The organism is Sphingomonas glaciei (assembly GCF_023380025.1).
GTDB lineage: Bacteria > Pseudomonadota > Alphaproteobacteria > Sphingomonadales > Sphingomonadaceae > Sphingomicrobium > Sphingomicrobium glaciei.
The window spans coordinates 342,515-456,476 of record NZ_CP097253.1; the positions used below are offsets into that span (position 1 = coordinate 342,515).

Genomic DNA, 113,962 nt, shown 5'->3' on the forward strand with positions numbered 1-113,962 from the left:
TTTCTCGAACGCGAGGACGAGGATCGCTACGCCGCGATGAACCGGCGCTTCCACGACTTGGTGGTCAGCGGCGCCGGCGACAGCCTGCTGCAGGACATGATCCAGCGGGTCTACGCCATCCCCTTCGTCGCGCCCGACGTGGTCGCCTTCAACCGCATTCCGGCCGAAGAGATCTTCCCGATCCTGATGTCGGCCCAGCACCAGCATCATGCGATGATCGATGCCATCGCCGCTGGCCAGGCCGACTTTGCCGAAAGCCTGATGCGCGGTCATTCGGCGGCCGCCCGCCGCAGCCTCGGCCTCGAGGAACGGTTCGACGAGGCGCCCATTTCAGGCGCAGCGTAGCCGGGCCGGCCGGGGCGCCGCCGCCCGGTCGAGCCCGTCCGTCAGGTCGGCCAGCAGGTCGGCCGCTTCCTCGATCCCGACCGACAGCCGCAGCAGCCCGGCGCCGATCCCGGCCCGCTGCCGCACTTCGGCGCTCATCGCCGCATGGGTCATGGTTGCCGGATGCGCGACGAGGCTCTCCACCCCGCCGAGGGATTCGGCGAGGCTGAAGCACTGCAGCCCATCGAGAAAGGCCCGCACCGCCTCTTCTCCGCCGGCAAGCTCGAACGAGATCATCCCGCCGAATCCGGCCTGCTGCCGGGCGGCGATCGCATGGCGGGGGTGCGTCGCAAGCCCGGGATAGTGCACCGCTTCCACGCCGGAGTGAGCGGCCAGCAGGTCGACTACCCGCGCGGCATTTTCCTGGTGGATGCGGATCCGCGCCGGCAGCGTCCTCAGGCCGCGCAAGGTCAGGAAGCTGTCGAACGGCGAGCCCGTCAGCCCCAGCGCATTGGCCCACCACGCCAGTTGCTCATGCACCGCCGCGTCCTTCGCCACCACCGCGCCGCCGACCACGTCGCTGTGCCCATTGATATATTTGGTCGTCGAATGAAGCACGATGTCGGCGCCGAAGCCGATTGGGCGTTGCAGGGCGGGCGAAAGGAAGGTGTTGTCGACCACCGTCAGCGCCCCGGCCTCGTGCGCCGCGGCGATCGTCGCAGCGAGATCGGTGATCCGCAGCAGGGGATTGGACGGCGTCTCGATCCACACCAGTGCCGGCTTCTGCTTCAGCGCCGCGGCAAGGGCCGCCGCGTCGGTGAAGTCGACGGTAGTCAGCTCGAAATGGCCCCGCCGCGATAGTGCGTCGAACAGGCGCCAGCTTCCGCCATAGCAATCGTGCGGCACCAGCAGGCGGTCGCCCGGCTTCAGCACGGCGTGAAGGACCAGGGTTTCCGCGGCCAGACCACTGGCGGTGACCACCGCGCCATGGCCGCCCTCCAGCTCGGCCAGCGCCTCGGCCAGTTGGTCTCGGGTGGGATTGCCGCTGCGGCTGTAGTCGTAGGTGCGCTTCTCGCCAAAGCCGGCAAAGGTGAAGTTGGACGACAGCACGATCGGCGGCGCCACCGCGCCAAAGGCGGTGTCGCAATCGATCCCGGCGCGCACCGCCGTCGTCGCGAAGTGGCGCTCAGTCATGATCGTACTCCAGGTTTTCAAGGAAGTCGGACAGGAGTGATGCGACGAGTGCATGCTCCTTGAGGAAGCTGTCGTGGCCGAAGCGGGTCGGCAGTGCCGCGAAACGACCCCGCGGTGCCCGCTCGGCCAGTTCGGCGATGTCGGCGCGGGGGATCAGGCAATCGTCGAGCGCGGCGGCGAACAGGGCAGGGACGGTGATCCGCTCGGGCTCGATGGCGTGAAGGTCGATCGATTCCGACAGGCGACGATAGGCGACGGTGCAGACCCGGGCTGAATGGCGCGTGCCCTGCGCATCGAGATAGGGCTCGGCCCCGCAGGTGACACGCTCGCCGGTCAGGCAGGGCGAGGCGGCAAAGCGATCGGCGAATTCCTCCGGCGTGCGGTAGGCGGTCATCGCCATCTTGCGGGCCAATGCCACCCCGGCGCGCGGATCACCCAGCCGCTCGCCCAGCTCGACCGCCTGCCGCTGCAAGGCGCGCTGGGCGGAGACGAAAGGGTGCGCCCGGTGCGCGGCGCTGATCGCCAGCAGCCTGCCGCAACGGTCCGGCGCGAGCGCCGCCAGGTGCATGCCGGTCATCCCGCCATAGCTCGCCCCGATGAAGGCGGCGGCGGAATCGATGCCGAGATGATCCATCGCCAGCAGGATGGCGCGAGCCTGGTCGGCGGGATGGATCGGGCGATCGAGCGATCCGTCGGCCCCGACCCAGTCGATCGCCAGCCGGCGGAAACGCCCAAGCACGTCGGCCTGCGCTTCCCACCAGCCGGCGCTGGGGTCATCATCGCTGGCGATCACATGGGCGTCGGCCGAAATGCCGCCGGCGAGGATCAGCAGCGGGGCCTGCTCGTCGCCGGCAAGTTCGAAGCGGATGGTGACCGGCGCAGCTGGGCCGTGGACGAAGGGCAGGGTGGCCCGACAGCTGCCGGAGCCTTCCGGCTCCTCGCGGATGATCCTCAGATTGGCTGCGCTCACCTGGCCGTCACTCCCTCGTCCACGAGGGTCCGGACGGGCGGCGAGTGGACGAACGGCTCCGACCATCGGAGCGATCCGGACCATCTGCCGGCAAGCCCGAGGGCTCCCGCAGGACTTGGCACCATTGAGCCGGACGTGATGTCCGTCTCCGGTTGCCCCGGCTTCTTCGGGCCTGTCCCTCAGCCGGTCTCGATGGAAAGGCCATCATCGCCGTTCGGTAGCGGTAGAGTCAAGACGGGATCCCGAAATAACATCCGCTATGTGTCCGGTCGCGCAGTCTCCCCCACGCCGAAACGGTCCGGCACGCAATGGCAAGCGGGTGAATTTAACCCCCTTGCGCTCGCAATCGAATCAAGGCAGCTTAGGCAAACGGCAGCCATTTTAGGGCGGCCAAGGGACCAAAGCGAGCGACATGCTTCGATACCGGGTCATGGTGAACTTTACAGGCCGGCATTCCTACGGGGTGCCGGAGATGCTGTTCAACACCTGATCTGAGCGCTTGCCTCCCCCCGCGGACAAGCGCGGCGAGGCAAGAAAATGAATCCCAAATCGCAGAATATCATCAGTCCCATCCCGCCCGTCCTCGACGTGCTGCGGAAGGATATCGACTGGATCGACGACCAGATCCTCGACCTGCTCGAACAGCGCTATGCGGTGGTCAAGAAGGTCGCCTGGGCCAAGAACCGCGACGCCGAACAGGCGCTGGCACTGCGCCCGGCGCGTGAAGCCGCCATCCTCGACCGGCTCACTGCCCGTGCGATCCACGTCCCCCAGGCCGACGTCGCGCATATCTGGCGCTCGATCCTGTCGCTCAGTTCGCACCACCAGCGGGCCTATCGCATCCTGGTGTCGGGCCCGGACACGGCGCGCGTGGCGTTGCTCACGCTTGCCGCGTCACGCCACGCGGGCGTTGCGGTCGAATGGCTGGAGGACGGCGCCGCCGCCCTTGAAGCCGCCGGGCGCGGGGAAGCAGTGCTGCTGGTCCCCGCCGACCAGTGGGACGCGGGGCGCCATGTCGGGCTCGACCTCATCGCCCAGCATCCGACCGGCTGCCTCGACCATCCCTGGGCGCTCGAACTCGGCCGGCTCGGCAGCGACGAGGCGAGCCGTGCAGATTGGAGCCCGCACAGCTGGCAAACCAGGGTCCACCAGCAGCAACCGGCCTATCCCGAACCGCAGGCCGCCCGCGAAGCCATGCGCGAGCTTGCTGCCGGTAGCGGCATCGTCCCGCTCGACGAAGTCACCGAACTGCAGGCGCTGGTCGCCGAGGCGCAAGCGGGTCGGGGCCTGCTGATCCAGGCCGGCGATTGCGCCGAGCGGATGGACGCCGATGCTGAAGAGGTGCGCGCGATGGCCGCGCTGGTTGACCGGCTCGGCACGGAACTGGAAGAGCGGCTCGGGCTTCCCGCCACCCGCCTTGGCAGGCTCGGCGGCCAATATGCCAAGCCCCGTTCGCAGGCTGCCGAGGGGGAGGGCGCCGCGCGCGTTCCAGCCTATCGGGGCGACGCCGTCAACGGCCGCGCTGCCTGTCCGCTCGAGCGTACGGCCGATCCTTCGCGCCTGCTGCTCGCCGGCGACCAGGGCCTGCGGGTGCGCGGATGGCTTGAAACGGCCGCAGTCCGCACCAGCCACGAGGCCCTGCTCCTCGACTATGAAACGGCGCTGACCCGCACCGCCGGTGGCACGAGCTGGGCAAGCAGCGCGCACAGCCTGTGGCTCGGCGATCGCACCCGCGACCTCGCCGGCGCGCACGTCGAATATCTGCGCGGCATCGCCAATCCGCTCGGCATCAAGTGCGGTCCGACGCTCGGCCCCGAGCAGCTCGTCGCCTTACTCGATCGTCTCGATCCCAACGGCACGCCGGGACGCATCATGCTGGTGTCGCGGCTGGGAGCCGCCCATGTCGAGGATCGCCTCGCGCCGCTGATGGCGGCGGTGAAGGACAGCGGCCGCTCGGTCTTGTGGCTGTGCGATCCGATGCACGGCAACAATCTCACGGCGAACGGGACCAAGGTCCGGCTGATGACCGACATCGTCGCCGAAGTCGGCGCTTTCGTCCGCACCGCACGCAGCCTCGGCGTCCACCCCGGCGGCCTCCACCTCGAAGTTACGCCGCGCCCGGTGCTCGAATGCGTCGAGCGGATCGAGGATGCGACCGCCGATCGACCTTTCGAGAGCCTGTGCGATCCGCGCCTCAATGCCGAACAGGCCGTGCGCGTGATCCTCGCCTACGCCGCTGCGATGGAGAGCCGCGCGTGACCGCCGCCGCCCGCATCGTCGCCTACCTCGGCGGCAACGGCAGCTTCTCGGAGGAAGCATGTCGGCGCTTCGTGCCCGCGCACCAGTTGATGCCGCTCGGCGACTTCGCGTCGGTCGCGCGCGCGGTGTGCCAGGGGTCGGCCGATCTCGCCCTGTTGCCCGTGTCGAACAGCCGGGTCGGGCCGATCGCCACCGTCCGGCACCTGCTCGCCCATCCCGAACTGCGCGTCGTCGGCGAACAGGTGCTCGGCGTTCGCCTGCATCTCCTTGGCTGTGAGGGGGCGGACATCACCACCATCCGCCACGTGTCGAGCCATCCCGCCGCGCTGATCCAGTGCGCGCCCTACCTCGACGGACGCGAGTGGATCGCCATTCCGGCAGCGAGCACGTCCGAAGCCGCGCGCCAGCTGGCGGCGTCGAACGATCCGTCGCGCGCGGCCATTGCCTCGGAAGCGGCGGCCGCCATTTACGGCCTGCGGGTGCTTGCGCGCGACCTTCAGGGGGAGGCCGAAAACATCACCCGCTTCGCGATCGTCGAGCGGCGCGACCAGTTCGCCTGAGCCGAGCCACAGTCCTTCGCGCCGTCCGCTTATTGTATTTCTACGTAATCGCAACGTCCGCTCCAGCGGATCATAAGCGCCTCATCGACCTTGATGAATGGAGCTGGACCCGATGCGGGGACGGAAAGACGAAACAGCGCGTTGCATGCGGTTCGATGGTCTGACCCTGGCCCAGGCAAGTCTCACTGCCGGTTCTGGACTGGCACTGACCCTCTTGTCGAACGTCGCTCCGGTGGGCGCAACGCTTGCGTGGATCGCCATGTCGACGACCGCGGCGCTGGCCCTCGGGCAATGGGGCCGACGCCGGGTCAGCGATCGGCATCGCGCCAGTCTCGCCCAGGTCGAAGAGCAGATGCGCGTCATCTTTGCCGAGAATGTCTCGCGCGGCCTCGTTCTCGACCACCTGCGAGGCGGGCTCAACCGGCTCGCGGCGGGGGATGTCACGCACCGTTTGAAGAGCCAGTTTTCGCGATTCTACGAGCCGCTCCGCAACGACTTCAACGCCGCGGCGGCCAGGCTCGCCGAAGCCCAGGCCGCAGCCCTGCGCATCAATCGCCGCGCCGCCCACCTTCGCGACACCTGCCAGGACCACGCCTGTCGCTCCGACTGGCAACCCGAGCTTGCCCATCTGATGGGATCTTCCGGCAAGATTTCGGGCAATCTGGCTCTGGCGGAAGCACTTGCGCTGCAAGCGACGACCGATCTCGAGTTATTGGCAGGCGGCCTCGATCGCTCGGTTCGCGCAATGAGCGTCATCGAAGCCGGATCCAAAGAGGCGCTCACGACCTTGAAGGAACTGGATGCCCTTGCTCTTCGCACCAGCCTTCTGGCGCTCCAGGTCGGGGACGAGGCAGGAGAAACCGGCGCCTTGCCCGCACTCAAGGAGGAAGCACGCCAACTGGCCGAACAGTCCGCCACCACGGCAATGGTCGTCAGGGAGCGATTCGGCGCAGGTTTCAAGCTTGTCGCGGAGGGCGTTCAGTCCCTTGCCTCGGTCGCGGGAGTGATGCCGCTGCTGGCCGCTCGCCTCCAGGAGGCCAAGGAGGTCGTCGGCGAAGCGTCGGTCACCGCCGACATCCATTCGTTCGGCCTGCAGAACATCGCGACGGTATGGGGCCAGATCGAGTTCGCGACCGATCAGAATGCCGCAACGCTGGCGGAGGCTGCCTCGACCGCGCGATCGCTTGTCGCGGAAACCGAGCGCCTGACGCCCAGGACCGATAGTGCCGCCGACAGGCCAGGTGCCCGGCCACCGGCCCCGACCCGGCATCGGACCACGCCACCGGTTCGGCCGGCGCGAGCAGCCGTTGGCTCCTTCCCCCTTGCGGCATGCCAGCCAGCGCAGTGGGTCGGCTGATGACCCACCGACCGGCAAACGTCAGGGCAGTGCCGCCATTCCCCGTCGACCTGCGACATCTCCGAAGCAGTGCCCGGCTGACCGGAGTCACCGGCAATCCTCTAGAAACAGGAGGGATGGCGCGACCACCGGCCCGACAGGAACCAAAGCTCATGGCAGGGGGAAGTGTGCTTGTCGTCGATGACGAGGTCGAGATCGTCGAGGAGCTGTGTGAGCTACTGGGTATGTTCGGCCATATCACGCACGGGGCGCACTGCGTGCCCGAAGCCCTGGAACTGCTCGGCCGCGGCATCGACGTGACGACCATCATCAGCGATTTCCGGATGCCCGGGCCAAGCGGGCTCGACCTCCTCAGAAGCTGCCGGGCAAGCGCCTCCGACAGCCAGCGAACCTGTCGCTTCTACCTCATGACAGGTCAGACGGATCTGACCGATGCTGCTCTGCAGGAACTGGCCCAGGGCGGTGCATCGGTGATCGGAAAGCCGGTCGGTCCGAAGACGCTTCTGAGCCTGATCGCCGGAGACGTCGGCGCATGACCGCCCCGGTCCCGCACGACAGCTTCACCTTTCCGGTCTCTCACGCTCGCCAGCGCCGGCGGCTGCGCAAGCGGCGGCGACTGTTCGCTCAACATCTCCTCGTGCTGCTCGCGGCTGTCGGGCTGGCGGTGTCCAGTCAGCGCGTCATCATGGCTCCCGGGCTGGAGCTTTATCTCGGGCCGCTCTTCTACCTGTTTGCCTTCTGGCTGTTTGGAGTTCGCGCCGGGGTCGCAGTGGCGGTCATCACCATGGCGCCGACCTACTTCTGGTGGGGGCATCCGTTTTCGGTGGTCCTGGGAGTCGGTCACGTGCTCTTCCTGCACTGGATCGGGCAGCGTCAGGCAAACTACAGCATCGCCACCCTGGTCTACGGGGCCACCTTTGCAGCAGCGGCGGGCTACGCGCTGATCATCTGGAATTACGAGGTTCCACCTGCGCTTGCGACCCTGCTGGTTCTTCGAAAGATCCTCAACGACGTTCTGTTCGCCGCGATCGTGGATTGCGTTCGCCTGCTTCTGCAGGTGGATAAGCGGCGGATCGCCCTGGTCCGCCGACGCTGCGTCTGGCTTCCGGCAGCGGTCACCACGTCGACCATGTTCTTCGCGGTGACGGGCTGCATGGCGCTCTTCGTTGTCGAGGTCGGCAATTTCAGCATGCGCTTCGACGCCGCGATTCGTGATGTTGATACGGAAGTGTTGCGGATCACAGATCTCGAACATGCCGCAGTGCACAGCGTGCGAGGGACGCATGAAGTGCAAACCTTCATGGGACCGGTGCAGGTACTGATGGCCCCCAGCCGGGCCCTGCTTGGCGACACCGCCAGGATCGGCCGCGAACTCGGCTGCAGCACCTTTGATGATGGCCGGCAAGTCACGGGGCCTAACGATCGCGGAACCTTCGCCTATTGGGTCAACGCCTGTCGCGTCGGTGAGCTCGGCGGAACGGGCCACGAACTTGCCTATGCCGCATCGATCCGTCCGCTAGTACTGAAAGCGTACCAGACCCTGCTCACTGAATTGCTGGCAGTGATCGCCTTGGCGGCGCTGGGCATCATCAGCTGTCAGTGGCTTCGACGTCTCACCCACAACACGATGATCAGCTGGTTCGAGGTGGTTCGCGATTTCGGCACGCCGGGCCTGGTCGCGCCGCCACCCGTGCCGCTCAAGGATTTTCAGCCCGCGATCGATGCCTTCGTTCACGAGAATAATGCTTATGTCGCATTGGCGCGCGAGCGAGAGCAGCTTGCGCTTGCGGTTGGCGAATTGAAGAATGCCATCGATCTCACGCTGATAGCCGACATCTATTTCGACCAGGCAGCGGGTGAGCTCGTCTTCGACCGCCTCGATAATACGAGCCGGGAAAACCATCGCCTCCTGATCCATGAGGGCGATCGCCAGGAGCTCGTCACCGCCGCCGGCAAGTCCGAAGTGATGGTCGAATTCAGGCCCGCGGATGGCGCGGCCACCGAATGGTACATGCTGATCGCCCGTAATCCGGACTTGCAGTCCCGCTGGAAGGCCGGCTGCATGCTGCGACTTCGACAGTCGAAGATGCAGCAGGATCGGATGCTGCACCAAGGGCGCCTGATGGACCTCGGTGGCATGGCCTCGGCACTTAGCCATGAGATCAAGCAACCCTTGTTCACCATCGCGCTCGCCGCCGAGAACGCCTTGTTCCAGGTCGAGGCGAGCGGCGACGAGAGCCTCACGCCGATCATCAAGAAGCTGGGGCGGATCGGCGATCAGGTCGATCGCGCCCGCTCGATCATCGATCAGGTCAGTCATTATGCACGCCTCGAAACGCCCGAGGGCGAGTTGTTCGATCCGATGGAGGCGGTGACCGCGTCGGCGAGTTTTGTTCGTCCCATGCTCGTTGCCGACGAGATGACTCTCTCGATCGCCCATGATCATGATCAGTCGTTACGGGTCTCGATGGCGAGGGTCGGGCTCGAGCAGATCGTCGTCAACGCGCTCCAGAACGCCCACGATTCCATCCTCACCCGGCGGCAGGGCGGCGATCCTACTCCCGGACGGATCACGATCGGACTGCGCAAGGTCGAGGAACTGGTCGAGATCACCATTGCCGATAACGGTACGGGCCTGTCGGGAGAGGCAAGCAGCAAGGCGTTCGAAGCCTTCTTCACGACCAAGGGACCGCATCGCGGAACCGGGCTCGGGCTGTACATCTGCCGGCAGATCATGATCGAGGCGGGGGGAAGAATGGACCTGTCCAACGGTTCCGAGGGCGGAGCCGTCCTTACCATCACCGTGCCGTGCCGGACCGCTATCGCATCTGCCATCGGGCATTTCGCATGAGCGGCCCGCTGGTCCATCTGCTCGAAGACGACGAGCCGAGCGGCAAGCTGCTGCAGCAGTCACTCAGGCAGCGCGGCTACGAGACGTGCTGGACCCCGCGGGTCCGCGACCTCAAGATCGATCCCAATCGCAGCAATGTCGTCGTGCTTGATCTCGCCATGCCCGAGATCGATGGGTTCGGAGCCATCGACCGCATCGCCAAGGATCGCAACGTTGCCCGGGTGATCATCGCCAGCGGGCAACAGCCGCGCGTCATCAATGCAGCGCTGATGACGGCTCAGTCGGCCGGACTGACGGTGGTCGGTACGCTTCAGAAACCCTACACCGCACGAAGACTCATCGAACTGCTGGAAACCCGCTTCGCGCCTTACCAGGATCCGGAACGTAGGGGGGAGGACTGGGTGAAGGAGCGGCTGGCTGAGGGGAGCCTGGCCGATCGCACCACCGTGCATTTCCAGCCCAAGCATTCGCTCGCCACCAAGTCGCTGGTGGGATTCGAGGCGCTTGCCCGGGCAGCCGATGGTTCGCCCATTTCCCCCGATCTGCTGTTCGGCGACCTCGTGCCGATCGACACCACGCTGGCGATCACCTGCCGGGTCATCCAGCAAAGCGTGGCGGCAATCCGGCGCTTTGAACATCAGCCAATGACAATCGCCTTCAACTGCCGGGCGGAAGTGCTTTGCCACCCCCTGTTCCTTCCGCAACTGGAGGCGCAGGTTTCGGCCGCGGGGATCGATCGTTCCTGCCTGACCGTGGAATTGACCGAGCATCCGACGCTTGAAGGTCTGCAACCGCTTTCGCGCGCGGCAAGCCAGCTCACCATGCTCGGCTACAATTTCGCCGTCGACGATTTCGGCAAGGGAAACGCTGGCTTCGAATTGCTGATGCAATTGCCGTTCACCGAGCTGAAGATCGACAAGGACTTCTTCTGGAGCGTGCTCGAAGGTGGAGCGGCAATGCAGATGCTTCGCGAGGTGATCGGCTATTGCCGCGCGCAAGGCATTCTCACGACCATCGAAGGCATCGAGTCCGATGCCCAGCAGGAATTCGCAACGGCGCTCGGGGCCGATCTCGGGCAGGGCTTCCTGTGGGGCAGGGCGGCACCGCTGTGATAAGCGGCGGGTTGGCCGCGTCCCGCTCTCGTCGCTGCTATAATGAGGCGATGGACAAGGACCTCGACGCGCAGCCCGGCCGTGGCCTCGTCTACGTGGTCGACGACGATGCGGATCTGCGAACCGAGCTCTGCGAATTGTTGTGCAACAACCGGTTCGAAGCACTGCCATTCGGTGACGGTGCCCAATTTCTCGACGCCATTCGTCCCGGCGATCCTTCCTGTGTCTTGCTCGACGTGCGCATGCCGGGTGTCGATGGGATCACCGCTCAGACGCGTCTTCGAGCCAAGGCGCCGCTTGCGGCCGTGATCATGCTGTCAGGCCACGGCGACATCCCGATTGCGGTTCAGGCAACGAAGGCGGGGGCGATCGACTTCATCGAGAAGCCGGTTGCGGCCGGCGCCTTGCTCTGTTCGATCGACGACGCGCTTGCCACCGCCCGGGCGAGACAGAGCGACCTGGAGCCGACCGGCGAGGCCCGCCGCCTGGTGGCGACGCTGTCGCACCGTGAATATCAGGTCCTGCGCGGGATGGTCGGAGGGCTGCAGAACAAGGTCATCGCCTATCGCCTCAGCCTCAGTCAGCGGACAGTCGAGATCTACCGGGCCAAGGCAATGAAGAAGCTTCGCGCGCGTTCACTGCCGCTTGCGGTCCAGACCGCGCTGGTCGCCGGCGTGCCGCCACTCGATAGTGGTGATGGCACGCCGGCCGATGCGTGTTTATACCTGTCGGCCTAGGCGAAGAGCCACAGATCCACGGTCTTGAAATCGTGCCTGAACGCGAAGTCGTCGGCGGCATCGAAACGGTAGGATTGCGATGCGGCAGCCTCGGTATAGTCACCGGTCTTGACCCCGGCGAGCGAGGACAGGCCAAGCAGGGTCACCGATCCGCCTGCAGTCAGGTTGATCCGCAGATCGGCAACGCCGTCCCCGTTGGTGTCGCCGACCTGGCTCGAGCGGATCGCGGTCCCGTCGAACAGCAACGTGTCGTTGGCGATGTCGAAGTCACGGATCACGTCGTTGCCGCCGCGCGCGGCGAGCACGAAGGCATCGCGTCCGGCGCCGCCTTCCAGCAGGTCGTCGCCCTGGCCACCGATCAGCAGGTCGTTGCCGCGACCGCCGAACAGCTGGTCGTTGCCGTTTCCGCCGTCGAGGTGGTCGTGGCCGTCGAGACCGAACAGCCGGTCGATGCCGTTGCCGCCGGACAATCGGTCCTCGCCGCCGGTGCCGTTCACCACGTCATCGCCATTGCCGGCGTTGACGGTGATTCCGTCGGCCAGACCGGTCACCGTCACGGCGACGGTCGCGGTGCTGGTCAGGCCGCCCTTGTCGGTCACGGTATAGGTGAACCGGTCGGTAGCGGTCGCGCCGGGCGCCAGCGCGTCGAACGCATCATTGTCGGCGACGTAGCGAAGGTTTTGCGAAGTGGCGTCGAATACCAGGCTGCCAAGCGTTCCCGTGCCGCTCACCGCGCTGATCGACAGGGCATCGCCGGCGTCCGGATCTCGATCGTTGCCGAGCAGCAGACTCCACAGGTTCGCGGACGTCGCGTCCTCGTTGACGGCGATGCTGTCGATCACCGCGACCGGCGCTTCATTGACGTCGCCGACCGCAACGACGACGTCGTTGCTGCTGCTCAGGCCGGCGGCGTCGGTGACCTGCACCTTCAGCGTGAAGCTGGTCGCGGCCTCATAGTCGAGTGCCGTGGCGGTGCGGAGAATACCCGTCGCGGGGTCGACGACGAACCGTCCGTCGGCATTGTCGAGCAGGCGGTAGGTCAGCTTGTCACCGGGCGTGTCGGTCGCCGACAGGGTGCCGACAACCGTTCCGGCCGGCAGGTTTTCGGTGACCAGGCCGTTGTCGATGACCACGTCGTGCGGCGTGATGGCGACGCGCAGCAGGGCAAGCTGGGGATCGTGGTCGGTCGGGCGCGTGCCGGTGAATTCGGCATTGATATGCACCGCGTCATAGCGCGCTCCCGGCAGTAGCCCGCCGGTCACCAGCATGTTGTCGATCAACTGCGAGTTGCCGTCGAACAGGTAGGAGTAGCGCTCCTCCTCGGGCAGGAGAGTGGACAGATTGGTAAATACCCCCCCCTCGGTCAATTGCGTGTGCGCCTTTTCGAAGTAGAAGCCGTTCCAGTCGCCGAGCAGGACGAACTGCTTGGACGCGTCGGAGGACACGATGTCGAAGACATAGTCGCCGACCGCTGCCGCCTGCGCGGTGCGCGAGGCATCGCCGCCGTCACGCGGCGGCTGCGCGTCGCCCCAAAGCGGATCGGACCCAAGCCGCGACGTGAAATGGACGTTGATCGTGCTGAATTGCTGGTCGTTGAAGGACCAGGTCGCGACCAAGGGTTTGCGCGAGCCGGCGAAGGCCGGGTCCTCGATCAGGCCGAGGCTGCCCTCGACCAGCGAGACACGGCTGGAGAGGTAGAGGTAGCCGTTGCGGATGTTGCCGCCGGGCTCGCCACCGGTCGAGCCGGCGGTGGCGGGCTCGATCTCGACATAGGTGTAGACAAGCCCGCTGATCGCCTTGATCGAATCGATCAGGCCCTGGACGTTGGCCACGCCGGACAGGTCGGAACCCGAGCCCGCGCCGTCGAAGTCCTGGACTTCCTGAACGCCGATGATGTCGGGCGCCTTGAGGCTGTAGACGATGTCGTTCGCGAGGATGTCGTACTTGCGATCAGACGGGTCGAGATTTTCGAGATTGTAGGTGGCGATGCTGACGAAATTGGCATCGCCCTGCAGCACCGTATTGTCGTCGCCGAGGGTGCGGTCGGTGGTGATCACCGCCCGCTCGGTCGCCAGCACTTCGTAGCGTTCGAAGGCGTAGTTGATGACCCCGGTGACCGGCGCGAGAATGTCGCCGGTGCTGAGCGTCGGCTGCGCGACCAGGCTGTCGTCGAGCTGAATCTTCTCGGGATTATAGTCGCCGGCGCTGATGGTGATCCCGCCGCGGCCGTTGATCCCGGTAGCGCCGACGCCCGCCGAGGCGACGATGTCGGTTTCGCCAAAGCCGTTGCTGCTGGCGACCGCGATCGGGCTGTCGATGGTGACCCGCATTCCCTCCAGCGATTCCCAGAAGTCGATGCCGTCCTTTTGGGGGTTGAAGACGGTGAGGCTGTCGCTGTCGATGCTCTCAGTCGGGGGCAGGAGACCGCCGGCACCGATCAGAACCGCGGCCGGAAGCGGGTTGCCGCTCGACACGGTGGTGATTGTCGAAGCGGCGATCTGGGTGACCGATAGCCCGGCGGCGCTCGGCTTATACTCGCCGACCACGCCGGTGAGCTGGAGGGCATCGCCGACCTTCACGGTCGGCGTCGCGGCGGTCTTGACGAAGATGCCGTCGGACGTGCGCGCATTTCCGTCGCCGTTCGGGTCCTGAAGATAGAAGCCGACCGTATCGACCGCGGTGACGATGCCGCTCGTGATCACCGGCTGGCCGACGAATGCCGAAACATGGCCTTCGCCCTGGATCGCCATGATCGTGCGGGCGATCGGATCGTCGTTGAGGATGATCCCGAGGCCGCTGCCATCGACAATGGCGGCATTGCCGGAGACGTCGGTCAGGCGGACGAGGAAGCCTTCATTGTCCTCGCCGAGCGTGTCGCCTTGCACCTGCAGCGTGATCGTCTTGGTGAATTCGTTCGCGGCAAAAGTGACGGTGCCGCTGCCCGGGGTGCCGGGGGCAAGGTCTCCGGCGGAGGCCGAGGTGCCGAAGTCGAGGGTGTAGCCGACGCTCGCCGCGCTGGCGAAGCCACCGGCACGGGTCACCGTGAAGGTGAGCGCGGTGGTGCCGCTATTTCCCTCCACCACGGCTGCGTCGCTGATCCGGATCTGGCCCTGGTCGGTCCCAGAAAGGAAGAACTGCCCGGCGTTCGCCACGCCGCCCGTGGAAGCGATATCGAAGCCCCAGGTGAAGTCGCCGTAGCTCGACCCGGTGCCCTGCAACTGCAGGCTGGTGCCGATCGGGGCACCGTCCTGGAACACGCCAATGTCGGTCGAGGTGAGCCCGGCTGCGGGCCCATTCGTCGCGACCATCGTGCCTTCATAGCTGAGGAACTGGATGACTCGGCCAAAGGGGTCGACCAGGGCTATGCCGTCGGGAGAACCGTTCTGGATGCCGATCGTCGCGACCGATCGGAAGCCGAAGCCGTTCGCGCCGTCTGCCAGCGTCCCGGACAGATTCACCGTGCTGGAAACGCCGCCGCCATTGCCGTTGTAGAGGACCAGCGACCAACCGGTGAGGTCGGTACCGGCAAGGCCGGCGACCTCGACGAACTCACCGGTATCGGCGCCGTCCGGATCGTAGTTGATTTCGTTGATGAAGACGTTGGCGGCCGGCGGAAGGTCGTCGTTGCGGACGGTGCCGACACCCGTAGCGTCGCCGAGCGATGCACCGCCGGTGGGGGCCGACAAGCGCACCGAGAAGGTCTCATTGGCTTCGGCAACGAGGTCGCCGATCACCGGCACGCGGATCACCGCGCTGGTCTGGCCGGCGGCAAAGCTGACGGTGCCGGAAAGCGGGCTGCCGAGGTCTGTGCTGCCGGCAGTTCCGTCGAGCGAAACGCTCCAGCTGGCCGAGACCGCGCCATCGCTTCCGCCGGTCCGAGTGACCGTGAGTACCATGTCGGCCGCGCCCGCATCGCCTTCGACGATGCTGGCGTCGCCGATCGAAAGGATGCCGGGCGAAACGCCGGCGACCTCGGTGCTGCTGACGTTGATGTCGTCGATCCCGATCCACTCGTCGGACCCGGCCGCATTGGTAGTGATGATGCGGATCTGAAGCTGGGCCTGATTGCTAGCTGCGGCCGGCAGGGCGACGGTAATGGGTGTCACCAGTGTGGCAAGGCTGGGACCCGTCGAGGCATCGCTGATCGAGCCCGCGGGAACCGTGATCCAGGCGCCGCTGTCGCCGATGCGATATTGGACGGCAAGCGGCTGGACGGCATTGTCGGTCGTGCTGTCGATGTCGCGGGCATTGAACTTGAGCACGATGTTCTCGCGCCCGGTCGAGTCCATGTAGAGGGCGAGGTAGGGGGCGCCCGCGGTGCCCGAACCCTGCAATGCGACCGTCGGATTGGAGAGCTGGAATTCGCCCACGCCGCCGCTAATGTTGCTGACGGCGGTCAGATTGGCGATGACGTCGACCCTGATGCTGTCGCCGGTGACGGTGGCGGGGTTCACTGCGGTCGAGGTGCCGATCAGCCCGTCGCCAAGATAACCGACGATGCTGGGAACATTGGACCAATCGTCATCCTGCGTGATGAGGCCGGTGTCGCTCCAGTCCTGGGTGAAGTTACCGGTCTTCAGGCTGAAATAAGTCTTGGCCACGCATGTTTCCCCTTGAACGCAAGCTGCCCTGTCCGTTCGCCCGTCGGGGTGTCCGGCCTGACCGCCTTTCAATAAAGATGAGTCGCTCCTGCCAGTGGCGTCAGGCTGTTACAAGCTGCTGACAGCGCAGGCGAAATTTCGTTACATTATGGCACGAAGGCTACCCGCAGGGTGGCGATGAGCCAAGCGGCGAGGCAAAGGAAGGCGCCGAACGGCAGGGCTTCGTCGCGGGCGCGGCGCTGCGCCAGTGCCACTGCAAGACCAAGCAAGGCGGCGCCGAGCAAGGTAGCGACGACGCCCTCCGCGCCCAGCCACAGCGCGAGGGCGGCAAGGAGCTTGGGATCGCCCCCGCCCAGCCCTTCGCGACTGCGGAGGCGGGCATAGGTCCAGCCGATCAGCGCAAGGCCGAGCCCGGCGACGAGGCTGCTGGCGAGCCGTTCGACCAGCGGCACGTCATCGAGCAGCGGCGCTAGGGCGAAGCCGGCCAGCGCGAGGGTAATCGTCAGCGGATTGGGCAGCCAGAAGTGCGCCCGGTCGAGCAGGAACAAGGGCAGGAGCAGCCAGCCGAAGGCGGCCAGGGCGAGGCCCTGTGCGGAGGGGGCGAGGGCCAGCGACACGGCGCCGATCAATGCGGCCGCCAGTTCGACGCGGGTGTGAAAAGGGTCGATCGCCGAGCCACAGCAGGCCGCGCCCCCCCGCGACCACGCGGCGCTGAGCAAGGGGACAAGGCGGGCCGGCGGGATCGGCCGGCCGCAACCATCGCAGGTCGATCGGCCGCGAAGCACGCTTTCGCCTTCTGGCCAGCGGAGGCACAGGGTGGCGATGAAGCTGCCGAAGATGGCGCCGAGCAGGAAGCCGGCGACTCCTCCGGCGAGTGGGATCACAGCCGCGTTTCGAACGGCAATGTGAGCCCTCCGGGACCGGTTCGGAAACCGTAGGTCGAGAGCAGGGTGTCGAGGCCGGGAAGGGGTGAGCGGATGGTGATCCAGCCGCGCACCTGGCCCGACGAGCTGACGAAGAATTCGACCTGCTCGCTTCCCGCCTGGCTGGCGAGGCGGGCGCGCACGCGGTCACCGTCGCACGACACGGCGCCGGCAAACCCGCGGTCGAGCGCAAGCGGGCCGAACCGCACGGCGAGGTTGGCGGCAAGGCGCCCGCTTGCCTGAGCGCAGCGGCCGTCTTCGAAAAGGATGGTGGTGTCGGTGAAGGTAAGGCTGTCGATCGGCGCTCCGCCGAGGAGATTGCCGGCGGGAATCGCGCCGGACAGGCGCTCGACCCCGGTGACTGAGCCGCCCGCGCGCAGCACCCCGGTCAGCGGGCCCTGGATCTGGTCAAGCCGCTCGAACGGCATGGCGACCCGGCCAAGCAGCAGGGCACCGGGATCGAGCCGGACATCGAAGGTACCGAGCAGCTGGCGGCCGAGCGTCAGTTCGCCGATCCGCCCTCCCCAGATGGTGCCGCCGACCTGCCTCGCGCTCAGTCCCACTTGCTGGAGGTCGGCCGCCGACAGCGCGATGCGTAGCGGGAGCAGCAGCAGCAGGGCGATCAGCGCGATGCCCGTGGTCCAGACGGCCCAGCGCCAATTCATTGCGCGCCCGCCTGCGTGAGGGTGGCGGTGACGACGACCTGGCCGCCCTGCTGCGGGGTGATGGTCAGTTCTCGCACTACGATCCCTTGTTGTTCGAGCTGTCGCAACCAGCGCAGCGCGGCGGTGGGCGCCGAGGGGGCGAGGGTGATGAGGGCCGAGCTGTTTCCGCGCGGTTCGTTGGCGCTCAGCGACACGCCGGCGAGCGCGGCGGCTTCTGTCACCCGCAGTGACAGGGGTGCGCTGCCGGCCGGAAGGGCGACGGCCGGGCGCTGCACGGTATCGAGCTGCGCAAGCCGGGCGAGGACCAACGCATGGTTGCGGACGGCGACCGAGTGGCGTTCCTCGGCCCGTTCGATCGCGGCGGTGAGCGGGCGATAGATGAGGAGGAAGCAGAGCAGGGGAATGGCGACGGCGAGCATGATGCCGATCAGCCAGCGTTCGCGTACGGTTCGGGCCATGTACCAGCCGCTGGCGGGGGCGAGCGGGTTCATTCGGCGCTCCGCAGGGTGAGGTCGGCGATCATCTGCCCGCTGGCGCCCGGGCGGGTCGACGCGGTCACGCGATAGCCGAGGCGTTGCAGCGACAGGAGCAGCCGGTTGATGTCCTCGACCCGGGTGGCGGCCAGGCTGGCGGCCAGCGTGCCGTCTGGGCGGTAGGTGACCGAAACGGCGGTCACGCCCTGCAATTGCTGAAGCTGTTGGTAGAGGGCGGCTAGCGGCGGGAAGGGCGATCCGCTGGCACCCGGCGTGGCCCCGATGCGGGTATCGAGCACGGCGGCGGCGGCGGCTGCGGTGACCTGGCTGCCGATCGCCGCGCTGGTCAGGCGTGCGGTCTCCGCCTCCAGCCGGGCCGAGCTCTGGTCGAGACGGATCATCAGGGCGAGACCCATGACGAGGCCGAGCAGCGGGATCAGCAGGGCCAGCGCGGCCAGCTCGCGCAGTCGGCGCCAGTCGAGCAGGAGCAGGCGGCGGCGGGCGAAGCGGCCGGTCCGCAGGTTGAGCGGGAGCTGGCGAGCCAGCAGAGTGAGACGCTGATGGATGGCCTCCGGCGACAACAGGGCGACCTCCTCACCCGGCTCGACCAGGACGTCGCGCAGTGCCGGTTCGTCGGGCGCGACCAGCCCGCCGCGCGCGATGATCCGCTCGGGGCCGAGGGTCAGCGCCGACCATTGCTCGCTCGGCGGCGCGACGGTGCCCACGGGGAGAATGGCGATCGGATCGGCGCCGTGCGTGGCAAGCCAGTCAAGCCACTCGATCATGTTGCCGTTGGCGACCACGGCGGTCGCAAGCCGGTCGTCGAGAGTGCCGGCAACCGCGTGCAGGGTGGCCGCGTCCGCCATGCCCTGCTCGATCGCGGCGGAGCGGGCGATCGCCTGGGCCTGGCGCGCGGTCTCGCCCTGGCTTTCGGGGAAGTCGAGGCGGACCGCGGCGACGGGGGCGAGGGCGATCAGCGACAGGGCTTGGCCGCGCCACTCGGCATCGACATGCTCGGACACGATCGCGTCGCCGGACAGCCGCCACCAGCAGGCGGTCGCGTCGGCCGCGTCGCAGACCGCGGGGAGGAGAAGGAGGGTGGCGTCGCTCATCGCCAGTCTCCGTAGCGGCGGCGAACGATCCGGGCACCTGTTTCCCGCAGGTCGAGCAGCGAGGTGCTGCTGAGCGACTGGCCATCGTTGCCGACCTCGGCGCGCAGCTCGAACCAGCGGGACTTTAAGCGGACCTGCTCGGCGGCGCCCGGGGGAATGGCGTCGGCGGCGATCCCCGAGGCCCGCCAGAAGGCGACGCTGCTTTCATAGCCAGCAGCGGGACGCCCGGCGATCAGCGCCCGGGCGGCGCCGATCGAGAGTTGCTGCGGGGCGAGCATCGAGAGCAATGGCGCCTGTTCGGGCAGCAGGGTGTTGGGATTGATCCCCTGCGGCCCCGCCTCGGGAAGCGCGCACAGGAAGGGCGAGACGAGGCCGAGCAGGTCGGGAGTGACGCCCTGCACTGCGCCAAGCTCAGCAACGTCGGCGAAGGAGCCGTTGGCAGGCGGCCAAGCGCTGTCGGCACGGGCCTGCTCGGTCCCGGCGGGCAGCGGCACGAGGTCGCTGTCGACCCAGTCGGCGGCGGCCGAGGCGATGCTGGCGGCGCGCGAACCATCGACCCCGAGGAGGAGAAGCAGTTGCGAGAATTGCTGCACCGCCGCGACATCGGCGACGGTGGTCCCGTCGATCTGGTCGCGGGCGAGGCCGTTGAGATTGAAGCAGTTTCCGCCGTCGCGAACCTCGGCACGCAAGGTCCCGCCATCGGGCAGACGGATCTCGCGCACCTGGCCGAGCCAGGGGCCGGCCAGCGTGCGCGCGGCGTCGGCGGCGGCGAGGTCCTGAAGGCGCACGGCGGCGAGCTGTTCGGCAAGGCCAAGCCACTGCCTGCCCTGCGCAGCGATGCCGGTATTGGCGGCAAGGCGGGTAGCGACGGTCAATCGGTCGAGGGTGGTCGCCGCCAGCGTCGCGATCACCGCCACCAGCATCAGGACGGTGAGCAGGGCGGCTCCGCGTTCGTGGGGGCGAGGGCTCATGCGGCGGTCCTCGGCGGGGCGGGACCTTCGGGCAGAGCGACGGTGATCGAGACCTCCGCCTCGCCTTGGCGCTGCAGCCGCATTTCGACGGCGCGCGGGAGCGCGGCCTCGGTGGCGAGCGGAGCCCAGGCGTTGCGCCAGCCGCCGTCCGCGGCCCGGTAGCGGAGCGCCAGGCCGGTGACATCGCGGGCGAGGACGGCGGCGGGACCGGTCGCAACGCCAGTCGGGGTAATCGACTGCCGGACGAGGCGTCCGCCCTCGACCTGCCAGCGGATCGCCTGGAGGCCGCTCGAGCCAACTACACGCTCGGCAGGTTCGAAGGCGCGCACCAGGCGCAGCTCGTTCGCGCTGCCGGCGAAGCCCGCCGGGGCGCCTTCGACCGGGCGAACTACGGCCTGGGTCAGGTCGGCCGCCAGCAGGGCGCGGAGGCGGGCAGCGGCACTGAGGTCGGCGAGCGCGCCGCCCACGGCTTCCTGGGTGTCGACACTGGCGCGTAGCAGGCCGACGCCGGCGCCCGCGAGGATAGCGAAGATCAGCAGCGCCACCACCATCTCGACCAAGGTGAAGCCGCGGGTGGCGCGGGTCGGTCTCACCGTGCCCTCCGGATGAAGGTCAGGCGCACGGCGGCGGGGGCGTCGGCGCTCCGCACCGCGAGGTCGACGCGCAGCAGGCGCTGGTCGGGGGTCGGCGACACCGACTGACCGACGAGGAAGGTTTGGCCGCCATTGCCGATGCGCCGGCTGGCATTGCCGAGCGGGGGCGCGGCGGGATCGGTGGCGATCCGCGCGGCCTCGTTCTCGGCGACCAGCATGGCGCCTTCGCGCGCCTTGAGGTCGGTGGCGGTGGCGACCGCGACGGCGTCGAGCCGCAGCAGGGCAAGCGCGGCGATCGAGAAGACTGCCAGCGCGACCAGCATTTCAAGCAGGGTGAAGCCGTTGCGGCTCACTTGACGACGACCTCGCCGTCGGCGGCGATCTCGACCACCGCGCTGGCCCTGTCGCCGGCTAGCGTCAGGTCGAGCGCGCGGTCGGGCAGGCCGACACTGTCGAAGCCGAGCCGGGCGGAGGCTGCGGCGGTTCCGGTGGGCCTTACGCCGCGGCTCCAGCGGCGCTCGCGCAGCGAAGGCTCGGCAACCGGCTGCCACCCTTCCTGGCCGCGCTGGACGAAGCGGTAGCCCGAGGTGTCGATCTCCAACGCGAGGGGGCGACCGGAGAGTATCGCCTGGTCGCGGGCGGCGGCGACTCGGCTGGACAGAGCGACCGCATCCGATCGAACGCGGTCGTTGCCGGCTGGCCAGCGCCAAACGGCGACGCCGGCGAGCAGGCCCATGACGGCCAATACGACCATCAGCTCAACGAGCGTAAAGCCGGCCTCGCGCCGGCGGTCAGGGCTGCTCGGAGCCACGGATGTCGGCATCCTCGTTCTCGCCGCCGGGCGTGCCGTCGGCGCCGAGGGAGACGATGTCGAATGGGCTGCCGTTCTGGCCGGGCGTGCTCATCTGATAGGGGCGGCCCCACGGATCGTCCGGCAGGTTGCGGACGTAGGAGCCACCACCGCCCGGCCGCGGCTGCGACAAGGCTTCCAGCGAAGGCGGGTAGCGCATGTTGTCTAGGCGATACATTTCCATCGCCTGGCTGAGCGTGGCGATGTCGGCGCGGGCCTTGGTCGTCATCGCCCGGTCCTGACTGGGGAGGACGTTGATCATCACCACGGTCGCGAGGAGGCCGATGATCACGATCACCACCATGAGTTCGACGAGTGTGAAGCCGTTGCGGCGGGGCTTGCGACGGTTGCGGAGGCGGGCGGGATGGCGCGGCATTTCGGTCAGGCTCCGACTAGGGACTGCAGCTGCAGGATGGGGAGGAGGATGGCGAGGACGATGGTAGCGACGATCACCCCGAGGACGACGATGATCATCGGTTCGAGCAGCGCCAGCACGGTGGAGGTAAAGGCGTCGAATTCGCGCTCCAGATATTCGGCGGCGCGAGCGAGCATGAGTTCCAGCCGTCCGGCGCTTTCGCCGCTGGCGGCGAGGTAGACGAGCAGGGGCGGAAAGACACCGGCCCGGCCGAGTGCACCCGACAGGCTGCCACCGCGGCGGATGGCCTCGACCAACCCTTCGGTGGCGGTGCGGAGGGCGCGGTTATGTACCGTCTCGGCGGTGAGGCGCAGTCCCTCGATCAGGGGCAGGCGGCTGCCGATCATGGTCGACAACGTGCGCGCGATGCTGGCGGCATGAAGGTCGCGGACCAGACGACCGACGAAAGGGAGGCGGAGGAGGAAACGGTCGATCACCAGCCGGGTGTCGGGCCGCTGCAGCGCGACGGACAGCAGGGCCAGGCCCCCGCCGATCAGCAGCAGCAAGGCCCACCAGTAATTTGCCATGAAGGTCGACAGGGCGATGATGATGCGGGTCAGCAAGGGCAATTGCTGGCCCACGTTGTCGAACTGCTCGACCACGCGCGGCACCACCGCGATCATCAGCGCCGCGACCACGCCGAGCGCGACCAGGGTCAGAACGGCGGGGTAGGCGAGGGCCGACAGCAGCTTAGAGCGCATCGCCGCTTGCCGTTCCAGCAGGACCGATTGGCGTTCGAGGATGTCGGGCAAGGAGCCCGAACTTTCGCCGGCCGAGACCATCGCCCGGTAGAGCGGCGGAAAACTGCGCGGTTCACGGCCAAGCGCGTCGGCGAGGCGGCGGCCTTCGACCACGGCGTCGGCGACCCGCGCGACGATACCGCGGACTTCGGGGCGGTCGCTCTGGCGGGCGATGGTGCGGAGCGACTCCTCGATCGGGGACACAGAGGTGAGGGTGGCGAGCTGGCGGGTGAATAGGGTGAGATCGCGAAAGCGCAGACGCTCGCCCCGCCGCCACGGCAAGGTGATACTGCCCTTCTTTGGAGCGGCAACTCCGCCATCCTGCGCTTCGGCGAGGCGCAGGACGTGAAGGCGCCGTTTCGCGAGCTGCCCTTGGGCTTCCTCGCGGGTCGGAGCGCTCAGCCGGCCTTGCTGTTCGCGCCCGCGCAGGTCGATCGCGGTGTAGGCGAAGCTAGGCAAGGGGCTCGTCCGCCGAGCGCGATACGCGGATCGCTTCGGCCGCGGTGGTGACGCCTTGCGCGACCAGCGCGCGGGCGGCGGCGTACAGGCTTGGCGAATGGGCAAAGGCATGGGCGGCAATCGCGCCTTCGTCTCCGTCGCTCAGGATGAGGCGGCGGATCTCGGCATCGACCACGACCGCCTCGAACAGCCCGATCCGGCCGCGATAGCCTGCGCCATTACAGGCCTTGCAGCCGACCGCGCGATAAAGGACCGTGTCAGGGGGGAAGCCGAGCAGGGCCGCTGCACCGGCCGCATCCTCCTCGGGCGCCCGGCACTGCTCGCACAGCCGCCGAACCAGCCGCTGGGCAATGACTGCGCGCAGCGAGGAGGCGAGCAGGAAAGGCTCGACCTTCATGTCGCGCAGGCGGGTGATCGCGCCAGGCGCGTCGTTGGTGTGAACAGTGGAGAGGACGAGGTGGCCGGTGAGCGAGGCCTGCACCGCGATATCGGCGGTCTCGCGGTCACGGATTTCGCCGACCATCACAACGTCCGGGTCCTGGCGGAGGATAGCGCGAAGGCCGTTGGCAAAGGTCATGCCGACCTTGGAATTGACCTGGGTCTGGCCGACCCCGTCCATCGCATATTCGACCGGGTCCTCAACGGTTAGGATGTTGCGGCTGCCGTCGTTGAGGTGGGCCAGCGCGGCGTAGAGCGTGGTGGTCTTGCCCGACCCGGTCGGCCCGGTGACGAGGATGATGCCATTGGGCTCGGCCAGCGCCTTGACCAGGATGTCGGCGGCGGTGCCCGACAGGCCAAGCTGCTCGAGCGTGAGGCCGGCTTGCTGCTTGTCGAGCACGCGCAGCACGACCCGCTCGCCGGCGCGGCTGGGAAGGGTTGAAACACGGACGTCGAGCGCGCGGCCGCCGAGCTGGACGCCGATCCGGCCATCCTGCGGGATGCGCCGCTCGGCGATGTCGAGGCGGGCCATGACCTTGATCCGGCTCACCACCACCGGGGCGACATGGGCCGGCATGCGCAGCGACTCCTTGAGCACACCGTCGCGCCGCATGCGTACGATAAGGCCGCTCTCATAGGGCTCGATGTGGATGTCGCTGACCCCGGCCCGGACGGCTTCGGCGAGGATGCCGTTGATCAGGCGTATGGCGGGCGCATCGTCGGGGGAGGCGAGCAAGTCCTCGGCGGTCGGGATGCCGCTGGCGAGCGCGTCAAGGCCATCTTCGTCGCCGATCGATTGGGCGAGACCGGCGGCGCTTCCGCCGAGTGCATAGCGGTCCTGCAGCAGCCGGTCGAAGTCGGCGGTGCTGACGGGGCGCAGGTCGAACGCCTGCCCGAGATGCCGGCGAAGCTCGATCAGGCGGCGCGGATCGGCCCCCTCGCGCATGGCGACTTCGAGGCTGCCGTCCTCGCGCGGGAGGGGAAGCAGGCCGCTTTCGCGGACGATGGCGAAGGGCAGGTCGACGAGGGCGGTGACCGGGACCGCCTGGATTTCCGACGCGCGAACGTCCTCGAGCAATGGATCTTCGAGCGCCGGGACCAAAGGCGTGTCGATCACCAGTTCCTTGGCTTCGTCCGCCACGGCTCAGCCCCTGACGGGCGCGAGCGGCGGCGGGGGCGGCGCGGGGCCGTAGCGGACGTCACCGGGGCGATCTTCCACCCCGACCGGCGGAACGGTGCCGAGATAGTCGCGGACCAGAGTGTCGATCGACGGCTCCTCGAGCGGCCGGACGCGCAGCTGGTCGTTGCGGATGGTGCCGTAGCGCTGGGCAGTGATGCGGCGGGCGTCGGCGGCGCTGCGGATTATGGTCGGGCGGATGAAGACCATCAGGTTGGTCTTTGCCTTGGACCGGCTCTTGGAGCGGAACAGGTTGCCGAGCAGGGGCAGGTCGCCGAGCAGCGGGATCTTCTCGATGGTGCGGCGCTCATTTTCGTCGAGCAGACCGCCGATCGCCAGGATCTCGCCGTCGTCGACGGTCAGCACGGTCTTGAACTCGCGCTTGTTGATGATGAGGTCGGCCGAACCGGTGGCGACCGGGCCGGCGATGCTCGAAACTTCCTGGCGGAGGAACAATTTGATCGAGCCCGACGAATTGACCTGCGGCTTGACGTCGAGCTGGATACCGACGTTCTGGCGCTGGACGGTGCGGAAGGCATTGTCGAAATTGGTGCTGAGGCGCTCGCCGGTGGTGACCGGGACTTCCTGCCCGACCAGCAACTTCGCTTCCTGATTGTCGAGCGTCATGATCGACGGGGTCGACAGGATATTGCTCTGCGTGTCGGACTTCACCGCATTGAGGATCGCGCCGAACACCGCATTCTTGCCGATGTCGATCAGGCCGCCCGCGAAGCCGCCGGTCGCCTGTAGCACCGACTGGACCGCGGCGTCGGTGATGCCGTCGCCGAGCGGGCGGTCGGTGGTGGTGGTGACCGTACCATCGGTGTTGGTGGTGGTGGTCCGGCCCAGCTGATAATTGGCGATCGCGCCGCCGACGGTCAGGATGTTGGGGACCGCGTTCGAATAGTTGGTCGCGAGGAACGGGGCGTTCTGCCCGGCCAGCAGGAATTGGACGCCGAGGCGCTTGGCGGCAAGGTCGCCGATCTCGACGATGATGGCTTCGACCAGCACCTGCTCGCGGCGGGTGTCGAGCTGGCGGATGACTTCACCCAGCTGGCGCTGGACGTCCGCATTGGCGGCAATGACGATGGCGTTGGTGCCGGGATAGCGTGCGACAACCGCCGGCCCGCGTCGGGCGATGCCGTTGTTCTGATCGCCGTTGCCGGTCGTCTGGACGGGGGCGGGCGGCGGGGTTGCCGGACCGGCGCCGGTGCCTTCGCCTTCCTGGCTGCGGATGAACGACGGGGCGCTGGTGCCCTGCGTGACCGGCTGGCCGAGCAATTGCTGGAGGACGGGCAGGAGCTGCTCTGCATCGGCATGTTCGAGGAAATAGACGCGGATGTCGGCATTGCCGGACGCGCGCGTGTCGAGGTCGCGGGCGATGGCGACGAGGCGGGACACGGCGCCGGGCTCGCCGCTGAAGGCCAGCGCGTTGCTGCTGTCGACCGCGGACACGGCGACGCCGCTGTTCTGCCCGGCCAGCGCCGACAGGGAGGTGGCGATCTCACGCGCTCCGGCGTTGCGGAGATAGACGATCTGATTGGTCTGGCTCTGCCGGTCGATCGAGCCGACCAGCTGCCGGACCCGCGCGATATTGTCGGCGAAATCGACCACGATCAGGCTATTGGCATTGCGGTTGGCGGTGACGCTACCCTGCGGGCTGACCAGCGGGCGGAGGGTCTCGACGGCTTGCGCCGCCTCAATGTTGCGGAGGCGGAAGATTTCGGTGACGACCTGATTGCGCGAGGCGTTGCGGCTGCCGATCCGGGTCGGCTGGCTGGCGGCGCCCTCGACCGGCTGGATGCGGTAGCCGCCGCGAATGGGGATGGCGACGAGGCCGTTGGCGCGCAGGGTCGACAGGAACACTTCGAAATATTCGCTGCGGCTGAGCGAGGCGCGGGTGGTGACGCTGACCTTCTGGTTGACCCGGCCATCGACGACCAGGGTCAGGCCGGTGGTCTTGGCGACGTCGGACGCCAGCGCGCGAACGTCGACGTCGCGCAGATTGAGCGCATATTGCGCCGCGGCCGGGTCGGCGAGGAACAGCATCGCTCCCGCCAGGAGGGTCGTGAACGGCTTCATGGATTTCCTTCAAGCAGCAGGGCCACCGGCACGGTCGCGGCACCGCGTTCGACGGTGAGCGATAGACGGGCGCCGGGGCTCAGCTGGGATTGGAGCGCGGCAGGGTCGGTGAGCGGGCGGCCGTTCACCTGCGTGATGATGTCGCCGTCGCGAAGACCGGTCCGGGCGAGGACCGCAGGATTGCCGGTCGCGCTGACGAGGAAGCCGCTGACCCGCCCGCCAACCAGGCGCGGGGCGAGGGCGACATTGTTGCGGATCGCGGCGGGGGTAAGGGCCAGGCCCGCTCCGCCAGCCGCGGGAGTGCCGGTGGCGGCGGCCGCGACGGGTGGATCGGCGCCTTCCATCGCGAGCCGCTGCTCGGACCCCTTGCCGCCGATTGTGACGAAGTCGAACCCCACCGAAAGCAGGCGGACGCCCGGGGCGACTTCCTCACCGACCGAATAGCTGTTCTGCACGCCGTCGGCGCCGGCGATGATCGCCGACGCCGACGCGCCGCCGTAGGACATGCGCGTGCCGAACAGGGTGAAGCCGCTGGCTGCGGGGGCAGGGGCGGCGGCACCCGCAGGGGCTTGGGCGGTCGCGAAGGGATCGAAGGTCGAGAACAAGGCGAGCTGCGCGGTGGCGGGGATGGTCGGCGGGGCCGGGGGAAGCCAGCGCCCGACCGGGCCAAGCGGCGTGACGAGGATCCAGATCAGCCGCGCCGCCTGGACCGCGACCAGCGCCAGCAGGACCGCCTTCAGCCAGAAGTAGACATCGCGCGGCAGCAGTTGCCGCGCGGTCACCGCCCGCCGAATGATCATGGTTCGCCGCATTCAGGCCCGTTCAACTTCCCGCCAGAAGTCCCTGAATAAGCAAAGTTGCGAGGCAATGACAGTATCTTCGCAGGTGAGCCCCGGGCCCGCGCACGCGTTGCCGCGGAAGGATGGCTCCCCTATGCTCGGCGTCACCCTGCCATGTCCCAAAGCGCGCTCCTGACTTCGGCCCTTGCCGTGCTCGCCCTTGGCGTTGGCGCCATCGGCTATGCAGCTACGGGCCGGCAGTCCGAGAGGATGCGTCCAGCCGCAGCCTCAGCCATTCCCAAGTCGTCCGACGCGGCGCTCCCAACCGTCCGGCCGCCCGACCTGACGGTTAAAGGCCGGCCGGGGGAAACGCTGACGGACATTCTCCTTCGGTCGGGCGTGGGCGGGCTCGACGCAGCGCTTGCGAGCGAGACTGCGGGGGATCTCTCGGGGCCGGTTCAACTGTGGCTTGGCGAGCGGGTCGGATCGAACGCGCGGGCGTTGGAGCGCATGGCGGTGCGGCGCAGGCCGGGGCGGCAATCGGTGGTCGAACGGCAGGGCGACGGCTTCGTTCGGCGCGAACTCGTCGAAGCGGTAGATATGACGCCTGTCCGCCTGCGCTTGGAAGGGGGTGCAGGGCTGCCCGCCGGTCTGGTCGAGGCCGGATTGCCGCGCGAGGTCCGCGACCGGTTGCTGGACAGAGTTTCTGGCGAACGGCTGGCGGCCATCGACCTCATCATCGCCCACCAATCCGCCGCCTCCGGCTCCTATTATGGCGAGCCGCTGTATCTTGGCGCCTACGGGATGGACGGGACCTTCCGCCGGTGGGTCGGGGAGGGCCTGCGTCCACTTGGTGCCGGGGAAGCGGCGCAATCCGGACTGTTGCGGCCCCTGCCCGGGCCGGTGACCTCCAACCCCGGCCTGCGTTTTCACCCCATCCTGCGCTATCTGCGCTGGCATCGCGGCACCGACTTCGCCTCGCCGGCGGGAACGCCGGTCCAGGCGGCGCTGGAAGGCCGGGTGATGAGTGCCGGCTGGCAGGGCGGCTATGGCCAGGCGGTGCGGATCGCGCATGGCGATGGCAGCACCACGCTCTATGCCCACCTGTCGGAGATCGATGTGAGCGGCGGCCAAACGGTGCCGCGCGGCGCGGTGGTCGGCAAGGTCGGGTCGAGCGGCCTCGCCACCGGCCCGCATCTCCACTTCGAATGGCAGCGCGGCGGCGCCACGCTTCGTCCGGCGTTCGGACCGCTCACGGTCGGCGCCTCCAGCCTCGAACAGCGAGCGACGTTGCAGGCGCTGCTGTCGGCACCCTTCAGGCTACCTCCGGATCGGCGATCGCGCGCTGGAGCGTAAAGCCGTAGCGAAAAGACGGTGATTGCGCTTTCACCTCGCTACTTCGGTTGCACTCGACCGCAAGTCGGCTAGACTGGCAACGCTCGGCTAAATGGGGTAGTGCGTCTCCTTCCTGCGCACTTGTTCTGCTCTTGTTCTATGAGAACGAACAGTGTACATCATCTCCGTAACGGGGGCATCCGCCTTCATCGTGGACAAGGAAGAAAGCGCATGGCGACGCAGCTGAAGGTTGTCGGGATGAGCGGGAACACAATGACGGTGGACAGGCAGAAGGCGCTCGACGCAGCGTTGGCGCAGATTGATCGGGCGTTCGGCAAGGGTTCGGCGATGAAGCTGGGCAGCCGCGAGAAGATGGAGGTCGAGACGATCTCGACCGGCAGCCTCGGGCTCGACATCGCGCTTGGCGTCGGCGGCCTGCCGCGTGGCCGCGTGATCGAGATCTACGGTCCGGAAAGCTCGGGCAAGACGACGCTCGCGCTGCACACCATTGCCGAGGCCCAGAAGGCCGGCGGCACTGCGGCGTTCGTGGACGCCGAACATGCGCTCGACCCGGCCTATGCCAAGAAGCTGGGCGTCAACATCGACGAGCTGATCGTCAGCCAGCCCGACACCGGCGAGCAGGCGCTGGAGATCGTCGACACGCTGGTTCGCTCCAATGCGATCGACGTGCTGGTGGTGGACTCGGTGGCCGCGCTGGTGCCGCGGGCGGAGATCGAGGGCGAGATGGGCGACAGCCACGTCGGCCTTCAGGCCCGCCTGATGAGCCAGTCGTTGCGTAAGCTGACGGGATCGATCAGCCGCTCGCGCTGCATGGTGATCTTCATCAACCAGCTGCGGATGAAGATCGGCGTCATGTACGGCAATCCGGAGACGACCACCGGCGGTAACGCGCTGAAGTTCTACGCGTCGGTCCGCCTCGACATCCGCCGCACCGGGCAGATCAAGGATCGCGACGATATCGTCGGCAACACCACCCGCGTGAAGGTGGTCAAGAACAAGGTCGCGCCGCCGTTCAAGCAGGTCGAATTCGACATCATGTATGGCGAAGGCGTCAGCAAGGTCGGCGAAATCCTTGATCTCGGCGTCAAGGCCGGGATCGTCGAGAAGTCGGGCGCCTGGTTCAGCTACGACAGCATCCGTATCGGCCAGGGGCGCGAGAATTCGAAGACCTATCTCAAGGAAAATCCCGAGATCATGGCCCGGCTCGAAGTGGCGATCCGCAAGGGCAAGGACGAGATTGGCGACGCGCTGATGGTCGGTCCGGACGCCGAGGACGACGCCTGAGGCATAAGGCTGGAGCGCCTCGGCCCTGAAACGGGGCTGGAGTGCGGCGGCCAGGAAGATCGTGAAGGGCCGACATGTTCCTGCGGGAGCGTGCCGGCCCTTTTCGTATCGGCGCGGGGACCGGCATATCGCTCGTGTTCAGCCGAGCCCGGGCAAGACGGCGGAACTGCCCCCCCCCCCGCGGTTTCCGTTGCGGGGGTGGAACTAGTTGAAGGAGCCGCCGATGCGTCTGTTGTCCTCCGTTGCCCTCGCCACCTGTTTGATCGCCGCGCCCGCCGCTGCCCAGGTCGCGCCGCAGACCTCGATCGCCGAGATGGCGACCACCCCACTGGTCAAGCTGCAGATCGCCGAGAATCTGCGCACGCCGCCCGACGAGGCCAGCATCCAGGTCGGTACCCAGGCGCGCGCACCGACCGCCGTTGCGGCAAGTGCGGCCAACAAGGAGAAGACCGAGCGTCTGCTCGCCACCATCCGCCGCGCCGGCCTGCGCGAGCGGGACATCCAGACCCAGGGCATCCAGCTCCAGCCCGAATATGACTATGTGCAGGATCCCGGTGCGCGCTCGGGACGGCGGGTGTTCCGCGGCTATCTCGCCAGCAATACCATCCAGCTCAAGACACGCGACATCCCGAAGCTGACCGCCCTGCTGGACACGCTGACCGCGGCGGGCGCCGACACCGTCTATGGCCCCAATTTCTCGATCAGCGATCCGATCCTGCTGCGTCGCGAAGCGCGGGTCCGGGCGCTTGCCCGGGGCATGTCGGAAGCGATGGAATATGCCCGCAGCAGCGGTTTCACCAAGGTCACCCTGCTGTCGGTCGAGGAAGGCGCGAGCTATCGCGGGACCGATGTCGTGGTGACCGGCAGGCGCCTCGAATATGCCGCGCAGGCCGCTCCGCCCCCTCCCGCGCCGCCGGGCGCGCAGAGCGACGGCCTGGTGGCGCCGGGCCAACTCGAAACCGGCGTGGTCCTGAACCTCATCTACCGGATGGAGCGTTGAGCCGGCTTGTAACCAAGGAATGAACATGGCCGACGAGGAGCGCGCGCCGGTTGCGCAGTTGATCAACCCAGCAACCGGCGGGAAGGGGAAGTGCTACCCGCTGACCTCGCTGGACGAGGCGTTGAAGGCGACCGAGCGCGCGCATGCGGTGCAGCGGGACTGGCGCAAGGCCAGCTTTGCCGACCGCTCGGCGGTGGTCGGCAAAGTCGCCGGGCTGCTGCGTAAGCGGGCAGACGACTATGCTGCGCTGATGACCGAGGAGATGGGCAAGACCCTCACCGACGGCCGCGCCGAAATCGAGAAATGCGCGGCGCATTGCGATTGGTTCGCCGGCCATGCCGAAGGCTACCTTGCCGACCAGCCGATCGACCTCGACGGGGCAGGGGAAGCGTTCGTCGCCTTCAACCCGTTTGGCGTGGTGCTTGCGGTCATGCCTTGGAATTTCCCCTTCTGGCAGGTGATCCGCTTCGCGGCGCCGGCGCTGATGGCGGGCAACGGCGCGGTCCTCAAGCATGCCAGTAACGTCCCCGGTTGCGCGCTGGCGATCGAGCAATTGCTGCGTGACGCGGGTCTGCCGGAGGGCCTGTTCGGATCCGTGCTGCTGCCGAGCGGGGACATCGCCAAGCTCATCGAGAGCCCGCACATCGCGGCTGTCACCCTCACCGGCAGCGTCGGCGCGGGCAAGAGCGTTGCCGCGGCTGCCGGCGGCGTGCTCAAGAAATGCGTACTCGAGCTTGGCGGGTCGGACGCCTACCTGATCCTTGACGATGCCGACCCGGCCGCCGCCGCCAAGGTCGCGGCGACCGCGCGGATGGTGAACGGGGGGCAAAGCTGCATCGCGGGCAAGCGCTTCATCGTCGTCGAATCGCTCAAGCAGAAGTTCGAGGCAGCGCTGGTCGAGGCAATGCGCGGCTATGCGATGGGCGATCCGAGCGAGGAGGGCACCAAGCTAGGGCCGATGCAGAGCGTTGCCGCCCGCGACGAGGTCCATGAGCAGGTCGAGGCCAGTATCGCCAAAGGCGCGAGGCTGCTGCTCGGCGGAGAGGTGCCGGACAAGGCCGGCGCCTGGTATCCTGCGACGGTGCTCACCGATGTCGCCCCCGGCCAGCCCGCGCACGACGAGGAGATCTTTGGTCCCGTCGCGGCGATCATCACCGCCAAGGACGAGGCGGACGCCATCCGCATCGCCAACGACAGCGATTTCGGGCTGGGCTCGGGTGTCCTGACCGGCGATCCCGACCGCGGCCGCCGGATCGCGCGCGACGAACTCGACGCCGGGATGAGCTTCGTCAACGAGAACGTTCGCTCCGACCCGCGGATGCCGTTTGGCGGGGTCAAGCATTCGGGCTACGGCCGCGAGTGCGCCGACTATGGCATTCGCGAGTTCGTCAACATCAAGACGGTGCTGGTGAAGTCGCAGGCATCCACAGCCGGAGCGAAGGTGGAGTAGGAACCGCCTCTTTTAGAGGCAAGCCTCCAGATACGGCTGGTCGAACCCATACTGCTTAGCCTTGTCGAGCGTGTAGGGGCGCAGGCCCATCGAGCGATATTCGCCGATGATCTTCCCGTCGGCGCTTTCGTCGAGATATTCGAACTTGAACAGCTCCTGGGTGACGATGACCTCGCCCTCCATGCCGATCACCTCGGTAATGTTGGTGGTGCGGCGCGAACCGTCGCGGAGGCGCTTCACCTGCACGATAAGGTCGACCGAGTCCGCGATCTGGCGGCTGATCGCTTCCTTCGGGATCTTGATGTCGCCCATCATCACCATGTTCTCCATACGCGCGAGGCATTCGCGCGGGGAGTTGGAGTGGAGGGTGGCCATCGAGCCGTCGTGACCGGTGTTCATCGCCGCCAGAAGGTCGAAACACTCCTGGCCACGAATTTCGCCGAGGATGATCCGGTCGGGACGCATACGCAGGGCGTTGATGACGAGGTCGCGAATGGTGATCGCGCCCTGGCCCTCTAGGTTGGGCGGGCGGGTTTCGAGCGGTAGCCAGTGCGGCTGCTGCAGACGGAGTTCGGCCGCGTCCTCGATGGTGATGACGCGCTCGCCCGGGTCGATCATCTTCGACAGGGCATTGAGCATGGTGGTCTTGCCCGAACCGGTACCGCCCGAGATGACGATATTCATCCGCGCCGCGCCCGCGATCTTGAGGCAGGTCGCCATCTTCTCGCTCATCGAGCCAAAGCCACGCATCATGTCGAGCGTGATCGGCTTTTCCGAGAACTTACGGATCGAGATGGCGGTGCCCTTGAGGCTCAAGGGCGGGATGATGACGTTGACGCGGCTGCCGTCGGCAAGACGGGCGTCGGCGAGCGGAGTAGTCTGGTCGACGCGGCGGCCGACCTTGTTCACGATCCGCTGGGCGATCTGGAACAGATGCTCCTCGTCGCGGAACTGGATTTGCGCGAGCTGGAGCTTGCCCTTCTTTTCGATAAAGGTCTGGTCGGGACCGTTGACCATGATGTCGCTGATCGACGGATCGCTAAGCAACTCCTCGAGCGGCCCGAGACCGAGCAGCTCGTCGACCAGCACCTTCTCCAGCGCGAACTGCTCGCGCCGGTTGAGGTTGATCTTGAGCTCGTTCAGCACCTCGGAGATGATCGGGCGGAATTCCTCCGCCAGTTCGTCCTTCGTCAGGGTCGCCGCGGCTTCCGGGTCGACCCGCTCGAGCAGTCGGGGAAGGACCTGTTCCTTGATCCGGTGGACCGAGGCCTCGAACCCTTCCTGCTTGGACGAGCCGGCATCGGCGCTGGCATTCATGCGGTTGTTAAGGCGGTCCATCGCCGCGCCGAGTTCGCCCTGCGGTGCAGGGGCGGCGGAAACGGCTGGTTCCTCCAGCGGCGGGAACTGCTCGCCCCCTTCTTGCGCGCCGCCGACGCCACCCTTCATCGGACGGGCGACGCCGAAGCTTGGGCGTCCTCCGCCACGCTTGCCGAATGCGCTCATGCCCGTGCCTGTCCCGTCTTTTTAAGCTCAGTCTCACGTGGTTGATGCCACGCAAACTTTGCCAAAAAGCTAATCGGAGTTGGTCGGGGGTTTAACGATGGGGCCGGAGTGTTGCGTCCGGCGGCGCTCGCCGCATCAGGCTTCGGCGCTCTCGGCGAGGATGGTGAGGCCGGCATCGCCGACTTCGGCGAAGCCGCCGGAGACGCGGATCTTCTCGGGCGTCGCGCCGGCCGAGCGATAGACCGCCAGCTCGCCATCGCGCAGCGTGGTCATGAAAGGCGCGTGGCCGGCCATCACGCCGAACTCACCTTCGACGCCGGGGACGACGACCATGTAGACGTTGTCGCTGATGATCTGGCGCTCGGGGGTGGTGAGAGTGAAGTGAAGGTCGGCCATGGGTTTTCTACTCACTCCCCTCCCGCTGGCGGGAGGGGTCGGGGGTGGGTTTTATCCGGGGCGGCGGAAGCTCGGTCGTGCCGTCGCTCCCACCCCCAGCCCCTCCCGCAAGCGGGAGGGAAGTCTTGGTTACGCCTCCGAAGCCATCTTCTCGGCCTTGGCGACCGCTTCGTCGATCCCGCCGACCATGTAGAAGGCGCTCTCGGGGAGATGGTCGTATTCGCCGTGAACCACCGCCTTGAACGAGCGGACGGTGTCTTCGACCTGGACGAACTTGCCCGAGATGCCGGTGAACACTTCGGCGACGTGGAAGGGCTGCGACAGGAACTTCTGGATCTTGCGCGCGCGGCTGACGGTCAGCTTATCCTCTTCCGACAGCTCGTCCATGCCGAGGATAGCGATGATGTCCTGCAGGCTCTTGTACTTCTGAAGCACTTCCTGGACCGCGCGGGCGGTTTCGTAATGCTCCTGGCCGACGACCGACGGGGTCAGCACGCGGCTAACCGAATCGAGCGGATCGACCGCCGGATAGATGCCGAGCTCGGAGATGGCACGCGACAGGGTGGTGGTCGCGTCCAAGTGGGCGAACGAGGCGGCCGGCGCTGGATCGGTAAGATCGTCGGCGGGGACGTAGATCGCCTGCACCGAAGTGATCGAGCCCTTGTTGGTCGAGGTGATCCGCTCCTGCAGCTGGCCCATGTCGGTCGACAGGGTCGGCTGGTAGCCCACGGCCGACGGAATACGGCCGAGCAGCGCCGACACTTCCGAGCCGGCCTGGGTGAAGCGGAAGATGTTGTCGACGAAGAACAGCACGTCCTGACCTTCGACGTCGCGGAAATATTCGGCCTGGGTCAGGCCCGACAGGGCGACGCGGGCGCGCGCTCCCGGCGGCTCGTTCATCTGGCCGAACACGAGCGCGACCTTAGAGCCTTCGCTGATCGGGTTGCCGTCAGCGTCGCTGGCGATGACGCCGGCTTCGAGGAACTCGTGATACAGGTCGTTACCCTCGCGGGTACGCTCGCCGACGCCCGCGAACACGCTGACGCCGCCGTGGCCCTTGGCGATGTTGTTGATGAGCTCCTGGATCAGCACGGTCTTGCCGACGCCGGCCCCGCCGAACAGGCCGATCTTGCCGCCCTTGGCGTAGGGGGCGAGGAGGTCGATGACCTTGATCCCGGTGACCAGGATCGAGGCGTCGGTCGACTGGTCGACGAACAGCGGCGCATCGGCATGGATCGGGGCCGACATGTCGCTGCCGATAGGGCCGCGCTCGTCGATCGGCTCACCGATGACGTTCATGATGCGGCCAAGGGTCTTGGGGCCGACGGGAACGCGGATCTGCGAACCGGTGGCGCGGACCGACTGGCCGCGGGTGAGGCCTTCGGTGGCGTCCATGGCGATGGTGCGGACCATGTTCTCGCCGAGGTGTTGCGCGACCTCGAGGACCAGTCGGTTGCCGTTGTTGTCGGTCTCGAGCGCCGAGAGGATCGCCGGCAGCTCGCCGTCGAAGGAGACGTCGACGACCGCGCCGATCACCTGGGCCACGCGGCCGGTAAGGTTCGAAGCGGTACCCGTCGGGGTGAAGATGGTGTCGGCGGCGGTGGCCATGGCTGTCTTCCTTGCCTTGTCGTGTTCGTTAAAGCGCTTCGGCGCCGGAGATGATCTCGACCAGTTCGGTCGTGATCGCAGCCTGACGCTGGCGATTGTACTGGATGGAGAGGCGATTGATCATGTCGCCGGCATTGCGGGTGGCATTGTCCATGGCGGTCATCTGGCTGCCGTAGAAGCCGGCCTGGTTTTCCAGCATCGCGCGGTAGATCTGGATCGCGACATTGCGCGGCAGGAGTTCGGCCAGGATGGCTTCCTCGTCGGGCTCATATTCGACCGCGGCCGAAGCAGCCGGAACGCCCGCATCGTTCGCGGCGCGCGGCTTGACTGGGATGATCTGATCGACCGCCGGCTCCTGCGCCAGGACCGAGCGGAAGTTCGAGTAAGCGAGGTGTGCAACGTCGAATTCGCCCGCTTCGAACCGGCGCATGACCTCGGCGGCGACGGCCTGTGCGTCGGCATAGGTCGGGTTCTTCATTTCCGACGTGTCGTGCTGCCCGACGATCCGATCGGCGCCGAAGAAGCGGGTCAGGACCGGACGGCTCTTGCGGCCGACGATGAAGAAGCGGACGTCCTTGCCCTCGGCGACCAGTTCCTCTGCCTTGCGGCGGACCGCACGGACGATGTTGGTGTTGAACGCGCCGGCGAGGCCGCGATCGCTGGACGCGACCACGATCAGGTGGCGCTGGTCGGCGCCGGTGCCGGCGATCAGCCGCGGCGACTGCGGACCGACGGTGATCCGGCTGGCGAGGCTTGCGACCACGTCGGACAGGCGCTGCGAGTAGGGACGGCCCTGCTCTGCATTCGACTGCGCACGGCGCAGCTTGGCCGCGGCGACCATCTTCATCGCCTTGGTGATCTTCTGCGTCGACTTCACCGAGCCGATGCGGATCTTGAGGGCTTTAAGCGATGCCATCTTGGTTCCTTTTCCCCTCCCGCAAGGGGAAGGGACCTAACTCAAGCGAACTGCTTGCCGAACTCGCCCAGTGCGCTCTTCAGCGAGGCGGCGGTTTCGTCGTCCAGCGCCTTGGTGTCGCGGATCTTGGCCAGGATTTCCGGCTTGTCCGAGCGCATGTAGCTGAGCAGCGCGGCTTCATAGCGGGTGACGTCGTTGGTCGGCACGTTGTCGATGAAGCCCTGGGTACCGGCGTAGATCGCGACAACCTGCTCTTCGATCGGCATCGGCTGGAACTGACCCTGCTTCAGAAGCTCGGTCAGGCGGGCGCCGCGAGCCAGCAGCTTCTGGGTGGAGGCGTCGAGGTCCGAGCCGAACTGCGCGAAGGCAGCCATTTCGCGATACTGGGCGAGCTCCAGCTTGATCGAGCCGGCGACCTTCTTCATCGCCTTGGTCTGCGCGGCCGAGCCGACGCGGCTGACCGAGAGGCCGACGTTGATGGCCGGGCGGATGCCCTGATAGAACAGGTCGGTCTCGAGGAAGATCTGGCCGTCGGTGATCGAAATCACGTTGGTCGGAATGTAGGCCGACACGTCGCCCGCCTGGGTCTCGATGACCGGAAGGGCGGTCAGCGAACCGTTGCCGTTGGCATCGTTCATCTTGGCGGCGCGCTCGAGCAAACGAGAGTGCAGATAGAAGACGTCGCCGGGATAGGCTTCGCGGCCCGGCGGACGGCGCAGCAGCAGCGACATCTGGCGGTAGGCGACGGCCTGCTTGGAAAGATCGTCGTAAACGATCACGGCGTGCATGCCGTTGTCGCGGAAATATTCGCCCATCGCGCAGCCGGTGTAGGGCGCGAGGAACTGCAGCGGGGCCGGCTCCGAAGCGGTCGCGGCGACGACGATGGAATATTCCATCGCGCCATTCTCTTCCAGCGCACGGACGATTTGGGCGACGGTGGAGCGCTTCTGGCCGACCGCGACGTAGATGCAGTAGAGCTTCTCGTTCTCGTCGGTGCCCTGATGGGCGGCTTTCTGGTTGATAAAAGTGTCGAGCGCGACGGCGGTCTTGCCGGTCTGGCGGTCGCCAATGATCAGCTCGCGCTGGCCGCGGCCGACGGGCACAAGCGCGTCGAGCGCCTTGAGGCCGGTCTGCATCGGCTCATGCACCGACTTGCGCGGGATGATGCCCGGCGCCTTGACCTCGACGCGGCTGCGCTGGTCGGTGACGATCGGACCCTTGCCGTCGATCGGATTGCCCAGCGCGTCGACCACGCGGCCGAGCAGGCCGCGGCCGACGGGGACGTCGACGATGGTGCCGGTGCGCTTGGCGGTCGAGCCTTCCGAGATGTTCGAGTCCGACCCGAAGATCACGACGCCGACATTGTCGGCCTCGAGGTTGAGGGCCATGCCCTTAACGCCATTCTCGAATTCGACCATCTCGCCGGCCTGGACATTGTCCAGCCCGTGGATGCGGGCGATGCCGTCGCCGACCGACAGCACCTGGCCGACTTCGGAGACCTGCGCGTCAGCGTCGAAGTTCGCGATCTGGTCGCGGATGACGCGGGAGATTTCAGCGGCGCGGATATCCATGTTCAGCCTTTCATAGCCGTAGCTAGAGTATTGAGTTTGGTGCGGATCGAGGCGTCGATCATCTGGCTTCCGAGCCGGACGACGATGCCACCGAGGATCGAAGGATCGACGCGGGCGTCGATGCGGATGTCACGCCCGACGCGGGCGCCGAGCTGGGCCTTGAGCGCCGCCGCCTGATCGTCCTGCAGCGGACGGGCGGTGGTCACTTCGGCAGTGGTCTCGCCCCGATGGTCGGCGGCGAGGGTCGCGAAGATGCGGATTACCTCGGGCAGCTGGCGAAGGCGGCCGTTCTTGGCGAGGACCGCCATGAAGCGGGTGGTTAGCGGATCGAGGCCGAGTGACGGGGCGACCGCGCCAAGCGCCTTGCCGGCGGCGTCACGCGACACCAGCGGGCTCGACACCAGACCTTGCAGGTCCTTCGATTCGGCCAGAGCCGTCTTTAACCGTTCGAGGCTCTGACCGACATTGTCGATCTGGCGCTCGTCACGGGCAAGGTCGAACAGCGCTGACGCATAGCGTCCCGCTAAGCTGGCCCGAATGCCGCCGGAATTCTCCACGCGCCCAAAGCTCCGTCAAATATATGCAAAGCGGGGCGGTGTGCGACCTTGCGATCGCTCGCCCCTGCGGATTGGCCGCGCCCCTAGCAGGGGGTCCGAAATGATGCAAGGCGGGTCACAGCTCCAAGCACAGGAAACGGGTGAAATCGCTGGCCGGGTAGCCGCCGAACTGACCACATTCGGTGAATCCGGCGCGGTCGTAGAGGTGGTTGGCGGCGGCGAAATGCTCGCTTCGGCCGGTTTCGAGCAGCAGGCGGGAATAGCCGCGCGAGCGGGCTTCGGCGGTGATGGCGGCAAGAATGGTCCTGCCCACGCCCCCGCCGAGGGCCGAGGGGGCGGTGCGCATCGACTTGATCTCTCCTTCTCCGCCTCCAAGTTCCTTGAGCGCGCCGATCCCTAGGAGGCGGCCAGCTTCGCGCGCCGTGAAGAAGGTGATCGCCGGGTGGGCGAGGGCGGAGCCGGGCAGGACGTGGCAGGCTTCGGGCGGGGAATGGGCGTGCATGGCGGCGACGTGGAGGGCGAGCAGCGCCTGCACGTCCTCCTGGTCGAGTTCGCCGAGGTGGATGCTGATCGACATCCGGACAGGGCTAAAGGGCAGGGACGGACAAGGCGAGGTGAAGCTTTGACCGCAACTTTCGGGACGCGCGGTCGGCACGGCTTTGGTAAAGCGTGTTCATGATCGACGAACAGTCAGCCTGGGACGCCTTCGAGCGGCGCGATCGCTCTGCCGACGAGCGGTTCGTGGTCGCGGTGACGACCACCCGTATCTATTGCCGGCCATCCTGCCCCGCGCGACGTCCGCGGCGGGAGCATGTGCGGTTCTACGCCGATGCCGCGTCGGCGGCGGAGCGAGGCTATCGCTCCTGCCTGCGTTGCAAGCCCGACGAGGTCGCCCGCGACAAGCAGGCGGTCGCGGCGGCGCTTAGACTGCTCGAGGAGGCGGAAGAAACGTTGCGCCTGGAGGCCCTGGCCAGCGCGGTTGGCTACGCGCCGCACCATTTCCAGCGCCTGTTTACCCGCGAGGTCGGGGTCTCGCCTGCCGCCTGGCAGCGGGCCCGGCGGCTCGGCGAGGCGGACCGGCGCCTCGCCGAGGGCGCCAGCGTCACCGAGGCGATCTATGATGCGGGCTACAGTGCGCCGAGCCGCTTCTACGAGGATGCAAGGTCGCTCGGCCTGGCGCCGGCCAGACCGGCAAAGGGAGGACAGGGGATGGTCATCAATTGGGCTGTGGTGGACTGCCAGTTCGGCCCCTTGCTGATCGCCGCCACCGAGCGCGGTTTGTGCCGGGTCAGCTTCCAGGAGGACGCGGCTGCCCTCCAGCGCCGCTATCCGGCGGCCGAGCTGGTCGAGAATGGCGAAGCACCGCTGATCAAGGCCGCACTGGCGGCGATCGAGGATCCTGCGCTTGCCGCCGCGTTGCCGACCGACGTCTCGGGCACTGCCTTTCAGCAGCGGGTGTGGGCCGAGCTGCGGCGCATCCCGCCGGGAGAGACCCGCTCCTACCTCGACATCGCGCGGGCGGTCGGCGACGCCAATGCGACGCGGGCGGTGGGCACCGCCAACGGGGCGAACCCGATCGCGATCATCGTGCCGTGCCACCGGGTGGTGCGCAACGACGGATCGCTCGGCGGTTATGCCGGCGGTCTGGAGCGCAAGAAGGACTTGCTCGCCGCCGAAACAAAGCTGGCGCAAGGTTCGTTGCCCCTATTGTCTTGAACCCGTCCCTTCCTCTTCTCGCCTGGGCCAATCGGGCAGCGGCCAAGGCCCCGCCGGTGACCCTCGACCCGCAGGAGATCGAGGCGTTCGTGCGCCGCCGCACCGGCACCGAGCGGATCGGCGGCGAGCATTGGCGGCCGTGGTTCGCACTGCTGGCCGAACAGTTGGAGCAACGCGCGGCGCTTAGCCCGCTGGGCCGGATCATCGCCAACGGACAATTGGTCGGGCTGCTAACCGCGCGGGTGCGGGCAGAACGGCTGCTGGCGCGCCGTCCCGAGATCGCGCAGATGCCGATCCGTCGGCCGATCATCGTCATGGGGCCGATGCGATCGGGCTCGACCCGGGTCCAGCGGCTGCTGGCCTGCGACCGGCGATTTGCCTGGACGCGCCTCTACGAAGGCTTGTTCCCGGTCCCTTATGCGCGGGGCGATCGCCGCAGGATCGTGGCGGCGGCGTGCGTCCACCGGCTGCTCCGGAGCCTGAACCCGGCGGTGCAGCAGATTCATCCGTCGGGGGCGACCCAGCCCGACGAGGAATTCGGCCACCTGTCCTTCTCGATGACCAGCGCGCAGGCCGCGGTGCAATGGCATGTGCCGGACCTGGTCGCCGCCGAGCGAACCCGCGACTGGTCGCCGGTGGTCGCGGAACTGGCGACCCTGCTGCGGCTGAATGTTTGGGCGCGGGGCGCGAAGGGGGAGAAGCGCTGGGTGCTCAAATGCCCGGCTTATGGTGACATGGCCGACGCCCTGTTCGACGCCTTTCCCGACGCCAGCGTGATCCATCTCAGCCGCGACCCGCTGAAGGTGGTGGCGTCGAGCGCCAGCCTGGTGTTCGAGCAACGCCGAATCCACAGCGACGCGGTGGATGCCGAGGCGATCGGCGCCGAATGGCTGGAGCGAACCCTGCAGCGGCAGCGCAGGCAGGACGCGGCGCGGCAATGCCGGAGTGATGTGGCGGCGTTCGATCTTCCCTACGAGGACGTGTCGGGCGATTGGCGCGGCGCGATGGAGCGCGTGTATCGCTTCCTGGGCGAGCCACTAACCGCGGAAACGACCACGGCGATGAAGCGCTACCTGGCGGGTTCCAGTGAGCATGAGGGTCATCGCTATGATCCACAGACTTTCGGGATCGAGGAGCAGGCCTTGCGCCGGGCCTTTGGCGAGCGGGCCGCGCCGACAGTTCGCGGGTTCGGACCGCGCAAGCCGGCTCCGAGCGTACCGGCCTTGGCCGCGAAAACCGCCTTCAGCTACTCATAGGGGCTGCCGGGCACGGCCCGGGCCCATCCTGGCGCGGCGCTCTCCAGACTATCGAGGAAGCGCCTGGCTTGCGCGCGAACCTCGGCCTTGGTCTCCTCGCCGAAGCGGTTCCAGGTGGCATAAGGCTGCCACATCCGGCGGTTGCCGCGCAGCTTGGCCTCGTTGCGGTCGAGGAAGTCCCAGTAGAGCGCGTTGAACGGGCAGGCATCCTCGCCGACCCGCTGCTTCACGTCGAACCGGCAACCTTTGCAGTAGTTGCTCATCCGGTTGATGTAGGCGCCCGACCCGGCATAGGGCTTGGTCCCCAGCCGACCGCCATCGGCGAACTGGCTCATACCGAGAACGTTGGGATGTTCGACCCACTCGTAGGCGTCGGCATAGACCACGAGATACCAGTCGGCGACTTGCGAGGGGTCGATCCCGGCCAGCATGGCGAAATTGCCGAGCACCATCAGCCGCTGAATGTGGTGGGCATAGGCATTGTCGCGGGTGTTGCGCACGCTGTCGGCGCAGCAAGCCATGTCGGTGGCACCGGTCCAGTAAAAGTCGGGGAGGGGGCGGGTGTTGCCGAAGAAGTTCACCTCGTCGAGCCCCGGCATCTCCAGCCAGTACATGCCGCGGATATATTCGCGCCAGCCGATCATCTGGCGGATGAAGCCTTCGGCGGCGTTTAGCGGAACCGTGCCGAGGCGATAGGCAGCCTCGGCGGCCTGGCAGACTTCGAGCGCGGTCAGCAGGCCGCAGTTGAGGCTGGTCGACAGCCGCGAATGGTAGAGGAAGTCGGCGCCTTCGAGCATCGCGTCCTGATAGGTGCCGAAGCGCGGCAAGCGTTCGTTGACGAAGTCGTCGAGCAGGGCGCGGGCCTCGGCCGCGGTGACCGGCAGGGCGAAGGCGTCGAGGGTTCCGAAATGATGGCGGAAGCGGCCTTCGACCAGCGCGATCACCTCCTGCGTGATCGCATCCGGGGAAAAGCGCTGCGGCTCGCGCAACGGACGACCCTTGGGCGGCGGGGCGCGATTGTCCTTGTCGAAATTCCACTGGCCGCCGGTCGGCGTGTCGTCGGGCTCCATCAGGAGTCCGGTGCGGCGGCGCTGCTGGCGATAGAAGCTCTCCATCACCAGTTCGCGGCGGCTGGCGGCCCAGGCGAAGAAGTCGGGGAGGGGGCAGATGAAGCGGTCGTCGGCGACGATCTCAACCGGAATGCCGAGGCTTTGCGACCAGCCTTCGATCGCCTTCTGCACCCGCCATTCGCCGGCCTCGACGATGCGCAGGAAGGAGGGGCGAAGGCGTTCGACCGCGCGGGTCACCTCGCCGGTAAAGCTGCCGGAGTTGTCGGGATCGTCGAGCCGGATGTAGTCGACCTGCCAGCCGTCCGCCCGCAATTCGTCGGCGAAGTGCCGCATAGCGGACAGGATGAGGACGATCTTCGCCTTGTGATGGCGGACGTAGGTGGTCTCCTCCGCCACCTCCATCAGCAGCAGCCGGGCGTCCGCCTTTTCGACCCCGTTGAGCGAGGCAAGGCCGTGACTGAGCTGGTCGCCGAGGATGGGAATCAGGATCATGTGCCTGCCTAGACGGATGGGGCGGCCGCTTGGATGCAGCTTTTGGTCCAGCGGGATGGCCTTGAGCGCCGAGTTAACGGCGGCGGCTTGTCAGCATCGCGCATCATTTCGGCGCTAACGGCGCTAATGCTACTCCCGGTTAAGAGGTTGTGCGGCAAGGATCAATTCGATGTCTTGCCGAATCCCGCTACTTCTTGCCCTGGCCCTGCTGCCGGCAACCGTTCCCGCTGCCGCCCAGTCGTGGGAAGCGCAGGCGCTGGCACTCCACAATCGCGAGCGCGCAGCCTTTCGCGTCGCGCCGCTGGCATGGGACTTCGGCCTGGCCGGGGCGGCCGATGCCTATGCCAACGAGATGGTCCGGACCGGGCGCTGGGGACATAGCCCCAAGGCCACGCGTCCGGGGCAGGGCGAGAATTTGTGGATGGGAACGGTCAACGCCTACCGGATCGATGAGATGGTCGGCGGCTGGATCGGTGAGCGCCGCTTGTTCCGCCCGGGCGTGTTCCCGGAGGTCAGTGCGACCGGCAACTGGATCGACGTCGGCCATTATACGCAGATGGTGTCGAGCCGCAGCACACGCGTCGGCTGCGCGATCCGCTCGGGCGGCCGGTGGACCTACCTCGTCTGCCGCTATTCGCCGTCGGGGAACGTCGACGGGCGGGTGATGCCCTAGTCGGTCGAGCGGCCCCGGCCGGCCCGGTAATCCTCTTCGATCGCGGCCAGCGCACCGGCGGCGTCGCGGGCCTGCATCTTCTGCAAGGCCTCGAGCAGCTTGGGGCGCTTTTCGATATCGATATGCGGATTGGCAACGATCGGGGCGAAACTGCGAAGCGCAGCGGGAATCTCGCCGTCGGTCAGCCGCTGGCGAACGACGTTGAAGCGCAGGCCCATGTCGTGCGGGGCGAGCAGGTGGGCGTAGTAAAGGCCTTTGATGGCATCGGGCGTGGGCTTCTGACCGGCCACGACGAAGCTTTGGTAGAAGAGGTAGAGCGGCTCGGCATTTTCGGTGTCGGCACGGTTGGCCCGGATCAGCCAGCGCCGCACTTCGGTATAATCGGCCGAACCGCCCTTGCCGCGGGCCTCGTCCAGTAAGGCGCGGCCCTTGGTGATCATCGCGCCGATATTCTTCGGATCCCGCGCGAGCGCCTTGTCGGCGGCAGTGATGGCGGGCCAGTAGCGCCGGGCGCTCAGCTCCACCTCGGCGAGCGCCGCCTGGACCGCGGGGTCTTCGGGGTGGCTCCCGGCAATCTCGCGCGCCTGCGCCGCGACGCCCTCGACGTCTGCCGGCCGCAAGCCGCGGTCGACCCGGATGCGGACCGGCAGGATCGCCGATTCGCCCGGAGTCAGCGGACGAATGGCCACCGCCTCCGGGGCCCCGGCCGGGACCTCGAGGGCGGGGAAGGTCTTCGTGGCGTAGAGGTCGATCTCCCGGTCGAGTTGCTTCAGGTCGCCGAACGCGGTCTGGGCGGCCGTGGCCGCTGGCTCGCCTCGTGCGAGCCCGTCCAGATAGCGGCTCAGCTGTCCGCTTCGCGCCTGGTTGAAGGCGAGATAATGGGTCAGCAGCCAGCCCTTGGCGTAAATCGAACTCCGCTCCATGTCGGTGCGGGCGCGGGCCCCGGACAGGAGGTCTCCGGCGCTGAACCCGAGGTCACGGAGGATCGTCGTCTGGCGACCTTGCGGCGGGAAGCCGATCTTCACGTTGCCGTTCTTTTCGACCACGGCCGTACCGAAGAATTCCGCGGTGCCTTCGACCAGCCAGGCGGCCAGCGGGCTGTTGGGATCGGTCAGCATCAGGTGATGCGTATATTCGTGCTGCAGCAGCTGGTCTGAATCGAGTGTCTGGCCAGCCGCGAGATCCTTGCGACTGACAAAGGCGACGGCGCCCGATGCGCGGGGGATATAGAAGCCGGCGGCGTTCATCTGGCGCGGCAGCAGCTTCCGTACGGCCGCGACCGACGGCAGGTCGAAGATGGTCAGCCGCGCGCCATCGGTCAGTGGCGGGTCGGCATAGCCGCGCACCTTGCGCACAGCCGCGTCAAAGCGCTCGAGCCGCTCGGCGTAGGATTTGAGCTCGGCCGGCCGTTGCTCGGAATAGATGATGAAATGCTTGGTTCGCGCCTCATGCCAGGCGGCGACGGCGGGGCTGCCCGCGAAAAGAGCCACCGCCACGGCGATGAAGAGCCGGAATGGCATCCTAACCGCGACCCTTCTTGTTCTTGTTCTTCTTATCCCCCTCGTCGAGGGTGGCGAGCGCCTCCTTCGACTTTCCGGCTTTCATCTCGTCATAGGCCTTGGTGATGGCGGGCATCTTTCGCCCGTGAGCATCGAACACGATGGTCCCGAACAGGTTGGACGCTTCCGCGCTGTTGTTGTCGGCGAGATGCTGGCGCACGGCCGCCAGCCGCAGGCCATCGTCCTGGGGAGCGAGCGCCTGTGCGTAATGCAGACCCTTGATCGCTGCGGCGGTGGGGTGCTGCCCGGCCCAGGCGAAAGTCTGATAGTAGAGGTAGAGCGGCTCGGCGTTCTCGAGATCGGCGCGGTTTGCCTTGATGAACCAGCCTCTGACTCCCGCCCAATCGGCCTTGGCCGGCTCCCTGCGGGCGATCTCGGCCAGCGCCATCCCCTTGTAGATCATGCCCTGGACGTTCTTGGGATCGGCGGCGAGGGCGCGGTCGGCGGCCGCGATCGCGCCGGGGTAGTTGTCGACGTCATATTCGGCTTCGGCGAGCGAGCTTTGGACGAAGGGGTCGCCGGGGAAGCGCGCGCCGATCTTGCGCGCGGCCGAGACGATCGTGCGGGCGCTCTGCGCGTCGATCCCGCGGTCCGAGCGGAGCCTGTACTGCATGATCTCGTCCTCGCCCGGGCGCAGCGCGCGGATGGCGACGGCCGGGGTGGGGATGGGCTCGACGCGGATCGCACTGAACTTCCGGTTGGCGGCGTAGCGATCGATGCTGCGATCGAGGGCGCCCAAATCACCGAATGCGTCCTGGGCGGCGACCAGGGGCGCCTTTCCGCCGACGATGCCGCGCATGTAGGTCGCAAGCTTCTGCTGCCCGCCAGGCGTGAAAGTCAGGTAGTGGCTGAGAAGCCACCCCTTCGAGTAGAGCGACAATTGGTCAAGGCCGTCCTGCGGACGCGCCTGCGACAGCAATTGCCTGGCGTCGAAGCCGATATCGGCAAGGACCGTAGATCCGCGGCCGTAGGGCGGCGCACCAAAGGACACCGACCCGTCCTTTTCGATCACCGCCGTGCCAAAGAATTCGGCGCCGCCTTCCACGATCCACGACGGGATCGGCCCCTTCTGCTCGGACAGCATCAGGTGGTGCAGATATTCGTGGAAGAAGACGAGGTCCGGCTGCTTCATCTGCCGGTTCTCGAAGCCGGAACTGTCGGGACTGACGTAGGCGACCGAACCGGACGCGCGCCCAAGGTAGAAACCCGCCACCCCGCGCTGGCCGGACAGCGATTCAACTGCCTGCTGCGTATCGAGGACGTAGACCGTCAGGCGCGAGCCGTCGGTGAGGTCGGGGTCGGGCATCGCGCGGACCTTGCGGACCGCCGCGTCGAAGCGCTCGAGCCGTTCGGCATAGGCCTTGAGATCGGGCGGCGTCTGCTTGGAATAGATGATGAAGTGGCGGGTCTTGGCCTGGTGCCACTGGGCGGAAGCAGGTGCCGCGCATGCCATCAACGCCGTCGCGGCCGTAAGCAGGAAACGCACTAGAACACCCCTGATTCCCAACGATTTACCGCATTAAAGGAAAGAATAGGGGTCCACGTCAACCGCGACCCTGACCTTTGCGGACCATTCGACCCCGCCGAGCCATTTGCGGATCACGTCCTGGACGTCGAGGCTGCGGCGGGCGTGGACCAGAAGGCGGAAGCGGTGGCGGCCGCGCAGCATGGCAAGCGGGGCGGGGGCGGGGCCGTAGACCGCCATTCCCTCGACCTGCGGCGCCCGGCGCCCGATCCGGTTGGCGGTCTGCTCGGCTTCTTCCTTGTCCTCGGCGCTGACGACGATGGCGGCGAGGCGGCCGAACGGCGGCATGCCCGCTTCTTGGCGCGATTCGGTTTCGGCGGCAACGAACTGCTCAGTGTCGCCGCTGACGAGGGCGGCGATGACGGGGGCGTCGGGCTGGTGGGTCTGCACCAGCACCCGCCCGGGCTTGCCGCCGCGTCCGGCCCGGCCGGCGACCTGGCTGATCTGCTGGAAGGTCCGCTCCGCTGCGCGGAGGTCGCCTCCGGACAGGCCAAGGTCGGCGTCGATCACTCCGACCAGGGTGAGGTTGGGGAAGTGGTAGCCCTTGGTGACGAGCTGCGTCCCGACCACGATGTCGATCTCGCCCTCCTCCATCTGGCGGACGAATTCGGCGGCGCGGACCGGGCTCCAGATGGTGTCGGAGGTGACGATGGCGGTGCGTGCATCGGGGAATAGCGCCTGCACCTCGTCGGCGATGCGCTCGACGCCCGGGCCGCAGGCGACCAGGCTGTCCTTGTCGCCGCATTCGGGGCAGGCCTCGGGCTGCGGGATGACCAGCCCGCAATGATGGCAGGCGAGGCGGCGCATCAGCCGGTGCTCGACCATCCAGGCGGTGCAGTTGGGGCATTGGAAGCGGTGGCCGCAAGTCCGGCACAGGGTCAGCGGGGCGAAGCCGCGGCGGTTGAGGAAGAGGAGGCTCTGTTCGCCAGTGGCAAGGTTGGCCTCGATCTCGGTCACCAGCTGCGGCGCGATCCAGCGCCCGCGCGGCGGTGGGTCGGCGGTGAGGTCGAGGGCGGTGAGGCTTGGGAGTTGCGCGCCGGCGTGCCGCTCGCGGAGCTGCAGTTCGCGGTAGCGGCCGGTTTCGACCATGTGCCGGGTTTCGAGCGCCGGGGTGGCGGAGGAGAGGATGACCGGAATATCCTCGAACCGCGCCCGCATCACCGCCACGTCGCGGGCGTGATACTGGACGCCATCCTCCTGCTTGAACGAGGCTTCGTGGGCTTCGTCGACGACGATCAGGCCGAGGTTGGCGTAGGGCAGGAACAGCGCCGAGCGGGCGCCGACCACCACTTTCGCTTCGCCGCTGGCGATCCCGCGCCAGGCGCGGCGGCGCTGCGAGGAGCGGAGGTCGCTGTGCCAGGCGGTGGGCTCGCAGCCGAAGCGGGCGGCGAAGCGCTTGAGGAAGGGCTGGGTAAGGGCGATCTCGGGGAGGAGGACGAGCACCTGGCGGCCCTCACGGACGGCTTCTGCCACGGCTTCGAAATAGACTTCGGTCTTGCCCGAGCCGGTGATCCCGTCGAGCAGGACGGGATCGAAGCCGCCGCCGATGGAGGCGACAAGGCTATTCGCCGCGGCCTGCTGGTCCTCGCTGAGCTTGGGCGGGGCGAAATCGGGGTCGGGGCAGGAGAGCGGCTGGTCTGCCTCGACCTGGATCCGCTCCAGTGCGCCGCTATTCACCAGCCCGCGCAGCACGGCGTCGCTGACCTCGGCATGGGCGGCGAGTTCGCGGATGGTGCCTTGTCGCCCTTCGAGCCGGTCGAGCGCCTGGGTGCGCTGCGGGGTCAGACGGCCGGGGCGTTCGCCGGTCAGGCGATATTCGGTGAGCTGGCGCGACCCTTCCAGCGCGGAGGACGACGGCAGCACCATCCGCAGCACCGAGGCGAGCGGCGAGAGATAATAATCCGCGGTCCATTCGCACAGGCGGCGAAGTGGGGCGGGGATGACGGGGACGTCGATCAGCCCGGCGAGCGGTCGGAGGCGGTTGTCGCCCACCTCTTCACTCGGCAGCCGCTCGGCTTCCCACGCCACGCCGACCAGCTGGCGCGGGCCCAACGGGGCGATTACCACGCTGCCGGGCTCGACCGCCATGCCATCGGGTACGCGATAGTCGAGCGGCCCCAAGGCAGCGTTCAAGGTGACGACACGGGCGCGGGGGAGAGGCACCCGCGCGCTCTAGGCGAAAGGACCGGGTGGAACCAAGGGCCTGCAATCGCTATCTAAGGCTCATGTATACCACCGATCTCTCAAAGCCCGGCAGCGCCAAGGTTCAGCCGATCGGCCCCGCCGAGGATCCCGCCCTGCTCGAGGCGTTCGAAGCGCGCGTCGCCGCGGACGAGTTCATCGAGCCCAAGGACTGGATGCCCGAGGCTTATCGCCGCACCCTGACGCGGCAGATCAGCCAGCATGCGCACAGCGAGATCGTCGGGATGCTGCCCGAGGGCAACTGGATCACGCGCGCGCCGTCGCTGCGGCGGAAGGCGATCCTGCTCGCCAAGGTGCAGGACGAAGCGGGGCATGGCCTTTATCTTTACTGCGCGGCGGAGACGCTCGGTACGAGCCGTGAGCAGATGATCGAGGCGCTGCATTCGGGCAAGGCCAAGTACAGCACCATCTTCAACTATCCGACGCTGACCTGGGCCGACATCGGCGCGATCGGCTGGCTGGTCGACGGCGCGGCGATCATGAACCAGGTGCCGCTGCAGCGCACCAGCTACGGGCCCTATGCCCGCGCGATGGTCCGGGTGTGCAAGGAAGAGAGCTTCCATCAGCGCCAGGGCTATGAGATCAGCATGCAGCTCGCGCGCGGTACGCCTGAGCAGAAGCGCATGATGCAGGACGCCTTCAACCGCTGGTGGTGGCCGAGCCTGATGATGTTCGGGCCGCCCGACGACAATTCGCCCAATACCGCGCAGTCGATGCGTTGGCGGATCAAGCGCGAGACCAATGACGAACTGCGCCAGAAGTTCGTCGACATCACCGTGCCGCAGGCCGAGTTCATCGGGCTGACCGTTCCCGACCCCGATCTCAAGTGGAACGAGGAAAAGGGCGGCTACGACTTTGGCGCGATCGACTGGGAGGAATTCTATTCGGTCGTGAAGGGCGAGGGCCCGGTCGCCAAGGAGCGGATCACCGCTCGCCGCGAGGCGTGGGAAAAGAACGCCTGGGTGCGCGAAGCGGCGCAGGCGCACGAGGCGAAGAAGCAGGCGCGGAAGGCGGCGGCTTGACGTTATTCGTCGCCCCGGCGAAGGCCGGGGCCTCAGGCGATGTGGCCTGAACGCTGAGGTCCCGGCCTGCGCCGGGACGACGGAGTGTTTGGATGTCGGACTGGCCATTGTGGGAAGTTTTCGTGCGGACCAAGGGCGGGCTCGCGCACCGTCACTTCGGAAGCGTCCACGCGCCTGACGCCGAAATGGCGCTGCGCCACGCCCGCGACACCTACACCCGCCGCCAGGAGGGCGTCAGCCTGTGGGTGGTGAAGTCCTCCGAGATCGTCGCCAGTGACCCCGCCCAGGCCGGCGAACTGTTCGAGCCGGCCGCCGACAAAATTTACCGTCACCCGACGTTTTATGAGATCCCGGACGAGGTGAAGCACATCTGATGCCGAGCCTTCCAACCATCCAGCCCGAAGACGAGGCTGTCGCCGACAAGGTGCGCCCGGCCGGGGCGTTCGATGCGCCGTCCGATTCACACGATCCGGTTCGCGGCGGTTATCTGCTGCGGCTCGGCGACGATGCGCTGATCCTTGGCCAGCGACTGGGCGAATGGACCGGCCATGCGCCTTCGGTCGAGGTCGATCTGTCGCTCGCCAACCTGGCGCTGGATCTAGTCGGCCAAGCCACCTTCTTCCTCGGTGCGGCGGGCGATGCCGACGAACTGGCGTTCACGCGCGACGTGCTCGACTTCCGCAACTGCCTGCTGGTCGAGCAGCCCAACGGCGATTTCGCCCGCACGATGATGCGGCAGCTATTGTTCTCGACCTGGCAGCACCTGCTCTACCAGGCGCTGGCCGACAGCCGCGATCAGGCGATCCGCGAGGTCGCTGCGAAGGCGGTCAAGGAAGTCGCCTATCACCGCGAGATCGCGGGCGAATGGGTGATCCGCCTCGGTGACGGGACCGAGGAAAGCCGCGCTCGGAACCTCGACGCGCTGGGGTGGTGCTGGCGATTCGTGCCCGAACTGTTCGAGGTCGACGCGGAGCTCGAGGCTGCTATCGCCGTCGGCATTGCGGTCGACCCGCGCGCCTTCGAGGCCGAATATCGCGGCGCCATCGCCGCGATCCTGACCGAAGCGACCTTGCTGGTGCCGGACGACCAGCGCGCCATCCTTGGCGGGCGGCGCGGGCACCACAGCGAGCATCTCGGCCACCTCTTGGCGATCATGCAATATCTGCCGCGCACCTATCCGGACGCCGTCTGGTGATGCCTTTTCATCCGTTCGTGCCGAGCGAAGTCGAGGCACCCTCGCGCCACGGCCCCTCAACTTCGCTCGGGGCGAACGGGATGGAGGAAGCCTCTTGAGCGAGAAGCACTTCCATGCGCTCGAAATAGCGGAGATCGTCGAGGAGACAGCCGACGCACGCTCGATCCGCTTCGCAGTCCCGCCCGAGCTCGCCGACCTATTCCGATATCGTGCTGGCCAGCACCTGACCCTTCGCGCCGAGATCGGTGGCGAGGAAATCAGGCGCAATTACTCGCTGTGCACCGCGCCGCACGAAGGCGCGCTCAAGGTCACGGTGAAGCAGATCGCCGGTGGGGCCTTTTCGAACTGGGTCGCGCGCGAATTGAAGGCCGGTGACCGGCTGGACGTGATGCCGCCGCATGGCAGCTTCACGTGCCAGTTCGATGCTTCGGCGAGCCGTTGCTACGTCGCCTTCGCCGGCGGGTCGGGGATCACCCCGATCATGAGCCTGGCGCGGACCGCGCTGGCGGAGGAACCCAGCAGCCGCTTCACACTCTTCTACGGCAACCGCGACGCCAGCAGCATCATCTTCCTTGATGCGCTGGCCGAGCTCAAGGACCGTTTCCTCGGCCGCTTCGAACTGTTCCACCTGCTGAGCGACGAAGAAGGCGACGTCGAGCTGCTGAACGGCATGCTCGACCGCGAGACCTGCGAACAGGTCATCGACGCCTTCGTGCCCGACGTGGCCGAGGTCGACGCCTTTTTCATTTGCGGTCCCGGTCCGATGATGGACGCCGCCGAAGCCGCTTTGCTCGATGCCAAGGTCCCGGCCGATCGCATCCACATCGAGCGCTTCACTGCAGGGCGCCCCTCTGCCGCCCTCGCCGCCGAAATGGCCGAGCTCAGCCAGAAGGCGGCCGGGCAGACGATGAGTGTGACCATCGATGGCCGCACTCGGCGGGTCGCGTTCGACGGCGCCAACATTCTTGATTCGGCACGTGCCTCAGGACTGCCGGCGCCGTTCGCCTGCAAGGCCGGGGTCTGTGCGACCTGCCGGGCGCGGGTGACCTCGGGCGAGGTCAGCATGGCCGCACGATACGGCCTGTCGGACGAGGAAATTGCAGCCGGCTACGTGCTGACCTGCCAGTCGGTGCCCAAGGGCGAAGGCGTGGCAGTGGATTACGACGCCTGACCGCGCTAATCGCCGCTTCATGTTGACCAGCCCAGCGCGCCGCGGCCTAGCCGATCTGCCCCCCATCGTCAGCGATACGCTGCTGGCGCTGATCGCCATGGTCAATGCCGACACCCGAGCGAACAAGATCGACGTCGGGGTCGGGGTCTATCGCGATGGCGCGGGGCGGACCCCGGTCATGCGGGCGGTCAAGGCTGCCGAGCAGAAGCTGCTCGATGGGCAGCACAGCAAATCCTACCTGGGCGGTGCAGGCGATCGCGGTTTCGCCAAGGCGCTGCGTCCGATCGTTCTGGGGCGCCATTCCGGCGACGAGCGGATCGTCGGACTCCAGACCCCCGGCGGATGCGGCGCCCTGTTCCTGGCGCTCAAGCTGGTCGCGGCGGCCAATCCCGATGCGAAGGTCATCATGGGCACGCCGACCTGGCCCAATCATCCGCCGATGATCGCCGGGACCGGGCTGCAGATCACCGACTATCGCCACTACGATCCGGCCGCCCGCAAGGTCGATTTCGCCGCGATGGCCGAAGCGCTTGAGGCTGGTCGTCCTGGCGACGTCGCCCTGCTTCACGGCTGCTGCCACAATCCGACCGGCGCCGACCTGTCGGAGGACGAGTGGCGCCAGGTCGCCGAGATCGTCGCGCGGCGCGGCCTGCTACCGCTGATCGACTTCGCCTATCAGGGGTTCGCCCGGGGCCTGGAGCAGGACCGCTTCGGTGTCGAGCTGCTGCTTGATGCCTGCAACGAAGTGCTGATTACGCAGAGCTGCGACAAGAATTTCGCGGTCTATCGCGACCGGGTCGGCTGCCTGTTCGTCAAGGCGGTGACCCTCGACAATGCGAAGTTCGCCTTCACCCACCTGCTGCAGATCAGCCGCGAGGCCTGGTCCATGCCGCCCGACCACGGGGCGGCCACCGTCCGCACCGTGCTGGAGGATGAGGCGCTGACCGCTGACTGGCGCGCCGAACTGGACGAGATGCACGCCCGCATCCGCATGGTGCGCGAAACGATCGCGGGGGCCGACCCGCGCCTCGCCTATATCGCCGCGCAACAGGGGATGTTCTCGATGCTGCCGCTGTCGGTCGACCAGGTCAGGCAGATCCGCGAGACCCACGCCATCTACATGGCCGACAGCGGGCGCGCGAACTTGGTCGGGATCGCCGACCATGATCTCGAGCGCTTCTGCGCCGCGGTGGTCGAGACGATGAATGGCTGAAAAGGACCCTGAGTTTACGGTCGGAACGGATTGGGAAGAAGTCGCGAGGCTGGTGCTGACCAGCCGCGAACTCGACCGGCTGGAGGAAGAGGAACTCGTCCCTGCCCGCCAAGTGCTCTACCAGTTCAGCGCGCGCGGGCACGACCTGGCGCAGGTGCTGCTGGGCCTGAAGCTCAAGGACGGTGACGCGGCCTGCGGTTACTACCGCTCGCGGCCGCTGTTGCTGGCGCTGGGCGTGCCGCTGGCCGATGCGCTCGGCTCGGGCATGGGACGCTCCGGCGGCTATTCGGGCGGGCGCGATATCGGGGTCGTGTTCAATTATCCTAACCCGGGCGGCGCCCATGCGCTGCCGATGTGCGGCGGGGTGGGCGCGCAATATACGCCGGCCGCCGGCTGGGCGCAGGCGATCCGCTACAAGGCCGAAGTGCTGAAGGACGGCGGGCGTGGGAACATCGCGCTGGTGCTCGGCGGCGACGCCAGTTGCGCGACGGGCGGGTTCTGGTCGGCGTTGACCATCGCCACCACGCAGAAGCTGCCCTTGCTCTTCTACGTCGAGGACAATGGCTACGGCATCTCGGTGCCGTCGACCTACCAGACACCGGGCCAGAATATTGCGGCGAATCTTGCCAGCTTCTCCGGGCTGACCATCTTCAACGGCGATGGCACCGATCCGATCGAAGCCGCGCGGCTGATCGAGGCGGCGGTGGCGCATGTACGGAGCGGGGAGGGGCCAGCGCTGCTGCGGCTGACTGTCCCGCGCCTCGAAGGCCACAGCTACCAGGATACGCAGACCTACAAGAGCGAGGCAGAGATCGCCGCCGAATGGGCGCGCGATCCGCTGCCCAAGCTCAAAGCCCATTGCGCCGCGCTGCAGATCGGCGAGGGGCGCTGGGGCGAACTCGAACAGGCCGTCCATTGGGAAGTCGCCCGTGCCCGCGAAGAGGCCGAAGCGCGGCCGGTCCTCGACGGCGACAGGGTCGCAGACGACGTCTTCTTCTCCGGCAACCATGCCGAGGTCGGCGGGCAGGCCGGCCTCTCGCTTGACGGCACCCACGACGAGCCGCGCCCCGAGGGCCAGCGGATCAACATGGTCACGGCGATCCGCAAGGTGCTCGACCAGGAGTTGGGAGCCAATCCGCGGATGTGCGTGTTCGGCGAGGACGTTGGCCCCAAGGGCGGTGTCCATGCCGTGACACTCGGCCTGCAGGACAAATACGGTCACGACCGCGTGTTCGACACCAGCCTCAACGAGGAAGGCATCGTCGGCCGCGCGGTGGGGATGGCACTCGCCGGATTGCTGCCGGTACCCGAGATCCAGTTCCGCAAATATGCCGAGCCGGCGACCGAGCAGATCAACGACACCGGCACCATGCGCTGGCGCACCGCCAATCGCTTCGCGGCGCCTATGGTGCTGCGGGTGCCCGGCGGCTTCTTCAAGTGCGGCGATCCCTGGCACAGCCAGACCAACGAAGTGCAGTTCGTCCACAATCCGGGCTGGATGGTGGCGGTGCCGAGCAATGCCGAGGATGCAGTTGGCCTGCTCCGCATGGCGCTGCGCGGCAACGACCCGGTGCTGTTCTTCGAACATCGCGCGATGCTCGACGACAGCTGGGCGCGGCGACCGTGGCCGGGCGACGCCTACGTGCTGCCATTCGGCAAGGCGAAGAAGACCCGTGAGGGCAACAAGATCACGATCGTCACCTGGGGCGCTATGGTGCCGCGCTGCGAGGCGGCGGCCGAGGGCATCAGCGCCGACGTGATCGATCTGCGCACGCTCAACCCGTGGGACCGTGAGGTGGTGCTCGACAGCGTCCGCCGTACCCGCCGTTGCCTGATCGTCCACGAGGATTTGCGCACCGGCGGCTTCGGCGCGGAGATCGCGGCGGTGGTGGCGGACGAAGCGTTCCTCGACCTCGACGCGCCGGTCGCGCGGGTGACCATGCCCGACATCCCGAGCCCGCATCACCCCTCGCTGCTGGAGGCCGCGGTGCCGAGCCTGGCGCGGATCCGTGCCGAAATCGACCGTCTGGTGGGGTTCTGAGCGTGATCGATGTCCGCGTTCCCGACGAGCAGGAAGGCACCAAGGCCGTCGTCCGCGCCTGGCTGAAGCAGCCCGGCGACACCGTGGCGATCAACGATCCGCTGGTGGAGCTAGAGACCGACAAGGTCACCCAGGAAGTGCCGTCACCGGCAGCCGGGGTGCTGGCGGAGATCCTGCTCGGCACCGATGCCGAGGCGGTGCCCGGCGCAGTGCTGGGGCGCATCGATGCAGAGGGCGGCCAAGCCAAGCCGTTTGTGCCGAGCGAAGTCGAGGCACCTCGCGCTGCTCCTGATCGTCCCTCGAATTCAGTCGGGGCTAGCGGGGAGGCGGAGACGCGTCTCTCCCCTTCGGTTCGCCGCGCACTTCTCCAGCACGACATCGATCCCGCGCGTCTCACCGGCACGGGCCGCGACGGACGCATCACCCGCGAAGATGTCGACCGCGCAGTGGAAACGGCCACCGTCAGCCATGTCGATGGCGGTGCCAAGCCGATCGCCCAGCCGCGCGTGGCCGAGGCGAACTGGCAGGACATCCCCCACGACCGGATGCGCCGCGCCATTGCCGACAACATGGTTCGCGCGGTCGCCGAAGCGCCCCACGTCACGGCGTTGTTCGAAGCCGACTTCACCGCCATCACCGCGCACAAGAAGGCACTGGCGGCGCAAGGCACCAAGCTCAGCTATACCGCTTATCTCCTCAAGGCCGCCGCCGAGGCGATGGCTGTCGCTCCGGCGGTGAACGGCCGCTGGGCCGAGGACCGGATCCTTGTCTCGCCCACCGTCGACATCGGGGTCGGAACCGCGCTTGGCGACAAGGGACTGGTCGTGCCCGTCGTCCGCGACTGCGGCGGCGCCAGCCTCGAGGAGATCGGCGCCCGCCTCGACAATCTCACAGCCCGCGCCCGCCTCGGAAAGCTCGAGCGATCCGATGTGGCGAACGGTAGCTTCACCATTTCTAATCACGGCGTCTCGGGCTCGCTGCTCGCCGCACCGATCATCCTCCACCAGGGGCAGGCAGCGATCCTGGGGGTCGGCAAGCTCCAGAAACGAGTGGTGGTCCTTAGCCAGAATGGCGCCGACGTCATCGCCATCCGGCAGATGGCCTATGTCACCCTGACCATCGACCACCGGGTGATCGACGGCCACCAAACCAACGCCTGGCTGAGTCGCTTCGTCGAGATCATCGAGCACTGGCCCGAAGCGCAGCCGAAACAATAGGAACGGCCTCTCCACCTGCCCGTTGGCGAACCAGGGACAGGAGAATGACGTGGTCCGAACCAATGACACCGATGCCGTGGCGGACGAAGCCGCCCGGCTAAACGACGAGGCGCTTCGCCAGGCGAAGAACGGCCCGGCCGCGCGCCAGGCGAACCGCAAGCTGCCGGAAGTGGACGAGGACGACCGGGTCCGGATTCGCGACGGCAAGGGGCGGCGTTCGTCCGGAACCGGCTCGAGCAGCGGCGCGCTGATCGGACTTGGCCTGACGCTGGCCACCGCCGGCGCTGCGGCCTTTCTCTTCGCCAAGGCCAAGGCCGCCGACGACGGGCCGGACGGTCCGCTGCTGAGCGATGCGCCCGACCATGTACTGCGCGGCAAGGCGTTAAAGCGCGCGCGCAACCAGGAAGATGGCCGTTCGCTGGTCGGACGGACGGTCACCATCGGCAAGCCCGCGCAGGAATTGTACGCCTTCTGGCGCAAGTTCGAGCGCTTTCCCGAATTCATGGACAACGTCCGCGAGATCAAGCGCATCGACGACACACGTTCCGAATGGATCATCGAAGCGCCCGGCGGAGCTACGGTCTCGGTCAAGGCGCGGATCGTCGAGGACGTACCGGGCAAGACGATTGCCTGGGTCAGCGAAGCGGACAGCCAGGTCGAGCATGAAGGCCGGGTCGAATTCGCCGACGCGCCTCCGGGCCGTGGCACCTACGTCCGGTTGCTGCTGCGCTACACGCCGCCCGCGGGCGAGCTTGGAAGGCTGATCGCCAAGGTCATGCAGCGTGAGCCCAACGTCCAGGCTCGCCGCGACCTGCGCCGGTTCAAGCAATTGATGGAAACGGGCGAAGTGCCCGTCAACGCCTCCCCCTCGGGCCGCAAGAGCGAAGACCCGAGCAAGCCCCACATCTAGGAGCCACCCGCATGAAAGCTCTTACCTGGCACGGCCGCCACGACGTTCGCGTCGAGCGGGTGCCCGATCCCGAAATCGTCCTTCCGCGCGATGCGATCCTCAAGGTGACCTCGACGGCGATCTGCGGGTCGGACCTTCACCTTTACGACGGCTACATCCCGACGCTTCGCGCCGGCGATGTGCTCGGCCATGAATTCATGGGCGAGGTGGTCGAGGTCGGCTCCAGCTCAACCCTCAAGAAGGGCCAGCGCGTGGTCGTGCCCTTCACCATCAGCTGCGGCGAGTGCTTCTTCTGCAAGAAGACCCAGTTCAGCGCCTGCGACAACAGCAACCCGGCGGAGACCTCGGACGCGTCCGAGACGCTGATGGGTCACGCGATGGGCGCCGCGTTCGGCTACGCCCACCTGACCGGCGGCTATGCCGGCGGACAGGCGGAATATGTCCGCGTGCCGTTCAGCGACGTCGGGCCGATCGTCATCCCGGACCACCTGGACGACGACAAGGTGCTGTTCCTGTCGGACATCCTGCCGACCGGCTGGCACGCGGCGGTCAACGCCGACATCGAGCCGGGCGACACGGTGGCGGTGTGGGGCTGCGGCCCCGTCGGCCTGTTCGCGATCCAGAGCGCCTTCAAGCTGGGCGCACACCGGGTGATCGCGATCGACCATTATCCCAGCCGCCTGAAGCTCGCTAAGCAGATGGGTGCCGACATCCTCGACTATCGTGAGGTCGAGGTGCTCGAGGCGCTGAAGGAAATGACCGGCGGGATCGGCCCGGACGCAGTGATCGACTGCGTAGGCATGGAAAGCCATGGCCTCGCCATCGACAACCTGGTCGACACGGCCAAGGCGCACCTGTTCCTCGGCACTGAGCGGCCCCATGCCCTGCGCCAGATGATCATCGCCTGCCGCAAGGGCGGGCGGGTTTCGATCCCTGGCGTCTATGGCGGTTTCGCCGACAAATTCCCGCTCGGCCAGTTGATGGAAAAGGGCCTGACCGTGAAAGCGGGACAGACCCCCGTCCAGAAGTACACCAAGGAGCTGTTGGCGCTGATCGAGAAGGACGAGCTCGATACCACCTTCATGATCTCGCACCGGGAGCCGCTGGGCGATGCCGCCGACCTCTACCAGAAGTGGCATGACGAGCAGGATACCTACACCAAGATCGTGCTGAAGCCGGGCCTGGACCAGAAGCCGCAGGTCGACCTCGTCGCTGCGCGCCAAGTCGAACCGGCCGAATAAAAGAATATGGACGAAAATCATGAGCAAACTTGCCGTCATCACCGGCGCCTCGTCGGGCATCGGCCTGGAAATCGCGCGCCTGGCTTCGGCCGAGGGCTATGATCTGATCGTCGCCTCCGACACCCCGATGGTGGACGCGGGTGCCGGGCTGGAGGGTGAGGTCAATTCGCTCGAAGCCGACCTCGCGACCGAGCAGGGCGTGCGCCAGCTGCTTCAGCAGATCGGCGACCGCCAGGTCGACGTCTTGGTTGCCAATGCCGGGCACGGCCTCGGACACGGGTTCCTCGATCAGGCGCCGGCCGAGTGGCGCCACGTGATCGACACCAACATTACCGGAACGCTGTTGCTGATCCAGCCGATCGCCAAAAAGATGGCTCAGCGGGGGGAAGGCAAGATCCTGATCACCGGGTCGATCGCCGGGCACGTGCCCGCCGCGTTCCAGGCGGTCTACCATGCCAGCAAGGCGTTCGTGGACAGCTTCGCCGCAGCGCTCGGCAACGAGCTCAAGGACACCGGCGTGACGGTCACCTGCCTCAAGCCGGGAGCGACCGAGACCGAGTTCTTCAGCCGCGCCGACATGGAGGATACCAAGGTCGGTCAATCCAAGAAAGCTACCGCCGCCGACGTCGCCAAGACCGGGTGGGAAGCGATGAAGAAGGGCGAGCATGCGGTCGTCCATGGCCTGATGAACAAGGCGCAGGTGCTGGCGGCCGGGGTGCTTCCCGAAAGCGTATCGGCCGAGCAGGGCCGCAAGATGAACGAGCCCCGCAGCGGCACCGAGTGATCCTTTCGGAACCGTAAGCACCCTCCGAGCGTCAGTCGGGCATGAATCAAACCGTCATGCCCGACACGCTCTTCATTCGTCGCACCCTCATTGTCATTGCGCTCGCCGCGTTGACCTTCCTTGCGTGGGAGCTGCGCGAAGTCCTGCTGATGGTGTTCGGGGCGGTGGTTGTCGCCACCCTATTCCAGAGCATTGCCGGGGTGTACCGCAAGGCGCGTATTCCCGAGGGGCTCAGTATTGCGCTGGCGGTGATCACCGTCCTTCTGGTGGTCGCGATCTGCCTCGCCCTGTTCGGCGCACAACTGGTCAGCCAGTATGAGCAGATCCGCGAGACCCTGCCCAAGGCCTGGGCGGCGGTCCAGCAGCGACTGGAAGGCTTTGGCCTGTCGGGACAGCTGGAGCAATTGAAGGGCGGCGGCGGCGGCGGCTTCGCCTCCACCGCGGGCAACTTCGTGATGAGCCTTGGCAGCGGGCTTGCCGACGCCCTGCTGATCATCGTCGGCGGTGTGTTCCTGGCCGCCTCGCCCCGCTTCTACCGGGCCGGGCTGGTCAAGCTCGTCCCCGAAGGGAAGCGTAACCTGACCGCCGACGCGATCGGTGACAGCGGCACGGCGCTCAAATTGTGGTTGAAGGCGCAGCTGGTCACAATGGCCGCGGTCGGAATCGCGACCGGTGTTGGTCTGTGGCTGGTCGGGGCAGACAATGCGCTCGCCCTCGGCCTGCTTGCGGCCCTTCTCGAGTTCATCCCGTTCATCGGCCCGATCCTTGCCGCCGTTCCCGCCATCCTGATTGCCGCCGCCGTCGATCCGCAGATGGCGGTGTGGGTGGCCGGCGTTTACCTCGTCGTCCAGCAGCTCGAGGGCTACGTCTTCTCGCCTCTGCTCCAGCAATGGGCGGTCGATCTGCCCGGTGCGGTGCTGCTGTTTTCGCTGCTGGCCATGGGGACCCTGTTCGGCGCGCTCGGCGTGGTCTTCGCAGCGCCGCTGACGGTGGTGCTCTATGTGCTGGTGAAAAAGCTCTATGTCCGCGAGGCGCTGGACACCGACACTCCGATCCCCGGCGAGGAACAGACCAACCAGGACTGACGCGGCGCGCCCTGACTTGCTAAGGGCGCCTGATGCGGGTCGCCAACAACAAGCTGCTTGCGCGAAGGCATTGGGGCACGCTTGTCGAAGCGAGCCTCGCGCTCGCGGCGGCGTCGGCCGCCACGCGGCTGCTGCCGTTCAAGCGCTACATCGGGCTGGGCGCGCGGCCATTGCCGGCGAAGAAGGTCATGGCCACACCCGAGATCGGCCGCATCGTCGATGCCTTGGGCAGACGGCTACCGTTTCGCGCGGTGTGCCTGCAGCAGGGGATCGCGCTGCAATGGATGCTCCGCCGCCGCGGGGTCGAGGCGATCCTTCATTATGGCGTGCAGCTTCCCAAGCCGAGCGGCGAGATCCGGGCCCATGTGTGGGTCAGTGTCGGCGGGCAGGTGCTGATCGGCGCGCCCCAGCACGCGGACTATACCGAGGTCGCTCACTATCCCGCCGGGAGCGCGCTTCCGCTTCGCTGAAGGAAGCAATCGGGCAGATCGACTTGGCTACCGATCGCGCCGGCGGGCGTTGGGTCGCCAAGGGAGCTGCGCAAGGTATCATGAAGACGGTTACACTTCCGGGCGGCGAGCAGGTGCCCGTGCTTGGCCAGGGCACCTGGAAAGTCGGTGAACGGCGGGACAAGCGTGCCGACGAGATCGCGGCGCTGCAGGCCGGTGTCGATCTCGGCATGACGCTGATCGACACCGCCGAAATGTACGGCGAGGGCGCCGCCGAACAGCTGGTCGGCGAGGCGCTGGGGTCGCGGCGGGACAAGCTGTTCCTGGTCAGCAAGGCCTATCCGCACAATGCGTCGCGAGACCGGCTTGCCCAGGCCTGCGAAGCAAGCCTCAAGCGCCTCGGCACCGATCGCATTGATCTCTACCTCCTCCATTGGCGCGGATCGGTGCCGCTGGCCGACACCGTCGAGGGGATGGAACGGCTCAAGCGGGAAGGAAAAATCCGCTACTGGGGCGTCAGCAATCTCGATACGGACGACATGGAGGAGCTGCTTGAGGCGGGCGGAGCCGGCTGCGCGACGGACCAGATCCTCTACAATCTCACCCGGCGCGGACCGGAGCACGATCTGCTGCCGTGGCTCTCGCGGCGCGGCATCCCGGTGATGGCCTACAGTCCGATCGAGCAGGGACGATTGCTCGGCAGTCGTTCGCTCGCCGCGATCGCGGAAAGCGTCGGGGCAACCCCGGCGCAGGTCGCCCTGGCCTGGACCATGCGCGGGGAGCAGATCATCGCCATTCCCAAGGCCGGCACCGTCGCGCACGTCGAGGATAATCGCGCGGCGGCCGATCTCATTCTCTCCGGCGACCAGGTGGCAGCGCTGGAGGCTGCCTTCCCACGTCCGCAGCATCCCACGCCGCTGCAGATGCTTTAAGAGTAGCTGTCGGGAATAATTGAGGCTGGCGCACCCGACAGGATTCGAACCTGTGGCCTCTGCCTTCGGAGGGCAGCGCTCTATCCAGCTGAGCTACGGGTGCCTGACGCTGGCCCTAGCGGCCCCGTGCGGCGCCTTCAAGCCATGACAGCAGCGGCGCGTGCAGCGTCCGCGGGGCGTCGCGGCCGACGATCATGCCGACATGGCCCGAAGGCGAGGAGATCTGCTGGCCGGCCGCCGCGGTGGCCGCGGGGACGATCCGGTCCCCGGCGGCGGTGACGTGGAGCATGGGGCAGGTGGGGAGGGGGGCGAGCGCAACGTCGGCGCCGAACAGCTGCTCTACCATCTGGCGGGCAGCGGGGAGCGGCAGCGGCTCGCCGCTATTGGCCCATTCCTCCATGGCGATGAACCGCTGCGCCTCGGGCAAAGTGGGATCGGCATCGACGAAGCGGGCGAACTTGGCCATCAGCCGCCCCGGGTCGATCTGCCAGAAGGCGGCCTGAAGCACCTCCATCGGCAGGAAGCCGAGCTGCTCGGCCGCCGCCTCGCTCGTTTTCCACAGGCGGAGGAGCTGCTTCCTGGCGCCATCGTCATACGCGGCGAAGCGATAGGGCGAGGCGAGGGTCACCACCGCTTCGACCTGCGAATTGCCCGACGCCGCGGCCAGCGCCAGGGTTCCGCCGAGGCAATAACCGATCAGTGTCACCGGCCCGGCCGCCTCGATCAACGGAACCAGCCGGTGCGCGACATGGCCACCGAGGCTGAGGTCTTTGCGCTCGGCCGCCACACCCCAATCGAGCAGCAGAACCCGATGCTGCACTGCAAGCGCGTCGGCGAGCGAGCAGGCAGGGTCGAGGTCGAGGATGGTCGGTGGATTGATCAGCGAGGGCACCAGCACCACTGCCGGTCCGCTTCCGCCGCAGTCGCGCAGGCTTGTTCCGTGCACCGAATGCACTACCGGTCGGTTGCGCCTGGGCGGGGGAGGCGGCGCCACCTGATAGCGGCGAAGGCCTTCCAGCGCCTTTTGCCCCAATTCGGGATCACGTGCCGCCACCTGCCGGAGGAGCTCGACGAACAGCGGCAGCGGACGCGGCCCGCGCGATTGTTGCGGTGCAATAGACGGCGGTGCTAGGTCATGAGACACGTCGCGTCGAGGACTGCCCATGAATGCCCCTTCCCACAAGATCACCATCAAGAAATACGCCAACCGGCGGCTCTACGACACGGAAAGCTCGACCTACGTCACGCTCGACCGGCTGGCGCAGATGATCCGCGAGGGGCGCGATTTCGTGGTGGTCGATGCAAAGACCGGCGAGGACATCACCCATCAGGCGCTGACGCAGATCATCGTCGAGGAAGAGGCACGGGGCGGCGCAACCATGCTTCCGGCGGGCTTCCTTCGGCAGGTGATCGCGCTCTATGGCAATTCGATGCAGACCATGGTACCCGGCTATCTCGACGCCGCGATGCAGAGCTTTTCCAAGAACCAGGCGGCGTTCAAGGATGCGTTCGGAAGCAATCTGTTCGCCGACATGGCCAAGCGGCAGATGGCCTTGTTCGAACAGAGCGCCAAGGTCCTGACCGGCGCCACGCCGCCGCGCGCCGCTCCGGCCGCCGCGACGCCGAGCGACGACCAGGACGAGGTGGCGGCCCTGAAAGCCGAACTCGACGCGCTGCGCACCAAGGTCGACAAGCTGGTACGCTAGGCCGAGTCGATGCTGATCCCGATCCTTGCCGCGCTGCAGGCGGCCGCCGTGCCGCTGCCGCAAGCCGCCCCCCAGCCCGCCCCCGCCGACTGGCGCATTCGCCCGATCACCGCCGGGGCGTGGACCTGGCGCAACGCTCCCGATGCCAGCGAAGCGGTGTTCTCCGATTCGCGCGGCGTCCAGCTAGTGATCCGCTGCATGCGTTCGACTCGGCGGGTGAGCTTTTCACGCGCCGGACTGCTCGCCGCCGCCCCGATTCGCATCGCCACCACCAGCAGTGAGCGGCAGCTTGGGATGGGCAACATGGTCCTCGCCAACGATCCGCTGCTCGACGCAATTGCCTTCAGCCGTGGGCGTTTGTGGGTCGGGGCGAGCGGGGCGATGCCGCTGATCCTGCGCTCGGCGGCGGAGCCGGCACGAGCGGTCGAGGATTGCCGAAGCTGACGATCTTTTCAAGGCTTGAACGAGCGCCGGAATCACGCATTCTCCGTCCTGCCAACAACGCAGCGAAAGGAGGTGATCCGATGTCTCATGGTTCAGCAGGAGGCTCGGTGAAGTTCGTTCGGGAGACGCGGGCCTGACCAGCCCGCTTCGGTGGTCTCCCGGGCTGGAACACTCCGGCCGCTGACCATGTCGAAGGGATCGTCGCGTTTCGGCGCGGCGGTCCCTTTTACGCATGGGGGCCTCCGAAGCCTTTCGAGGGAACCGTTCCGGCCCTGCATCGTCTTGTCGGCAACGTATCCAACGGGGAGAACATCTCGTGGCCAGGTCCAAGACCTCGAAATCGAACAATCAGGGTGGCAGCAGCAGCTTCACCAGCCAGCAGGACAAGCTTGGCAATGACCAGGCGGGCGCCGGCAAGTCGGCCGGCGACAGCGATTCGGATAGTTCGACCAACCTCAACGAAACGCTCGATAAGCTAGCCAAGGCGGCGATGAGCAAGGAGATGCTTGCGGCCGGTCTCGCCGCAGCGGCCGCTGCGATCAGCGCCAGCCCGTCGGTGCGCCGCAAGATCCGCGATGCCGGGCTGGACGCCGCCGACAGCGCGAGCAATGCGGCGAGTTCGATGGCCAGCAGCGTCGGGAAACTCGGCTCGCTGATCGCTGAGGCGGTCGCCGATGCAGCCCAGAAGGTGCTCGGCGGCAGTTCGTCGTCCTCTTCCTCGTCAAGCGGCAGCCGCGGGTCGAGCGCGAAGTCGACGGCCAGTACTGCCAAGCGCAGTGCCAGCCAGCGCGCCTCGAGCGCCAAGTCAAAGGCGAGCGGAGCCAGCAGCTCGACTTCTTCGCGCAGCGGCGGCTCGACCAGCACCCGCAAGAAGGCCGAGGGCGCAGCAGGTGCCGCCAAGAGCGCGGCCACAGCGCCCAAGCGTGCCGCGGCGGCCCGCACCGGCACTGTCGCGCGGACCCGTTCGACCAGCGCCCGCAGCACCGGTGCGGCCCGCCGCGGCTCGACCCGCAAGCCTTCGGGCGGGGGATCGACCAATGGCGATGGCGGCAGCAAGGACTGACGCGAAAGACACGCGATGATCAGGGGCCTCCTTCCAACCGGAACGGAGGCCCTTTCGCTTTCTCCACGCCTCTGCCACAGCCGGACCCATGAAGCCGCTTGCCGTTGTCATCCTCGCCGCCGGGCAGGGCACCCGGATGCGTTCGGACCTGCACAAGGTCCTGCATCCGCTCGCCGGCAAACCGATGCTCATGCACCTGCTCGATACCGTCGACACGCTGGACGCCGAACGGCGGGTTGTGGTCGTCGGCAAAGGCCGCGAGCAGCTTGAGAGCGCGCTCGAAAGTCATCGTCTTACGCTGGCCTTGCAGGAGGAGCAGAAGGGCACCGGCCACGCCGTCGCCCAGGCCGCCGAAGCGCTCGGCGGGTTCGAGGGCACGGTGCTCGTATTGTACGGCGATACCCCGTGCATCGAGGCGGCGACGCTGCAGGCGATGCGCGACCGGCTGGAAGCGGAGGATCGGCCAGGCGTGGTGGTGCTCGCGTCTTCTCCGGCTGACCCCGCGGCGTACGGCCGGGTGATCCTGGGGCAGGGCGACACCATCGACCGCATGGTCGAATATAAGGACGCTTCGGAAGAGGAACGCGCGGTCAGGTTGTGCAACAGCGGGATGATGGCAGTCGCTGCGGCCGACCTGTTCCGCTGGCTGGCCAAGGTCGGCAACGACAATGCCGCGGGCGAATATTACCTTCCCGACATCGTCATGATCGCCAACGCCGAGGGGCGCCACAGCGTCGCGGTGGAGTGCGAGGCGTGGCAGACCGCTGGCGTCAACAGCCGCTCCGAACTCGCATTGGTCGAACGCGAATGGCAGGGCCGTCGCCGCGCCCGCGCCATGGGGGAGGGGGCGACGCTGCTGGACCCGGATACCGTGTGGTTCAGCGCCGACACCAGGCTTGGCCGAGACGTGCTGATCGAGCCCAGCGTCTTCTTCGGCCCCGGGGTGACCGTCGCCGACGGCGCAGTCATCCATGCCTTCTCGCACCTCGAAGGCGCCAACGTCGGGGCAGGGGCGGAAGTCGGCCCTTACGCCCGACTGCGTCCGGGTGCCGAGCTAGGCGAGAAGTCCAAGGTCGGCAATTTCGTCGAGATCAAAAAGGCGCGGCTGGGACCCAAGGCCAAGGCCAATCACCTCAGCTACATCGGCGATGCCGAGGTCGGAGCCGGGGCCAACATCGGCGCGGGCACCATCACCTGCAATTACGACGGCTTCTTCAAATATCAGACCCGCATCGGCGAAGGAGCCTTCATTGGTTCGAACAGTTCGCTGGTGGCGCCGGTCAACGTCGGTGCCGGCGCGATCGTTGGAGCCGGCTCGGTGGTCACCCGCGACGTCGAGCGTGACGCCCTGGGCGTCACCCGCGCCGAGCAGAAACAACTTTCCGGCTGGGCCGCGCATTTCCGCGAGCGTCAGTCGGCCAAGAAAGGCAAGTAAGCGTCATGTGCGGAATCGTCGCCATTGTCGGCCGTGAGGCGGTTGCCCAGCGCCTGTTCGAGGGCCTCAGGCGGCTCGAATATCGGGGCTATGACAGCGCCGGCATCTGCACCCTGGTCGACGGCGGGTTCGAGCGGCGGCGGGCGGAAGGCAAGCTCGACAACCTCGGCGCGCGGCTCGCCGAAAGCGCGCTTCCGGGGATCACCGGTATCGCCCACACCCGCTGGGCGACCCACGGCGCGCCGACTGAGGCCAATGCCCATCCGCACATCGCTGGACCGGTGGCGCTGGTCCACAATGGCATCATCGAGAATTTCAAGCCGCTGCGGGCCGAGCTGATGGCAGAAGGCCGCACGCTGCTGAGCGAGACCGACAGCGAGGTCGTCGCCCATCTGGTCGCGCGCGAGGTCGAGGCCGGCCGCAGCCCGGAGGAAGCGGTCGCCGCCGTCCTGCCGAGGCTCCACGGCGCCTTTGCGATGGCCTTCTTGTTCCGCGATCATGACGGTCTGGTGATCGGCGCGCGGATGGGGGCGCCGCTGACGGTGGGTTATGGCGAGGGTGAGAATTACCTCGGCTCCGACGCCATCGCGCTGGCACCGTGGACTCGCCGCATCGCTTACCTCGAGGAAGGCGACTGGGTCGTCGTGCGCAAGGACGAAGTCCAGATCTACGACCGCGCAAATCAGCCGGTCGAGCGGCGGACCGTGGAGAGCGAGGCCAATGCCGAGACCATCTCCAAGGGCAACCATGCGCATTTCATGCGCAAGGAGATTTTCGAGCAGCCGTTGGTCGTCGCCCAGACCCTGCAGAGCTATGTCCGCGCGTTCGAGGGCGAGGTCGCCATCCCCACCGCTGACTTCGACCTCAGCCAGGTCGATCGCGTCACGATGGTCGCCTGCGGCACCAGTTTCTATGCCGGGATGGTCGGCAAATATTGGATCGAGCGCTTCGCCCGGGTGCCGGTCGACATCGATGTCGCAAGCGAGTTCCGCTACCGCGACCCGGTGCTGGAAAAGGGCGGCCTTGCCCTCTTCATCAGCCAGTCGGGCGAGACCGCCGATACCCTGGCCGCGCTGCGTCATGCGCGTGAACAGGGACAGCGGATCGCGGTGGTGGTGAACGTGCCGACCAGCTCCATGGCGCGCGAGGCCGACCTCCTCCTGCCGACGCGGGCCGGGCCGGAAATCGGTGTCGCTTCCACAAAGGCCTTCACCTGCCAGCTGGCGGTGCTCGCGGCGCTGGCGGTCAACCTGGCCCGGGCACGCGGACGGATCAGCGCGGACGAAGAGCGGGAGATCGTCGCTCACCTGGCCGAAGCGCCCGAGGCGATGGCCCGCGCGATCGACCATGACGAGGACATCAAGGCGATGGCGCACCTCGTCGCGCCGGCCCGCGACGTGCTCTATCTCGGCCGCGGTCCGGACTATCCGATGGCGTTGGAAGGCGCGCTCAAACTGAAGGAAATCAGCTACATCCACGCCGAAGGCTATGCCGCGGGCGAGATGAAGCATGGCCCGATCGCGCTAATCGACGATGCCGTGCCGGTGATCGTCCTCGCGCCCTCAGGCCCGCTGTTCGACAAGACCGTCAGCAACATGCAGGAAGTCCGCGCGCGCGGCGGCCGGGTGATCCTGATCAGCGACGCTGAGGGCATTGCTGCGGCCGGCGACGGCTGCGTGGCGACGATCGAGATGCCGGCCGTGCACGAACTGATCGCGCCTCTGGTCTATGCCGTGCCGGTCCAGTTGCTCGCCTACCATGTTGCCGTGCTCAAGGGCACCGACGTCGACCAGCCCCGCAATCTGGCTAAGAGCGTGACGGTGGAGTGATTGCGTCGTTCTACGCGTCGAGCCAGCTGCGGTAGGGCAGCCAGCCGTGGGCATTGGCTGCGAAATTCAGCCAGATGTAGAGCACGGCCGCAGTGTAGGCGCCGATCAGGAGCTTGCCGAAGTTACGACTTAGAAGTGTCCCAGGGATGCGGGCCAGGATGATGAACTGGAGCGGCAGCAGGTAGAGCGAGATCCGGTCGACCGCGGTTGACGAGGGCGACAGGAAAAGCGCCACCGTCGCGCCGATCGCCACCAGCGAGAAATTACGCCACAGCTTGGCATCATTCTCGTTGAGGCCAAGCCTGCGCTGGAAAGCCATGAACACGATCGCCGGCAGAAGCGACATGGAAATGCGGATGGCCGCCCCGCTCGAATTGTAGCGCGCCTCGACATAGTTGCGGAACAGGCGATCGACGCTGTCCTGCAAGAACAAGGTATAAAGCCCCAGTGCCGATGAGGTGAGCAGGGCGAGATCGATGATCTTGCGGCGATCCCCGGTGAACGCCACCAGCGGCAGACAGACGACGGCAGACTTGTGGAACAGCGTGCCGACCGCGGTCCACAGCACCATCCGTGCAATGCTGCCGGTGTTGAGCAGGCTCGCCAGGCCAACCATGACCAGGCCGAGCGCCGCAGCCTGTCGCGTATAGCCCATTCCGACCACGATAATCAGGTAGGGGACGGCGATCAGCAGTGACAACCATGGCTGCGGCTCCCGCCGAGCCAGTGCAAAGGTTCCCCATACGGTCAGCAATCCGCAAACCAGGTTGATCAGCCACACGTCGTAACCGAGTTGCTGGGTCGCCCAGTTGAGCAAGGCATAGCCAGGATCGCTCTGCAGGATGGTCTGGTCGAACGTCCTGAAAGCGCTTCGCTTGAAGATTTCTTCGTAGTTCAGCCAGTCACCGCCGACCTGGTAGCGGAAGCCGATCATCAGGGTCAGCACGATCAGTCCGACGGACATTCCAATCGATACGCGCGGGGCGTTGGCGGGAACCGGTCCGGCCGCCTGCGGCTGAACCTGCCGTTGCGACAGGATCACACCCAGAAAGAAGAAGGACCACAGGAGCCAGTAAGGGATCATCTACCACCTGCCGGACGGCAGGCGGATTCCGACATTGCGCTCGCTTACGATCAGGTTTGCCGCGCCCATAAGGGTGCGGCGTAGCGAAGGCGCCTGGGTCAGTGAAGGAGATTCTGTCACCATCCGACTATAGCCGGATCTGCCACGACTAGGCACGCGAGCGTCGTTCATCGAGCGCCTGCCGGGACAGGTAGAGCAGGGTCAGTAAACTCCAGATCTCCAGCGGCAGGGTGGTGGCCGCGATCAGGGTGATCAGGGCCACGATCGGCCCGAGCAGCAGCATCTGCACCAGCGCGAAGCGCGGCTGGCGGCGGTCGGCGATGCGCAGGAGATCCTTGCTGTCGAGATAGGCGAGCCAGCGCAGGTAGACGTAGAGCAGCAGCGCAACCAGCATTGCCAGCGGCAGCCGGGCAGGCTCGAGGGCGCCGATTATCGGCACGATGAAGCGCAGCAGCCCCAACTGGACGAAGGTCGCGCTGCGCGGTGCGGTGGCCTCGATCAGATTGTGCAGCGCAAACACGACGGCGAGGCATGCCGTTGCGGCCAGCCAGACCGGATCTAGGATCCAGCCCGTAGCCCAGCCGATCAGTGTCCAGACGCCGACCCGCAGGATGATGAAGGCCGTCACGAACGCGGTACCGCTGGCTCCGCTCCAGCGCTTGCGACCGCCGGGGCGGCGGGCATCGAACAGGTCGTTGGCGAGGTAGCCCAGTTCGTAGACCGCGATGAAGGCGAGGTAGCCGAGCACGAAGTTGGTCGTCGCCTCGATCATCCCCTGTCCGCCCAGCCTGACCAGCATCCACCAGGCCGGAAGGAAGCTGGTCGCAATCAGATAGATCAGGTCCTGCGCGCCCTTGACCCTGCTCAGGAGGAAATAGCCCCCGGGCATCAGGGCGAGGAGCGACCGGGCGCTAGAGTTGGATGTAGCTGACATCATCGCCTGCCCATCGCGACTCCTTGCCCGCCGCCGGTAGGATCACGAACCCCTCGTCGGCCGACCGGAGGAGTGCCTCATCGGTGCGATTGTCGCTGTAGACGATCATCCGCTCTCCGCTTGCCCGAAGCTGCGCAGCGATTCTTGGCTTGGCGCCGGTCAGGTCGTCGGTGATCCGCCCGGTACATTGTTCCGCGGCCGTGAAGCCAAGGGTTGAGCCACGTCCCTCGACGCCGAGCCTCCCCGCAATCGCCTCGACCACCGGAGCGAGGCTGCTCGACACGATGGCGACCCGGTCACCGCGCCCGCGGTGCTCCTCCAGCCGCTGGAGGACGGAAGGGTTGGATCGACGGTCGGCAAGCGTTTCCGCATAGCCGGATGCAAGCTGCTCGATCCGGTCGCGCGGCAATCCCTTCAGCGAGGCGACCAGCCGCTCTCGCGCAAGGTCGCGGCCAAGGCGTTGGGCAACGGCGCCGATCAGGAAGAACAACGGGTTGTCCAGCCAACGCTTCAGGGCTTGCGCGATTGCGGGCTCCTGCTGCGCGGCGAACCTCAGAAAGCCGACCGTCGTATTCTCTGCATACAGGGTATCGCAAAGGTCGAAGATGGCGATCACCATGGCGCCACCTCTACCGCGCTGTCGCGGTGGGCATAGATGGCATCGTAGGCGTCGATCGCGGCCGGAAGGTCGAGCAGCGGCTTCGCCCGTTCGCGCACGCCCTCGCGCGGCTCGCTCGTGAGGGCAGCGAAGCGCGCGATGGCTTCATCCAGGCTGGCCTGCCTGGTGTCCCGGAGCAGGTGGCCGCTGGTCCGCGCGATGATCGCTTCGGCATCGCCGATGCCGCGATTGGCGATGACCGGCAGGCCGCAGGCGAGATATTCGGCATGCTTCGTCGCCGACACGCCGAGGCTGGAGTAGGTGGGCGTGATCAGGCACGCGCCGACGTCGGCGGCTCCGACCAGCGCCGGTACTTCCGGGCGGTCGGCAGCGGCAATGACCAGTTGCTCGGCAGCGATGTCCAGGCCCAGTGCGGCTGCCTTTGCAAGCAAGGCGGGGCGGTCGTGGCGGCCGATCAGGAGCAACCGCGCGTCGGAATGCTTGCTCGCAAGGGTAGCGAAAAGGCGAAGCAAATCGTCTTCGAGATAGACCGTGCCGAGCGACCCGAGGTGGCACAGGACCGGCGCCTCGGCCGGTATTCCCAGTCTCGCGCGGACCGCCTTCTTCTGCTCCGCACTGCTGACGGTGAACAGCGAGAAATCGGCGCAACAGGGGACGACCGAGATCGGCACCCCGCGGTACGAAGCCCAGCGCGCCACTTCCTCCTTGGCGGCCTTGGTCAGCACTACGAGGTGGGCCGAGCCCTCGAGCAGCCGGCGCTCCTTGCGCTTCCAAGATTGGTAAAGCTGCCGGCCAAGCAGGCTGTCGTCGCGCCAGCGGCCCCCTTCGCGGCGCTGATCCGGCCAGAACCCGCGCAGGTCGAACAGCAGGGGCAGTCGATGCCGCCGAGCAGCGCGAAGCCCGGCCACGGCCGCCACGTAGCTGCGCGCGTGGATCATCTCGCTGGCAGGGGCCAGTCGCATCGCCGCTCGCGCCATGGCGCGCTGGTCGATCAGCTTCGACAGCACCGGCGGCGACGATCGGAAGGGTTGGGGATGCCATTCCATCCCATGCGCGGCGCAGATCGCTCGAACCTGCCCGGCCCCTGCGGCGAAGCGGTCCGGCTTTTCGAAGCTCACGACGGTGATCCGGTGTCCCGCCGCGGCACAACCGGTCAGGTAGGGCAGGACCTGCGACTGTCCCAGCGGATCGGTCAGGCCGTCGTAGGTAAGGTAAAGAACGGCGCGGCCGCGAACAGTCGACATGGCAGCCCTCTAGACGTTCTGTTCGGGGCAAGGCAAAGGTCTGGGCCAGATCCCGCAAGGAACCGACACCAGATGAAGCGCAGTTATTCCGCCCGCCGCCGGGTTCTCGTCACCGGGGGCGCTGGGTTTCTTGGCTCCCACCTCATCGGCAAGCTGCTCGAGCGTGGGGACGAGGTGCTGTGCGTCGACAATCTGTTCACCGGCACCCGCGACAATCTCATCGACTATCGCGATCATCCGCAGTTCGAGTTCCTGCGCCACGACATCACTTGGCCGCTCTATGTGGAGGTCGACCAGATCTACAATCTGGCCTGCCCGGCCTCGCCGATCCACTATCAGCACGATCCAGTGCAGACGACCAAGACCAGCGTGCTGGGCGCGATCAACATGCTCGGGTTGGCCAAGCGCTGCGGGGCGCGGATCTTCCAGGCGTCGACCAGCGAGGTCTATGGCGATCCCCACGTCCACCCCCAGCCCGAGGGCTATTGGGGCAACGTCAACCCGATCGGCCCGCGTAGCTGCTACGACGAGGGCAAGCGCTGCGCCGAAACCCTGTTCTTCGACTATCACCGCCAGCACGGGATGGAGATCAAGGTCGTTCGCATCTTCAACACTTACGGCCCGCGGATGCACCCGGCGGACGGCCGCGTGGTGTCGAACTTCATCATGCAGGCGCTCAAGAACGAGCCGATCACCATCTACGGCGACGGCAGCCAGACCCGCAGCTTCTGCTACGTCGACGATCTGATCGCCGGGTTCATCAAGCTAATGGATTCGCCCGCCGAGCTGACGGGGCCGGTCAATATCGGCAATCCGTCCGAGTTCACGATGATCGAGCTGGCCGAAATGGCCATTCGCCAGATCGGCAGCACGTCCGAAATCGTCCGCATGCCGCTGCCCGCCGACGATCCCAAGCAGCGCCAGCCCGACATCGCGCAGGCCCGCGACAAGCTGGGCTGGGAGCCGACCGTCCCGCTCGAGCAGGGCCTCGCCCGCACCATCGACTATTTCCGCCGCTTCGTCTGAGCCTGTCCGGCCGGCCATGCCCCCTCAAAGGAAGGTTGCCTTCTTCCTGCCGGACTTGGGTGGTGGCGGGGCCGAAAGGGTGCAGGTGGCGATCATTCGCCACCTCGTCGCAGCCGGTCATCAGGTCGACCTGATCCTTGCGTTTCACGGCGGCGTCCTGCTGCCCCTGCTTCCGCCCGGGGTACGGATCATCGAGCTCCGCGCCAAGCGCCTCGCTGGCGCGTTCCCGGGGCTCGTACGCTATCTCAGGGCCGAACGGCCGTGGTCGCTGCAGGCGATCATGTGGCCCTGCACGGTGCTGGCGGTCGCTTCGAAGATGGCGGCGCGAACGTCGACCAAGCTGCTGCTGAGCGAGCATATTGCGCTCAGCAAGCAATATCCCTCGTCCCTGCAGCAATTCATTCTCCGAGCAACCCTCAGCTTGTTCTATCCACGCGCGCAATCCGTCGTGGCCGTCTCGCAAGGTGCGGCGAGCGACGTGGAGGCCCTGGCGGGCATGCCGACCGGCGCCGTCGAAGTGATCTACAATCCCATGGATCTTCCGCCGCTACCTCCGCCCAGCCAAGCGACAGATCGCGATCCTGGCTCTGGTGATCCGCTCCTGATTACTGTTGGCCGACTTTTCGACCAGAAGAACCACGCGCTTCTGCTTAGAGCCTTCCGCCGCGTGCTTGTTCGCCTGCCTCGCGCAACTCTGATCATCTTGGGCGAAGGTGCGCTGCGCGGCCAGCTTGAGAGCCTTTGCAAAGCACTTGGTCTTGAGGGGCAGGTCAAACTGCCCGGCTTTGCAGCCGACCCATGGCCGCTGCTTCTGGCTGCGGATCTGTTCGTCCTATCGTCCGATTATGAGGGCATGTCGCTCGTTCTGGTCGAGGCCATGCACGCTGGATTGCGAATAGTCAGCACCGACTGCGTTGCCGGCCCCGCCGAACTTCTCGAGAATGGCCGCTACGGCAGATTGGTCCCTGTTGGCGACGAGGTCGCGCTTGCCGAAGCGATCCTACGGGAGCTCGACATGCCGCGAAATCGCGACCGCCAGCGGGCCCGGGCGCGTGCGATTACCGGCCGACCAAACCTCCGCCGCTACGAAGAATTGCTCGTCGGCTAGAGACTGGAGGGTCGAAGCAGGGCTGCGAACCTGTTCCCAAGCCTTGTTGACGGCCCAGCTACTCCGGCGACGAGAACCGATGCGCGTCCTATGACGTCGCGTATGCGTGCGCCGATGGATTCTATCCGAACGGTCGAACGATAAGGCCAGCCCGTCTCCCAAACTTCGAATCGGTCGATCTTGTAGCCCAGTCGCTCTTCGAAAAATGCGCGCTGCGCCCGGGCGTTGGTCTGGAACAGATGGTAAGGCGGGTACGTCCCCACCGCCTGTCTGCCCAGATTTGCACGTACGCTGCCGAATAGGACTCCGGCTGTCCGCACCAGGCTTGGATTGGTTTCGAGTGGTCCTTCGAGAAAGAATTGCCCGTTCTTGCTGAGCAGCGCTTCAAGTGCGCGCATGGATCCAGCGGGATCCGGCAGATGCTCGAGCACGTCGCCGAGATGAATGACATCGAAGCGTTGGCTGCCTTGTTCCAACTCCTCGAGCGCATGCACCGGACATCCGCTCGCCTGTGCGGCTTTGAGGCGCACGACGGGATCAATTTCTACACCCTCCGCCCGAAAACCAAGTGCTTTCGCCGCCTTCAGGAATTGCCCACTGCCACACCCGAAATCCAAGAGGGTGTGCGGTCCGTCGCCGGTTGCGGAAAGGAATGAGTCAAGCACGGTCGAAGGTTCTTCTTCCGGCTGGTCGTAGAAAACGCCGTGATACTCGTCTTGCCGGTACATGGCGGCAAGTTCGTCCGGTCCAGGGAGCGGGTCGATGGTCGAACTCCCGCAGCGCACACAGTTTCGATAGCGATACGTGCGATCGTTGAAGCGGGTGGAGTAGGGAAATACGTCATTTCCCAGCTCACTGCGGCAGAGGAGGCACTCAGACATTGGTTTGTCGCTAGAACGGCAAGACGATCGCCGCAATGCAATGCAGCCTATCGCCGCTTCCTGCCCGCTCCTCCACCGGCTAAGCCGCTGCCGTGATCGACGTCAGCATCATCATTCCTACCTATAATCGAGTGCAATTCCTGGGGCCTGCGGTCGATAGCGCACTGGCACAGGGCGACGGCATCGAGGTGATCGTGGTCGACGACGGCTCGACCGACGGCACTGCAGCGCTGCTGGCCAGGTACGGCGACAGGATCCGTGTCGTGCGCCAAGCCAATCGGGGACCAAGCGCGGCACGGAACCTTGGCGCGGAGCAGGCGCGCGGCGACCATCTGTTCTTTCTCGATTCCGACGATCTTATCGAGCCTGGCGCGATTTCCCCGCTGCTTGCCGCTGCGGAAGCGTTGGAGAGCGTACAGGTGCCCTTCGGCCGGGCCAGCATCATCGACGAGGCGGGCAGGCCCTCGACTGGCGTGGCCTATGGCTATCCCCATCTCGAGCCCGGCCATCGGCTGTCGCTGGCCGACCTGCTGACCGGCGTCATGCCCTTGTGTCTGCCCCTGCTGCAGCGCGAGCGGTTCCTTGCCGCAGGCGGCCTCGACCCCGATCTTCGCCTCGGCGAGGATCACGAACTGGCCATCAGATTGCACGACGCGGGTCTGCGCTTTGTCGCGACCGGCATCCCGGTGATCCGGGTCCGCGTGCACGGCAAGCCTCGTTTGTCGGGGGGCGACGATCGTGCCTTTGCCCGGCAATTGCTTCGGGTGTGGCAGAGAGTTTCTGGGCTGGTGCGGGACCGCCCGGATTTCGATCGTCGCGCGCGGGAGGCGCTGTCGCGGGTGATCTGGGTCGCCGGTCGCGACGCCGCGCGGGCAGAGGATCGCGAAGCCGCCGAGGCCTTGTTCGGCCTTGCACGCGAACTCGACCCACGGATCGAGCGGATCAGTCCGTGGCCGCTTCGTCTTGCTTCCAATATGCTCGGCCCGTTCCGCGCAGAACGCTTCGCTTCTGTCCTCAAGCGATTGCGGCTGGTTTAGCGCCAGTGCGCCAGCGCTCTTTGACACCGCAGTCTCGCTCGACGCATGAGGGAGTACTACCCCATGCGCCCGTGGTGTTTTCCACGCTACTCGCGGCAGCCCGGGGTCACGCGTCGTGCGGATAATCCGATTGTTTGCGGGTAGCGCCCTGATCCAGGTCCTCGGGATGGTCTTCACCCTGGCGCTCGGTGTGCAGCTGGCCCGGTATCTCGGACCTGCAAGTTACGGGGTGTACGGGGTCGTGATGGGCGCGGTGTCACTGCTGCTCGTGCCGGCTCAACTCGGCATGCCGCTGCTGGCCCTTCGCGAGGTGCCCGTCGCGTTCACCAACCCTGACATCAATCTCGCATCGGTCTGGCGGTGGCACATGGTGCGACCGCTCCTTGCCGGTTCGCTCGTTTTTGCCCTTGCGGCGGCTTCGGCGCGGCTTCTCGACGACGGCGGAAAGATTACGTCCAGCACGGCGTCGATGGCGGCGCTGCTCGGCGTTTCGCTGACGCTTCTTCCCGTCAGTGTCGGTCTGCTGCGAGGCCTGGGCCGCAACGTGACCGGCCAGATGATCGAGCTGACGCTGAAGCCCGCCCTTACTGCTGCGGCGCTGGCTGCAGTCTTCCTCGCGACTAGCAAGCTGACGATCGAAGGTGCCCTGTTGGTCCAACTCGCCGTGACCTGCCTATGCCTGGCATGGGCGGGGGGCGCCTTCTTTCGCGTCCGGCCTCACGAACGATCGGGGACAGAACCCTATCGCCTGACGTCCTGGATCCCGGTTGCCGCCGCGCTGTCCGGTAACCAGCTGTTTGCCGCGATCAACGGCAATTACCCCATCCTGGTGGCGAGCTTCTTTGTCTCCCCCGAAGGGCTGGGAATCCTGCGGGTCGCGCTGTCGAGTTTCGCCATCGTCGCTCTTCCGACGGCGATCGCCAGCATTGCCGCCGCCCCCGCGATCTCGCAGGCACTCACGGCCGATGCCCGATCGCACCTCGACGACCTCCTGTCCTTTGCAACGCTTGCCGGTTTTGCCGCGACACTGGTCGGGATGGTCGTCCTCCTGCTTGCCGGGGAGGCCCTGATCGGATGGGTGTTCGGCAATGAATACCGGCCGGCGATCCAACCGCTCCTGATCCTCGGTGTGTCCCAGATCGTCGTGACCGCCTTCGGCGTGACGGGCGTGTACCTGGCCATGAGTGGACGCGAGCGAGTCGTGCTGAAGGCGTTCGCTGTCGCGGTCCCCGCGGGCATCCTCACGTCGCTGCTGCTGGTTCGCGATTTCGGCGGCGCCGGAGCGGCCTGCGGCACAGTCGCCATGGCCGCGGTCTGGCATTTCTACGTGTTCGTCGTAGAGCGCGAGGCGATACGAGGCGCTCCGCTTTCCCTGGTCGGCGCGATCCGGCACTTGCTGACAAGAACGGGCACACCCCATGCGAAACCTAGCTAGACGAGTGCTGGAGCCGATCCGCAAGAACGGCATCCTCGATGTTCCCACGGCTGTCGCGAAGGGAAGAGTCGAGCAGCGCCATTTGCGCGGCAAGGACGTGCGATGGCTGATCACCAATCGCAATGACGAGGTCCAGCTCAGGCAGCTTGCCGAGGGTTTCTACGAGGCCAATGAACTCATCCAGTTGGCGGAGGACGTCGGACCCCGGGCCAGGGTGCTCGACGTCGGAGCCAATATCGGCAACCATTCGATCTTCTTCCACCAGCACATGGAAGCCCGATCGCTGACCCTGGTCGAGCCGTTCGCGCGGGCCCGGACCCATCTCCTCGCCAACCTCGCGCTAAACGCTGCCGAGGTGGCGCACATCGACCTGCATGCGGTCGCGCTGGGAGCACGGGACAGTCGGGGCGAGATCGTCGAGCCGAGCCATTTCAACCTCGGCATGACAAGGGTGGCCGAGACCGCCACCGGGGACATCATCGTCCGGCGCGGCGACGACCTCTTCGGCGAGCGCGAGTTCGATCTGGTCAAGATCGATGTAGAGGGCAGCGAAGTCGAGGTGATCGACGGCCTCGAGCAACTGCTTCGCCGCTGCCGACCGGCGATCTACGTCGAGGTCGGCAATCCGCTTCGCGACATCGTCGTCGACAAGCTGATCGGGCTGGGTCTTCGCCTAGTGCGGGAAAAGGAAGCCTATGGCTCCCAGCGCAACCTGACGTTTGCGCGCTGAGGCCTGATCCGGCGGGTAGTTCTAGCGGTCGAAATGGCTCCGGAACCACTGCACAAACTGCGGCACGCCCTCGTCTAGGCCCGTACGGGCGGCGAAACCCGTGTCGCGGGTGGTGATCGCGGTGTCGGCATAGGTGTCGACCATGTCGCCCGGCTGCATCTCGGCATGCTCGACCAGTGCGCTGCGGCCGGTCGCCTTCTCGATCAGCGCGACCAGCTTGCCGAGTTCCTCCGAGCGGCTGTTGCCGATGTTGTAGACCGCATGGGGCGAGAAGCTGCCGCCCGGCTTTTCGGCTCCGTCGGCGAGCGGTGGCCGGTCGATGACACGGATGATGCCGTCGACGATATCGTCGATGAAGGTGAAGTCGCGCCGCATCCGTCCGTGGTTGAATAGGCGGATCGGCCGTTCGGCCAGAACTGCATCGGTGAACAGCCACATCGCCATGTCGGGCCGCCCCCACGGCCCGTAGACTGTGAAGAAGCGCAACCCGGTCTGGGGAAGGGCGAACAAATGGGCGTAGCTTTCGCTAAGCAGTTCGTCCGCCCGCTTGGTCGCGGCGTAGAGCGACAGCGGCCGGTCGGCGCGCGCGTCGACCGACATCGGCAGGGTGCTCCCGCCGCCATAGACCGAGGAGGAACTGGCATAGACGAGGTGATCGACCTTCCGATGCCGCGCCAGTTCGAGGATGTTGGCGTGGCCGACCAGGTTGGAACGGATGTAGGTGGCGGGCGATTCGAGGCTGTAGCGAACCCCGGCCTGCGCCCCGAGGTGAATGATGCGATCGATCTCGACCCCGGCCAGCGCCGCGTCCAGCGCTTCGGCGTCGGCGAAGTCGAGGCGGTGGAAAGTGAAATGGCCGCCGGCTTTCTCGAGTTCGGCCAGCCGCGCCAACTTCAGCGCCGGATCGTAATAATCGTTGAGGCTGTCGACACCGACCACGCTCTCGCCGCGGGCCAGCAGCGCACGGGCGACGTGCATGCCGATGAAGCCCGCGCAGCCGGTGACGAGGATCGGCACCGCAGCCGCCTCAGCCTTGAAGCTCGCCGCGCCCGATCCCGCGGTAGGTCAGCCCGGCGCGAAGCACGTCCGAAGGCTCATAGACGTTGCGCAGGTCGACCAGGTGGTTGCCCCGCATCACGGCGGCAATGCGCCTCAAGTCCAGCGCGCGAAATTCGTCCCATTCGGTGACCAGCACCAGCGCATCGGCGCCAGTGGCGACCGTGTAGGCGTCCTCGGCGAAGGTGACGCCCGGCAGCATCGGCTCGGCCTGCTCGCGGCCAACCGGATCGAAGGCGACCACTTCGGCGCCGCCTTCCTGCAGGCGCCGGATCAGCGCCAGGCTGGGAGCATCGCGCATGTCGTCGGTGTTTGGCTTGAAGGTCAGGCCGAGGACGCCGACCTTCTTGCCCTGAAGCTCGCCGCCCAGCACGTCGCGGACGCGGTCGGCCATCGCCGCTTTGCGGGCGTCGTTGACCTCGACCACCGAGCCGACGATCCGCATGCCGACGCCTTCCTTTTCGGCGGTCTGCAGCAGGGCCAAAGTGTCCTTGGGGAAGCAGCTGCCGCCATAACCCGGGCCAGCATGGAGAAATTTGGGACCGATCCGGTTGTCGAGGCCGATCCCGCGGCTGACTTCCTGGACGTCGGCGCCGACCGCTTCGCACAGGTCGGCGATCTCGTTGATGAAGCTGATCTTGGTCGCAAGAAACGCGTTGGCGGCGTACTTGATCAGCTCAGCCGTGCGCCGACCGGTGAACAGGATCGGAGCCTTGTTGAGGAACAGGGGGCGATAGACCTCACGCAGCACGTCGCGGGCGAATTCGTCCTCGGCGCCGACCACGATCCGATCGGGGATCTTGAAGTCGCGGATCGCCGCGCCCTCGCGCAGGAATTCGGGATTGGAAGCGACGCTGGTGCCCTCGGGCGCGCCGTTTTCGTGCAGGATGCGGGTGATCTCGTCGCCAGTACCGACCGGGACGGTCGACTTGGTGACGATCACGGCCTTCCTCGTCAGCGCGCCGGCGATCTCCTTGGCGGCGGCGTAGACGAAGCTCAAATCGGCATGGCCGTCGCCGCGCCGGGCCGGGGTGCCGACCGCGATGAACACGGCGTCGGCGTCGCGGATTCCCTCAGCAAGGTCGGTGGTGAACTTCAACCGGCCATTCCCGGCATTATGCTTGACCAGTGCCTCGAGCCCCGGCTCCCAGATCGGCATGCGGCCGGCGAGCAGGCCCTCGATCTTTTCGGGTACCTTGTCGACGCAGGTCACGTCATGGCCGAAATCCGCGAAGCAGGCCCCCGAAACCAGACCCACGTAGCCGGTGCCGATCATGCAGATGCGCATATGCTTTTCACTCGTCCCTGAACTTGCCGCCGCGCACTAGCGGGGCAGCCCGCCGATGGCTAGGCCGCAGCCCAACCGCCCGCGCTTCCCACCCGTAGCCACCCACGGTAGAGGCTCGGTCCATGTGCGGTATCGCGGGAATACTTGGCCCCTCAGCAGGCGACGAATGGCTTCTGGAAGCCATGGCGGGACCGGTCCGGCACCGCGGCCCGGATGCCGGGGGACTGTGGTCCGACCGCGAGGCGGGTATCGGCCTCGCCCATCGCCGCCTGTCGATCGTCGACCTCAGCCCGCACGGCGCCCAGCCGATGGCCTCCTCCGACGGGCGGCTGGTGCTGAGCTACAACGGCGAGGTCTACAATCATCGCGAACTGCGCGCCGAGCTGGAAGCGGCCGGCGCGGCGCCGCCCGGGGGGTGGCGCGGCCATAGCGACACCGAGACGTTGGCCGAGGCCATCGCTCATTGGGGCCTCGCCGCGACGCTCGAACGGGCGAGCGGCATGTTCGCGCTGGCGCTGTGGGACAAGAGCAGCCGCACGCTCAGCCTTGTACGCGACCGGTTCGGCGAGAAGCCGTTATATTACGGGTGGATCGGCAAGGATCTTGCGTTCGGGTCGGAGCTGAAGTCGCTTCGCGTGCTGCCGGGCTTTGCCGGCGAGATCGACCGCGAGGCGGTGGCGGGGCTGTGCGCGCGGTCGTACATTCCCGCGCCGCTTTCCATCTATCGCGGAATCTTCAAGCTGCTTCCGGGCTGCATTCTCGAAGTGACCCCGGGCGCCGCGCCACGTCGGTCTGCACCCCGTGTCGGCGAAGCGGGGCAGGGGCTTCGGCTGACCCGTTATTACGACTATCCGGCGGTTGTCGCGGCCGGGCTTGCCGACCCGATCGCCAGCGAGGCGGAGGCCCTCGATGCCGCGGAAGCTGCGCTGCGCCGGGCGATCTCCGACCAGGCGGTGGCCGATGTTCCGGTCGGCGCTTTCCTGTCGGGCGGGTTCGACAGTTCCGCCGTGGTGGCCCTGTACCAGCAGGTCTCGAGCGGCCCGGTCCGGACCTATTCGATCGGCTTCACCGAAAAGGGCTTCGACGAGGCGCCGCACGCCCGCGCGGTCGCCGCCCACCTCGGAACCGAGCATCACGAACTGTACGTCTCGCCCCGCGAGGCGATGGAAGTGCTGCCGCTACTCCCGGCCATGTATGACGAACCGTTCGCCGACAGTTCGCAGATCCCGACCTTCCTGGTCAGTCGCTTTGCCAAGCAGGATGTGACGGTGGCGCTGACCGGGGATGGCGGCGATGAGCTGTTCGGGGGCTACAACCGCCACGTCATCGGCCCGGCCATGTGGAAGCGGCTGGCGCCGATCCCGGCCCGAGTTCGCGCTCTGGGTCGGCCGCTCGGCAACCTGCCGCAGCGCTGGTTCGAATTGCTGGTGCGAAGCGGCCCGCGCGGCAGCGGCGCGGCGCGCATCGCCAAGGGCCTTCGGGTGGCGACCAGCGCCCGCTCGCCCGACGACGTCTACCGCGCCTTCATCGACGAATGGGCCTTCGAGCGCAGCCCGGTGCTCGGCGCGGCGCCGGTGCCCGACATCGGCTTCGCGCTCCACGGTGCCAGCCCGGCGGAACGGATGATGCTGGGCGACGCGCTCGGCTATCTGCCCGACGATATCCTGTGCAAGGTCGACCGGGCGTCGATGGCCGTCAGCCTGGAGACGCGGGTGCCATTCCTCGACCACCGGCTGGCGGCGGTGGCGGCGCGGATCCCGATCGGAATGAAGATCGCCGACGGCCGCGGCAAGCTGGTCATCCGCAAGATGCTCGACCGTTACGTCCCGCGCGAGCTGACAGATCGGCCCAAGGCCGGCTTCGGAATCCCGGTCGGCGAATGGCTGCGCGGGCCGCTCAAAGGCTGGGCCGACGACCTGCTGTCCGAGGAGCGCTTGCGCCGCGGTGGGCTGTTCGACGTCGCGGCGATCCGCCGCCGCTACCAGGCGCACCAGGCCGGGCACCGCGACAGCACGGTCGCCTTGTGGTCGGTGCTGATGTTCGAAGCCTGGCTAGAAGCGCAGGACGCCGGCTCGCTGTCACGCGCCGCCTAGGCGAGACGACCCGACTCGAGGCGGACGATCCGGTCGCAGCCGGCGAGCATGGTTTCGCGGTGGGCGATGAGGAGGATGGTGGTGCCGCGCTCCTGCAGGCGGTCGAGCGCGCGCAGGACATGCGCTTCGCTACCCGGATCGAGCGCACTGGTCGCCTCGTCGAGTATTAGCAGCGGCGCCGGCTGGTAGAGCGCGCGGGCCAGCGCCAATCGCTGCCGCTGACCGCCCGACAGTAACTGGCCTCGATCACCGACCCGGGTCGCAAGACCGTCCGGCAAGGCAGCGACGAGGTCCTCGAGGCCCGTCAGCCGCACTGCTTCGTCCACCCGGCGCCTGTCGGGCTCAGGATCCATGAATGCGATGTTCGCTAGCAAGGTGGTGTCGGCGACGAACGGCGCCTGCGGGACATGCGCGACGTTGCGCTGCCATGCCGGTATCAGCTCTCGCGAAAGCGGGGTGCTGTCGATCAGCAGCCGCCCGTGCGAAGGCTGGAGCAGGCCCATGACGAGGTCGGCCAGCGTGCTCTTGCCGCTGCCATTGGGGCCGACCAGCGCGACTCGCTCGCCGCGGCGAATGTGGAGGTCAATCCCCGCCAGCGCCGGCTGGTCGCGGCCGGGATAGGTGAAGCTGACCTCCTCCAGCCCGATCCCGGTAGCGAACGGCAGGGTAGGGGGCGGGGGCGAGAGATCGAGGTCGGGCTCGGCCAGCAGGGCGGCCATACGCTTCTGGATTGCCCCGGTCGCCGTCAGTGCGTTGACGCTCAGATTGACCACCTGCAGCAGCGGAAGCAGGCGCTGGGCGCCGAGGCCGAGCGCGGCAAGCGTCGGCAGCGCCGCGGCGATCCCGCCCTCGCGACCAGCTAGCCACCACGCGACCAGAGCAAGTGCCACGAGGCCGACGCTTTCGACCAGGATGCGGGGCAGTCCCGTCGCGATCAGCAGGCGGGTCCGTGCTTCGGCCATTCGGCGGTCGATCCGCCGGAATCGCTCTGCCGCCTGGCCGCGCGCACCGGACAGGATTAGCTCGCGCATTGCACCGACATTCTCCTGCACCGCCGCGATGCGATTCTCGAACCCGTCGCCAAGCTCGTCTCCGGCCTGCTTCAGGCTGCCCCGGACCAGCAGGTTCGACGCCAGGAACAACAGGGTGAGCAAGCCCGCCGCAGCCAATGCCGCGGGGGCGTCGAACCACAGCAGTCCGGCGAGGATGCCAAGCGCCAGCACCGCGGCTCCGGCGGCCTGGAGCAGCGGCAGCAGCACCGAGTAGAGCCACTGCTCGCTATATTCGATCGCGGCGAGGGGCCCGCTGGTCCGGGCCGCGACGTGGGTCGGCCAGTCACGCCCCAGCACCCGCCGCTGGACGGCGACAATCAGCCGGTGGCCGGTATCGAAGGCCAGCCGCTGGGTCAGGGTCAGCAGGGCATAGCGGATCGCGCCGGCGGCCAGTGCTGCGGCGACGAACAGCAGCGCGGCGAGCCCGTCGGTGCCGCTGCCGGCGCCGTCCAGCCAGTCCCTGATCAGGGCGACGAGCGCCGCCAGCAGTGCGAATTCGAACAGGCCGCCGGCAATCGTCGCCAGCGCCAGCAGCCACAGCCGCCGCTGGCCGTCGGCCGGCAGAGCGGCGAGGACCAGCCGCAGCGAGGTGAGCGGGGTCATCTGCCCCGGCCGCTCATCAGCCGCGGCCGACACCTTGCCGCCCACAGCAAAAGGGTGGGGAGCAGCATCGTCCCGACTAAGTCGCGCAGGCCTTCCCCGACTTGCAAGCCGAGCGAAGGCCAGCGTTCGAACCACAGGTCATAGGCTTCGTTGGTCAGTTCCATTCCCAGCACGATCAGCCACGGCCACTTGCTGGCGAGCGAGGTACGGAGCAGCGCGGCAAGGACCATCTGCAGGATTACCCCGCCCATCACGTGCAACGTGTCCATCGGCCAGCCGGTGGCGTGTCGCACCAGCTCCTTGACGTGGAACCACACCGCCGGGTCGAAGCTCATCGATTGGTGAAGCGGTCGGCAAGTGCCTGCAGCGACTTGTCATGCGTGAGGTCGAGGTGAAGCGGGGTGACCGAGACGTAGCCGTCGCCGATCGCCTCGAGATCGGTCTGGTGGCCCGGGGTCTCGATCGACGGGCCGAGCCCGAACCAGTAATAGGGGTAGCCGCGCGGATCGATGCGCTGGATGATCCGGGTCCGGCCGTAATCGCGGATGCCCTGCCGGACGACCTTTACCCCCTTCACCTCTTCAGGCGCGAGGGCGGGGAAGTTGACGTTGACCAGTGTGCCCGGGTCATGCGGAACTTGCAGCAATTGTTCGAGCACGCGCGGGGCCCAGTGGGCGGCGGCGGCGAACGGCACGGTGTCGCCCATCCCTTCGCGGGCATAGACCTGGCTGAGCGCGATGGAGCGCACGCCCGCCAGCGCACCCTCCATCGCGGCCGATACGGTGCCGCTATAGGTAACGTCCTCGGCGAGGTTCGCTCCGCGGTTGATTCCCGAGATGATCAGGTCGGGCCGCTGGTCGGGCATCAGGTGGAACAGGGCCATCAGCACCGCATCGGTGGGCGTGCCCGCGACAGCGTAATGGCGCTCGCCGAGTCGGCGCAGGCGGACCGGACGGGTCAGGGTCAGCGAATGGCCGGTGCCCGATTGCTCCTCGGCCGGGGCGACGATCCACAGGTCGTCCGTGAAGGCGCTCGCCACCTCCTCCAGCAATTTCAGGCCCGAGGCGTTCACGCCGTCGTCGTTGGTGAGGAGGATGCGCATGGCCAAGGCTATGCGCGAAGCCCTTGCCGCCCTGCAACCTACTGCCTGAAGAAGAAGGTTGCGTTATTTTGGCAACATGGTGCGGGAAAGGAGTTTCACCGCTTGTTCAGCCCTGCGCCGTTAAGTACAGGCGCCGCAGGGGAATGAGATCGACTTTTGCGGAACTTAAGTTCCAGAAAAGTCTAGTGATCGCCGCTTGTTGTACTGCGTTTGGGGCAGGGCCAAGCGGCGGGTGTGCTTTGGGTTGGTACCGGCGCGCCATGTTGGACATGCCGCCGGCTTTCCGACCCATTTGGGGAGGATGAGATGGCTACCGCGCTTAGCGACGTCTACGACACACCAGAACCGTTCGACCGTATCATCCTTCCGGAGGGCTATCGCCCTGGCGACCAGGAAGAATTCATGGGGCCGATGCAGCGGGCCTACTTCCTTGGAAAGCTCCGGGCCTGGAAGGAAGCTATCGTCGAGGAAAGCCGGGCAACCATGGCCCAGCTTCAAGTCGACACACTTCGTGAACCCGACATCGCCGATCGCGCGTCGAGCGAGACCGACTGGGGGATCGAGCTTCGCACCCGTGACCGCCAGCGCAAGCTGATCGCCAAGATCGACGCCGCCATTCGCCGCCTGTACGCGGGCGAATATGGCTATTGCGAAGTGACCGGCGAACCGATCGGCCTCGGCCGGCTGGAAGCCCGCCCGATCGCGACCATGACGCTGGAATCCCAGGAACGTCATGAACGAATCGAGAAGGTCAGCCGCGACGACTGATGCCGCGTCGCCCCGGCGCCATGCCGGGGCCTCAGGCGAGCGGGCGATGCCTCACGACCGAGGCCCAGCTTGCGCCGGGACGAAGCAGCCGATCAATGCACCGTCAGGCCGAGCATCTCGTCCTTGAGGCGGAGTTTTTCTTTCTTGAGCTTGTGGAGAAGGATGTCGTCAGGGTTGGGCCGCCGCTCTTCTGCGTCTATCTGCGACTGGACAGCGGCATGCTTATTTTCGAGTGCCTCGACGTGAGCCTTTTCCATCGTGCGTCATTCCCTTTCATTGGTGTGACAGCCAGGTGAGAAAACCATGAAACGACCCGTTTGTCCCGTCCAATTTGCGCCACTGGCCGCGCCGAGCCCGCAATCCGCCGTGAACCGCATCCCCAATTCCGCGTCTAGCCGTCCATGAACGACGATCAGCCTACCAATCGCGTGGAGGCACTTCGCGCCGAACACCGCCAACTCGACGCTGAAATCGCGGCGCGGGTGGCGAGCGGCGACGAGGATCTGATGACGTTGGCCCGGCTCAAGAAGCGCAAGCTGCGTCTCAAGGACGAGCTGCAGATGCTTCACGATGCCGCCGTTCCGGACATCATCGCCTGACTCGGCTGCCCGACCTTCGCCGTCTCGGAACGGGACGAGAGGGAGCCAAGCTGGCCGCGCCGCTGTTCCCCATTGAGGCGAAAGCATTATGGTAGACAGATCATGAAGGATGTTTCGAACCTCGAACCGGCTGGGGGAAGCCGGATCACGCCGCGCCTGGTGGAAACCCTCTATACGGAGGCGATGCTGCTGGCGGACGAGGCGCGAACCTATTTCGATATCGGCAGCCGCGCCGACCGCGACTTGCTCGAGCCCTTCGTTCGGGTCGGCTTCGCCTGCGAGTCGCTCAAGGTCACGACCCGGCTGATGCACATCATCGCCTGGCTTCTGACCCAGCGCGCGGTCGAGACCGGGGAGCTTAGCGTTGCCTCGGGCCGGCGCCCGGAACGTCGCCTGGGTCACGCTGGTGCCAGCGACCCCTCGGTCGTCGAGCAGTTGCCGCCAGCCGCCCGGACTCTGATCTCAACCAGCATCGACCTTTATGAGCGGGTTCGCCGGCTCGACGAGGAACAGCTCAACGACCAGCCGGTGCCAAGCCCGGCGCGGGCATTGATGGGTCGGCTCGAACGCGACCTCATCTGGAACAGCAACCGCTGAGCCGCTAGGGCTCGGCGGGTGACTCCAGCGCAAATCCTCCACCCCGGCCCGCGACTTCTGATCGGGCACGGCCGCGCGCCCGAAATTGCCGAACTGCTCCCCGACGGACCGGTGCTGCTGGTAACAGATGGCGCGGTGCGAGTGATGGGCCTGCTCGACCCGCTGGTCGAACAGCTGCAACGGAGCCGCGAAGTCATCCTGTTCGACGCGGTCGAGGCCGATCCCAGCAAGGCGACGTTGCTGGCCGCGGTCGAGGCCGGGCGATCCGCCGGCGCCACGTCGGTGATTGGCTTTGGCGGCGGAAGCCCGATGGATGTCGCCAAGCTGGCCGCCTACCTGCTCGGCTCGGGCGACGATCTCGACACGATCTGGGGTGTTGGCCTCGCCCGCGGGCAGCGCCTGCCGCTGGCACTGGTGCCGACGACCGCCGGGACCGGCTCGGAGGCGACGCCGGTCGCCATCATCACCGTCGAGGGCGCCGAGAAGCGCGGGGTCAATGCCGCGCCGCTGATCCCCGACGTCGCCGTGCTCGATGCCGCGCTGACGCTGGGCAAGCCGCGCGCGCTGACCGCGGCGACGGGGGTGGACGCAATGGTCCACGCGATCGAGGCCTACACCTCGGCCAAGTCTAAGAACCCGGTGTCCGACATGCAGGCGCGCGAAGCGCTGCGGCTGCTGTCGGCCAACCTGCTGACGGTCTGCGAGGAGCCGAGCAATATTGCGTCGCGCGAAGCGATGCTGGTCGGGGCGCACCTTGCCGGGCTGGCCTTCGCCAATGCGCCGGTCGCGGGTGTCCATGCGCTGGCCTATCCGCTGGGTGGGATCCATCATCTCGCGCACGGCCTCAGTAATGCGCTGATGCTGCGCCCGGTGCTGTCATTCAATGCCGAAGCCGCGCGTGAGCCCTATGCCGAGCTGGCCGCGATCCTCGATCCGTCGGCAGCTTCGCTTGGGTCGCAGGCCGCCGCGGCCCGGCTGGTCGAGCGCTTGGAAGAGATGGTCCTCGCCACCGGGCTCAAGCCGCGGCTGCGCGACCACGGGATCGCGCGCGACGAAGCGCCAATGCTGGCGCGCGAGGCGATGAAGCAGACCCGCCTGCTGGTGAACAACCCGATCGAGATCACCGAGGAGGACGCCCGGCGCCTGTACGAGGTCGCCTGGTGAGTCGCCCGGTCCCGCCAGGCCGCGATGCCTTCCGGCGGTGGCACGACGTCACCCTGCGCTGGGCCGACAATGACGCCTACGGGCACGTCAACAACACGGTCTACTACCAGTGGTTCGACAGCGCGGTGAACGCCCTCCTGGTTGGCGAGGGCCTGCTCGACATCGCTGCCGGCGACCCGATCTGCCTGGTGGTCGGCACCTCGTGCGACTATTTCGCGCCGCTCAGCTTTCCGGGCAAGGTGGAGGTGGGGCTGGCGGTGACCGAACTGGGTCGCTCCAGCGTCCGCTACCGGTTGGGGGTGTTTTCAAAGGGTGCTGAGGAAACGGCGGCGGCAGGATCGTTCATCCACGTCGCGGTCAGCCGGGCCGAACGCCGCCCGGTGCCGTGGCCCGACCAGTGGCGCAAGGTACTGGAACGGGTCTGAGCGCCTAGCCGCAGACCCGCGCCTTGGCCGCGCGATATTCCTCGGTCCACCGCGCGACCAAATCGCCCGCCGGCTGCACCCGGTCGACCGCGCCGATGCCCTGGCCCGATCCCCAGATGTCCTTCCAGGCTTTCGCCCCCGCCGCCCCGCCGAAGCTCATCGCCTCAGGAGAGCTTTCGGGCAGGTTGTCGGGATCGAGGCCAGCCTGCTCGATCGAGGCGCGCAGATAGTTGCCGTGGACCCCGGTAAACAGGCTCGAATAGATGATGTCCTTTGCCGAGCCTTCGACGATGCCCTGCTTGTAGCCGTCGCTGGCGCGCGCTTCGTCGGTCGCGATGAAGGGCGAGCCGATGTAGGCGACGTCGGCGCCCATCGCCTGCGCGGCGAGGATCGCCCCGCCGTTGGCGATCGAGCCCGACAGCGCCAGCGGGCCGTCGAACCAGCTCCTGATCTCCTGAACCAAGGCGAACGGGGACCAGCGCCCGGCATGCCCGCCGGCCCCCGCCGCCACCGCAATCAGCCCGTCGGCACCCTTTTCGATCGCCTTGCGGGCGAAGCGGTCGTCGATCACGTCGTGGAGGGTGATTCCGCCCCAGCCGTGAACCGCCTTGTTGAGTTCCTCGCGCGCGCCGAGCGAGGTGATGACGATGGGCACCTTCCATTTGGCGCAGGTCGCCATATCCTCTTCGAAGCGGGTATTTGAACGGTGAACGATCTGGTTCACCGCGAACGGCGCGGCCGGTGCGTCGGGGTTGGCACGATCGTGATCGGCCAGCGCCTCGCCAATCTCATGCAGCCATTCGTCGAGTTGGCTTTGCGGGCGGGCGTTGAGCGCCGGGAAGCTGCCCACCACCCCCGCCTTGCACTGCGCGATGACCAGTGCGGGCGTGGAAACGATGAACAGCGGCGCGCCGATCACGGGCAGGCGAAGCGGCGCGAAAACGGGCGGCAGTGACATGAATTCCCCCGGCAGTGCAGAAATGCTCCGCCAAGCGCTAGGTCCGCCCGCAGGCTGGTGCAAGCCTACCCTTTGCGACGTTTGCCAATCGTTCGGGCGCTCGGCTATGATGCCGGCAGGCCGTGAAAGACCGCTGCAGGATGGATGCCCCGACGACTCCTGGGACTGAGCGGTTGCCGCCGGCCCTGTGGCGAGACCTTGCCGATCAGCTTCCGCAGCTGACCTGGATCACGGATGGCGAAGGCCAGGCGGTCTGGTTCAACAAGCGCTCCGTCGATTTCCTCGGTGTACCGCTAAAATCCTTGCTGGGCAGCGGATGGGGCGCTTCGATCCACCCCGATGCGCTGCCCCGGGTCCTTGCGGCGTGGCGGCAGGCGGTGGAGAGCGGCACCAGCTTCGAATGCCATTATCCGCTGCGGGGCCACGATGGCCGCTTTCGCGACTTCCTCGCCCGTGCCGAGCCGCATCGCGAGCCGGATGGCCGGATCAGCTATTGGTTCGGTACCAGTACCGATGTCACCGACCAGCGCGCGACCGAGGAGGAGGCCCGCGCGGCCGCCGAGGAGCTGGAGGCGATCTATGCCACCGCGCCGATAGGGCTGACGATCCTCGACCGCGACATGCGCTTCGTCCGGATCAACGAGCGGCTGGCGGAGACCAACGGCAAGCCGGTCGCCGAGCACCTTGGCCGAAGCGTCCGCGAGGTCCTTCCCGACCTTGCCGACCAGGCCGAGGATGCGCTTCGCCGGGTGTTCGCAGGCGAGGAATTGAGCGGCCTCGAGATCAGCGGCGAGACCCCGGCCCAGCCCGGCGTTGTGCGGACCTGGCGCGAGAATTGGTTTCCGATCCGTGCCGCCAGCGGCGAGATCACCGGTGCCGCTATCTCGGCGGAGGAAATCACGGCGGCGAAGGACGCCGAACTCGCTCTGGCACGCTCCGAAGCGCAGTTCAGGACCCTCGCCGACGCGCTTCCCGGAATCCTGTTCATCACCGCCGCGGAGGGCGGCAACAGCTACGTCAACGACACCTTCGCCAAATATACCGGCCTGCCGAAGGACAAGCTGCTCGGCACCGGCTGGACCGCCGCGCTTCATCCCGACGACCTCGGTCGCGTATGGGACTCGTGGAACGAGGCCGTCCGTAACGACAGCCGCTTCGACACCGAATATCGCATCCGCCGCCACGACGGCGACTATCGCTGGCAGGCCGTTAGCGCTCTTCGCGTTGACCTGCACGATGAAGGGCCCGAGCGGCGCTGGGTCGGGACCTGCATCGACATCCACGATCGCAAGCTGGTCGAGCAGGAGGTGCAGGAGGCCGAGGCCCGCTATCGCGCAGTGTTCGAGCAGGCCGGGGTCGGGGTGGCGCGCGTTTCTCCTGACGGCGTCTTCCTCGAGGTTAATGATCGCTATTGCCAGATCGTCCGGCGCAGCCGCGAGGATTTCCTCGGGTCAAGTTGGCAGCAGATCACCCATCCTGACGATCTTGAAGCCGACCGTTCGAAGGCCGACGCCATGCGTCGTGGCGAGATCGGCGGCTATTCGGTCGAGAAGCGCTATCTTGCGCCGGACGGGAGCGACACCTGGATCAATCTGACGGTGGGTGCCGAGTATGACGAGAAGGGGCAGTTGCTGTTCTTCATCCCGATCGTCGAAGATATCGGAGCTCGCAAGGCGGTCGAGGCGGCGCTGCGATCGAAGGAGGAGCGCTACCGGGCGCTGTTCGAATCGATGGAGCAGGGCTTCTGCACTATCCAGGTCACCTTCGACGACGCGCAGAACCCGATCGACTATCGTTTCACCGAACTCAATCCAGCCTTCAGCCGCCACACCGGTCTTACCCCTGACGTCCTCAACCGCTCGGTTCGCGAGGCTGTCCCGGGCCTCGAGCAAAGCTGGTTCGAACGCTATGGCAACATCGCCCGAACCGGCCAGCACGAGCGCTTCGTCGAACATTCCGAAGCGCTCGGTCGCTGGTTCGAAGTCTATGCCTTTCCGATCGGCGACAGGTCCGAGAACAATGTCGCCATACTGTTCAGCGATGTCACCGAGCGGGTCGAACAGGAGAAAGCCCTCCGTCAGAGCGAACAGGAACTTCGGCTGCGACTGAACGCCATCCCGCAGATGGTGTGGTCGACCTTGCCCGACGGCTATCACGATTTCTACAACGACCGCTGGTACGAATTCACCGGCACCCCGCTCGGGTCGACCGACGGCGAGGGGTGGAACGGGATGTTCCACCCCGAGGACCAGCCCCTGGCCTGGCAGCGCTGGAACCAGTCGCTCGCCACCGGCACGCCCTACGAGATCGAATATCGCCTGCGCCACCATACGGGCGCCTACCGCTGGGTGCTGGGACGAGCCCTGCCGATCCGCAACGAAGCGGGCGAGATTGTGCGCTGGATGGGAACCTGCACCGATATCGACGACCGGATCGGGGCCGATCGTGCGCTCCAGGCAAGCGAGGCACGTCTGCGCGCGATCCTTGAAGCGGTGCCGGTCGGGCTCATGTTCTCGGATGCGGCCGGCAAGCTGACCGGAAGCAATCATCAGATCGCCGAGTTCCTTGGCCATTCGCTGGTCGAAAGCACGGACGTCGGCTCGTACCGCGACGATTACGTCGCTTATCACGGTGATGGGCGTCAGGTCGAAAGCAACGAATATCCGCTCTCTCGCGCACTTGCCGGGGAGGAGCGGCCCGAACTCGAATGCCAGGTTCGCCGCGGCGATGGAAACCTGCGCTGGCTACGCTATGTCGCCGCCCCGATCCGCGACGATCCGGACGGGCCGATCACCGGCGGCGTCGTCGCATCGATCGACATCGACCGCGAAAAGCGCCTGACCGAGGGCCTGGAGCGTGAGGTCGAGACGGTGATCGCCGAGCGTGAGGCCGCGCAGGAGGCGCTTCGCCAGAGCCAGAAGCTGGAGGCGATGGGGCAGCTGACCGGCGGCGTCGCGCACGACTTCAACAACCTCCTCACCCCGATCATCGGCAGCCTGGACCTGCTTCAGCGTAAGCAAATCCTCGACGAGCGCACCGGAAGGCTGATCGACGGGGCGCTCGCCTCGGCCGAAAAGGCGAGGGTGCTGGTCCAGCGCCTGCTCGCCTTTGCCCGTCGCCAGCCGCTCAAGCCGCAGGCGATCGACCTTCGCCGGGTCGTCTCCGAGATGAGCGAACTGGTCGAATCGACCTCAGGTCCGCGGATCCGGGTCGTCACCCAATTGCCGCCCGAGTTGCCCGCCGCGCTGGCCGACGGCAACCAACTGGAAATGGCGCTTCTGAACCTCAGCGTGAACGCCCGCGATGCGATGCCGGAAGGCGGCACGCTCAGCATTGCCGCGCGTGAGGAGGCGGAAGGCGCGGGCCGGCGGCTCGGGCTGCCCAGGCGCCCCCATGTCGTGCTGTCGGTCAGCGACACCGGCCTTGGCATGGACGAGGACACGCGTCGCCGCGCGATCGAACCCTTCTTTTCGACCAAGGGGATCGGCAAGGGCACGGGGCTGGGCCTCTCGATGGTTCACGGCCTCGCCGCACAACTTGGCGGCGCGCTCGACATCCGCTCGGCGCCGGGTCTCGGCACCAGCATCGAACTATGGCTGCCGCTGGCGGAGGAGGAAGCCTTGCACGGCCTCGGCGTCGCCACTGAGGCCGAGGCGCAGGGTGCTGGCACGGTGCTGCTGGTCGATGACGAGGAATTGGTCCGCGCCTCCACCGCCGGCATGCTTGCCGACCTCGGCTATCGCGTGGTCGAAGCCGACAGCGGGGAGGCGGCGCTGGCGCTGGTAGGCGAGGGGTTACGGCCCAACCTGCTGGTTACCGACCAATTGATGCCCGGGCTGAGCGGGACCGACCTCGCGGTCCGCCTGCGCGAACAATTCGATGGGCTGCCGGTGCTGGTGATATCGGGCTATGCCGATCTCGACAGCCTGTCGCCGGCCTTTCCCCATCTCAGCAAGCCGTTCCGCCAGTCGGAGCTGTCGGCGGCGCTGGAGAAGGCCACTTCCTGAGCCGATTGTCTCCTGCGCCGCGGCGCTTATACCCCGGCCCCCATGAGCAGCAGCAACAAGATGTGGGGTGGGCGGTTCGCGGCCGGCCCGTCCGAGGTCATGCAGGCGATCAACGCCTCGCTGCCGGTCGACCGGCGGATGTGGCGCGAGGATCTCGCCGGATCGCGCGCCCATGCCGCCATGCTGCGCGACCAGGGCATCATCGGAGCCGAGGATGCCGCGGCGATCCTGTCGGGGCTCGAGACCATTGCCAGCGAATTTGAGCGGGACGGACCGCCGAGCGACGTGGCCCTGGAGGACATCCACATGGCGGTGGAGAGCCGCCTTGCCGAGCTGATCGGCTCGGCGGCTGGGCGCCTTCACACTGCCCGCTCGCGCAATGATCAGGTGGCGACCGCCTTCCGCTTGTGGGTGCGCGGGGCTTGCCGCGAAGCAGCCGAGGCAATCGTCAGGCTGCAATCGGTGCTGGTCGCCCGCGCCGACGAACATGCCGACACCCTCATGCCCGGCTTCACCCACCTTCAGGTCGCGCAGCCGGTGACGCTCGGCCATCATCTCTTCGCTTATGTCGAGATGCTGCAACGTGACGTGTCACGCTTCTACGCCGCCGACGAGCGGGCGGGGGAGTGCCCGCTTGGCGCTGCGGCGCTGGCCGGCACCGGCTTTCCGATTGATCGCGAGGCAACAGCCGCTGCACTCGGGTTCGATCAACCGACCGCCAATAGCCTCGACAGCGTCTCGGACCGCGACTTCGCGCTCGATTACATGGCCGCCGCCGCCCAGTGCAGCCTGCACCTGTCGCGCCTGGCCGAAGAGCTAATCAACTGGGCCAGCCCGCCATTCGGCTTCGTCCAGCTCAGCGACCAATGGTCGACCGGAAGCTCGATCATGCCGCAGAAACGCAATCCCGACGCGGCGGAGCTGGTGCGCGGCCATTCGGGGCGTATCGTCGGCCTGTTCACCGGGCTTATGATCACCATGAAGGGCCTCCCGCTGGCCTATTCGAAGGACATGCAGGACGACAAGGCGCCGACCTTCGAGGCGCACGACCTGCTGGCGCTGAGCCTCACCGCGCTGGCCGGCTCGGTCGAAAGCGCCACCTTCAAGCCCGCCCGGATGCGCGAAGTCGCGGCGCAGGGCTTCGCCACCGCCACCGACCTCGCCGACTGGCTGGTCCGTGAGGCCGGCGTGCCTTTCCGGGAAGCGCATCACATCACCGGCCGCGCGGTAAAGGCGGCGGAGGATGCGGGGTGCGACCTTGCCGACCTGCCGCTGGACGCGCTGCAGCAGATCGACCCGCGCATCGACGCCACCGTCTACGACGTGCTCAGCGTCGAAGCCTCGGTCGCCAGCCGCACCAGCTATGGCGGCACCGCGCCGGCCTGCGTACGCGACCAGGTCGCGCGGTGGAAGGAGCGGCTCGCCTAGATTCAGCGAGCGACTTTCTTGGCCCGCTGCGCCGCAATCCGCAGCCGCAGCGCATTCAGCCGGATGAACCCCGCCGCGTCGCGCTGGTCGTAGGAGCCCGAACCTTCCTCGAAGGTCACCAGGTCCTCGTCGTAGAGCGAGTAGGCGCTGTCGCGGCCAATCACCGTGGCGTTGCCCTTGTAGAGCTTCATCCGTACCTGGCCGCTGACCATCTCCTGGCTCTTGTCGATCAGCGCCTGCAGCATCTCGCGCTCGGGGGCGAACCAGAAGCCGTTGTAGATCAGGCTGGCGTAGCGCGGCATGATCGAGTCCTTGAGGTGCATCGCCCCGCCGTCGAGCGTGATGCTCTCGATACCGCGATGCGCGGCGAGCAGGATGGTCCCGCCCGGCGTTTCGTACACTCCGCGGCTCTTCATGCCGACGAAGCGATTCTCGACGAGGTCGAGGCGCCCGATGCCATTGTCGCGCCCGAGCTCGTTGAGTTTGGTCAGCAGCGCCGCCGGTGACAGCGCCACGCCGTCGATCGCGACCGGATCGCCACGCTCGAAATCGATAGTGATTTCGGTCGGGGTGTCGGGCGCATCCTCGGGGGAGATGGTGCGCTGGTGGACATATTCGGGTGCCTCGACGCTCGGATCCTCGAGCACCTTTCCCTCGCTCGACGAGTGAAGCAGGTTGGCGTCGATCGAGAAAGGGCTTTCGCCGCGTTTGTCCTTGGCGATCGGGATCTGGTTCTTCTCGGCGAAGTCGATCAGCTGCTCGCGGCTGGCGAACTCCCATTCGCGCCACGGGGCGATGACCCGGATGTCGGGCTCCAGCGCATAATAACCGAGCTCGAATCGGACCTGGTCGTTGCCCTTTCCGGTCGCGCCGTGACAGACGGCGTCGGCGCCGACCTGACGCGCGATCTCGATCTGGCGCTTGGCGATCAGCGGCCGCGCGATCGAAGTACCGAGCAGGTACTGGCCCTCGTAGACGGTGTTGGCGCGGAACATCGGGAAGACGAAGTCGCGCACGAACACTTCCTGCACATCCTCGATGAAGATGTTCTCAGGCTTCACCCCGAGCAACTCGGCCTTGCGCCGTGCCGGCTCGACCTCCTCGCCCTGGCCAAGGTCGGCGGTGAAGGTCACCACCTCCGCGTCATACTCGGTCTGCAGCCACTTGAGGATGATCGAGGTGTCGAGCCCGCCCGAATAAGCGAGTACGACCTTGAGCTTAGCCATGGTTGTTCAGTCCTGCTGCAAAAGCCACATCAGCGCGCCGCGCGCCGTGTGCATCCGGTTTTCGGCCTGGCGCCAGATCGCGCTCCTCGGCCCGTCGATGACCCCCGCGGTCACTTCCTCGCCGCGCCGCGCCGGCAGGCAGTGGAGGAACCAGGCGTCCGGGGCCGAGGCCATCAGTGCTTCGTCGACCTGGTAGGCGGCAAGGTCGGCCATCCGCCGTTCTGTTTCGCTGTCCTGGCCCATCGAGACGAAGACGTCGCTGTAGACGATGTTGGCGCCAGCCACGGCCGACTGGTCGGCGGTCTGGATGATGCCGTCGGGCGCGTCGGAAAGCTGATAGCCCTCCGGCGCGATGATGGTCAGTTCGGCGCCAAGCGCGGCGCAGCCCTGCGCCAGGCTGCGCGCGACATTGTTGTCGCCGTCACCGACATAGGCGACCTTCAAGCCCTCGATCCGGCCGCACAGCTGGCGGATGGTGAGGAGGTCGGCGAGGCCCTGCAACGGGTGCTCGGTGCCGGACAGCATGTTGACCACCGGCACTGGGCTCGCGGCCGCCAGCGCCTGCAGGAGGCCGTGATCGAAGACGCGGGCGCAGATCACGCCGTGATAGCAGGCCAGCGTCCGGGCGACGTCCTCGACGCTTTCCCGGGTGCCGATGCCGAGCTCGCCCGCGGTCAGGTAGATCGGGTGGCCGCCAAGCTGATGGACCGCCAGCTCCATCGAATTGCGGGTCCGCGCGCTGGGCTTCTCGAAATAAAGCGCGGCGCCCTTGCCGGCGAGCAGCGGGGCAGGGGGCGCTTCGGCCAGCGCCAGCATGTCCTCGATGTCGGCGCGGGACAGGCCGGCGAGGGTCAGGAGGTCGCTCACCAGCTCTTTTCCTTCTGGATCATGGTTCCGATCCCGTGCCGGGTCAGCAACTCGATCAGCAGGGCGTGCGGCACCCGCCCGTCGATGATGTGGGCGTAGGGCACGCCGCCCTCGACCGCGTCGAGGCAAGCGGTAAGCTTGGGGATCATGCCTCCGCCGACGCTGTCGTGGGCGATTCGCTCGCGCAGTTCGGCGGCGGTCAGGCGCGGGACCAGGCTGGTCTCGTCCTTGGCATCTTCCAGCAGCCCGGGCGCGGCGGTCAGATAAACGATCTTCTCCGCGCCCATCGCGATGGCGATCGCCTTGGCCGCTTCGTCGGCATTGACGTTGAACGGCTGGCCGGTCTCGTCGGCGCCGATGGTCGAGACCACCGGGACCATCCCGCTGTCGAGCAGACGCAGCAGATGCTCGGCGCGGACCTCGGTGACATCACCGACGAAGCCGAGCGACGCGTCGCGCTGGGTGACGCGCAGCAGGCCGGCATCCTCGCCCGACACGCCCAGGGCGACCGGTTCGGCGCCCGCCTCGCCGTTGATCGTGGCGACGAGGTCGCGGTTGATCTTCCCGACGAGCACCATGCGGACGATTTCCAGCGTCTCGGCGTCGGTGACCCGAAGGCCGCTGCGGAATTCTGGTTCCTTGCCGACCCGGCGCAGCATCGCATCGACCTGCGGCCCGCCGCCGTGCACCAGCACGCAGCGCACCCCGACCGAGCGGAGCAGCAGGACGTCCTGCGCCAGCGCGCGGTCGCTTTCGGGATCGATCGCCGCGCCGCCCAGCTTCACCACCACCGACTTGCCGGCGAACTGCTGGATGTAGGGCAGCGCTTCGACGAGGATCTCGGCGGTGCCAGTCGGAGTGACCAGGCCATTCGCCAGCCCGTCGCCATGGCTGCTCGCCGTCGCCGGCACGTCGAGGGACAGGACTTCGCTCATGAGGTCACGCTATTCTCTTTGATGTAGCCGGGGCCGAGGTCGACCCCGATCACCCGCGCCTGGCCGCTGCCGGCGCCGAGGTTGACCTCGATCCGGAACTCCTGGCCCAGCATATGCTCGGTCAACGCCTGCGCATCATGCGCGCAATTGGTGCCGCCCTGCGCGACCTTGATCCCGCCATAGCTGACGAAGCTCTTGTCGACGTCGAGCGCGACCCCGGCCGAGCCTGCCGCCGCCAGCAGCCGGCCCCAATAAGGGTCCGCGCCGTACCAGCTGCATTTGACGAGATTATTCTCGGCGATGTTTTTGGCCGCGGTCCGCGCCTCGGCGTCGCTGGCGGCGCCGGTGACATGGAGGTGGGCGAGGCGGGTCATGCCCTCGGCGTCATGCGCCATCTTCAGCGTCAGCTGACGGCAGGCTTCTTCGACTGCGCGGCCGAAGCCGTCGAGGTCGGACGGGGCGCCGCACCGGCCGCTGGCGAACAGCATCGCGGTATCATTGGTGGAGGTAGCGCCATCGACGTTGAGCGTGTTGAAGGTCGCGTCGCTGGCCGTCTTCAACATCGCTTGCAGCGTCTCGTGGGGAACGTCGGCGTCGGTTGTGAGGAACGCCAGCATGGTCGCCATGTTCGGCGCGATCATGCCGCAGCCCTTGGCCATGCCGCCGATCGTCCAACCATCGCCCTGCACCACGAATTCCTTGGCGACATGGTCGGTGGTAAGGATGCCCTTGGCCGCCTCGTCGCCGCCCTCGACAGACAGTGCGGCGCCGAGCTTCGGAATGGCCGGCAGGATCACGTCCATCGGCAGCGGCGTACCGATGATCCCGGTCGAGCAGACCAGCACCCCCGCCGCGTCTATCCCCAGCGCTCGTGCTGTCGCCACGCCCATCGCCCGCGCGTCATCGAGCCCGGCGGCTCCCGTGCCCGCATTGGCATTGCCGCTGTTGACGACCACCGCCGCCGCACGGCCGCCATTGGCCTGCAACAGATCGCGGTCGAGGCTGACCGGCGGGGCGCAGAACTTGTTCTGGGTAAAGACCGCGGCGCAGGTGACGGGCTGCCGGTCCTCGGTCGCGAGCAGCGCCATGTCGGGCCGCGACTTCTTGATGCCGGCGTGAAGCCCGGCAGCGACGAAGCCCTTGGGAACGGTAACGCTCATGGAAACACTCCTTCGGCCGTCAGCCCGGCGGTCTCATCGAGGCCCAGCATCAGGTTGGCGCATTGAATCATCTGCCCGGCCGCGCCCTTGCCGAGATTGTCTATCGCCCCCAGCGCCAGCACGCGTCCGGTGCGCGGGTCATAACGGGCGGTGACGACGGCGCCGTTACTTCCCGACACCCACTTGGTCGCGGGGGGATCGTCACTGACCCGCACAAAGGGCTCAGCGGCGTAGGCGGCGCGAAGCGCTTGCAGGGGCTCGTCCGCCGCCATCGCTCGCGTCGCCGTCGCATAACAGGTGGCGAGGATGCCGCGGGTCATCGGCGCCAAGTGCGGGGTAAACAGCACGGTTCCGCCCAGCGCCTGCTCCATTTCGGCGGTATGGCGGTGGTTGAGCAGGCCATATGCGGCGAAGCTTCCGTCGACGGTGTTGAAAGCGGTGCCTTCCTTGACTGCCCGGCCAGCGCCGCTGACCCCGCTTGCGGCGTCGACGATTAGACTGACCGGATCGACCAGCCCGGCATCGACCAGGGGCTTCAGTGCGAGAATGGTTGCGGTCGGATAGCAGCCGGCCGCCGCCACCGCCCGAGCCGAGCGGATCGCCTCGCGGTGCAATTCGGGAATGCCGTAGACGAATTGATCGAGCAGCTGCGGCGCCTGATGCGCTTCGCCATACCAGGTTGCATAAACCTGCGGATCATGCAGGCGGAAATCGGCCCCGAGGTCGACCAGCCGGGCCCCGCTGGCTAGAATCGTCTCGGCCCAGCGCTGGCTTTCGCCGTGGGGGAGGGCGGCAAATACCAGGTCGATGCCGTCCAGCGCTTCGGGCTTGAAGCGCGCGACTTCCAATGCCGCCGTCACTCCGCCGATGTGCGGGTGTACCGAGCCCAGCCTCTGCCCGGCCTTGCTGTCCCCGAACAGGCGCGTCGCCCTAATTCCCGGATGACGGGAAAGAAGCCGGAGCAGTTCGCCGCCGACATAGCCGGAAGCGCCGAGGATGGCGGATCGAATCATGGGAAAGGGGCTATGGTCGCGTTTGCATGACTATGCAAGTTCATGCATAAGAATTGCATGACGGGTGCTCGAAACAAACGCCTGGCGGCACTGACCGCCTTGCTCCGACGACATAGCCTGACCCGGCAGGACGAGCTCGTCCTCGCCCTGCGCGAGGCCGGCCATGAGGTCACCCAGGCCACCGTCAGCCGCGATCTCGACCAACTCGGTGCGATCAAGATCCGCCGCGGTGGGGAAACCCGCTACGCGCTGCCCGATCAGATCGACACCGCCCGTTCCGACCAAAGACGGCTCCGGACTCTGTTCGCCGAATGGGTCCGCGCGGCCGAGCCGGCCGCCAACCTGGTGGTGCTCAAGACCCCGCCGGGCTCGGCCCACCTGGTCGGCGTCGCCCTCGATTCGGCCCCACCCTCCGCGGTGGTGGGAACCATTAGCGGCGACGATACCCTGTTCATCGCCTGCCGCTCACCGGCCGAGGCGGCGGCGCTGGCGGCCGAATGGCAGAGCTGGCTCGGAAGCTAAGCGCCGTACTCTTTTATGCTGCACTGCAGCAAAATGTCTCCTGAAGTGTTATATGGGATGCCAGGTTCGGCACAGGAGAATGATTATCCCCGGTCTTCACGACACAATTACGCGCCTGACCGCGCTTCGGAACCGCCTGCCGGCCATGGCACATGACCAGGCGGACGAGCGGCTGACGGCGTTCACGGAGTTCGGCTCGAACCCTGGTGACCTGCTGGCCCATTCCTATGTCCCGGCGGGGCTCGATGCCGGAGCGCCGCTGGTGGTGGTGCTCCATGGCTGCACCCAAACGGCCGGCGGTTACAATCGCGGTGCCGGCTGGACGAGCGCTGCGGACGAGAATGGCTTTGCATTGCTCTTCCCGGAGCAGCAGCGGGCGAACAATCCCAACCTGTGCTTCAACTGGTTCTCGACCCCCGATACCGGTCGGGGAGGGGGCGAGGTGCTCTCGATCGTCCAGATGATCGAGGCGCTATGCGCACGCTACCAGCTTGACCCGGCGAGGGTGTTCGTAACCGGCCTGTCGGCGGGCGGCGCAATGACCGCGGCGCTGCTGGCGGCTTACCCCGAAGTCTTCGCGGGCGGCGCGGTGATCGCCGGCCTGCCGTTCGGCACCGCATCGACCGTGCCCGAAGCCTTCGAGCGGATGCGGACAAAGTCGGCTTTCGGGTCGGAGCAGCTGGCCGCGCTGGTGCGGTCGGCGTCCGATCATTCCGGGCCGTGGCCGATCCTGTCGGTTTGGCACGGCGGCGCCGACCGGACGGTCGATTCCGGCAATGCCACCGCGCTGGTCGACCAGTGGCGGGGCCTGCAGGGCCTGGCAGCAGCGCCAACGGCCTCGCAGCAGGTCGCCGGCCATCTCCGCCGTGTGTGGAGCAATGCTGAAGGACAGGAAGTGATCGAGGAATATGTGATTGCCGACATGGGTCACGGTACCCCGGTCCACCCCGTCGCTGCCAACCAGGGCGAGACCGCCGGCCGGTACATGCTCGATGCGGGCATTTCATCGACGCGCCGGATCGTGGCCTTCTGGAAGCTGGACGGCGGGGAGCGCCGCATCAAGGCAGCCTCCGCGCCGGTCGCGGACGCAAGGCCGGCGAGCGCGCGGCCGCACGGGCGAAAGTTGCCGTCACCGGCGTCTCCACTGCGCGCAAAGCCTGCCAGCAAGGTTCAGGACGTGATCGAGAAAGCCTTGAGAAACGCCGGCCTGATGCGGTGATCCAAAGGTCGGGCAACTTGCGCTCGAAATAGTCGGGTATCGGGGATCAAGTTACCGGAAGGTCATCCGGATTGATGTTTGCGCGACCCGCCTGCTTCGTCATACTTGCGGCATGCCTTCGGCTCTCGAAACCATACTCGCCCAATATCTTCCACTGACCTTTGCCGAGCGCGATGCTCTGCAATGGCTCGAACGCCGCGACCGCCATTATGAGGCCGGCGAGGTCGTCGTTCACGAGGGCGAGGCGCTCGATTCGCTATACATCGTGGCGTCCGGCTGGCTGCATGGGTCGGTCCGGATCCACGACGGCGGCCGGCAGATCCTGCGTTTCTATTTCGTAGGCGACATCACCACCATGATTGCAGGGAGCCGTATTGCCCGGTCGATCAAAATCGCCGCTGGCGCAGCTTACCGTACGCAGTTTGTCTTCCAGTTCGGGTCCGGCGACAAGCTTGCAACCAGGCTCGGCGGTCAGGACGGCGAATGGTTTCATCCTGTGGCCTGTCGTCGGCGCATCAAGCGCTCTAGCGGCCCGGCCGAGGCCTTGCGAACAGCTGAACTGATCGCGTCGACCTAGAACTTCCCGACCGCACCACGAACACAGCCGATCATTGAACGAGCGCCCGGAAGCGGATGCTGAAGGAGCCGTTCGTCACCAGGTGATTCTTCAGCCTGACGCGGAAGAAGGTGACGGCCGGATCGATGCCGTCGACGTTGGGCGTCGGGACATAGCCCCAGTCCGACGCCGCGGGCGCGGCCGCGGTGGTGAATTCAAGGTCGTCGGTCGTGCTCGGCAGAGCGACGTAGCTGTAGGTGAGGCCGCTCGGGCTGGCGCCATCGACAAAGGCAATCGGGCCCCTTCCGGCCACGCCGAAGTCGCGGACCATCATCCTGGTATTGGCGGGAATGGCGTCGCTCAGCACGACGCTGTTGGTGTCGGTCGGCTGGCCGCTCGGGTTGGCGACGGTGATCGTATAGGTGACGATCGCGCCGGGAATGTTCTTGGGATTGGTGAAGAGATTGATCGGGTCCCAGTAGACCTCGCCCGCCTTGGTTGCGGTGAGGGGCGCCAGGACCTTGAGCGTCGCGGTTGCGGAGCTGAGCGACGCCACGGTTTGCGTTGCATAAGCGACGGTCAGTCCGCCTGCCGGGATGGTGTTGACCGCATCGCCGGCGCTCTTGCCGGTCACGTCGGCGGCCACCGTGCAGGTCGAGGCAGCGGCCACGCTCGCGCCGCTGAGAGCCAGCGACGGGCCGTTCGCCGCCGCCGCCACGCTGCCGCCGCATGCCGTGGTCGGATTGGGAACGGCGGCATTGGCGATGCTGGTCGGATAGGTGTCGGTGAAGGCGACGGCGGTCATGGCGAGCGTCGGGTTGCGGTTCTGCACGGTGACCGACAGTCGCGAAGTCTGGCCGATCCCGATCGGCGAGACCGAAAAGGCCTTGCTGATGACCGGCGTGCACTCCGCCCCCGACGACATGCCTGGGACGGCCGAAGTGATGATGGTCGCGCCGCCGCCGCCGTTGCCGCCCTGCGCGCCATAGGAGGCCCCGAAGGTGCCGCCATTGGCGGTGGTCCCGGCCGTCCCGCCGGTGACGGTCGCGCTGACCGTGACGCTGCTGGCGACAAAGCCGCCGCCGCCGCCGCCGCCGGGGCCATGAGCGGCGCCGCCCCCGGTGTTGGTCCCGCCATTGCCGCCGCTGGCATTGACGGTCACGCTGGCTCCGGTGGCATCAAGGGCGCTGATCAGCGCGCTTCCGCCAGCGCCGCCGCCGCCGCTGCCATCGTTGAGGACGCTGTTGTTGGCGCTCGCGCCGCCGACGTTGATGGTGCCCGATCCGCGCAGCTTGTCGGCGCGGACGATGACGATGCCGCCGCCATCGACTCCGCTCGACGCGAGGCCGGAGGCCGGAGTTCCGGTACCGTTGTTGTTGGTGCCGGCCCCGCCGCCGCCGCCCATGATCAGCCGGTCGACGCCAAGGCTGGTGACGGCGCGACCGCCGATCCCTCCGGTCTGCGGGCAGGCGGTCGGCGCGGTACCACACCAGGCGTGTCCGCCCAGCCCGCCCGCGCCATAGCCCGCACCGCCGCCGCCGCCGGTATTCTGGTCATTGGCGAGCGGCGCACCGTCGGTACCGCCGCCGCCGCCGGTGGCAGGAGCACCGCGGCCGTAGCTGCCGTTGGCATAGCCTTCGACACCGGTGTCGAGCAGGACGTTGTTGTCGTTGAGGTAGCGCGGCGTGCCGGCGATGCCTTCGCCCTTGCCGGCGTTGGCGGCGTTGGTGGCCAGCGTGCGATAGTCGGTGTTGAGGCCGGTGCCGCCTGCGAGGTGACGTCCACCGCCGCCGCGAAAGCCGAGCGCGGCAGCGCTGATTGTCCCGCCGTTGAGATTCAGCGTGCCCGCGATGTCGAGCACGACGACCCCGCCGCTGGTCCCGTTCCAATCGGCCCCGGTGACGGTCCCGCCAAGCGTGAGGTCGGCATATTGCGGCACGCGGATGACCTGGAAGCGGCGCTGGCCGACGGTATTGAAGCCGGCATTGGTATAGGCATTGGCCAGCCCGCCGCCGCCGCCACCCACCAGGGTCAGCGTGCCGCCGGTCAGCGCCACGCCGTTTGCGGCGCGGACGAATTCGTAGCGGCCGCTGTTATTGATGGTCGCCGTGCCGTAGGCGGCGGAGTTGGTGGTGTCGATCGTCGCGTCCTGCATCTGGATCACCAGCAGGAGGTCGCCGGCGGCGATCGGGCTGGCCGCCCCCTGCGCTGTGCCAAGCGTGATGCTGGTCGCGCCGACTCCGGCCGAGGCGGTGGCGGGATAATAAGTGTTCACGATGCCCGACAGGCCGCTGACGATCCCGGCGCGCGACGGGACCGCGCAATAATTGGCGGCCGCGGCCTGCCCGAAGGCGAGGGCGCACAGGGCGAGGAGGAGCCTGGTCAATCGAGTCACGTCACTTGCCCCCGGCCCGGCCGAACAGAGCGGCGGGCGTATCCTGGTCGAACTTCAAGCGCAGCGTCACATAGGGACCGGCGCGGGTATAGCGGGCGTCCGAGAAATCGCGGTCCCGGAAACCCTTGATGTTGTAGCCGAGGCTGACCCAGCTGTTACGGACCGGCGAGATGCCGACCGACGGACCGACCAGATAGTCGGCGGTGCCAGACGAAGCGACATGACGGACCGCGGCATTGAGGCTGAGGTCGAAGCGCTCGCTGAGGTCGCGGCGGACCTCGAGCCCGACAAGGTTGCTGAAGCCGGCATAATCGTCGGCGCCGAACGTATCGAACACGTACTTCGACCCCCAGTAGAGCGACAGCTGATAACGCTGATACGCGCGCTCGGGCGTGTCGCGGTCGTCGATGCCCGACCATCCGACGAGGTTCACCGCAAGGTTGTTGACGACCCGGCGGGTACGGGCGTCGCCGACCACCGCCAGGCCGTCGAAGCCAAGCAGATTGCCCGGCGCGGTGGTGGCGCCGCGACCGTTGGCGATTTCGTCCCAGCGCAGCTCGAGCTTGTCGAGCACGGCCCAGCGCGACCACAAAGGCCGCCAGGCGAACGAACCGTTGGCGAGGCCGAGCGTGGCGACGGTGCCGTCGGCGCTGCGGATCCGGCTGAAGCGAGCGGCGGCGGCCATGCTGATCCCGTCCTGGGTCTGGCGAAGCAGTGCGGTCGAGAGCGCGATGCGGTCGTCGAAATCGCCCCGGCGCACTTCGCCGCGTGCGGTCCAGCTCAGCACCGGAGTGCGGTAGGTGGCGCCCGCGCTGACCGCCCAGAAATCGTCGCTGATCGTCTTGCCTTCGTCGAGGTAGCCGCCGGCGGCGACCGGGTGGTTGAGGTTGACGATCTGGTCGGCGGTGATGGCGCCTTTCAGGGTGCGGCTGCCGTCGACGGCCAGATCGACGCTCCAGCGCGGGCTGAGGTTGAGCGACTGGCTGATGCCATAGAGGCCGAAGGTGCGACCGCCATATTCGCCCATGCCCTGCTGGTTGACGGTGGTCGCCAGCCGCATCCCGCGCCACGGCGAGGCTTCGATGCCGAGGCTGGTGGTGGCGGTATCGACCTTCGCGCCGTCGGTGATCTCATGGCTGGCAAGCAGGCGGACGTCGGGGCGAACGGCCCACGAAAGGCCGGCGCGGTAGCGGTCGGGGAAGTCGAGGCTTTCGCCCTTGCCGGCCAGACCAACCGCCGCGTCGGCGTCGAGCTGGAGGCGGTTGCCGAACAGCTGCTGCGAACCGCCGACGGTGACCTGCTGGCTGACCAGCTTCTCGCCCGAGGGAACCTCGTCACGGGCGAACTGGTAGCCGCCGCGAAGCGAGGTGCGGACCGCGCGATATTCGATCTGGCTGCGCAGCGCGTCGCGGCTGGCGCCGGTCGCAAGCATGTCCTCGTGCCAGCCGCCGACGGTCAGCGACAGACCCTGCGCGCGGCCGAGGCGGAGGTCGGCGCCGAACTTGCGGGTGCCCGCTTCGGCCCGGTTGAGCTGGCCGACCCCGAAGCCGAGGTCCTGCTGGCGGAAGTAGGCGAGGGCGTCGAGCGTCTCGCCGCGATGCTCTGCTTCGAGCAGATAGGCCTGGCCCTGGCGCTTCTCGCCCGCGGCGTTGGTGCGGCTGGTGGCGAGTTCGGCGCGCACTTCGGTGGCGGCGCCGAGACGGGCCTTGGCATCGATCGCGGCAAGGTCGCTGGTCTGCGCGGGGTCGGCATCGCGCAGCGCGGTGGCGCCGATCTCGGCGTGGCCTCCGGCGACCCGGGCGACGGCGCGCAGGCCACCGTTCCAGCGGCGAGTGCCTTCGCCCCGGGTTTCGTAATCGACGACGATGAAGATCGGATTGCCCTGGCCGTCGCGGCTGGCGATCGGCTGGCGGAAGCCGATGCTGCCGGCTTCGTAGCTGATGTCGTAATCGGCGTGGCGGGTCAGCTCGCGCGCCGAGAGGATGAGGTTCGAACGCAGGCGATCGCGCGTTTCGACCCGGACCTTGTCCGAGTTGATGACGATGTCGGTGCGGCTGAGCCGGTAGAGCGAGGCGAGGCCCGAGCCCTGGATCTCGTCGCGGGCGAAGCGGAAGCCGGTGTCGGCGGCGAACGCCTGCACCGCCAGCTTGTTCGAGCGAAACTCGCTCTTGAGGCCGGTCAGGCTGCGGCTGTAGCGGGCCAGCTGGGTGTCGTTGAAGCCGGTCTCGAGATCGCCGAACAGCGCATAGAACTGCGGGCGTTCGAGCCGGAGATAGACCTTGCGGCTGCTGGCGGCGTCATAGGCCTGCTCGTTGCCGTCGGCATAGAGGTCATAATAGCGCTGCGGATCGATCACGCCGCCGAGCGGGCGGCGGGCGTCGCGGCCGGTAGCCTTGTCGCTGTCGTAGGCCATGGTCAGCAGCCATTTGCCGAGGATCCGGCCCTTGGCGAAGAAGGCGACCTGGCCATCGGTGAAGCGCTTGGGCGCGCCCTTGCCGCCGAGCCGCTCGGCATGGTCGTCGAGGACGTTGAAGCCCGCGGTGCCAGCGGCGAAGCCGACCACCACCCACGGCTGGTCGCCCGGCGCCATCCAGCCGCGCACGATCTCGCGAACCTGGCGGCGTTCGACTTGGTGGGTGAAGGCAAGCTCGATCGAGCCGGCCTGGGTGGTGGGGGCAAGCTCGATCAGCGCGATGCCGTCGTCGGTCGACACCTGCCAGGTAGGTTGGGCACGGTCGGCGCCGGACAGCTGGCGGGCTTGCTGAAGGTCGAGGTCGCTGGCGACGCGATAAGGGGCGGTCAGCTGGAAGGTGCCGGTGACGCCCTTGCGGACCGGCTTGCCCGCGCGGTCGGTCAGGCGGATCGCGACGATCGCGCGGGTGCGGCCATCGGCGATCAGCGTCGAGCGCGACGGCACCAGTTCGGCGCGAGCGACGCTGTTGGCGTAGTGGAGCGTGCGGGCGAACTTCTCGAACAGCGCCCCACCGGCGCCGCGCACCTCGACCTCGAGCCGGTTGTCGCCTTCGTTCAGCGGCAGGCCCTGATATTGGGTGACGAGGAAGCTCTTGTCGGGGCTGATCACGCTGGTGTCGAGATTGATCTCGGGCACCGCGACGCCGTTCATGCGCAGCTTGAGCGTGCTTCCGGCAACATGCTTGACGACCACGCGGACCGCCGGCGAGGCCGGGTTGAAGTCTTCCGCCGGGGCCAGCAGCGCGTTGCCGCTTTGCTGGCCGTCGAACCAGTTGATGGCGGGAGCGGCCAGCGGCAAGGCGACCGCCGGCTGGACGGCGGCGGGGGCGGCAACCTTTGCGCCGGTGCGGCGGAGATGGAAGTTCGTGCGCCACAAGGCGCCCCCGCGCATCTCGGCAAACTGCGAAATGGCGCTGCCGCCGTGGCGGGTGTCGCGCAGGCACTGCACAGGCTCGTAGCCTTCGGGCAAGCTGGCGACGTCGAGCTGGACCACGTGGGTGCCGGGGCGGACGCCTTCGAAGTGGAACAGGCCTTCGCGATCCGACAGGACGTAGCTGCCGTCCTCCATCAGGATCCGGATGCCGGGGACGCCCGCCATCTTCGTCTCGGGCGCGTCGCAGCCGCCGTCGAACACGCGGCCGATCAGGGTCGCGGCGTCGCTCATCAGGAACGGGCGGATCGCGACCAGCGCGCGAGCCTCGTTGCTGGCGGCGACACCGTTGGCGGTCACGACGACCTTGTTCAGCGCGTCGCCAGTCGAAGCCGCGCCCGTGACTTGGACGACGTAAGTGACGACCTTGGTCGAGCGCGCGGCGACACTGCCGAGCGCGAGGCGAAAGCCGTTGCCCGATGCGCTTACCACCGGGTCGGCAGCCGGTTTGCCGTCGATGCGCAGCGAGCCCGACTTGAAGCGCAGGCCCTGGCTCATGCTGTCGAGCAGCACCGTGGCGTTCATGGCGGCGGCCGGATTGCTGTTCTCGACCGTGACGCGATACTGGACGAGGTCGCCCGTGCTGGCTTCGCTGACCGAGGCAGTCTTGCGGACCAGTAGCGGAAGCTGGCGCGGATCGAGCGGCAGGTCGATGCGGAACAGCGCAAGGCCGTTGACCACAAACGGCAGCAGGTAGGAGCCCTGCGGATCGATCTTAAAGACGCCGTTGGGTCCGGTCAGCTGGCGCAGCTGATCGGCGGGAACCTGACTAGCGGCCGTGTAGCCGGCGGGAGACACGACCTTGAGCTGGTAGTTGCCGGGCGCCACCACCGGAAAGCGGAAGCCTCCGGCGGGCAGGGCGTAGCTGCGGCCGGCGGAATCGGTCACGGTGCCGCCGCTGATGACGGTCGCCGGGAAGCGGCTGCTGCCGTCATCGCCGAACACCAGGGCGGGCTGGCCGGTGGCGCGATCGATCAGCGTGATCTCGGCGCCGTTCAGGACCGCGCCGGTCTGGCTGTCGAACACATAGTGGATCGGGTCGCTGATGATCGTCGCGCTCGACCTGTCCGAGCGATAGCTGGCGTCGGTGTAGCTCGCCTGCAGCGAGGCGCCGGTGTCGACCGACAGGATGCAGTCGAAGCGGGTCGCGGCGGGGGGGGCGCCGGCGGTCACGAATTCCGCCGCGAACAGTCCGGTGTCGGGACCGGTCTCGCGCAGGCGGAGCAATTCCTCGTCGCCATTGCTGCTGGTGAGCGTCACCTCGACCCATTCGCGCGTGGTCGGATCGGTGTTGCGATTGGCGTCGGCCAGCGAAACGATAAGGGTGTCACCGGCATGGGCGTCGGCGGCCTCGATCGCCATCGAGCGCTTTTCACCCGCGGCCGCCGAGCGGTTGGGCGCGCTGCCGCTGAAGCCGCCGTTGCTGTCGCGGCACTGGCCGCCATCGGTGACCACCGGGATACCGCCGCTTGAGACGCTGCGCAGGAACATGACGGTGGAGGGCGAGGGGGGCAGCAGGCGGTCGGCGACCACCGTGTTGGAAAGGTAGGTCTTACGGACACCGCCAAGCTGGAGTGACAGGCTGGCGCGGTTCTCGATCGGTGCCGCCGCAGCCGGCTCGCTCACGCCAAGCAGGATCGCCGCAAGGGCGATCAGGCTGGCGAGAAAGAGGCGGGCGAAGCGGGTCATCGAGTATCCGGTGGAGGAGGAAGAATGGATGGTCCGCCGGGTGCCGGTCAGGAGCGGCAGCCGGCGGGATCGGGGCCTAGTTGATCGTCACCCGGAAGCGGATCGCGGAGGAAGCGCCGCCGTTGATCGTGCCGAGGTTGGAGGTGACGGTGTTGGAGCCGAAGTTGCTCTGGTCGCCATCGGACGCGTCGGTCTGGAGCGTGCCGTCGCTGTTGCAGGTCCCGCTGCTGACCGTCACGCCGGTGAAGATCGACCCGCCGAGGTAGGTCACGCCCGAGACGCTCGCCAGATTATCGCTGATGATCGCCGAATTGGCCGCGCCGGCACCGGTGTTGGTGGCGACGATGCAATATTCGGCGGTCGCGCCCGGGATACGCTTCGGGTTGGTGGTGCCGTTGAACGGATCGGAGATGATCCGGCTGGTCTTGGCGAGCACCAAGGTCGGGGCGACCACCTTGTAGGTGTCGTCGGCCGACGACTTGCCGTCGCGCAGCGCGTCGGTCTTGCCGGCGATGTCGGCGAAGACGATGTCGACCACCGCGGGGTTGTCGGCACCGGCCGTCTGGACGAGGTCGCTGCCCTGCGCATTGGCAGTACCGCCGGCGGCGGCAGTCGCGGTCAGGACCACGCCCGCAAGGCTTGCATCGGCCTGGCCGGCCGGAGTGTCCGACACGATGAACACCGTGCGGGTCGCGTCGGCGGCAAGCTCGTCGACATAGGTCGCGACGTCGACGCCGGAATCATATTGGCCGTTGTTGTTGCTGTCGACGAAGATGCGGACGTTGTTCTGGTTGAAGCTGTCGGTGCCGCCGAACGCCACCGTCTGCCCGTTCGCCAGCTGGCTCGACAACAGCGAGAAATCGAGCGTCGCGTTGGACGTGTTGGTGACGGTGAAGGTCGTCACGAAATTGAGGCCGCCGGGCGAGGTCGGTGAAACTAGCCCGCCGACTTCGGCGACGGTCAGGTTGACCTTCTGGTCGACCTTGAAGGTGGCGATGTTCGAGTTGACGGGGGCCTGGGTGACCCCGCCGGTCGCATAGCCGATGGTCGCGGTGTTGTTGACGTCGGTGCCGGCGGGCGTGCCGGCCGCCGTCGCGGCGGTCGCGAGCGACAGGGCCGAAGCCGTGCCGAGCGCGAAGTAGAGTGTCTTCTTCATCATGATCTGTCCCTGTTGCTAGGATGGGTTGGCTGAATGGTGAGGGAGGAGGTCGGTGAAAGCCGGTGCGGCGAACCGGCTATTTGAGGCGCGCCTTGAAGAGCACGTGGCCGCTCGCCCCCGGGGCGATGGACGCCAGGTTCCAGCGCACGTGGGTGACGTCCTTCGGCGCGGCGGGGCGCTGCGTGCCGTCGGCGTCGGCGACCTTGAGCGAGGTCAGGACGGCAAAGGTCTTGCCGCCGTCGACCGAGACGAGCGCGCTGTCGCCCGAGACATATTCAAGGGTCGCCGGAACCGGATTCGTCAGCACCACCTGCTCGGCCGGCTTGGCGCCGCCATTGGCGTAGCTGAGGTCGTAAATGACCTCGTCGCCGGGGGTGACGTTGCCCGCCGGGACTAGCAGGACGCGCTTCACGCCGGCTTCCTCAACCGTCTTTTCCTGAAGGACGTGGGCCTTGAGGGTGACGCCCTGCGCCTGCGCCGCACCGGCCAGAAGACCGCTGGCGAGCATTGAAACGATGAGCTTCTTCAACATGATACAACTCTCCTGAGCTTAGCTGTTCACACGCACTTGAAAGGAAATGACGGCGCTGGAGCTGGCCGACAGGGCGCCGATGGCGACGCGGATCCCAGCCGCGCCAACCTCGCCCGCGTCGCCATCGGCGGCGTCGGTGAGGCCCATGCCGTTGAGCTTGAGGGAGCCGGGAACGTAGCTGGTCCCGGCAGGGATCGGGTCTTCGACAAGGGCGCCGCTGGTTGGAACCGAGCCTCCGTAGGAAGCGCTCAGCGTGTAGGTGATGAGCGCGCCCGGAAGCGCTGAGCTCCCGCCGTTGGGATCGACGATCTGCTGCGCCTTGGCGAGCTGCGGCACGGCCAGGCTGGCGACGAGGCTGCCCTGGGTGACGGCGGTGGCGGTGGTCCCGCCGACCACGGCATCGGTGCCGCTTTCACCGCGGCCCGCGAAGACGGTGCCGGGCGAGCCGCTGCCGGTGACCGCGGTCGCACGCAGCGAAGCCAGGCCGACCGCCGCATCGGCAAGGCCGGTGGGAACGGTGCCGAGGACGAACACG

At 67.2% G+C, this 113,962-nt stretch carries 99 protein-coding genes, 1 tRNA gene and 1 riboswitch (2 of these 101 cut by a window edge); of the genes, 49 read left to right on the forward strand and 51 right to left on the reverse strand.

Annotation, left to right across the window (positions count from 1 at the left end; genetic code table 11):
* Nucleotides 1-345 carry the end of a GntR family transcriptional regulator gene (locus M1K48_RS01540; RefSeq protein ID WP_249504133.1) on the forward strand. It extends 369 nt beyond the left edge of the window, so the window shows 345 of its 714 coding nt (coding positions 370-714); the start codon falls outside the window, past its left edge; it ends in the stop codon at nt 343-345.
* Here the strand turns inward: M1K48_RS01540 and metB are convergent.
* Both metB and metX read right to left on the reverse strand, forming a co-directional pair.
* A complete protein-coding gene (gene metB, locus M1K48_RS01545) occupies nt 331-1,518 on the reverse strand; it encodes a cystathionine gamma-synthase (protein ID WP_249504134.1) in 1,188 nt (395 codons plus the stop codon). The two genes, M1K48_RS01540 and metB, sit on opposite strands and share 15 nt — an antisense overlap.
* Nucleotides 1,511-2,488 carry a homoserine O-succinyltransferase MetX gene (gene metX / locus M1K48_RS01550; protein ID WP_249504135.1) on the reverse strand — a complete coding sequence of 326 codons (978 nt, stop codon included), beginning with the start codon at nt 2,486-2,488 and terminating at the stop codon, nt 1,511-1,513. Before metX ends, metB begins: the two co-directional genes overlap by 8 nt.
* 77 nt (nt 2,489-2,565) lie before the next feature.
* Nucleotides 2,566-2,687, reverse strand: a riboswitch (SAM riboswitch).
* A 338-nt stretch (nt 2,688-3,025) separates the two neighbouring features.
* Between metX and M1K48_RS01555 the strand changes: the two genes are divergently transcribed.
* The 7 genes from M1K48_RS01555 (at nt 3,026) to M1K48_RS01585 (ending at nt 11,364) form a co-directional block, all read left to right on the forward strand.
* Entirely contained in the window at nt 3,026-4,747 is a 1,722-nt protein-coding gene (locus tag M1K48_RS01555; RefSeq protein WP_249504136.1) for a 3-deoxy-7-phosphoheptulonate synthase, read from the forward strand.
* Nucleotides 4,744-5,307, forward strand: coding sequence for a prephenate dehydratase domain-containing protein (locus M1K48_RS01560; protein WP_249504137.1), 564 nt, complete (start codon nt 4,744-4,746; stop codon nt 5,305-5,307). Before M1K48_RS01555 ends, M1K48_RS01560 begins: the two co-directional genes overlap by 4 nt.
* A gap of 145 nt (nt 5,308-5,452) precedes the next feature.
* Nucleotides 5,453-6,664: a hypothetical protein gene (locus tag M1K48_RS01565; RefSeq protein WP_249504138.1), complete on the forward strand. Its 1,212-nt coding sequence runs from the start codon at nt 5,453-5,455 to the stop codon at nt 6,662-6,664.
* A 167-nt stretch (nt 6,665-6,831) separates the two neighbouring features.
* On the forward strand, nt 6,832-7,200 hold the full coding sequence (locus M1K48_RS01570; protein ID WP_249504139.1) for a response regulator: 369 nt from the start codon (nt 6,832-6,834) through the stop codon (nt 7,198-7,200).
* Nucleotides 7,197-9,515, forward strand: a complete 2,319-nt coding sequence (locus tag M1K48_RS01575) for a sensor histidine kinase (protein WP_249504140.1) — start codon at nt 7,197-7,199, stop codon at nt 9,513-9,515. Before M1K48_RS01570 ends, M1K48_RS01575 begins: the two co-directional genes overlap by 4 nt.
* Nucleotides 9,512-10,627 (forward strand): EAL domain-containing response regulator, encoded by a 1,116-nt coding sequence (locus M1K48_RS01580; protein ID WP_249504141.1) that lies wholly within the window; start codon nt 9,512-9,514, stop codon nt 10,625-10,627. Before M1K48_RS01575 ends, M1K48_RS01580 begins: the two co-directional genes overlap by 4 nt.
* A 50-nt stretch (nt 10,628-10,677) precedes the next feature.
* Entirely contained in the window at nt 10,678-11,364 is a 687-nt protein-coding gene (locus tag M1K48_RS01585; protein WP_249504142.1) for a response regulator transcription factor, read from the forward strand.
* Here M1K48_RS01585 and M1K48_RS01590 read toward each other — a convergent pair.
* The 14 genes from M1K48_RS01590 to M1K48_RS01655 form a co-directional block, all read right to left on the reverse strand.
* Nucleotides 11,361-15,965 carry a Calx-beta domain-containing protein gene (locus M1K48_RS01590; protein WP_249504143.1) on the reverse strand — a complete coding sequence of 1,535 codons (4,605 nt, stop codon included), beginning with the start codon at nt 15,963-15,965 and terminating at the stop codon, nt 11,361-11,363. The genes M1K48_RS01585 and M1K48_RS01590 overlap by 4 nt on opposite strands.
* A gap of 146 nt (nt 15,966-16,111) precedes the next feature.
* Nucleotides 16,112-16,849, reverse strand: a complete 738-nt coding sequence (locus M1K48_RS01595; RefSeq protein WP_249504144.1) for a prepilin peptidase — start codon at nt 16,847-16,849, stop codon at nt 16,112-16,114.
* Nucleotides 16,846-17,553 (reverse strand): type II secretion system protein N, encoded by a 708-nt coding sequence (gene gspN, locus M1K48_RS01600; protein ID WP_249504145.1) that lies wholly within the window; start codon nt 17,551-17,553, stop codon nt 16,846-16,848. Before gspN ends, M1K48_RS01595 begins: the two co-directional genes overlap by 4 nt.
* Nucleotides 17,550-18,044, reverse strand: a complete 495-nt coding sequence (gene gspM / locus M1K48_RS01605) for a type II secretion system protein GspM (protein ID WP_249504146.1) — start codon at nt 18,042-18,044, stop codon at nt 17,550-17,552. Before gspM ends, gspN begins: the two co-directional genes overlap by 4 nt.
* Nucleotides 18,041-19,138: a type II secretion system protein GspL gene (gene gspL / locus M1K48_RS01610; protein ID WP_249504147.1), complete on the reverse strand. Its 1,098-nt coding sequence runs from the start codon at nt 19,136-19,138 to the stop codon at nt 18,041-18,043. Before gspL ends, gspM begins: the two co-directional genes overlap by 4 nt.
* Nucleotides 19,135-20,109, reverse strand: coding sequence for a type II secretion system minor pseudopilin GspK (gene gspK, locus M1K48_RS01615; RefSeq protein ID WP_249504148.1), 975 nt, complete (start codon nt 20,107-20,109; stop codon nt 19,135-19,137). The genes gspL and gspK overlap by 4 nt, the downstream gene beginning before the upstream one ends.
* Nucleotides 20,106-20,702 carry a GspJ family type II secretion system protein gene (locus tag M1K48_RS01620; protein ID WP_249504149.1) on the reverse strand — a complete coding sequence of 199 codons (597 nt, stop codon included), beginning with the start codon at nt 20,700-20,702 and terminating at the stop codon, nt 20,106-20,108. Before M1K48_RS01620 ends, gspK begins: the two co-directional genes overlap by 4 nt.
* Nucleotides 20,699-21,055, reverse strand: a complete 357-nt coding sequence (gene gspI, locus M1K48_RS01625; protein WP_249504150.1) for a type II secretion system minor pseudopilin GspI — start codon at nt 21,053-21,055, stop codon at nt 20,699-20,701. Before gspI ends, M1K48_RS01620 begins: the two co-directional genes overlap by 4 nt.
* Nucleotides 21,052-21,513 (reverse strand): GspH/FimT family pseudopilin, encoded by a 462-nt coding sequence (locus M1K48_RS01630; protein WP_249504151.1) that lies wholly within the window; start codon nt 21,511-21,513, stop codon nt 21,052-21,054. The genes gspI and M1K48_RS01630 overlap by 4 nt, the downstream gene beginning before the upstream one ends.
* Nucleotides 21,494-21,928 (reverse strand): type II secretion system major pseudopilin GspG, encoded by a 435-nt coding sequence (gspG, locus tag M1K48_RS01635; RefSeq protein ID WP_249504152.1) that lies wholly within the window; start codon nt 21,926-21,928, stop codon nt 21,494-21,496. The genes M1K48_RS01630 and gspG overlap by 20 nt, the downstream gene beginning before the upstream one ends.
* A 5-nt stretch (nt 21,929-21,933) precedes the next feature.
* On the reverse strand, nt 21,934-23,166 hold the full coding sequence (gspF, locus tag M1K48_RS01640; RefSeq protein ID WP_249504153.1) for a type II secretion system inner membrane protein GspF: 1,233 nt from the start codon (nt 23,164-23,166) through the stop codon (nt 21,934-21,936).
* The gene (locus M1K48_RS01645) at nt 23,159-24,682 is read right to left on the reverse strand and encodes a GspE/PulE family protein (RefSeq protein WP_319941210.1); all 1,524 of its coding nucleotides are present in this window, start codon (nt 24,680-24,682) and stop codon (nt 23,159-23,161) included. Before M1K48_RS01645 ends, gspF begins: the two co-directional genes overlap by 8 nt.
* Nucleotides 24,683-24,748: 66 nt before the next feature.
* On the reverse strand, nt 24,749-26,863 hold the full coding sequence (gene gspD / locus M1K48_RS01650; protein ID WP_249504154.1) for a type II secretion system secretin GspD: 2,115 nt from the start codon (nt 26,861-26,863) through the stop codon (nt 24,749-24,751).
* On the reverse strand, nt 26,860-27,663 hold the full coding sequence (locus tag M1K48_RS01655) for a type II secretion system protein N (RefSeq protein ID WP_249504155.1): 804 nt from the start codon (nt 27,661-27,663) through the stop codon (nt 26,860-26,862). Before M1K48_RS01655 ends, gspD begins: the two co-directional genes overlap by 4 nt.
* Nucleotides 27,664-27,912: 249 nt before the next feature.
* Between M1K48_RS01655 and M1K48_RS01660 the strand changes: the two genes are divergently transcribed.
* From M1K48_RS01660 to M1K48_RS01675, 4 genes are all read left to right on the forward strand, one after another.
* A complete protein-coding gene (locus tag M1K48_RS01660) occupies nt 27,913-28,998 on the forward strand; it encodes a M23 family metallopeptidase (protein WP_249504156.1) in 1,086 nt (361 codons plus the stop codon).
* A 210-nt stretch (nt 28,999-29,208) separates the two neighbouring features.
* Entirely contained in the window at nt 29,209-30,282 is a 1,074-nt protein-coding gene (gene recA, locus M1K48_RS01665) for a recombinase RecA (RefSeq protein WP_319941187.1), read from the forward strand.
* A 223-nt stretch (nt 30,283-30,505) separates the two neighbouring features.
* Complete coding sequence (locus M1K48_RS01670; protein ID WP_249504157.1) at nt 30,506-31,282, forward strand: SIMPL domain-containing protein; 777 nt, start codon at nt 30,506-30,508, stop codon at nt 31,280-31,282.
* Between the two features lie 25 nt (nt 31,283-31,307).
* A complete protein-coding gene (locus tag M1K48_RS01675) occupies nt 31,308-32,732 on the forward strand; it encodes an NAD-dependent succinate-semialdehyde dehydrogenase (protein WP_249504158.1) in 1,425 nt (474 codons plus the stop codon).
* Nucleotides 32,733-32,744: 12 nt separating this feature from the next.
* Here the strand turns inward: M1K48_RS01675 and M1K48_RS01680 are convergent, their stop codons facing one another.
* From M1K48_RS01680 to M1K48_RS01710, 7 genes are all read right to left on the reverse strand, one after another.
* Nucleotides 32,745-34,235 carry a CpaF family protein gene (locus M1K48_RS01680; protein ID WP_249504159.1) on the reverse strand — a complete coding sequence of 497 codons (1,491 nt, stop codon included), beginning with the start codon at nt 34,233-34,235 and terminating at the stop codon, nt 32,745-32,747.
* 135 nt (nt 34,236-34,370) lie between these two features.
* Nucleotides 34,371-34,631, reverse strand: a complete 261-nt coding sequence (locus tag M1K48_RS01685; RefSeq protein WP_249504160.1) for an ATP synthase F1 subunit epsilon — start codon at nt 34,629-34,631, stop codon at nt 34,371-34,373.
* A gap of 129 nt (nt 34,632-34,760) precedes the next feature.
* Nucleotides 34,761-36,239, reverse strand: a complete 1,479-nt coding sequence (gene atpD, locus M1K48_RS01690; RefSeq protein ID WP_249504161.1) for a F0F1 ATP synthase subunit beta — start codon at nt 36,237-36,239, stop codon at nt 34,761-34,763.
* 28 nt (nt 36,240-36,267) lie between these two features.
* Nucleotides 36,268-37,155: a F0F1 ATP synthase subunit gamma gene (locus M1K48_RS01695; RefSeq protein WP_249504162.1), complete on the reverse strand. Its 888-nt coding sequence runs from the start codon at nt 37,153-37,155 to the stop codon at nt 36,268-36,270.
* 41 nt (nt 37,156-37,196) lie between these two features.
* Nucleotides 37,197-38,726 carry a F0F1 ATP synthase subunit alpha gene (atpA, locus tag M1K48_RS01700; RefSeq protein WP_249504163.1) on the reverse strand — a complete coding sequence of 510 codons (1,530 nt, stop codon included), beginning with the start codon at nt 38,724-38,726 and terminating at the stop codon, nt 37,197-37,199.
* 2 nt (nt 38,727-38,728) lie between these two features.
* A complete protein-coding gene (locus tag M1K48_RS01705; protein ID WP_249504164.1) occupies nt 38,729-39,283 on the reverse strand; it encodes a F0F1 ATP synthase subunit delta in 555 nt (184 codons plus the stop codon).
* A gap of 115 nt (nt 39,284-39,398) precedes the next feature.
* Nucleotides 39,399-39,860 (reverse strand): GNAT family N-acetyltransferase, encoded by a 462-nt coding sequence (locus M1K48_RS01710; protein WP_249504165.1) that lies wholly within the window; start codon nt 39,858-39,860, stop codon nt 39,399-39,401.
* A 98-nt stretch (nt 39,861-39,958) separates the two neighbouring features.
* Here M1K48_RS01710 and M1K48_RS01715 point away from each other — a divergent pair, with 98 nt between their 5' ends.
* Both M1K48_RS01715 and M1K48_RS01720 read left to right on the forward strand, forming a co-directional pair.
* Nucleotides 39,959-40,999 carry a bifunctional transcriptional activator/DNA repair enzyme AdaA gene (locus tag M1K48_RS01715; RefSeq protein ID WP_249504166.1) on the forward strand — a complete coding sequence of 347 codons (1,041 nt, stop codon included), beginning with the start codon at nt 39,959-39,961 and terminating at the stop codon, nt 40,997-40,999.
* Between the two features lie 56 nt (nt 41,000-41,055).
* Nucleotides 41,056-42,255, forward strand: coding sequence for a sulfotransferase family protein (locus M1K48_RS01720; protein WP_249504167.1), 1,200 nt, complete (start codon nt 41,056-41,058; stop codon nt 42,253-42,255).
* Here M1K48_RS01720 and M1K48_RS01725 read toward each other — a convergent pair.
* Nucleotides 42,246-43,817 (reverse strand): cryptochrome/photolyase family protein, encoded by a 1,572-nt coding sequence (locus M1K48_RS01725; protein ID WP_249504168.1) that lies wholly within the window; start codon nt 43,815-43,817, stop codon nt 42,246-42,248. The genes M1K48_RS01720 and M1K48_RS01725 overlap by 10 nt on opposite strands.
* A 169-nt stretch (nt 43,818-43,986) precedes the next feature.
* Here M1K48_RS01725 and M1K48_RS01730 point away from each other — a divergent pair, with 169 nt between their 5' ends.
* The gene (locus M1K48_RS01730; RefSeq protein ID WP_249504169.1) at nt 43,987-44,490 is read left to right on the forward strand and encodes a CAP domain-containing protein; all 504 of its coding nucleotides are present in this window, start codon (nt 43,987-43,989) and stop codon (nt 44,488-44,490) included.
* Here the strand turns inward: M1K48_RS01730 and M1K48_RS01735 are convergent.
* The 3 genes from M1K48_RS01735 to M1K48_RS01745 are packed head-to-tail and all read right to left on the reverse strand — an operon-like array spanning nt 44,487 to nt 49,737.
* Nucleotides 44,487-46,010, reverse strand: a complete 1,524-nt coding sequence (locus M1K48_RS01735; RefSeq protein ID WP_249504170.1) for a tetratricopeptide repeat protein — start codon at nt 46,008-46,010, stop codon at nt 44,487-44,489. The two genes, M1K48_RS01730 and M1K48_RS01735, sit on opposite strands and share 4 nt — an antisense overlap.
* A 1-nt stretch (nt 46,011) precedes the next feature.
* Entirely contained in the window at nt 46,012-47,535 is a 1,524-nt protein-coding gene (locus M1K48_RS01740) for a hypothetical protein (RefSeq protein WP_249504171.1), read from the reverse strand.
* A gap of 33 nt (nt 47,536-47,568) precedes the next feature.
* Nucleotides 47,569-49,737: a primosomal protein N' gene (locus M1K48_RS01745; protein WP_249504172.1), complete on the reverse strand. Its 2,169-nt coding sequence runs from the start codon at nt 49,735-49,737 to the stop codon at nt 47,569-47,571.
* Between the two features lie 62 nt (nt 49,738-49,799).
* On the opposite strand from M1K48_RS01745, the gene paaA reads away from it, so the two are divergent.
* The 13 genes from paaA (at nt 49,800) to M1K48_RS01810 (ending at nt 63,036) form a co-directional block, all read left to right on the forward strand.
* Entirely contained in the window at nt 49,800-50,798 is a 999-nt protein-coding gene (paaA, locus tag M1K48_RS01750; RefSeq protein ID WP_249504173.1) for a 1,2-phenylacetyl-CoA epoxidase subunit PaaA, read from the forward strand.
* A gap of 92 nt (nt 50,799-50,890) precedes the next feature.
* A complete protein-coding gene (gene paaB / locus M1K48_RS01755; RefSeq protein WP_249504174.1) occupies nt 50,891-51,172 on the forward strand; it encodes a 1,2-phenylacetyl-CoA epoxidase subunit PaaB in 282 nt (93 codons plus the stop codon).
* Nucleotides 51,172-51,993 carry a 1,2-phenylacetyl-CoA epoxidase subunit PaaC gene (gene paaC / locus M1K48_RS01760; RefSeq protein ID WP_249504175.1) on the forward strand — a complete coding sequence of 274 codons (822 nt, stop codon included), beginning with the start codon at nt 51,172-51,174 and terminating at the stop codon, nt 51,991-51,993. Before paaB ends, paaC begins: the two co-directional genes overlap by 1 nt.
* A 94-nt stretch (nt 51,994-52,087) precedes the next feature.
* On the forward strand, nt 52,088-53,164 hold the full coding sequence (locus M1K48_RS01765) for a ferredoxin--NADP reductase (RefSeq protein ID WP_249504176.1): 1,077 nt from the start codon (nt 52,088-52,090) through the stop codon (nt 53,162-53,164).
* Between the two features lie 19 nt (nt 53,165-53,183).
* A complete protein-coding gene (locus M1K48_RS01770) occupies nt 53,184-54,377 on the forward strand; it encodes an aromatic amino acid transaminase (RefSeq protein ID WP_249504177.1) in 1,194 nt (397 codons plus the stop codon).
* On the forward strand, nt 54,370-56,418 hold the full coding sequence (locus M1K48_RS01775; RefSeq protein ID WP_249504178.1) for a transketolase C-terminal domain-containing protein: 2,049 nt from the start codon (nt 54,370-54,372) through the stop codon (nt 56,416-56,418). Before M1K48_RS01770 ends, M1K48_RS01775 begins: the two co-directional genes overlap by 8 nt.
* Before the next feature lie 2 nt (nt 56,419-56,420).
* Nucleotides 56,421-57,635 (forward strand): dihydrolipoamide acetyltransferase family protein, encoded by a 1,215-nt coding sequence (locus M1K48_RS01780; protein WP_249504179.1) that lies wholly within the window; start codon nt 56,421-56,423, stop codon nt 57,633-57,635.
* Between the two features lie 49 nt (nt 57,636-57,684).
* Nucleotides 57,685-58,545: an SRPBCC family protein gene (locus M1K48_RS01785; protein WP_249504180.1), complete on the forward strand. Its 861-nt coding sequence runs from the start codon at nt 57,685-57,687 to the stop codon at nt 58,543-58,545.
* Between the two features lie 11 nt (nt 58,546-58,556).
* A complete protein-coding gene (locus M1K48_RS01790) occupies nt 58,557-59,786 on the forward strand; it encodes a zinc-dependent alcohol dehydrogenase (protein ID WP_249504181.1) in 1,230 nt (409 codons plus the stop codon).
* Nucleotides 59,787-59,805: 19 nt separating this feature from the next.
* Nucleotides 59,806-60,570 carry an SDR family NAD(P)-dependent oxidoreductase gene (locus M1K48_RS01795; RefSeq protein ID WP_319941188.1) on the forward strand — a complete coding sequence of 255 codons (765 nt, stop codon included), beginning with the start codon at nt 59,806-59,808 and terminating at the stop codon, nt 60,568-60,570.
* A 56-nt stretch (nt 60,571-60,626) separates the two neighbouring features.
* Entirely contained in the window at nt 60,627-61,655 is a 1,029-nt protein-coding gene (locus M1K48_RS01800) for an AI-2E family transporter (RefSeq protein ID WP_249504182.1), read from the forward strand.
* Between the two features lie 32 nt (nt 61,656-61,687).
* Nucleotides 61,688-62,125 (forward strand): lasso peptide biosynthesis B2 protein, encoded by a 438-nt coding sequence (locus M1K48_RS01805; RefSeq protein WP_249504183.1) that lies wholly within the window; start codon nt 61,688-61,690, stop codon nt 62,123-62,125.
* 80 nt (nt 62,126-62,205) lie between these two features.
* Nucleotides 62,206-63,036 carry an aldo/keto reductase gene (locus M1K48_RS01810; RefSeq protein WP_249504184.1) on the forward strand — a complete coding sequence of 277 codons (831 nt, stop codon included), beginning with the start codon at nt 62,206-62,208 and terminating at the stop codon, nt 63,034-63,036.
* Between the two features lie 26 nt (nt 63,037-63,062).
* Here the strand turns inward: M1K48_RS01810 and M1K48_RS01815 are convergent.
* Together M1K48_RS01815 and M1K48_RS01820 are read right to left on the reverse strand one after the other, a co-directional pair.
* A tRNA-Arg gene (locus M1K48_RS01815) sits at nt 63,063-63,139 on the reverse strand.
* Between the two features lie 12 nt (nt 63,140-63,151).
* The gene (locus tag M1K48_RS01820) at nt 63,152-64,201 is read right to left on the reverse strand and encodes an alpha/beta fold hydrolase (protein ID WP_249504185.1); all 1,050 of its coding nucleotides are present in this window, start codon (nt 64,199-64,201) and stop codon (nt 63,152-63,154) included.
* Between M1K48_RS01820 and phaR the strand changes: the two genes are divergently transcribed.
* From phaR to glmS, 5 genes are all read left to right on the forward strand, one after another.
* Nucleotides 64,200-64,742: a polyhydroxyalkanoate synthesis repressor PhaR gene (phaR, locus tag M1K48_RS01825; protein ID WP_249504186.1), complete on the forward strand. Its 543-nt coding sequence runs from the start codon at nt 64,200-64,202 to the stop codon at nt 64,740-64,742. The genes M1K48_RS01820 and phaR overlap by 2 nt on opposite strands.
* Nucleotides 64,743-64,751: 9 nt before the next feature.
* On the forward strand, nt 64,752-65,186 hold the full coding sequence (locus M1K48_RS01830; protein ID WP_249504187.1) for a hypothetical protein: 435 nt from the start codon (nt 64,752-64,754) through the stop codon (nt 65,184-65,186).
* 316 nt (nt 65,187-65,502) lie between these two features.
* Nucleotides 65,503-66,249 carry a hypothetical protein gene (locus M1K48_RS01835; protein WP_249504188.1) on the forward strand — a complete coding sequence of 249 codons (747 nt, stop codon included), beginning with the start codon at nt 65,503-65,505 and terminating at the stop codon, nt 66,247-66,249.
* An 88-nt stretch (nt 66,250-66,337) separates the two neighbouring features.
* A complete protein-coding gene (gene glmU, locus M1K48_RS01840) occupies nt 66,338-67,684 on the forward strand; it encodes a bifunctional UDP-N-acetylglucosamine diphosphorylase/glucosamine-1-phosphate N-acetyltransferase GlmU (protein WP_249504189.1) in 1,347 nt (448 codons plus the stop codon).
* A gap of 5 nt (nt 67,685-67,689) precedes the next feature.
* Complete coding sequence (gene glmS, locus M1K48_RS01845; RefSeq protein WP_249504190.1) at nt 67,690-69,513, forward strand: glutamine--fructose-6-phosphate transaminase (isomerizing); 1,824 nt, start codon at nt 67,690-67,692, stop codon at nt 69,511-69,513.
* Between the two features lie 10 nt (nt 69,514-69,523).
* On the opposite strand, the gene M1K48_RS01850 is transcribed toward glmS, so the two are convergent.
* The 4 genes from M1K48_RS01850 to M1K48_RS01865 all read right to left on the reverse strand — a co-directional run bounded on the left by M1K48_RS01850 (nt 69,524) and on the right by M1K48_RS01865 (nt 73,394).
* Nucleotides 69,524-70,597 (reverse strand): EpsG family protein, encoded by a 1,074-nt coding sequence (locus M1K48_RS01850; protein WP_249504191.1) that lies wholly within the window; start codon nt 70,595-70,597, stop codon nt 69,524-69,526.
* A gap of 148 nt (nt 70,598-70,745) precedes the next feature.
* Nucleotides 70,746-71,486: a hypothetical protein gene (locus M1K48_RS01855; protein ID WP_249504192.1), complete on the reverse strand. Its 741-nt coding sequence runs from the start codon at nt 71,484-71,486 to the stop codon at nt 70,746-70,748.
* A 22-nt stretch (nt 71,487-71,508) separates the two neighbouring features.
* Complete coding sequence (locus M1K48_RS01860) at nt 71,509-72,150, reverse strand: HAD family hydrolase (protein WP_249504193.1); 642 nt, start codon at nt 72,148-72,150, stop codon at nt 71,509-71,511.
* Nucleotides 72,144-73,394: a glycosyltransferase gene (locus M1K48_RS01865; RefSeq protein WP_249504194.1), complete on the reverse strand. Its 1,251-nt coding sequence runs from the start codon at nt 73,392-73,394 to the stop codon at nt 72,144-72,146. Before M1K48_RS01865 ends, M1K48_RS01860 begins: the two co-directional genes overlap by 7 nt.
* Before the next feature lie 72 nt (nt 73,395-73,466).
* On the opposite strand from M1K48_RS01865, the gene M1K48_RS01870 reads away from it, so the two are divergent.
* Nucleotides 73,467-74,420 carry a UDP-glucuronic acid decarboxylase family protein gene (locus M1K48_RS01870; RefSeq protein ID WP_249504195.1) on the forward strand — a complete coding sequence of 318 codons (954 nt, stop codon included), beginning with the start codon at nt 73,467-73,469 and terminating at the stop codon, nt 74,418-74,420.
* A gap of 16 nt (nt 74,421-74,436) precedes the next feature.
* Nucleotides 74,437-75,528, forward strand: a complete 1,092-nt coding sequence (locus tag M1K48_RS01875; protein ID WP_249504196.1) for a glycosyltransferase — start codon at nt 74,437-74,439, stop codon at nt 75,526-75,528.
* Here the strand turns inward: M1K48_RS01875 and M1K48_RS01880 are convergent.
* Nucleotides 75,525-76,409, reverse strand: a complete 885-nt coding sequence (locus M1K48_RS01880) for a class I SAM-dependent methyltransferase (RefSeq protein WP_249504197.1) — start codon at nt 76,407-76,409, stop codon at nt 75,525-75,527. The two genes, M1K48_RS01875 and M1K48_RS01880, sit on opposite strands and share 4 nt — an antisense overlap.
* 92 nt (nt 76,410-76,501) lie before the next feature.
* Between M1K48_RS01880 and M1K48_RS01885 the strand changes: the two genes are divergently transcribed.
* The 3 genes from M1K48_RS01885 to M1K48_RS01895 all read left to right on the forward strand — a co-directional run bounded on the left by M1K48_RS01885 (nt 76,502) and on the right by M1K48_RS01895 (nt 79,611).
* Entirely contained in the window at nt 76,502-77,446 is a 945-nt protein-coding gene (locus M1K48_RS01885) for a glycosyltransferase family 2 protein (RefSeq protein ID WP_249504198.1), read from the forward strand.
* 166 nt (nt 77,447-77,612) lie between these two features.
* A complete protein-coding gene (locus M1K48_RS01890; protein ID WP_249504199.1) occupies nt 77,613-78,881 on the forward strand; it encodes a lipopolysaccharide biosynthesis protein in 1,269 nt (422 codons plus the stop codon).
* Nucleotides 78,882-78,885: 4 nt separating this feature from the next.
* Nucleotides 78,886-79,611, forward strand: coding sequence for an FkbM family methyltransferase (locus M1K48_RS01895; protein ID WP_249504200.1), 726 nt, complete (start codon nt 78,886-78,888; stop codon nt 79,609-79,611).
* 21 nt (nt 79,612-79,632) lie between these two features.
* On the opposite strand, the gene M1K48_RS01900 is transcribed toward M1K48_RS01895, so the two are convergent.
* Both M1K48_RS01900 and M1K48_RS01905 read right to left on the reverse strand, forming a co-directional pair.
* Nucleotides 79,633-80,628: an NAD-dependent epimerase/dehydratase family protein gene (locus M1K48_RS01900; RefSeq protein ID WP_249504201.1), complete on the reverse strand. Its 996-nt coding sequence runs from the start codon at nt 80,626-80,628 to the stop codon at nt 79,633-79,635.
* A 10-nt stretch (nt 80,629-80,638) separates the two neighbouring features.
* Nucleotides 80,639-81,955: a UDP-glucose dehydrogenase family protein gene (locus M1K48_RS01905; protein ID WP_249504202.1), complete on the reverse strand. Its 1,317-nt coding sequence runs from the start codon at nt 81,953-81,955 to the stop codon at nt 80,639-80,641.
* Between the two features lie 122 nt (nt 81,956-82,077).
* Here M1K48_RS01905 and asnB point away from each other — a divergent pair, with 122 nt between their 5' ends.
* Nucleotides 82,078-84,048: an asparagine synthase (glutamine-hydrolyzing) gene (gene asnB, locus M1K48_RS01910; RefSeq protein WP_257794159.1), complete on the forward strand. Its 1,971-nt coding sequence runs from the start codon at nt 82,078-82,080 to the stop codon at nt 84,046-84,048.
* On the opposite strand, the gene M1K48_RS01915 is transcribed toward asnB, so the two are convergent.
* Genes M1K48_RS01915 through surE form a run of 3 tightly spaced genes read right to left on the reverse strand, consistent with a single transcriptional unit; the run spans nt 84,045 to nt 86,805 of the window.
* Entirely contained in the window at nt 84,045-85,703 is a 1,659-nt protein-coding gene (locus M1K48_RS01915) for an ATP-binding cassette domain-containing protein (protein WP_249504204.1), read from the reverse strand. The two genes, asnB and M1K48_RS01915, sit on opposite strands and share 4 nt — an antisense overlap.
* Nucleotides 85,700-86,038: a hypothetical protein gene (locus tag M1K48_RS01920; RefSeq protein ID WP_249504205.1), complete on the reverse strand. Its 339-nt coding sequence runs from the start codon at nt 86,036-86,038 to the stop codon at nt 85,700-85,702. Before M1K48_RS01920 ends, M1K48_RS01915 begins: the two co-directional genes overlap by 4 nt.
* Nucleotides 86,035-86,805, reverse strand: a complete 771-nt coding sequence (gene surE / locus M1K48_RS01925; RefSeq protein WP_249504206.1) for a 5'/3'-nucleotidase SurE — start codon at nt 86,803-86,805, stop codon at nt 86,035-86,037. Before surE ends, M1K48_RS01920 begins: the two co-directional genes overlap by 4 nt.
* A 306-nt stretch (nt 86,806-87,111) precedes the next feature.
* Between surE and dksA the strand changes: the two genes are divergently transcribed.
* Complete coding sequence (dksA, locus tag M1K48_RS01930; RefSeq protein WP_249504207.1) at nt 87,112-87,573, forward strand: RNA polymerase-binding protein DksA; 462 nt, start codon at nt 87,112-87,114, stop codon at nt 87,571-87,573.
* Nucleotides 87,574-87,665: 92 nt separating this feature from the next.
* Here the strand turns inward: dksA and M1K48_RS01935 are convergent, their stop codons facing one another.
* Nucleotides 87,666-87,830: a DUF465 domain-containing protein gene (locus tag M1K48_RS01935; protein WP_249504208.1), complete on the reverse strand. Its 165-nt coding sequence runs from the start codon at nt 87,828-87,830 to the stop codon at nt 87,666-87,668.
* Nucleotides 87,831-87,974: 144 nt separating this feature from the next.
* Here M1K48_RS01935 and M1K48_RS01940 point away from each other — a divergent pair, with 144 nt between their 5' ends.
* The 4 genes from M1K48_RS01940 (at nt 87,975) to M1K48_RS01955 (ending at nt 90,358) form a co-directional block, all read left to right on the forward strand.
* Nucleotides 87,975-88,172: a DUF465 domain-containing protein gene (locus tag M1K48_RS01940; protein WP_249504209.1), complete on the forward strand. Its 198-nt coding sequence runs from the start codon at nt 87,975-87,977 to the stop codon at nt 88,170-88,172.
* A gap of 102 nt (nt 88,173-88,274) precedes the next feature.
* The gene (locus M1K48_RS01945) at nt 88,275-88,769 is read left to right on the forward strand and encodes a DUF1465 family protein (RefSeq protein WP_249504210.1); all 495 of its coding nucleotides are present in this window, start codon (nt 88,275-88,277) and stop codon (nt 88,767-88,769) included.
* 18 nt (nt 88,770-88,787) lie between these two features.
* Entirely contained in the window at nt 88,788-89,933 is a 1,146-nt protein-coding gene (locus M1K48_RS01950; RefSeq protein ID WP_249504211.1) for an iron-containing alcohol dehydrogenase, read from the forward strand.
* The gene (locus M1K48_RS01955; protein WP_249504212.1) at nt 89,930-90,358 is read left to right on the forward strand and encodes an acyl-CoA thioesterase; all 429 of its coding nucleotides are present in this window, start codon (nt 89,930-89,932) and stop codon (nt 90,356-90,358) included. Before M1K48_RS01950 ends, M1K48_RS01955 begins: the two co-directional genes overlap by 4 nt.
* 4 nt (nt 90,359-90,362) lie before the next feature.
* Here M1K48_RS01955 and M1K48_RS01960 read toward each other — a convergent pair whose 3' ends face one another.
* Entirely contained in the window at nt 90,363-91,316 is a 954-nt protein-coding gene (locus M1K48_RS01960; protein WP_249504213.1) for an NAD(P)H-dependent flavin oxidoreductase, read from the reverse strand.
* 140 nt (nt 91,317-91,456) lie between these two features.
* On the opposite strand from M1K48_RS01960, the gene M1K48_RS01965 reads away from it, so the two are divergent.
* Together M1K48_RS01965 and argH are read left to right on the forward strand one after the other, a co-directional pair.
* Complete coding sequence (locus tag M1K48_RS01965) at nt 91,457-95,323, forward strand: PAS domain S-box protein (protein ID WP_249504214.1); 3,867 nt, start codon at nt 91,457-91,459, stop codon at nt 95,321-95,323.
* Nucleotides 95,324-95,383: 60 nt separating this feature from the next.
* A complete protein-coding gene (gene argH, locus M1K48_RS01970) occupies nt 95,384-96,751 on the forward strand; it encodes an argininosuccinate lyase (RefSeq protein ID WP_249505145.1) in 1,368 nt (455 codons plus the stop codon).
* A gap of 2 nt (nt 96,752-96,753) precedes the next feature.
* Here the strand turns inward: argH and M1K48_RS01975 are convergent, their stop codons facing one another.
* The 5 genes from M1K48_RS01975 to argC are packed head-to-tail and all read right to left on the reverse strand — an operon-like array spanning nt 96,754 to nt 101,952.
* Complete coding sequence (locus M1K48_RS01975) at nt 96,754-97,977, reverse strand: argininosuccinate synthase (RefSeq protein WP_249504215.1); 1,224 nt, start codon at nt 97,975-97,977, stop codon at nt 96,754-96,756.
* A 6-nt stretch (nt 97,978-97,983) separates the two neighbouring features.
* Nucleotides 97,984-98,844, reverse strand: a complete 861-nt coding sequence (locus tag M1K48_RS01980) for an ornithine carbamoyltransferase (protein WP_249504216.1) — start codon at nt 98,842-98,844, stop codon at nt 97,984-97,986.
* Nucleotides 98,841-99,779, reverse strand: a complete 939-nt coding sequence (argB, locus tag M1K48_RS01985; RefSeq protein WP_249504217.1) for an acetylglutamate kinase — start codon at nt 99,777-99,779, stop codon at nt 98,841-98,843. Before argB ends, M1K48_RS01980 begins: the two co-directional genes overlap by 4 nt.
* A complete protein-coding gene (argJ, locus tag M1K48_RS01990) occupies nt 99,776-100,939 on the reverse strand; it encodes a bifunctional glutamate N-acetyltransferase/amino-acid acetyltransferase ArgJ (protein WP_249504218.1) in 1,164 nt (387 codons plus the stop codon). Before argJ ends, argB begins: the two co-directional genes overlap by 4 nt.
* Nucleotides 100,936-101,952, reverse strand: coding sequence for an N-acetyl-gamma-glutamyl-phosphate reductase (gene argC, locus M1K48_RS01995; protein WP_249504219.1), 1,017 nt, complete (start codon nt 101,950-101,952; stop codon nt 100,936-100,938). Before argC ends, argJ begins: the two co-directional genes overlap by 4 nt.
* A gap of 57 nt (nt 101,953-102,009) precedes the next feature.
* Between argC and M1K48_RS02000 the strand changes: the two genes are divergently transcribed.
* The 3 genes from M1K48_RS02000 to M1K48_RS02010 all read left to right on the forward strand — a co-directional run bounded on the left by M1K48_RS02000 (nt 102,010) and on the right by M1K48_RS02010 (nt 104,270).
* The gene (locus tag M1K48_RS02000) at nt 102,010-102,474 is read left to right on the forward strand and encodes an arginine repressor (protein WP_249504220.1); all 465 of its coding nucleotides are present in this window, start codon (nt 102,010-102,012) and stop codon (nt 102,472-102,474) included.
* Between the two features lie 145 nt (nt 102,475-102,619).
* On the forward strand, nt 102,620-103,693 hold the full coding sequence (locus tag M1K48_RS02005) for an extracellular catalytic domain type 1 short-chain-length polyhydroxyalkanoate depolymerase (RefSeq protein ID WP_249504221.1): 1,074 nt from the start codon (nt 102,620-102,622) through the stop codon (nt 103,691-103,693).
* Nucleotides 103,694-103,805: 112 nt separating this feature from the next.
* Nucleotides 103,806-104,270, forward strand: a complete 465-nt coding sequence (locus tag M1K48_RS02010) for a cyclic nucleotide-binding domain-containing protein (RefSeq protein ID WP_249504222.1) — start codon at nt 103,806-103,808, stop codon at nt 104,268-104,270.
* Between the two features lie 31 nt (nt 104,271-104,301).
* On the opposite strand, the gene M1K48_RS02015 is transcribed toward M1K48_RS02010, so the two are convergent.
* From M1K48_RS02015 to M1K48_RS02035, 5 genes are all read right to left on the reverse strand, one after another.
* Entirely contained in the window at nt 104,302-106,635 is a 2,334-nt protein-coding gene (locus M1K48_RS02015; RefSeq protein ID WP_249504223.1) for a DUF7933 domain-containing protein, read from the reverse strand.
* Nucleotides 106,636-106,645: 10 nt separating this feature from the next.
* The gene (locus tag M1K48_RS02020) at nt 106,646-111,736 is read right to left on the reverse strand and encodes a hypothetical protein (RefSeq protein WP_249504224.1); all 5,091 of its coding nucleotides are present in this window, start codon (nt 111,734-111,736) and stop codon (nt 106,646-106,648) included.
* 76 nt (nt 111,737-111,812) lie between these two features.
* Nucleotides 111,813-112,895, reverse strand: a complete 1,083-nt coding sequence (locus tag M1K48_RS02025) for a hypothetical protein (protein WP_249504225.1) — start codon at nt 112,893-112,895, stop codon at nt 111,813-111,815.
* A 76-nt stretch (nt 112,896-112,971) separates the two neighbouring features.
* Entirely contained in the window at nt 112,972-113,427 is a 456-nt protein-coding gene (locus M1K48_RS02030; protein WP_249504226.1) for a hypothetical protein, read from the reverse strand.
* 18 nt (nt 113,428-113,445) lie between these two features.
* Nucleotides 113,446-113,962 carry the 3' portion of a hypothetical protein gene (locus M1K48_RS02035; protein ID WP_249504227.1) on the reverse strand. 479 nt of this gene lie beyond the right edge of the window, so only the last 517 of its 996 coding nucleotides appear in the window; its start codon lies beyond the right edge, outside the window — the gene reads right to left on this strand; the stop codon is at nt 113,446-113,448.

Bases quoted from the DNA above. Each gene is read 5' to 3' on its own strand.
- metB (WP_249504134.1), bottom strand. From the start codon at position 1,518: ATGACTGAGCGCCACTTCGCGACGACGGCGGTGCGCGCCGGGATCGAT.
- M1K48_RS01555 (WP_249504136.1), top strand. From the start codon at position 3,026: ATGAATCCCAAATCGCAGAATATCATCAGTCCCATCCCGCCCGTCCTC.
- M1K48_RS01565 (WP_249504138.1), top strand. From the start codon at position 5,453: ATGCGGTTCGATGGTCTGACCCTGGCCCAGGCAAGTCTCACTGCCGGT.
- M1K48_RS01575 (WP_249504140.1), top strand. From the start codon at position 7,197: ATGACCGCCCCGGTCCCGCACGACAGCTTCACCTTTCCGGTCTCTCAC.
- M1K48_RS01580 (WP_249504141.1), top strand. From the start codon at position 9,512: ATGAGCGGCCCGCTGGTCCATCTGCTCGAAGACGACGAGCCGAGCGGC.
- M1K48_RS01585 (WP_249504142.1), top strand. From the start codon at position 10,678: ATGGACAAGGACCTCGACGCGCAGCCCGGCCGTGGCCTCGTCTACGTG.
- gspN (WP_249504145.1), bottom strand. From the start codon at position 17,553: ATGAATTGGCGCTGGGCCGTCTGGACCACGGGCATCGCGCTGATCGCC.
- gspM (WP_249504146.1), bottom strand. From the start codon at position 18,044: ATGAACCCGCTCGCCCCCGCCAGCGGCTGGTACATGGCCCGAACCGTA.
- gspL (WP_249504147.1), bottom strand. From the start codon at position 19,138: ATGAGCGACGCCACCCTCCTTCTCCTCCCCGCGGTCTGCGACGCGGCC.
- gspK (WP_249504148.1), bottom strand. From the start codon at position 20,109: ATGAGCCCTCGCCCCCACGAACGCGGAGCCGCCCTGCTCACCGTCCTG.
- gspG (WP_249504152.1), bottom strand. From the start codon at position 21,928: ATGCCGCGCCATCCCGCCCGCCTCCGCAACCGTCGCAAGCCCCGCCGC.
- gspD (WP_249504154.1), bottom strand. From the start codon at position 26,863: ATGAAGCCGTTCACGACCCTCCTGGCGGGAGCGATGCTGTTCCTCGCC.
- M1K48_RS01655 (WP_249504155.1), bottom strand. From the start codon at position 27,663: ATGATCATTCGGCGGGCGGTGACCGCGCGGCAACTGCTGCCGCGCGAT.
- M1K48_RS01660 (WP_249504156.1), top strand. From the start codon at position 27,913: ATGCGTCCAGCCGCAGCCTCAGCCATTCCCAAGTCGTCCGACGCGGCG.
- recA (WP_319941187.1), top strand. From the start codon at position 29,209: ATGGCGACGCAGCTGAAGGTTGTCGGGATGAGCGGGAACACAATGACG.
- M1K48_RS01670 (WP_249504157.1), top strand. From the start codon at position 30,506: ATGCGTCTGTTGTCCTCCGTTGCCCTCGCCACCTGTTTGATCGCCGCG.
- M1K48_RS01675 (WP_249504158.1), top strand. From the start codon at position 31,308: ATGGCCGACGAGGAGCGCGCGCCGGTTGCGCAGTTGATCAACCCAGCA.
- M1K48_RS01680 (WP_249504159.1), bottom strand. From the start codon at position 34,235: ATGAGCGCATTCGGCAAGCGTGGCGGAGGACGCCCAAGCTTCGGCGTC.
- M1K48_RS01685 (WP_249504160.1), bottom strand. From the start codon at position 34,631: ATGGCCGACCTTCACTTCACTCTCACCACCCCCGAGCGCCAGATCATC.
- atpD (WP_249504161.1), bottom strand. From the start codon at position 36,239: ATGGCCACCGCCGCCGACACCATCTTCACCCCGACGGGTACCGCTTCG.
- M1K48_RS01695 (WP_249504162.1), bottom strand. From the start codon at position 37,155: ATGGCATCGCTTAAAGCCCTCAAGATCCGCATCGGCTCGGTGAAGTCG.
- atpA (WP_249504163.1), bottom strand. From the start codon at position 38,726: ATGGATATCCGCGCCGCTGAAATCTCCCGCGTCATCCGCGACCAGATC.
- M1K48_RS01710 (WP_249504165.1), bottom strand. From the start codon at position 39,860: ATGTCGATCAGCATCCACCTCGGCGAACTCGACCAGGAGGACGTGCAG.
- M1K48_RS01715 (WP_249504166.1), top strand. From the start codon at position 39,959: ATGATCGACGAACAGTCAGCCTGGGACGCCTTCGAGCGGCGCGATCGC.
- M1K48_RS01725 (WP_249504168.1), bottom strand. From the start codon at position 43,817: ATGATCCTGATTCCCATCCTCGGCGACCAGCTCAGTCACGGCCTTGCC.
- M1K48_RS01730 (WP_249504169.1), top strand. From the start codon at position 43,987: ATGTCTTGCCGAATCCCGCTACTTCTTGCCCTGGCCCTGCTGCCGGCA.
- M1K48_RS01735 (WP_249504170.1), bottom strand. From the start codon at position 46,010: ATGCCATTCCGGCTCTTCATCGCCGTGGCGGTGGCTCTTTTCGCGGGC.
- paaA (WP_249504173.1), top strand. From the start codon at position 49,800: ATGTATACCACCGATCTCTCAAAGCCCGGCAGCGCCAAGGTTCAGCCG.
- paaB (WP_249504174.1), top strand. From the start codon at position 50,891: ATGTCGGACTGGCCATTGTGGGAAGTTTTCGTGCGGACCAAGGGCGGG.
- paaC (WP_249504175.1), top strand. From the start codon at position 51,172: ATGCCGAGCCTTCCAACCATCCAGCCCGAAGACGAGGCTGTCGCCGAC.
- M1K48_RS01770 (WP_249504177.1), top strand. From the start codon at position 53,184: ATGTTGACCAGCCCAGCGCGCCGCGGCCTAGCCGATCTGCCCCCCATC.
- M1K48_RS01775 (WP_249504178.1), top strand. From the start codon at position 54,370: ATGGCTGAAAAGGACCCTGAGTTTACGGTCGGAACGGATTGGGAAGAA.
- M1K48_RS01790 (WP_249504181.1), top strand. From the start codon at position 58,557: ATGAAAGCTCTTACCTGGCACGGCCGCCACGACGTTCGCGTCGAGCGG.
- M1K48_RS01795 (WP_319941188.1), top strand. From the start codon at position 59,806: ATGAGCAAACTTGCCGTCATCACCGGCGCCTCGTCGGGCATCGGCCTG.
- M1K48_RS01800 (WP_249504182.1), top strand. From the start codon at position 60,627: ATGCCCGACACGCTCTTCATTCGTCGCACCCTCATTGTCATTGCGCTC.
- M1K48_RS01805 (WP_249504183.1), top strand. From the start codon at position 61,688: ATGCGGGTCGCCAACAACAAGCTGCTTGCGCGAAGGCATTGGGGCACG.
- M1K48_RS01810 (WP_249504184.1), top strand. From the start codon at position 62,206: ATGAAGACGGTTACACTTCCGGGCGGCGAGCAGGTGCCCGTGCTTGGC.
- phaR (WP_249504186.1), top strand. From the start codon at position 64,200: ATGAATGCCCCTTCCCACAAGATCACCATCAAGAAATACGCCAACCGG.
- M1K48_RS01820 (WP_249504185.1), bottom strand. From the start codon at position 64,201: ATGGGCAGTCCTCGACGCGACGTGTCTCATGACCTAGCACCGCCGTCT.
- M1K48_RS01830 (WP_249504187.1), top strand. From the start codon at position 64,752: ATGCTGATCCCGATCCTTGCCGCGCTGCAGGCGGCCGCCGTGCCGCTG.
- glmU (WP_249504189.1), top strand. From the start codon at position 66,338: ATGAAGCCGCTTGCCGTTGTCATCCTCGCCGCCGGGCAGGGCACCCGG.
- glmS (WP_249504190.1), top strand. From the start codon at position 67,690: ATGTGCGGAATCGTCGCCATTGTCGGCCGTGAGGCGGTTGCCCAGCGC.
- M1K48_RS01850 (WP_249504191.1), bottom strand. From the start codon at position 70,597: ATGATCCCTTACTGGCTCCTGTGGTCCTTCTTCTTTCTGGGTGTGATC.
- M1K48_RS01855 (WP_249504192.1), bottom strand. From the start codon at position 71,486: ATGCCCGGGGGCTATTTCCTCCTGAGCAGGGTCAAGGGCGCGCAGGAC.
- M1K48_RS01860 (WP_249504193.1), bottom strand. From the start codon at position 72,150: ATGGTGATCGCCATCTTCGACCTTTGCGATACCCTGTATGCAGAGAAT.
- M1K48_RS01865 (WP_249504194.1), bottom strand. From the start codon at position 73,394: ATGTCGACTGTTCGCGGCCGCGCCGTTCTTTACCTTACCTACGACGGC.
- M1K48_RS01870 (WP_249504195.1), top strand. From the start codon at position 73,467: ATGAAGCGCAGTTATTCCGCCCGCCGCCGGGTTCTCGTCACCGGGGGC.
- M1K48_RS01875 (WP_249504196.1), top strand. From the start codon at position 74,437: ATGCCCCCTCAAAGGAAGGTTGCCTTCTTCCTGCCGGACTTGGGTGGT.
- M1K48_RS01880 (WP_249504197.1), bottom strand. From the start codon at position 76,409: ATGTCTGAGTGCCTCCTCTGCCGCAGTGAGCTGGGAAATGACGTATTT.
- M1K48_RS01890 (WP_249504199.1), top strand. From the start codon at position 77,613: ATGGTCTTCACCCTGGCGCTCGGTGTGCAGCTGGCCCGGTATCTCGGA.
- M1K48_RS01905 (WP_249504202.1), bottom strand. From the start codon at position 81,955: ATGCGCATCTGCATGATCGGCACCGGCTACGTGGGTCTGGTTTCGGGG.
- asnB (WP_257794159.1), top strand. From the start codon at position 82,078: ATGTGCGGTATCGCGGGAATACTTGGCCCCTCAGCAGGCGACGAATGG.
- M1K48_RS01915 (WP_249504204.1), bottom strand. From the start codon at position 85,703: ATGACCCCGCTCACCTCGCTGCGGCTGGTCCTCGCCGCTCTGCCGGCC.
- M1K48_RS01920 (WP_249504205.1), bottom strand. From the start codon at position 86,038: ATGAGCTTCGACCCGGCGGTGTGGTTCCACGTCAAGGAGCTGGTGCGA.
- surE (WP_249504206.1), bottom strand. From the start codon at position 86,805: ATGCGCATCCTCCTCACCAACGACGACGGCGTGAACGCCTCGGGCCTG.
- dksA (WP_249504207.1), top strand. From the start codon at position 87,112: ATGGCTACCGCGCTTAGCGACGTCTACGACACACCAGAACCGTTCGAC.
- M1K48_RS01935 (WP_249504208.1), bottom strand. From the start codon at position 87,830: ATGGAAAAGGCTCACGTCGAGGCACTCGAAAATAAGCATGCCGCTGTC.
- M1K48_RS01940 (WP_249504209.1), top strand. From the start codon at position 87,975: ATGAACGACGATCAGCCTACCAATCGCGTGGAGGCACTTCGCGCCGAA.
- M1K48_RS01945 (WP_249504210.1), top strand. From the start codon at position 88,275: ATGAAGGATGTTTCGAACCTCGAACCGGCTGGGGGAAGCCGGATCACG.
- M1K48_RS01960 (WP_249504213.1), bottom strand. From the start codon at position 91,316: ATGTCACTGCCGCCCGTTTTCGCGCCGCTTCGCCTGCCCGTGATCGGC.
- M1K48_RS01965 (WP_249504214.1), top strand. From the start codon at position 91,457: ATGGATGCCCCGACGACTCCTGGGACTGAGCGGTTGCCGCCGGCCCTG.
- argH (WP_249505145.1), top strand. From the start codon at position 95,384: ATGTGGGGTGGGCGGTTCGCGGCCGGCCCGTCCGAGGTCATGCAGGCG.
- M1K48_RS01975 (WP_249504215.1), bottom strand. From the start codon at position 97,977: ATGGCTAAGCTCAAGGTCGTACTCGCTTATTCGGGCGGGCTCGACACC.
- argB (WP_249504217.1), bottom strand. From the start codon at position 99,779: ATGAGCGAAGTCCTGTCCCTCGACGTGCCGGCGACGGCGAGCAGCCAT.
- argJ (WP_249504218.1), bottom strand. From the start codon at position 100,939: ATGAGCGTTACCGTTCCCAAGGGCTTCGTCGCTGCCGGGCTTCACGCC.
- argC (WP_249504219.1), bottom strand. From the start codon at position 101,952: ATGATTCGATCCGCCATCCTCGGCGCTTCCGGCTATGTCGGCGGCGAA.
- M1K48_RS02000 (WP_249504220.1), top strand. From the start codon at position 102,010: ATGACGGGTGCTCGAAACAAACGCCTGGCGGCACTGACCGCCTTGCTC.
- M1K48_RS02005 (WP_249504221.1), top strand. From the start codon at position 102,620: ATGGCACATGACCAGGCGGACGAGCGGCTGACGGCGTTCACGGAGTTC.
- M1K48_RS02010 (WP_249504222.1), top strand. From the start codon at position 103,806: ATGCCTTCGGCTCTCGAAACCATACTCGCCCAATATCTTCCACTGACC.
- M1K48_RS02020 (WP_249504224.1), bottom strand. From the start codon at position 111,736: ATGACCCGCTTCGCCCGCCTCTTTCTCGCCAGCCTGATCGCCCTTGCG.
- M1K48_RS02025 (WP_249504225.1), bottom strand. From the start codon at position 112,895: ATGATGAAGAAGACACTCTACTTCGCGCTCGGCACGGCTTCGGCCCTG.
- M1K48_RS02030 (WP_249504226.1), bottom strand. From the start codon at position 113,427: ATGTTGAAGAAGCTCATCGTTTCAATGCTCGCCAGCGGTCTTCTGGCC.